Source organism: Streptosporangium sp. NPDC002524 (assembly GCF_040295985.1).
Taxonomy (GTDB): domain Bacteria; phylum Actinomycetota; class Actinomycetes; order Streptosporangiales; family Streptosporangiaceae; genus Streptosporangium.
Map to the genome: position 1 here is coordinate 1 of NZ_JBEOWK010000017.1, position 115,343 is coordinate 115,343.

Below are 115,343 nucleotides of genomic sequence, written 5' to 3' on the forward strand. Positions count from 1 at the left end.
GGTCGGTAGCCTCCGGGGTCCTGTCGGTCGCGCCGCCGGAGGACGCCGGCGCGGCGGAATTCGCCGGGTTCGTGACGGGCGTGCGCGACGACCTGCGGCGGCTCGGCGGCGCGCTGACCGTGCTCGCCGCGCCCCCCGCCCTCGCCGGCGGGGTCGACCGCTGGGGCCCGTCGGGGGCGCTGCCGCTGATGCGGCGGGTCAAGGAACGGTTCGACCCCGGCCGGAGGATGTCCCCCGGCCGGTTCGCGGGAGGGATCTGACGTGGACCCAGAGCTGATCAACGACTGCGTGCACTGCGGGTTCTGCCTGCCCTCGTGCCCGACGTACGTCCTGTGGGGCGAGGAGATGGACTCCCCGCGCGGCCGGATCCACCTGATGAAACAGCACGTCGAGGGCACCCCGATCACGCCGGAGATGGCCGGGCACTTCGACGCGTGCCTGGGGTGCATGGCGTGCGTGACCGCCTGCCCGTCCGGGGTGAGGTACGACCGGCTGATCGAGCAGACCCGGGCCGAGGTGGAGCGGGTGCACGTGCGGGAGCCGGACGACAGGGCGCTGCGGGCGCTGGTCTTCCAGCTGTTCCCCTATCCCCGACGGCTGCGGGCGATGCGGCTGCCGCTGCGGCTCAGCGCCGGGCTGCGCCGGGCGGTCGCGCCGAGGCTGGAGCGGATCAACCCGTCCCTGGCGGCGATGGCCGACCTCGCTCCCCCGGCCGCCGCCCGGCTGCGGCTGCCGCGCAGGATCGCGGCGCGGGGGACGCGCAGGGCCACGGTCGGGATGCTCACCGGCTGCGTGCAGGGGGAGTTCTTCCCGCAGGTCAACGAGGCCACGGCCCGGGTGCTCGCGATGGAGGGCTGCGACGTGGTGATCCCGCCGTCGCAGGGCTGCTGCGGGGCGCTGTCGCTGCACTCCGGCCAGGAGAGGCAGGCCCTGCGGTTCGCGAAGCGGACGATCGCCACCTTCGAGCGGGCGGGCGTCGACACGATCGTGGTCAACGCCGCCGGATGCGGGTCGACGATGAAGGACTACGCGGAGATCCTGGAGGGCGAGGGCGGCGACTGGGTCGAGAGGGCGCGGGCGATCAGGACCGTCGACCTCGCGGAGTACCTCGTCGCGCTCGGCCCGGCGGCCGAGCGGCACCCGCTGCCGCTCACCGTGGCCTACCACGACGCCTGCCACCTGGCCCACGCCCAGGGGATACGGTCGGAGCCGCGTAAGCTCCTGGACGGCGTGCCTGGCCTGGAGGTGAGGGAGATCGCCGAGTCGGCGATCTGCTGCGGCTCCGCGGGGACCTACAACCTGTTCCAGCCGGAGACCGCGAGGGACCTCGGTGACCGCAAGGCCGAGCGGGTGCTCGACACCGGCGCCGACCTGCTGGTCTCGGCCAACCCCGGCTGCACCATGCAGATCGCCGCGGCGATCCGCCGCCGGGGCGCCGAGCCCATCCCGGTGGCGCACACCGCCCAGGTCCTCGACGCCTCCCTGCGCGGGCTGGCGAGGGTGCCGTGAGCGGGGGTCTCGCGGGCGATGGTCTTACGGGCGGTGGTCTCGCGGACGGGAGTTCCGTGAGCGGGAGTTTCGCGGACGGGGGCCTCGCGGGCGGCCCGGCGGGCCGGTGCGGGATCGAGGGGGACGCATGAGCGCGGTACAGTCGGTCGACCGGGCGCTGGACGTGCTGGAGGCGCTCGCCGAGCGGGGCGGCGAGGCCGGGCTCTCGGAGATCGCGGCCAGGACCGGGCTGCCGTACGGGACGATCCACCGGCTGCTGCGCACGCTGCTCGCGCGGGGCTACGTACGCCAGGAGTCCGACCGCCGCTACGCCCTGGGCGGCGCGCTGGTGCGGCTCGGCGGGGTGGCCGAGCGCATGGTCGGCGTGTGGGCGCAGCCGTACCTGACGAGGCTGGTCGAGCTGTCGGGCGAGACGGCCAACCTGGCGGTGCTGGAGGGTGACTTCGTGGTCTACGTCGCCCAGGTGCCCTCGCCGAGGCGGCTGCGGATGTTCGCGGAGGTCGGCAGGCGGGTGCTGCCGCACAGCACGGCCGTGGGGAAGGTCCTGATGGCCGGCCGGGCCGACACCGAGGTCGCGTCGCTCGTCGAGCGGACCGGCATGCCGCGCAGGACCGCCAACACGATCACCGACCTGCCCGGGATGCTCGCCGAGCTGGAGCGGGTGCGGGAGCACGGGTACGCGATGGACCTGGGCGAGGAGGAGCTGGGCGTGCACTGCCTGGCGGTGGGCGTACGGGACGGGGCGCGGACGATCGCCGCGCTGTCGGTGTCGGGACCGGCCGAGCGCATCACCGCGCTCGACCGGCGGGACCTCGCCGAGGGCATGCGCAGGATCGCGCACGACTTCGGCGCCGAACTGGGCCCGGTCATGCCCGCCAGGGCGGACCACACGCCGTGAGCCGGTCACCCGCCCCCGGGAGCGGGGTCAGCGGCCGGGAGGGGTGATGTTGAGGTTGCTGCCCTGCGGTACCGGGACCACGCTGACCTGTCCCTTCTGGATGGCCTGCCAGAGCACGGCGCCCTGCGGGCCGAGGACCCTGACCAGGTCCTTGATCGATTCGATCTCGGTGCGGACCTTGGCGTTGCGCTGGGTCTGCGCGACGTTCTCCGCCTTGGCCGCCTGCTCCGAGGCGAGCGCGGCGACCAGGGCCTCCGGCGGCTCGGGCTTCTGGATGGTGAGGGAGATGTCGCCGCACTGCCCGCTGCCCCCGTAGTTCTGGTTGCAGAAGTAGTCGCCCCCGGCCGTCGCCTTGATGAACTCCCTGGCGAGCTGGCCGACCCGCGCCTCCCACGCCTGCTTCACCTTCGGGTCGTTGAACAGCCCCCGCCACTCGAACTCCTGCGAGGCGGCGTCCATCGCGCGGTCCAGCGGCACCCGCATGTAGATGTTGAGCATCCGCCGCCAGCCGTCGGACGACTCGCCCTCCTCGTAGTAGGCGCGGAACTTCAGCCCGATCTTCTCGTGAAACTGCTGCAGCGTCCTGCAGTCGGTGTTCAGCGTGAACGTCGCCACCCCGGACACGGTCATCTCCACGTTGTCCTTCGAGACGACCGACAGCGGCTTGGACTCGGCGTCGTCCGCGCCGGAGAAGTCGAAGGTCCGCTGGCCGAACGGGTAGGAGTAGCCGTTGTCGCCGGGGCCGAGGAGCGTGGCGCCGCTGGAGGGGTTGATGCACTTCTCGAACTTGATGGCCTCCAGGACCCCGCCCGCGTAGTGCAGGACCACCTCGTCGGGCTGGGTGCTCACCCGCGAGCACGCGCTGAGGGCGAACCCGGAGACCACCAGCAGCGCGACCACGAGGAGGAACCCCTTCAGCAGCAGCCGTCTGCCGCCCCCGGCCTTCTGAGCGCTCATCATCTCTCCCTTTCGCACCCGTTTCGTGAAGGCGGAGCCTAGTGGCGGCCGATCAAGAGCGGTGGAGCCTCCGGCGACTCGACGCCCAAGGGAGACATATCCACCCATGGAACCCGATGCGGGTGAACGGCGGAGTAGGAGGTGAGAGCGCGGACGCGCTCCGGTAAGGATGCACCGTGACAACGACTGGACGAAGCGGGTGGTGACACTGGGTCTCCCCCGACGGACCGGGGCCTCCCCGCCGCCCGCACCCGCCGAAGAGACCGGCACCGCCGACGCGACGACCCGCGCGACGACCGGCGTGATCGGCACCACCGACGCGACGACCGGCGCGGCCGATGCCACTGGCGCCACCGACGCCACTGACGCCACCGACGCGACGCTGATCGGCGAGTCCCTGACGGACCCCGACAGGTTCGCCGGGCTCTTCGACCGCCACGCCGACGAGATCCACCGGTACGTGGCCCGGCGGCTGGACGACGTGACCACGGCCGACGACGTGACGGCCGAGACGTTCCTCGTGGCCTTCCGCAAGAGGGCCCGCTACGACCCCGCCCGCGCCGACGCCAGACCGTGGCTGTACGGGATCGCCTCGAACCTGATCTCCGGCCACCGCAGGTCGGAGACCCGCAGGTTGAAGGCGCTCGCCCGGCAGGCTCCCGAGCGCGCGGCCGGGTTCGAGGACCGCAGCGCCGAGCGCGTCACCGCCGACCGGCTCAGGCCCGCCCTCGCCGCCGCGCTGGCCGGGCTCGGCTCCGCGGAGCGGGACCTGCTCCTGCTGGTGGCCTGGGCCGACCTGTCCTACGAGGAGGCCGCGCAGGCGCTCGGCATCCCGATCGGGACCGTCAGGTCCCGCCTTTCCCGTACCCGGACCAAGATCCGCCGCTCCCTGGAGTCGCACAGATGAACGATGACGAGATCCGGCTGGTGGCCGCGATCCGGCCCGAGGCGCCCGCGTACGACGAGAGGGCGAGGCAGGCGGCCCGGCGGGGGCTGGTCGCCGCCGCCACGCCGCGGGCCCGGGGGTGGACCCCGCGGTGGCGCGGGCCGTACGCGATGGCGGTGGCCGGGGCGCTCGCGGTGGCGGTGGGGGCGACCGCGATCACCCTGGCGGGTTCTCGGGACGGCTCGCGGGGAGCGGTGGAGGAGGTCGTGGTGACGATGCCCGAGATCGCCGCCGTCTCGGCGAGCGAGGTGCTCGACAGGGCGGCGCGGGCGGCCGTGCGGACTGACCTGGCACCGCGCGACGACCAGTTCGTCAAGGTCGAGTCGGAGACGATGTACGGCTCCTTCAGCGGCATGGGGACGAACCTGGAGACGGGTGAGACCGGCGGGGAGACCCGCTACCTCTACCGGACCAGGCGGGTCATCTGGCTGTCCGCCGACGGGACGAGGAACGGCTCGGTGCGGATCGAGTACCTGGAGCCCAGGGCCTACCCCGGCTGGCCGATCCCCGAGACGGCGTACGAAAAGACCGGGGTCGAGACGCTCCCGCTGGTGAACTGCGGGAAGACCCCCGAGCACATGCGTACCGACCACGCGGCGCTCAGGAGGCTCCCCGCCGACGCCGAGGGGATGCGCGCCCACCTCTACACCGGCGACCGGGGCGGCCACTCCAGGGACGAGGCGGCCTTCACCGCGGCGGGCGACATGCTCAGGGAGACCTACATGCCTCCGGCGCAACGGGCGGCGCTGTTCAAGGCGGTGGGCACCATCCCCGGGGTCGACGTCACCGAGCGGGCCGAGGACGCGGCGGGACGCGAGGGGATCGGCGTCGGCAGGGTCGGCGTCGACGGCGTCAGGCAGGATCTGATCTTCGACGCGAAGACGTACGAGCTGCTCGGCGAGCGCGGGATCGTGGTCGACGAGCAGGCTGCCAGGTCGCCCGAGGGCAGTCTGGTCGCCTCGACCGCCCAGCTCTCGGTCACCGTGGCCGACGAAGCTCCCGGCGCGAACCCGGAGGACGCCAAGGCGAACGGCTGCGGCTGACGGCCGCTCCCGCGACATCCCCGGCGGCCGTACGGGGTGCCGTGCGGAATGCCTTGCGGGATCGGGCGCGGCCCCGGGGCTCCCGTCCGGCCGCACCCCCGACCGGCCCCCGATCAGCTCCGGGTTGGGGCCGGCTCAGCTCCGGATCAAGTCCGGGCTCGGGTCCGGGTCAGCTCTGGACGCGGTGGACGGGTGAGCCGTCGGCCGCGCAGTGGACCTCGACCTTGACCTCGTCCTCCTCGGTCTCGAACTCGACGCGGGCCCGCTCCGCGGGTCCGCGCTCGACGTCGTCGGCCTGGAATCCCTGGGCGGGGCTCCAGGACCGGAGGGTGACCAGGCCGTTCTCGCACCGGGCGATGACCTTGCCGCCCGCGGTGGTGATCAACCGGCTCTTGCCGGGCTCCGCGGCGGGCGTGGCGGTGGTGGTGACGGTGACGGTCGGCGCGGGAGTGCCTTCGTCCGGCGAGGCGGACGGAGAGGCGAACGGGGAAACGGACGGGGGAACGGAGGGCGGGACGGACGGGGGAAGGGCGTTGGGCAGGGACGAGGCGAGGGCGAGCGCCTCGTCGACCTCGGCGGCGGAGAGCGGCCGGAGCCCGGTGTCCGTCAGCGGCTCGCTGAGCCGGTCGATCACCGCCACCCCCGCTCCGATCGCGAGGAGCCCGGTGACCAGCCATCCGGCCACAACCAGGGAAAGACGCTTGCGCATGCCCTCACTGTGCCACCGGAAACGATAAGACAACGCTAAGGAGCCGCTAACCCGCTTTTGACGCGGTACGGGAGGGGGCTAACGTGGCGGCAAATGTCGAATGTGCTGCTCATCGAGGACGACGCCGCGATCCGCACCTCCCTCACCCGGGGCCTGCGCGATCGCGGCCACGCCGTGTCGTCCGCCCCCGCCGCTCTCGAGGGCCTGCGGCTGGCCGTCGAGGAACGCCCCGACCTGGTCGTCCTCGACCTCGGCCTGCCCGACATGGACGGCCTGGACCTGCTGCGGATGCTCCGCGCGGTGAGCCGGATCCCGGTGATCGTGGCGACCGCGCGGGACGGCGACGCGGAGATGGTCAGGCTGCTGGACGCGGGCGCCGACGACTACGTGGTCAAGCCGTTCAGCGCGGCCCAGCTCGACGCGCGGATCCGGGCGGTGCTCCGCCGGATGGCCGGTGAGAGCCGCGCCGACAGCGCGGTCACCGTCGGGGGCCTGCGGATCGACCCGCGCACCCGGGAGGCGACCCTGGACGGGACGCCGCTGGACCTGAGTCCCCGGGAGTTCGACCTGCTCCACTATCTGGCGGCCCGGCCCGGCGAGGTGGTCACCAAGCGGGAGCTGCTCACCCACGTCTGGCAGATCCCCTACGGCGGCGCCGACAAGACGGTGGACGTCCACCTCTCCTGGCTCCGCCGCAAGCTGGGCGAGACGTCCCAGGAACCCCGCTACCTGCAGACCGTCCGGGGTGTCGGCGTGCGACTGGCCGCCCCGGCATGAGGCGCTGGCTCACCCTGCTGGTCGCGGCGACCACTTCCCTCGTACTGATCGCGCTGCTGGTCCCGCTCGCCCTGCTGGTCCGCACGGTGGCGGTGAGCGGGGCGGTGAGCGAGGCCGAGAGCGAGGCCGAGTCGGTCGCGGTCGTGGTCGGCGCGGTGGACACCGAGACCCTGCGGCTCACCGCCGAGCAGGCCGAGCACCCGGTCACGGTCTTCCTGCCCGGCGGCGAGGTGGTCGGCGATCCCGCCCCGCGCTCCACCGCCGTGGAACTCGCCTCCCGGGGCCGTAGCGTCACCGCCGCCGCCCCCGGCGGGCGGGAGATCCTGGTCGCGGTCCAGGGCGCGGCCGGGGGTACGGCGGTGGTCCGGGTGTTCCTGGACGACGGCCGCCTGACCAGGGGCGTGCCCCAGGTCTGGGCCGGGCTGGCGGCGCTCGGCCTCGCCCTGGTCGGGCTGGGCGTGCTGGTCGGCGACCTGCTGGCCCGCATGGTGATCAGGCCGATCACTGCGCTGGCGGGGGTGTCGCACCGGCTCGCGGCGGGCGACCTGTCCGCCAGGACGGTGCCCGACGGACCTCCCGAGGTGCACGCGGTCGGGGTCGCCCTCAACCACCTGGCCGAGCGCATCACCGGCCTGCTCGCGGAGGAGCGGGAGAGCGCCGCCGACCTGTCCCACCGGTTGCGTACCCCGCTGACCGGGCTGAGGCTGGAGGCGGAGTCGCTGTCCGACCCCGAGGAGTCGGTGAGGATCGAGGCACGGGTGGACGCCCTGGAACGCGCCGTCACCTCGGTGATCACCGAGGCGAGGCGGCGGGGGCGCGAGCGGGCCGAGTGCGACGCGGCGGCGGTGACCGGGGCGCGGGTCGCGTTCTGGTCGGTGCTCGCCGAGGACCAGTCGCGGCACTTCACCCTCGACCTGGCCCCCGGCCCGCTGCCGGTCGGGGTCGCCGCGGACGACCTCGCCGCCTGCGTGGACGCCCTGCTCGGCAACGTGTTCGCGCACACGCCGGAGGGGGTCTCGTTCTCCGTACGGCTGGAGGCGACACGGCCGGAGGCGGTACCGCCGGAGACCGCGCGGCCGGAGACGACCGGTGGCGGCGCGCTGCTGACCGTCGCCGACGCCGGTCCCGGTTTCGCCACACCCGACCCGTCGCAGCGCGGCGAGAGCGGTGCCGGGTCGACCGGTCTCGGCCTCGACATCGCCCGCCGTACGGCGGAGTCGGCGGGCGGCTCGCTGTCGCTGGGCACCTCCCCCGAGGGCGGGGCGAGCGTGATCCTGTTCCTGCCCGCCGTCACGCCCTGACCCCCGCTCCTCATCGGGCCTTCGCGGGCCGGCGCCCCCGCCGGTGACGGAATGCCGTGCCGCACCCGTGGATTCCCCGTCCGGCCCGTCCTCCATCTGGCCCGTCCGTCCGGCCGGTGGCGGTCCGCGCGCGGGCCGGAGAGCAGCCGTACGCCCGGTGCGGTGCCGTCCGCCCAGCTGTCTGCCCGTTCACGCGTGTGATCTGCCGCACTTCAGATGATGAAATGTTGCAGAATCTGAAAAATCATCTCTACTGTTGACAGTGTGACCAGCGTAGAAAGCGCCTACGAGCTCGGCCGGAGAGACCGGAAGAAGCTCGAGACCCGTGCGGCACTGGAGCATGCCGCCCTGACGCTAGTGGCCGAGCGCGGTCTGGCGGGCGTCACGGTGGAGGACATCGCCACGGCGGTGGACCTCTCCTCCCGCACGTTCTTCAACTACTTCCCCTCCAAGGAGGACGCGCTCGTCGGAGGGAGCCCGGCGTCCGCCGCCGAGCTGCGCGAGAGGCTGGAGGCCGTGCCCGCCGAGGTGCCGGTCCTGGAGGCGCTGCGCCTGATGTCGCGGGCCGAGGCCGAGCACGTCCAGCGACGGCGCGAGCAGTGGCTGCTGCGGCTGAAGGTGTTCGAGCAGAACCCGTCGCTCCTGCCGCGGCTGGTCGCCAGCGGCACCGAGACCGAGCTCGCCGTGTCGGCCGCCGTCGCGCGCAGGTCCGGCGTCGAACTGGGCACGAGCGGCTATCCCGAGCTGGTCACCGCGGTGGCCCTGACGGCCTTCCGGGCGGCGATGATGCGCTGGAGCGCCGCGGGCGGCCACCCGGCGCTCGCCGACCTGGTCGACGAGGCCTTCTCCCAGATCGCCGCGGGCCTGCCCGATCCGTAACCGTCGACCGCGGGCCTGCCCGATCCATGACCGTCGACCGCGGGCCTACCCGATCCGTAACCGTCGGCCGTTGACCGCCCCGTGAACGTTCCCCTCGACCGGCCTCCGCGGAAGTCCCGCGGAGCGCCGGCCCCCGCCCGAGAAACCGAGGAAAGATGACATCCACCAGCGCGCAGCCCGAGTCCGTGGCCGCGGCGCCCGCCTCCAGGAGAAAGGTCCTGCAGGCGCTGTCGGGGCTGATGGTGGGCATGTTCGTGTCCATCCTGGCCTCGACCGTCGTGGCCAACGCCCTGCCCCGCATCATCACCGACCTCCAGGGCACGCAGACCGTCTACACCTGGATCGTCACCTCGGAGCTGCTGGCCATGACGGCCACGGTGCCGCTCTGGGGCAAGATGGCCGACCTCTACAACAAGAAGCTGCTGATCCAGCTCTCGCTGGGACTGTTCGTGGCGGGCTCGCTGATCGCGGGTCTCACGCCGAACGTGGAGATCCTCATCGTCAGCCGCGTCGTGCAGGGCGTCGGCGCCGGCGGCATGACCGCGCTCGCGATGATCGTGATGGCGGCCATGATCCCGCCGCGTGAGCTCGGCCGCTACGCAGGCATCTTCGGCGCCGTGTTCGGCGTCGGCACCGTGGCGGGCCCGCTCATCGGCGGCGTGCTCGTGGACACCTCCTGGCTCGGCTGGCGCTGGTGCTTCCTCATCGGCGTGCCGTTCACGATCCTCGCCATCGTCCTGCTGCAGCGCACGCTCGACCTGCCGGTGGTGCGCAAGGAAGTGAAGATCGACTATCTGGGCGCCCTGCTGATCACGACGGGCGTGTCCACGCTGCTGATCTGGTCGTCGCTGGCGGGTCACCAGTTCGAGTGGGGCTCCTGGTGGACCGCCGCCCTGGTGAGCGGCGGCGTGATCATCCTCGCGCTCGCCGTCTGGGTGGAGTCGCGGGCGGCCGAGCCGATCATCCCGCTCACCATCTTCAGGAACCGCACCGTCGCCCTCGCCACCGTGGCGAGCGTCCTGGTCGGCGTGGCCATGTTCGGCGGCACGGTCTTCCTGTCGCAGTACTTCCAGGTGGCGCTCGGCAAGTCGCCGACGGTCGCCGGCCTGATGAGCCTGCCGATGGTGTTCGGCCTGCTGATCTCCTCCACCGTGGCCGGCCAGCTCATCACCAAGTGGGGCCGCTGGAAGGGCTTCCTGGTGGCCGGCGGCGTCGTCATGCTCGCCGGGATGGGCCTGCTCAGCACCATCGACGGGCAGACCGGCACGGTGCTGCTCGGGGTCTACATGGCGGTGCTCGGCGTCGGCGTCGGCATGCTCATGCAGAACCTGGTCCTCGCCGCCCAGAACGACGTACCCGCCCACGACCTGGGCGCCACCACCTCGGTGCTGACCTTCTTCCGCAGCATGGGCGGCGCCGTCGGCGTCAGCGCCCTGGGCGCGGTGCTGGCCAGCCGGATCACCACGCTCATGGCGGAGAGGCTCGGCCCGCTGGCCGCCGCCGGTGGCGCGGGCGGCGAGAGCGACGCCGTGCCCGACATCTCCAAGCTGCCCGCCCCCGTCGTCCGCGTCATCCAGGACGTGTACGCGACGGCCACCGCCGAACTGTTCCTCATCGGCGTGCCGCTCACCGCGCTCGCGCTGGTGGCGGTCCTGTTCATCAAGGAGAAGCCGCTCAACACGCTGTCGGGCGAGGAGCGGCTGGTCAGGGAGCGCGCCACGGCCGCCGGTCACTGAGCGGCTCGCCGCCGGGGGCGTCCGAGGCGCGGGACGGAAAACAAAATTTCGGACTTCTCACAAATTTTCGTTATCCGTTCGCGGCCTGCGGGTCTCCTGATGTGACGGCGCCTGCGAGCGCCGCCGGACGTCCCCTCCGTGATCTCCCAACAGGACAAGGACTTCATTCACTATGAGTACAACCGCCTCGCGCGGCATCCGAGCCGGACGCGCGTCCGTCGTACGCCAGGTCCGCCGCCTGTCGCTGGCCGGTGTTCTCGTCGGCCTCCTGGGCGCCTCCATGGTGAGCGTCACCTCTCCGGCCGCCGCAGCCGAGGTGCCCCTCTCGCAGGGTCGTACCGCCATCGCCTCCTCGGCGGAGCGCGGTGACCTGTCGGCCGCCGCCGCCTTCGACGGCAAGGCCAACACCCGCTGGGGCAGCAAGTTCAGCGATCCGCAGTGGCTCGCGGTCGACCTCGGCAAGTCCACCGCGATCGACAAGATCGTCATCAACTGGGAGAACGCCTACGCCACGGCGTTCCAGATCCAGACCGCCGCCGACGGCGACGGCCCCTGGAAGACGGTGCACACCACCACGGCGGGCAAGGGCGGGGTCCAGACCATCGACCTGTCGGCCACCGGCAGGTTCGTGCGGCTGTACGCGACCAAGCGGTCCAGCAAGTACGGCGTCTCGCTGTGGGAGTTCCAGGTCTTCGGCACCGGCTCGGGCACCTCGAACCCGACCCCGACCCCGACCGGGACCACGAAGCCGACCGCGACCCCGAAGCCGAGCTCGACCCCGAGCGCGACCCCGAGCACGACGCCCAAGCCCACGCCCAGCGCCACCCCGACCACCACCGCCCCCGCCGGCGGCTGGGTGCCGGTGAACCAGGCCGCGTGGAAGAAGGCCCTGGACATCTACAACAAGGTCGCCCCCCAGCCGGTTCCCGCGGGAATCGTGAGGGTGCCCGAGTTCCACACCAACTGCACGGTGGCCAACGAGGCCAAGGACGACCCGATCGTGCTGCCCGGCCTGGTCGGCGCCTCCCACATGCACACCTTCTTCGGCCCGAAGGTGTCGGCGAACACCACGACCGAGGACCTGCTCAAGAGCACCACGACCTGTGACGCTCTCGGGGACAACAGCGCCTACTGGGCACCGACCCTGCTGAAGGACGGCAAGCCCGTTCCGATGAAGGACTTCCGCGTGTACTACGGCTCCCGGCTCAAGGACCCGTCGGAGGTCGTGCCGTTCCCGCCGGGCCTGCGCGTGGTGCAGGGCGACGCGAAGCGTCAGGTGGCGACGCCGAAGGGTGCCTCCGGCCAGTTCTGGTGCGCCGGCAGCGCGGAGATCGGCCGTAGCGCCGACGGCAACTGGCCCGTCTGCGCCAAGGGCGGCAACCTGATCTACCAGCTGACCTTCCAGGACTGCTGGGACGGCAAGAACATCGACTCGCCCGACCACAAGTCGCACATGGGGCCGGCCAAGAACGGCACGTGCTCCGGCGACTACCCGGTCGCGGTTCCCAACCTCTCGTTCATGCTCGGCTACGACTCCCTCGGCGGTGACGGCCTGACGCTGTCGTCGGGCCTGCCCTCCTCGATCCACGGGGACTTCATGAACGCGTGGACCCCGGAGACGCTCGGCGCGCTGGTGAAGGTCTGCATCAACGCGGACGCCAAGTGCGGCACCAAGCCGGGCTGGGGCCGCTGACCGTCCCCCGCCACCACCTCGCATGACCTGCCGTGCCGGTGATCCCGCTTCCCGCGGGGCCACCGGCACGGTCTCGTTTCGGCGACCGGCCGGCCGTACGGGGCCCTACTCCTGCTCCTGCTGGAGGAGGTTCATCACCATGATCACTCCATGGGGTGACATGTCCTCGGCGTGCAGGCGGGAGAACTCGACGTTGAGCCGGGCGGGGCGTCCCCTCCGGTTCACGCCGTCGAGGGTGACGCCGTCGCCGCGGTCGTTTCCCGGCTCGGGCACCGTCTCCAGCATCCGCTGAGCCCTGGTCAGGAGCTCCCCGACGGGAAGGCCGATGTCGAGGGAGGCCAGCCGGTGGCCGATCGCCTCGTCGGCGCGGAGCCCCCACAGCTCCTCGGCCCCCGGGCTCCAGACCAGCACCCGCAGGTCGGTGTCGACCACGGCCACGGCGTCGCCGAGGCTGCGCACCACCGAGGAGACGAGGAGGGTGGCCCGCTTGAGCTCGTCACTGCGGGAGTTGAGGGTGTCGTTGATCTGCTGGAGCTCGTCGTTGGTCGACTGCAGCTCCTCGTTCATCGTCTCCAGCTCCTCGTTCGTGGACTGGAGCTCCTCGTTGGTGGTCTCCAGCTCCTCGTTCGTGGACTGCAGCTCCTCGTTGGTGGTCTCCAGCTCCTCGTTGGTCGACTGCAGCTCCTCGTAGGCGTGCTCCAGCTCCCGGTTCGCCTGCTCCAGCCGGTCGCGGAGCTGGCGGTAGCGCGTCACGTCGTGGAAGTTGACGCCGACGCCGACCAGCTCGCCGCCCGGTTCCAGCAGCGGGACGACGGCGATGTCGAAGACGCTCGGCTCAGGCGTGTTCGGCCGGTGCCAGGTGACGTCCTGCAGCTCGGCGACGCGCAGGTCCAGCTCCACCTGCTCGATCACCGAGCGGAGCTCGACCGGCCGGTAGGAGACCTCCAGGTCCTGGAACGGCCGCCCGATGTCGCGGGGGTTGAGGTTGAAGAGCAGCTCGGCGCGCGAGTTCGCCAGGGCGAGGTTCCTGGAGCGGTCGAGCGCGATCTGGGCGACCGGGCCGGTGGAGAGCGCCGCCGCCTGCAGCACCGTGTGCCGCACGTACGGGCGGGCCTGCGACACGCCCGCGCCGGGGGACCAGGTGGCGCGGTTGCCGGGTGGCGGCGACCCGATCTTCTTGAACAGCCTCATCCGGAGGTTCACCGGCTCGAACCGGTCACCGTGGTTCAGCAGCATCTCCGCCTTGCCCAGGAAGAGGTAGCCGGGGTCGGAGAGCGCGAAGTGGAACCGGCGCACGATGCTGAGCTGGGTCTCGCTGTTGAAGTACATCAGCGTGTTGCGGGCCAGCAGGAGGTCGACCCGGGAGATCGGCGCGTCACGCGTGAGATCGTTGCGGCCGAAGATCAGCTGGCGCCGCAGGTCGCGCCGGAACCCGAAGCCGGCCTCCACCGGCTCGAAGTAGGTCTGGCGCAGCTCCTCCGGCATGTCGGCGAGCTGGCGTTCGCTGTAGACGGCCGCCCGCGCCGTCTGGAGGGCCTTCTGGTCGAGGTCGGTGGCGTATATCTTCACCCGCTCGCGGAACTCCTCCATGCCGAGCTGCTCGGCCAGCACCATCGCGAGGCTGTAGGCCTCCTCGCCCGTCGCGCAGCCCGCGCTCCAGATCCGGATGACCTTGCCGGGCCCCTTGCTCGCGAGCAGGCTGGGGATCACGGTCTCGCGGAGCGTCTGCCAGGCGGCCGGATCGCGGAAGAAGGCGGTGACGTTGATCAGCAGGCTGTCGAAGAGCCGGTTGAACTCCTCGGGCTCCAGCTCCAGATAGTCCCGGTACTCACCGTAGTCACGGAGCTTGAGAGCCTCCAGACGCCTGCTGATGCGGCGTATGAGGGTGGTCCGCTTATAACCCGTGAAGTCGAAACCGCGCGTCTCCTTCAACATGAGCAGGAGATCGTCGAATTCACGTTCGTCGCCGGGCATCACAGTCTCAGCCTAGGCCCGTCACCGACCGCTACGTGAGAGCAAGGCTGTCACCGCTGCCGTCGATGCGGCTTTGTAGCATTCTCATGGTCTCCAGTGCCTGTCTGGTCTGCTCGGCGTCCTCCAGCAGGCGCCGCGACGAGTGCTTCCTGCCCTGCGCCTCCGCGCGCTCCAGCATCCGCTCCAGCATGCGCAGCCGCTCCTCCAGCCGCAGGGTCGCCGTCCACAGCGCCCGCTCCACGGCCTCGGCCTGGCTCGCGGCCATGCCCTGCGGGGACCAGCCGTGCCCCACCCGGCAGCCGTAGTGGGCCTCGGCCCCGCTTTTCGCCTCGTACACGGGCCCGCCGCACTCCGGGCAACTCAGTCCGGTGAGATCGCCCCCGTACGGGCCGATCTCACCGGATAAAAGATAGAGGGCGATCTCCTTCTCGACGCCCGGATCCTTCACGATCTCGTCCTCGACGGACGTGCGGCTCTGCCGCACGATCCACTCGGCGATCTCCTCCACGGACAGCGCCTCCGCGCTCCGCGCCGCGGCCAGGGCGGCGCGGGGCATCCCGTCGAACGCGCTCGTCCGGGGGTCCTGGACGGCGACCGCGCCGAGATGGCGCTCCACCACGGCGGCCCCCCTCGCCCCGTCGTCGAGCGTGCCGCTCAGCACGACGGCGAGCGTACGGGGACCCGCGTCCAGCGCGGCGCTGAGGAACAGCGGGTCGGCGGCCGGACGGTGGCCGTTGTAGCGGGGGCCGCGCGAGAGCCTGATCTCGCCGTCCTGGATCATCAGGTGGCGGTCCGGGGGTGCCACGTAGACCCGGCCGTGCCGCAGGGACTCGCCGTCTCCCGCGGTGGCGGCCTCCAGCGGCCCGGCCCTGTCGAGGATTCCCGCGAGAGAGCTCCCCGCCCGGGGGGGCAGGTGCAGCACCACCAGGACGGCGGCGGCGAGATCGCCGGGCAGCAGCGCGAGCAGGGCGCGCAGAGCCTCCACGCCACCGGCCGAAGCCGCGACGACCACCACATCACGCCCGCTGGAACCTGCCACATTTAGCTTCTATCCCGTCAGGACCCATTCATACTGGGGAACCGTAGGATTGTCGGCGGGGCCTCTTAAGACCCTTGAAGGGTATGGCCAATATGGATATGTCGGTGTATGTCATTCACCAATACGGTGATACGGCTCTAGTGGCCGTTATGGGCGAGATAGACGCTTTCAACTACCGGCTGCTGGAGTCGGAGCTGGAGTCACTCATGCTCGGCGGCACGCGACACATCCTCGTGGACGCCGGAGAGCTGCTCTTCTGCGACGTCAGCGGGGCCCGGGCGCTGGAGCGGGTTCACGAGAGCCTCCGCGCTGCCGGAGGAGAGCTGTTCGTCGTCCCCTCCCCGACCGTGGTCCGGCTGTTCACCGTCCTCTGGGGAGCGCAGGAGCCCGAGCACCCCGGCCTGGTCGACACCTTCGGCGTGGACGACCTCCCCGAGGTCCCCCCGCTCCCCCGGCGGCACTCCCCGGTCCTGCGGCGCATCGGCGGCGGGCGCCGCGCCCGCCGGGACACCGTCGGGCGCGCCGGGCCCCTCGGCCCGCGGAAGCCCTCCCCGCAGCCCACCACCGTCCCCCTCCCGGAGAGCACGACGCCCCAGGAAAGCACCGTCCCCCTCATGGAGAGCACGACGCCTTTGGAGCGCACGGTCCCGCTCCCGGAGAGCGCGGCGTCCCGGGAGCGCCCCGTCCCCCTCGCGGAGAGCACGACGACGCCCCGGCCCTCGCGGGACACGGGACACCCGCCCGCCGAGCGCGCGGCGCACCCGGCGCTGGAGCGGGCCGCGCGCCTGAGGCGGGAGGCGGCGGCACGCCTGGAGATACTCCACCTGCAGACGCAGACGACCTGCGCGGCGCTGGCCGAGATCCACAACCGGATGGCCGCCCTCCAGGCCGGGCTGGACGTCCACATCGCGATGCGGGCCGCGGTGAGGCTGGCCTGCGGCGACCATCTCAACCCGGCGAAGGCGGATCGGGCGCGCGAGCTCAGCGCCTCGTTCCCCGCCGGGTCCGGCTGAGTCACACCGCGCCCGGGTCGCCGAACGGATGATCAGGCGCCCTCACGATTACCCGCGCCCGTGGCGGAAAGCATGATGTCATGACTTTTCCGCTCCTCGAAGGGAGCGGAATTCCGCCGAGCCGCCTCAGCGGTTCCACGAAGGGCAGGCCACATGGCCCGCGATCCCGAGACCCATGACAGCCCGGACGCCCGCGACGAACCGCAGGACGAGCGCCAGGAGGCCCGCAAGGAGCGCGCTCGAGAGCGGATCACCCGGGCCGGCGAGCGAGCCGGGCAGGCCGCGGAGCGCAGGCACGAACTCGCCCACGGCGGGACCGCCCCGGCATCGCCCGGATCCCCGTCGTCCCCCACGCCTCCGGCGCCACTCCTGTCGCGCGCCGAACGGACGGACCGGGCCGACGCCCATCTGGGAAAGGCCCGCCTGCGGGCCGACGAGGCCAGGGAGCGCGCGGTGACCGGATACCGGTCGGCGGCCCAGGCCCACCGGAACGCGGCCGCGAGCCACGACCGGGCCGCGGCGGCGGGAAGCGGGGACGCGGAGACCCACCGGCTCCAGGCGCTGACGCATCGCCGCCAGGCCGCCGCCGACGAGCACCGGGCGTCCATGGCCGAACGGGCGGGCCCCGATCTCCGGAAAGACGGCCCCGGACAAGCCGGCCCCTGATGCGGCCCGCCGGAAACAGCGGCCGGAAACGCGCCCGGAATCCGAGGACGGGCCGGACTCCCCTTTGGTTAACGATCCCTTAGCGTGCCCCTAGCAAAATCTCCGCAAATCTTGGGACATGACACGAATTACCAGGATTACCGTCGGAACCCTCGCCACCGCCGCCCTCCTAATCGGCGGAGGCGGCATCGCCCTCGCCGCACAGCCGGACAGGACGGCGATCACCGCCACCGCCACCGCCACCGCCGCCGGCACGACCGGCGCGACCGTGACCGGCACCGCCCGCACGGCCGCCGCACCGGTCACCACCTCGGCGGCCATCTCCTCCCGCAAGGCCGTGCAGATCGCCAAGAAGCGCGTCCCCGGCGCGCGCGTGAGCAAGGTCGAGCGCGAGTGGGAGCACGGCCAGCGAGCCTGGAAGGTCGAGCTGCACAAGGGCGCCTGGGAGTACGACGTCTACGTGTCGGCGAGGACCGGAAAGATCATCAAGCTGAAGCGCGACTACGACGACTGATCAACAGGACTTGAGAACGGACTCCATGGCGTCCTTCTCACCGGACGTCACCCACAGGCCGTACTTGACCTTCACCTTGATCTGACGCTCGACGTAGGGGCACCGGTAGGCGCGGCGCGGCGGCAGCCAGGTCGCCGCGTCTCCGGCGCCCTTCTGGCTGTTCAGCGGCCCGTCCACGGCGAGCAGGTTCAGCGGGTCGTTGGCGAGTTCCTTCCGCTTCGAGGCGGACCACTGCTGGGCGCCCTTCTGCCAGGCGTCGGCGAGCGCGATCACGTGGTCGATCTGCACCGCCATGCTGGTCCGCGTCCCGCGCTCGAACTTGATGGTCTTGCCGCTGTACGGGTCCTCGAGAATTCCGGACTGTACGACGCAGCCGTCCTCGCCCTTCTTGAAGACCTCTTCCTTCAGGTCGCGAATGAGAATGTCGTTGCGGGTGTCACAGCCGTTCTTGTCGACGTCCGACCACGCGGCACCGAATTCGTCGCGGTCGAATCCGGTCATCGAGGCGCGGCCCTTGACCTCGAGTTTCCCCAGGTCCTTGAGCGCCTCGGACGCGGACTGCCCCCCGCCGGAGGACTGCGTCCCGTCGTCCACACTCCCGCCGGGCACCGGGCCGCAGCCCGCCACCGTGAACGCGATCGTCGCGACGACCACACCTCGTACCAGCGCAGCCCGCACCCTGCCACCTCTCACGCGCGTCACTCTCTGAAGCGGCAAATTACCCCAGATACCGTCCTCAATCTTAAAAGCCTCAAGCAGTCTTTGGGGGAACGCGAGAATTTCCGGCCTATCAATCCGCGCCTTAACGACATCTCTCGCGTGACCTGCACAAAGGCCCCGACAGACGCGCCGCCCGGAGAGGAGGGACACGGCTCTCCCGAAAAGCGCGCCCTCGAATATTCACGCAACGCGACTATCGACTACGCAAAGTGGCGGTGTTCTAATGACCAGGAGCGCTCACACCCCGTGAGTCATTCGCTACGGAGAGGATTCGCATGAGACGGATCTCATCGCGTCGTCCCCACCTCGCACGGACCGTGACCGGGCTGGCCGGTGCCGCGGCCACCCTGCTCCTCGCCTCCGGATCCGGTTCCGCCGCGGCCTCCGCCGCCCCGGCGGCCAAGCTGCGGGCCCCCGCCCCGCCCTCGCGGGTGGTCCGGCTCGACCCCGGCGTCGAATGCACCTTCAACACCCTCTGCCTCTACCGCGACTACGGCTTCAACGGGCCCGGATACAGCATCCCCGCGGGCTACCCGACCGATCTGAACGACGTGCCGCTGCCGGGCGGCGCGGGCGGCACCTCCACCGCCGCGAACAACGTCTCGTCGTGGGTCAACAACACCGGCTACTCCGTCCTGCTGATCGACTACGCGGGCACGGAGCGCACACTGCCCCCCTACCACTCGCTGGAGGAGTCGCTGGAGACCGACGACACCGTCGACGCCGTCGACTGGCTCCCCTGACGTAGCCGGCCCCTCCCGCCTTCTCCCCTTCTCTGCTTTTCCCCTTCTCCCCGCGCGGCCGCTCGCCCGGACCCCGGGGAGGAGGCCCCCACGACCGCCCGGCCGGGTGAACGGCCCTCCGGGGTCAGGTGACCAGGATCCCGCCGTCGACCGGGATCACCGCTCCGGTGACGTACGAGGCCGCGTCCGAGGCGAGGAAGATCGCGGCGGCGACGAGCTCGGCCGGATCGCCGGGGCGCTTCATCAGCACCCGGTGCTCAAGGTGCCAGGCCAGATAGCCCTCGGCGTACTGCTCGGTCATCTCCGAGGCGAAGAAACCCGGCTCGACGCAGTTGACCCGGATGCCGCGCCGCCCCGTCCACTGCTGGGCGAGATCGCGCGTGAGGCCGACGACCCCCGCCTTGGAGGCGCTGTAGGCGGCCTGCGGCAGCCCGGCGGTCGTCTCGCCCAGGATGCTCCCGACGTTGACGATCGAGGAGCCCGGCCGCATGAGCCTGGCGCAGGCCTGCGCCATCCAGTACGTGCCGTGCAGGTTGACGTCCACGACCTGCCGGAACTGCTCGGGCGTCTCCTTCAGCGCCGGGACCGCCGAGCCCACCCCCGCGTTGTTGATCAGGATGTCCACCGCGCCCAGCTCGGCCACCGCCGCCTCGGCCAGCGCCTGGCAGTCCTCCGGCCTGGTTACGTCGGTGACGAGGGCCACGCATCGCCTGCCGGTCTCCTCGACCAGGGCGCGGGTCTCCTCCAGGCGGTCCTTCCTGCGGGCGCCGATCACGATGTCCGCGCCCGCCTCGGCGAGGCCCCTCGCGAACGCGACCCCCAGCCCCGAGGACGCGCCGGTGACGATCGCGACCTTGCCGTCCAGCCGGAATCGTTCCAGCATCCGGATCCTCCTTCGTCCGCCCAATACGCCGAAGGAAATTCTAGTGACCACGACGAGAATCGCCCGTGAGGGGTCTCCTCACGGGCGACACGACATGCTGTGCGCTTGGCGATCCGAACAGTCCGAACGTTCGGGGAGTTCCGGAGGCGGTCCGGCCACCCCTCACGGCTCCCGGGGAGCGGACGACGCCACGGGCCGCCGGACGCGGCCGTGGCGGATCGTCCTCCGTGCCCCCGCAGGCGCCCCTACAGGCCGTACTCCTTGGTGATCCTCTCGTGCCGCTCCACCTCGACGTCGACGGCCTTGGCCAGGTCGAGCCAGGCCAGCGGGTGCACCCAGCGCTCGGTGGCGTCGTCCAGGAGCGCGTCGAGCTCGACCGGGCTGACGTCCGGCGGGACCGCGATCCAGCCGAACACGCCGGGCAGCGGCTCACCGGAGGTCGGGTGGTTCACCGTGTAGTTGTCGTCGCTGTAGACCCACATCGGCCAGCCGCGCTCGGCCATGACGTCGTTGAACTCCGTCCAGTCGGTCTGACTGGGAGCGGCGCCGTCGAAGAACCAGCTGGTGTAACCACCCGGGCGGAGCATGCTGACCGCGGCGAAGGGCGGGACGAAGTTCTCCTGCTCCTCGGCGCTCTCCGGGATCGGCTCGAGCAGCTGCGGCTCGAAGACGACCAGGTCACCCGCGTTGTACTCCATGCCGGGAGGCTGGGGGATGGCCAGGCGCGCCGTCGCGGGGCCGGTGCGCACGCTCAGGACCTGGCGCTGGCTGCCGTCGGGGGCGGGAAGGATGATGCGCACCAGGCCCATCTCCTCCTCGATCGGCCCCTCGCTCGACTGCAGCGGCATCCCGATCTTGGCGGCGCCCAGGCGTACGGTCTCCCAGTCCTCGGCGGCCGTCGCCATCACGACCATCCGCCAGACGTCCTGCTGCTCGATCTCCCCGGAGTCGAGGAGGTCGCGCAGGATGCCCGCGCCCTTGGCGTTGTCGCCGAGCTGCTGCACCGCGGCCGACCACAGGCGGGCCGCCTCGATGCCCGCGCCCGCGGTGGCCGCCGCCTCTCCCTCGGCCGCCGCCTGCTCCCAGCGTTCCCGCGCGGTGTACAGGCGGCCCAGGGCGAGGTGGCGCTGCCCGGCGGGCAGCCGCTCGGCCACCTGCTCCAGGCGCTCGTCCTGGCGGGCCTCGATCAGCAGGCCGCTGAGGTACGACACGTCCTGCGGGTCGGCGTTCTCGATGTCGCCGGACTCGACCAGCATGGTCCAGTAGATGTCGGCGCCCCTGGCCGGGTAGCCCAGGAAGCCCAGCGTGGTGGTGTGGCGCCGGGTGGCCTCCACGTCACGGCCGGACAGCGGGGTCAGCCAGCCCACCCAGCGCTCCGGGTCGGCGTTGAAGCCGTCGGCGGCGTCGAAGGCGCCGACCAGCTCGGCCTCGGGACCCGGAGCCGGAAGCGCGGTGGCCTCGTCGGCGGCGGCGCGCAGCTCGGCGATCCGCTTGGCGACGTCACCGGGGTTCCTGAGCTCACCGGCCGCCGACTCGGCCAGGTCGGCCAGCAGGCGCGCCTGCCAGAGTCCCTGACGTCCGACCGCCAGGTGCCCGGCGACGAGCGCCAGCTCGACCCTGGCGCGGTAGCCGCCCATCATGGCGAAGTAGTCGATCCACTGCTTGAGCACCCGGCCCAGCTGCCAGGTGTTGGTGATCTGCGCCGTTCCGGCGAGCGCGCGGATGGCGTGCGACCACTCCACCCAGACGCGGGGGTGGTCGCCCACCACGTCGAGGTCGGGCAGGGCGTCGACGGACTCCTGCACCCGGTCGAGGGTGGCGAGCACGAGCGCGTGGAGCACTCCCTCGCGGTGCTCCTTGGCCACCGGGTCGTCGGGCTTGAAACCGGTCGCGGCGTCGAGCGCGGTGAGCGCGTCCTCGGCGCGTCCGGCGGCCAGCAGCGCGCGGGCCGAGGCGGCCCCCAGCTCCCAGCTCGCCTCGCGGCCCGCGCCGCCCAGCGCCGCCACCGCGGTCTCGGCGTGCGCGATGGCCTCGTCGACACGGCCCGCGTCGACCAGCGCCGCGACGTAGTGCTCGGCGACGGAGGCGAAGGCCAGCGAGTCGGGCTCGACGTCCAGCGCCGAGAGCGCGGCCAGCCGCTCGGCGGCGTAACCGGGACCGTCGGCGTTCGCCTGCGCGATGGCGAGCGCCACGACGGCACCGGGCACGGCCGGGCACTCCCGCACGTCCTCCCGCCTGGTGAACTCCACCAGCGTCTCGGCGTCGGCGATCGCGACCGTCCCCTGCGCGCGGTCGCCGACGCGGCCGATCAGGTGCCAGTAGCGGGCGTAGAACTCCAGCCAGGGCAGCCGCAGGTTCTCCGCCTGCTGCGCGATGGCGGGCGCGAGCACGTCGAGCTGCGCGTATCGGCCTTCCAGCGCCTGCGCGGGCACGTCTCCGATCGCCATAGCCAGACCGGTGTTACCTGCTTCGTGCAGTTGCCGCTGGGTGTCGCCCACCCAGGCCCAGATGTCCACGTCCATGAGACGTCAGTCTGCCAGGTCGGCGAGCATGCCCCAAACGGCTTGACGATCCCGTGCAACCCCGAGGCCTCACGGTATGGCCCCGCGCACGTGCGCACGAGCCCGATCCCACCGGCCGCGAGGCCCCCGGCGACAGCACGGGGGTCATGGAAGATTCACCCGTACGCCCCGGAGCGTGACCTCGGTGGACACGACCCGGTGGTCACGACTCAGCGGGCACGACTCCCTGGAACATGACCCGGCGGGCACGCCCAGGTGACATGACATGCCCGCGGCGACACCGCGCGGGTCACGGAGGACCCGAGGTCCCGCGTACGGCTCAGAGTGTGAGCTCGCCGGACGCGACCAGGACGGCGGGACCCGCGAGGTAGCTGGTGTGCTCGTCGAGGGTGACGGTGACGGTGCCGCCGAGCACCTCCACCGCCCAGGTGCCGCTGGTCTCACCGGCCAGCCGCGCGGCCGCCACGGCCGAGGCGACCGCGCCGGTGCCGCAGGACCTGGTCTCGCCCGAGCCGCGCTCGAAGACCCGCATGACGACCCGGCGCGGGCCCACCGGGTTGAGCAGCTCGATGTTGACCCCGGAGGGGAACACCTCGGGGTCGAACGCGGGCTGGTGGCTCAGGTCGAGCTGGGCCACCGGGTCGCCGATGACGCAGGCCAGGTGGGGGTTGCCCACGTTGACGTGGAGACCTCCGTACTCGTGACCCGCGACCGTCGTGTTGCTCTCCCCCAGCACCCGGGGCGGGCCCATGTCGACGGTCACGTCGCCCGTCTCCGCGAGCCGCACCCGCTTGACGCCTCCCCTGGTCGCGACGCCGAACTCCCCCGGCGCGGCGAGACCCGTGTCGACCAGGTAGCGGGCGAAGAGCCGCACCCCGTTGCCGCACATCTCGGCGATGCCGCCGTCGGCGTTGCGGTAGTCCATGAACCACTCGGCCTCTCCGGCCTGGCCGGACACCTCCGGGCTGAGCTTCGTCCGCGTCACGCGCAGCACGCCGTCCGCGCCGATCCCCGCGCGGCGGTCGCACAACGCCGTCACGAGCGTCGCGGGCAACTCCAGCTCACCGTCCGGGTCGGGGAGGATGACGAAGTCGTTCTCGGTGCTGTGTCCCTTCGCGAATCGCATGCGGCCAACTCTATCCAGGCACGCGCCCTCCCCCGCCGCCCCGCCCCCCGGCCCGGCTGCGGTCTGGCTGCGGCGGTCAGCCGCGGATCGCGGCGAGGGCGCGGCCCAGGAGGTCCGGTTCGCGCTGGGGGAGCCAGATCACCCGGGGGTCGCGGCGGAACCACGACTCCTGGCGGCGGACGAACCTGCGCGTCGCCCGTACCGTCTCCTGCTTCGCCTCCTCCTCGGTGCACTCGCCGCCGAGGAAGCGCAGCACCTGCGCGTACCCGAGGGCGCGGCTGGCCGTACGGCCTCCGGCGAGCCCGCGCGCGGCCAGCTCCCCGACCTCCTCCACCAGCCCGGCCCGCCACATGCGCTCGACCCGGGCCTCGATCCGGGCGTCCAGCACGTCCCTGGGCACCTCCACCCCCAGCTGGACGCTGTCGTAGACGGCGTCGTACGACGGCATCGTGGCCGAGAACGGCCGTCCGGAGATCTCGATGACCTCCAGGGCCCGGACGATCCTGCGCCCGTTGCCCGGGAGGATGGTCCCGGCGGCCTTCGGGTCGCGCTCGCGGAGCCGCTCGTACAAGGGGCCGGGGCCGCTCAGGTCGAGCTCGGCCTCCAGCCGGGCGCGGACCTCCGGGTCGGTGCCGGGGAACTCCAGGTCGTCCAGGGCGGCCCGCACGTACAGCCCCGACCCGCCCACCAGGATCGGCGCGATCTCCTTGGCCCGCAGGCCGTCGATGATCGGCCGGACCAGCGACTGGTACTCGGCCACGCTGGCCGCCCTGGTCACGTCCCAGATGTCCAGCAGGTGGTGGGGCACCCCCCGGCGCTCCGCCACGGAGAGTTTCGCCGTCCCGATGTCCATTCCTTGGTAAAGCTGCATGGAGTCGGTGTTGATCACCTCGCCCCCCAGTTCGAGGGCGAGATCCACGGCCAGGTCGGATTTTCCGGCCGCGGTCGGGCCGACGACGGCGATGACGGGTAGCTGAGGCACGGGGTAAGTCTGCCAACTCCCCGGGTATGGATGAGAGGCGATGCGTCCTCGCATCGGAATTGGGGGATTCACCATGTCGATCCTCGACAAGGTCAAGCACATGCTGGGCGGCAACGCCAAGACCGAAGAACTCGCCAAGCAGGGCATCGACAAGGCGGAACAGATCGCCAAGGAGAGACTGGGCGGGAAGCACGCCCGGACCATCGACACCGCCGCGCAGAAGGCCAGGGAGATGGCCGACAAGATCGACGAGCCGGACACCACGCCCCCGGGCACGACACCCGCGCCCGGCCGCGCCACGCCTCCCGGGCGGGGCGACACCGCGCCCGGCCCCGGCCAGCCCGGCACCACGCCGCCGCCCTACGGGCCGTAAACAGGCGGCGGGGCCGGCTCCGGTCCTGGTCAGTCCCAGTCGAGCATCGGCTGCAGGTAGCCCTCCAGGGTGAGCAGCCAGCGCTTCGACTCCACGCCGTCGCCACCGCTGAACCCGCCGAGCCCGTTCCCGGCGATCACCCGGTGGCACGGCACGATGACGGGGACCGGGTTGGCTCCCATGATCGATCCGATGGCCCGCGCCGGAACACCCGTCCCGCTGCGGGCCGCCAGCTCCCCGTAGGTCACCACCCTGCCGTACGGGACCGTCTCGTAGAGGGTGCCGAGCACCCTGCGCTGCACCGGTGAGGTCAGCCGCCAGTCGACCGGGACCCCGAAGACTTTCAGCCTGCCCTCGTAGTAGTCGCCCAGCTCGCCGAGCACGGCCGCCGTCCTGGCGGGGTCGTCCGTCTCCTCCAGTCCCAGCCGTTCCAGCAGGCGAGCCTTGAACCGGGACAAATCGCCCCAGCCCACACTCGCCACGCCGTCCTCGGTCACGGCGACGACCATGTCCCCCTGCCGCGTCGGAACGCTCCCGAACGCCACGCTCCCCGCCATCGGCCTCGTGCCTCCTCGTGAAACCCGCCGGACCCACCGCCCCCGGCCCCCGGACACCGTAACCACTCCCGGCGGGGATCGGCTCCCGGGATCACTCCGTCCAGCGGGCGGCGAAGTAGCCGACGCCGTAGGGCGCGTCGTCGTAGAGGATCTCACCGCGCAGGGCGCTCCCGCACCCGCCGAGGACCTGCAGGGCCGCGCGGCCCGCGACCCACAGCTCGGCGGCCTCGCCGGGGTCGAGCTCCGGCACCTCGGCGCGGGCGAGCGCCTCGACGATCATCCTGTCGTACGGTTCCGCGCGCGGGTCCAGGTATCCGGGGGACTTCTCGGTGAGGCAGGCCGAGCCGTCGGCCATGACGAGCATCGCCACGCGACCCGCGCCGGCCGCCAGACGCCCGCCCAGTGCCGCGCACTCCCCCGGAGCCGCGCCGAAGGAGATCGCGTGGAATCCCGAGGCGGTCAGGCGCTCTCCTTCCAGGAGCCAGCGGCCGACCGTCAGGGACAGCGGCAGGACGGGCTCCCCCTCTCCGCTCCGGACGTCGACGCCCCAGGGCGCGAGGCTCCCGGAGGCGTCCGCGCCGTACGCCGCGGTCCGGTCCGCGCCTCCCACCACCACGATCTCGTCGGCCCCGGCGTCGCGCAACGCCCCGGCCGCGGCCGCGCAGGCCGTCCTGAGGTCGTCGAGCTCCGGGGCCGCGCTCCCGGCCAGCTCGGGGACCAGCAGCGGGGGATGCGGGCACACGGCCGCGGCGACAAGCACCTCGCCAGACTAACGGAGCCCTCACCGGCAGAGCCTCGCCAGCACAGCTCTGATGACAGGGGCCCTTTCCAGGAACCGCGTCGCCGTCCCGCGGGCCGTTCCATGACGAGAACGACCGCATGGGACAACGTCCGCAGGGGGTAGGGGAACACGGCGGGGCACGGTGACGATCTCACCGTGCCCCGCGTGCCGATCATGTCCGGTTCATGTCCGGTGGGCCGCGGTCGTGCGGCTCCCCGGGATCGGGTCAGTAACCGCTTCCCGGGATCGGGTCAGTAACCGCCGATGGGCCCCTGGGGCTCCACGTATCCGGCGGGGTCGTCGGCGCCGGAGTCCTGCGGCCGCTTCGACGGTTTGTTCTTCGAGGGGTTACCGGCGGCCGACTCGGCCCCGGGCTCGCTCCCGTCCGCCCCGCCGGTGCCGCTGCCGGCACCGGAGCCGGTGCCGGTGCCTGTGTCGCCGCCTCCGGCGGGCGTGTCGTCGGCTCCGGAGGCCGCGTCCGCCCCCTCCTCCGGCTCCTGTTCCTTGGCCTGCGGCGGGCTCCGGTCCGGCGCGGGCTCCTGGGACGCCTCCTGGGCGGTGTCCGGTGCCGGTGGCACCAGGGGGTCGTCGCCCCCGGCGTTCATGAAGGCGAAGACGGCGCCTCCGCCCACGACGGCGGCGGCGAGGACGGAGAAGACGGCTATGGCCAGGCCGCTCATCCGCTGGGGCTTGCGCTTGCGGGGCTTCTTGGGCTCGTCGGCGGGGCCGGCGAGGATCTCTGGTTCTCCGGGACTGCCCGGAGATGGCGGAGGGACGTGCATGAGGAAAAACTCCCTGCGGCTCTCGGGGGGAAACCTCCACGGCTTCCGAGGGTGCCGAACCACAGTAGCCACAGCAGGGAAATGCTCGCACATCAATCACAGGCGAATCACGAAATATCCTCTTTTCGGGAACCCGTGATGACGCCGTACACATACCCCCTGGCAGAGACGTCGGCGCACCGGAATCCCCGTCGCCATCGGAGGTTCCGGCGATTCGATCATGAGCTTCGCACCGCCCGGAGAAGCGTCCCGGGAAAAAAGACGCCGGAACGTCCCGCCCGGAGGGAAACCCGGGTGAGACGTTCCGGCGGAGGTGCCCGTCAGGAGACGGAGCAGCCCGAGGTCTCGGGGAGCGGGGCGGGACGGCCGATCGAGGGCATGCCGAGCATGACCCCGGGACCGGCTCCGGCCGGGGCGCCCTGGCGGGCCTCCCAGGCGTCGCCCGCGCGGGTGCGGCGGAGCCCCAGCGCGGGACCGTCGGCGACCAGGTGGTGCGGCGCCGCGTACGTGACCTCGGCGCTCACCACGTCACCCGGGCGCGGGGTCTCGGCACCGGGGGCGAAGTGCACCAGGCGGTTGTCGGGGGCCCGCCCGGACATGCGGTGGGTCGCCTCGTCCTTGCGGCCCTCGCCCTCGGCGACCAGCACCTCCAGCGTCCGGCCGACCTGCCGCTTGTTCTCCGCCCAGGAGATCTCGGTCTGCAGGGCGACGAGCCGCTCGTAGCGCTCCTGCACGACCTCCTTGGGAACCTGGTCGTCCATGGTGGCGGCGGGGGTGCCGGGGCGGATGGAGTACTGGAACGTGAAGGCGTTGGCGAACCGCGACTCGCGCACCACGTCGAGGGTGCCCTGGAAGTCCTCCTCGGTCTCGCCGGGGAAGCCCACGATGATGTCGGTGGAGATCGCCGCGTCGGGCATCGCCGCGCGGACCCGCTCGATGATGCCCAGGTAGCGCTCGGCCCGGTAGGAGCGGCGCATCGCCTTGAGGACCCGGTCGGAGCCCGACTGCAGCGGCATGTGGAGCTGGTGCATCACGTTGGGCGTCTCGGCCATGGCCGCGATGACGTCGTCGGTGAACGCCGCCGGGTGCGGGCTGGTGAAGCGGACCCGCTCCAGGCCCTCGACGTCGCCGCAGGCCCGCAGCAGCTTGCCGAAGGCGAGCCGGTCGCCGAACTCCACGCCGTACGTGTTGACGTTCTGGCCCAGGAGGGTGATCTCCAGCACGCCCTGGCCGACCAGGGTGCGCACCTCGTTGAGGACGTCGCCGGGACGGCGGTCCTTCTCCTTGCCGCGCAGGGCGGGCACGATGCAGAACGTGCAGGTGTTGTTGCACCCCACGGAGACCGACACCCACGCGGCGTAGGCGGACTCGCGCTTGGTCGGCAGCGTGCTCGGGAAGGTCTCCAGGGATTCCTTGATCTCGACCTGGGCCTCTTGCTGGACGCGCGCCCGCTCCAGCAGCACCGGCAGCGAGCCGATGTTGTGGGTGCCGAACACCACGTCCACCCAGGGCGCCCTGCGGACGATCTCCCCCTGGTCCTTCTGCGCCAGGCAGCCGCCCACGGCGATCTGCATGCCGGGGTTGCCCATCTTCGAGGGGCGCAGGTGGCCGAGGTTGCCGTAGAGCTTGTTGTCGGCGTTCTCCCGTACGGCACAGGTGTTGAACACGACCACGTCGGCCGTCTCCCCCTGGGCGGCCGGGACGTATCCGGCGTTCTCCAGGAGGCCCGACAGGCGCTCGGAGTCGTGCACGTTCATCTGGCACCCATAGGTACGGACCTCGTACGTGCGGGCGCTCTCCACGGTGGCAGTCATCTCACGACAAGGGTAGGCGCTCCGCCGAACCTTCAGGTACGCCCTCGGCCCGCCGGACTTTGGGTAATCGATCGGTCACGCAACGTCAATCAGCTCGCTGAGCTGGGGCTCCAAAGCCGCATGCGAGAATTAGGACTCGACCGACAGCTGAGAGTGGTGAGCCACGGTGGCGATGCTCGTGCAGACCTCGGAGGCCCCGGTGAAGGCCAAGAAGCCCGCCCAGAAGCCCTCCAAGAAGCCCCGCAAGAAGGCGGCGCCGAAAACGGTCGTCTGGGAGACCCCCGGCGAACTCAGCCTCGACGAATGGTCCGAGCTCAACTCGCGGGACGACGGCAGTCGCTACGAGCTCGTCGACGGGAGTCTCATCGTGTCCCCCGCTCCACCATTCAGACACCAGCGCATCGGAGACCGTCTCCAGACCTACCTGGAGACGGTGACGCCGGAGGATCTGATCCCCGTCACCGCGACAGGCCTCCTCCTGGATCGCAGGCCCGGTGTCATCCCCGATCTGATGGTGGTGGAGGCCGCCCCCTTCGAGGAGGGCGCGGAGGTCGCGCAGCCCGAGTGGGTCCACCTGGTGGTGGAGATCGTCTCCAGGTCCACCACGGCCACGGACCGGATCATCAAGCACGCGAAATACGCGGAGGCCGGCATCTCCCACTTCTGGCGCATCGAGATGAAGCCGTTCCGGGGGCGGGGATCCGACGCGCTTCCGGTGATCTTCACGTACGCGCTCGACGAGAACGGCGAGTACCAGCTCATCCACCGCGTCGCCGCCGGGACGACCGTGGAACTGACGGAACCCTTCAAACTCACCCTCGACCCGGCTACGCTGGGCAGGGTTCGATGATCAAGGCGTGAGCAGGCCGTGATCTGATCGGTACCGCAGGGTTAGCCCCAGGTGCCCTTTACAGAATTACGTTGTGCACCATGACGGAGAACGGGGACAAGACTCCTCTGGTCGTGCTTGAAGGCGTCAACAAGCACTTCGGCAGCCTGCACGTCCTTCGGGACATCAATCTGACGATCTCCCGCGGCGAGGTCCTCGTCGTCATCGGCCCGTCGGGCGGCGGAAAGTCGACCCTCTGCCGGACGATCAACCGGCTGGAGGCGATCGACGAGGGGACCATCACCTTCGACGGGCAGCCGCTCGCGGTGGAGGGCAAGACCCTGGCCAAGCTCAGGTCCGAGGTCGGGATGGTGTTCCAGTCCTTCAACCTGTTCGCCCACAAGACGATCCTCGAGAACGTCACCCTCGGGCCGATCAAGGTCCGCGGCATCGCGAAGGGCGACGCGGAGCGGCGGGGGATGGAGCTGCTGGAGCGGGTCGGCATCGGCGCCCAGGCGTCGAAGTATCCCGCGCAGCTCTCGGGAGGCCAGCAGCAGCGCGTGGCGATCGCCCGCGCCCTGGCCATGGACCCCAAGATGATCCTGTTCGACGAGCCGACCTCGGCGCTCGACCCGGAGATGGTCCAGGAGGTGCTCGACGTCATGATCGGCCTCGCCCAGGAGGGCATGACGATGATGGTCGTCACCCACGAGATGGGCTTCGCCCGCCGCGCGGCAAACCGCGTGGTGTTCATGGCCGAGGGCCAGATCGTCGAGGAGAACACCCCCGAGGAGTTCTTCACCAACGCCAAGACCGGCCGGGCCAAGGACTTCCTCTCCAAGATCCTCACCCACTGACGGCTCTGCTCATCCCTGATATGTCCCTGACGAAAGACGAGGTAGCAAGAATGCGTGTACGTCGTATTGGAGCCGTGGTGATCGCGGCCGCGGCGGCGATGGCCGGTCTGACCGCGTGTGGTGACGACGCCGCCGGCGGCGGCAGCGACAAGTTCGTCGTGGGCATCAAGGTCGACCAGCCCGGTCTCGGGCAGAAGCAGCCCGACGGCTCCTTCAAGGGGTTCGACGTCGACGTTGCCCGGTATGTCGCCAAGGAGCTCGGCTACACGGACGACAAGATCGAGTTCAAAGAGGCCATCTCGGCCAACCGCGAGTCTTTCATCCAGCAGGGCCAGGTCAACGCGGTGATCGCGACCTACTCGATCACCGACGACCGCAAGAAGAAGGTCTCCTTCGCCGGCCCGTACCTGGTCACCGGCCAGGACATCCTGACCCGCGCGGACGACACCACGATCAACAGCGTCGAGGACCTCAAGAACAAGAAGGTCTGTGGCGCCCAGGGCTCCTCCTCCCCCGCCCGCCTCGTCGAGAAGTTCGGCGACGAGTGGAAGAGCGGCTTCCTCACCGAGCAGCAGGGCTACGGCGCCTGCCTGCCGCTGCTGGAGAACAAGCAGGTCGACGCGATCTCCACCGACGCGACGATCCTGGCCGGCTTCGCCACCCAGTCCCCCGGCAAGTTCCGCCTCGTCGGCCAGCCCTTCTCCGAGGAGAAGTACGGCATCGGCCTGAAGCTCGACGACAAGGCGACCCGCGACAAGGTCAACGCGGCCGTCGAGAAGATGTTCACGGACGGCAGCTGGAAGAAGGCCATCGACGCCAACTTCGGCGAGTTCGGGAAGTTCTTCACCACCCCGCCGACCGTCGAGCGCTACTGACCGGTCACATCTCGGCCGGGGCGTACGCACGCCCCGGCTCTGTGACCTCTGGAGGGATGAGTGCAGGCACTCTTCGATGAATTCCCGGTCATTCTGGGCGCTTTCTGGCTGACCATCCGGCTCACCCTCGCCAGTGGGGTGGTGGCGCTCGTGCTCGGGACGATCCTCGCGGGCATGCGGGTGAGCCCGCTGCCGGTCCTGCGCGGGATCGGCACGACGTACGTGAACGTCCTGCGGAACACCCCGCTCACCCTGGTGATCGTGTTCTGCGGACTGGGCCTCGGCCTCGTCCTGGACGTCTCGTTCTCCGAGAGCCTGTCCACCAACTACCTGTGGCTTTCCATCATCGGCCTGTCGGCCTACACGGCGGCGTTCGTCTGCGAGGCGATCCGGGCCGGGATCAACACGGTCCCGGTCGGCCAGGCCGAGGCGGCGCGCGCCATCGGGCTCACGTTCGGCCAGAACCTGAGGCTGATCGTGCTGCCCCAGGCGTTCCGCGCGGTGATCGCCCCGCTGGGCAGCATCCTGATCGCGTTGACCAAGAACACCACGATCGCCGCGGCAATCGGGGTGGGTGAGGCGTCCCTGACCATGAAGACGCTGTTCGAGGCGCACGGCGACGCGGTCATCCAGATCTTCGCCGGGTTCGCGCTGGGCTTCCTGATCCTCACCCTGCCGACCGGGCTGCTGTTCGGCTGGCTCGCCAGGCGCCTGGCGGTGGTCCGATGACCGCGGTGACCACCGAGCGGCCCCCGGCGCGCAAGCGGCGCGTCGAGAGCTCCGAACGCGTCAGCGTCCTGTACGACATCCCCGGCCCCAAGGCCCGGATCCGCAACACCGTGCTCACCGTGCTGGTCATCCTCGCCGTGCTGTTCGCGGCGTACGTGATGGTGACCAAGCTCGGCGAGAAGAACCAGCTCAGCGCCGAGTTGTGGACGCCGTTCCTGCGCGGCGACGTGTGGGTCAACCTGATCCTGCCCGGACTGGTGAACACGCTCAGCGCGGCCGCGGTCGCCGCCGTGATCGCGGTGCCGTTCGGGTTCGTCTTCGGCATCGGCCGGCTCTCGGCCAACGCCTGGATCCGCCGCGCCTCGGGGGCGGTCGTCGAGTTCTTCCGGGCGATCCCGCTGCTGATCATGATCTTCGCGGTGATGTTCGGCGGGAGCGCGGTCTTCGGCCTCACCGTGACGCCGTTCTGGGCGGTGGTGATCGGCCTGGTCCTGTACAACGGCTCGGTGCTGGCGGAGATCGTGCGGGCGGGCATCCTGTCCATCCCCCGGGGGCAGAGCGAGGCCGCGCTCGCGGTCGGCATGCGTCCCGGGCAGGTGATGCGGATGATCCTGCTGCCGCAGGCGGTCACGGTGATGATGCCGGCGATCGTGGCGCAGTTGGTGGTGCTCCTGAAGGACACCGCCCTGGGCTTCATCGTGTCGTTCGAGGACCTGCTGAACGCGGGGGCGCGCGTGCTGCCCTCCAACTTCAACAACATCATCCCCGCCGTGATCGTGATCGCGATCATCTACATCATCATCAACGTGATGGTGGGCGCCGTCGCCACCTGGCTGGAGCGGCGCAGCCGTCGCAGCAGGAAGACCGCGGCCAAGCCGATCGCCCGGCCCGACTCGCCGACGGCGGTCGAGGGCGGCCTCGGAACCCCCACCACCCCCGCACCGTAGAGGCGGCACAGCGGCACAGCAGTACAGCGGCACGGTCGGAGGGCGGTCACCGGACCCGGTGGCCGCCCTTCCACGTTCCGGGCTTTCGCGTGCACCTTCCGCGTGCCGGGCTCTCACGGGCCGGACTCCGCATGCCGGGCTCCGCGTGCCGGACTCCGCGTAACGAGCTCTGCCTCCCGGGTGGGGGAAAACATCCGCAGGTCGGCGTATGGCAGAGAACGGACCAACGGCCCTCATCTCATCATTCCCTCCGATCTCACGGCTCCCACGGTTCACCTGCGGCATATCTCGGATGACGCGAGCGTGATACCGGCGACACGCGGCGGGTTATCGGGCAGGATTGCGCCATGTCCCCCGAGCAGGTCGTCCTGCCGTACGCCACCTGGCCGTCGCCGGTCTCCACCTCCGACGTCGCCCGTTCCGGGCTGCGCCTCGGATACCCGACGGTGCTCGGCGAGGAGGTCTGGTGGACCGAGGACCGTCCCGCCGAGGGCGGGCGGACCACCATCGTGCACCGCGGCGCCGACGGCGCCCAGCGCGAGCTGCTGAGCGCGCCGTGGAGCGCCAGGACCAGGGTCCACGAGTACGGCGGGCGGTCGTACGCGGTGGTGCCCGGTGAGGGGGTGGTGTTCGCCAACTTCGCCGACCAGCGGCTCTACCTGCTGCCCGCCGGTGGCGAGCCCAGGCCGCTCACCCCGGAGCCCGAGGAGCCGGCGGCCCTGCGCTACGCGGACCTGGTCGTCCACGACGGGCAGATCTGGTGCGTCAGGGAGCGCCACGACGACGGCCGGGTGAGCCGGTCTATCGTGTCCATCCCGCTGTCCGGCGAGGGCGAGCAGCGCGAGCGGGTCAGCGGGCACGACTTCTACGCCGCCCCCGCCATCTCCCCCGACGGCGAGCACCTGGCCTTCGTCTGCTGGGACCACCCCCGGATGCCATGGAACGGCACCGAGCTGTGGGTCTCCCGGCTGGACGACGGCACCTCCTGGAAGGTCAAGGGCGGCCCCTCCGAGTCGGTACTCGCCCCGCGGTGGCGTGACGGGCAACACCTCTACCTGATCTCCGACTGGTCGGGCTGGTGGAACCTCTACCTGGTCGGGATACACGGCGCCTCACCGAGGGCGCTCCACCCGGCGGAGCAGGAGTTCGCCGGACCGCTGTGGCAGCTCGGCGCGGTGCCGTACGCGCTGATGGACGACGGGAGGCTCGCGGTCCTGCACGGGCGGGGCGACCTGCGGCTGGGGGTCCTCGACCCGGACAGCGGCGTGCTGAGCGACCTGGACGTGCCCTACGAGGGCTGGGAGGCGGTGCTCGCCACCGACGGGCACACCGTGGTCGGGATCGGGTACGGTCCGGCGCTGCCCCGGTCGATCGTCCGGATCGACATCGCGACCGGGCGGGCGGAGGAGCTCCGCCGGGACGTCAACGAGCTGCCCGCCCCCGGTTACCTGCCACTCGCCAGGCCCGTGGAGTTCGAGAGCCGGTTCGGGCGCGAGGTGCACGCGTTCCTCTACCCCCCGTCCAACCCCGTGGCGCGCGGCGAGGGCCCCGCGCCGTACGTCATTTTCGTGCACGGCGGGCCGACCGGAAACAGCGTCGGCGCGCTCGACCTGGAGAAGGCGTTCTTCACCAGCAGGGGCATCGGCGTGCTCGACGTCAACTACGGCGGCTCCACCGGCTACGGCCGCGTCTACCGCGAGCGGCTGCGCGGCCAGTGGGGTGTGGTCGACGTCGAGGACGCGATCACCGCGGCCGAGTGGCTGGCGGCGGAGGGGCTGGGCGACCCGGCGCGCATCGCGATCCGGGGCGGCAGCGCGGGCGGCTGGACGGTCATGGCGGCCTGCTGCGAGTCCGACGCGTTCGCCGGAGGCGTCTCCTACTACGGCGTGAGCGGGCTCGCCAACTTCAGCGCGACCACCCACGACTTCGAGTCACGCTACGTCGAATGGCTGATCGGCCCCGAGGACGCCGCCCTGTACGCCTCGCGCGAGCCCGTCGGCCGGGTGGCCGGGGTGAGCTGCCCCATGCTGCTCCTCCAGGGTCTGTCCGACCCGGTGGTCCCCCCGGCGCAGTCACAGGCCTTCGCCGACGCTCTCGCCGAACGCGGCGTTCCCTGCACCTACCTCACGTTCGAGGGGGAGGCCCATGGCTTCCGCCGCGCCGAGACCCGCAGCGCGGCCCTCGCCACCGAGCTCGCCTTCTACCAGCAGATCTTCCACTCCTGAGCGAGGGGCCGGACGGGCCGGAAGGCCTGGCGGACCTGGCGGATCGACGTGCTCCCCGGTGTCGACGCGCTTACCGGTCGGGCGGGTCTGAGGCGCCCGGCGGGCCGGGCAGGTTCGGCGGGCTCCACCGGCTCCTGTAGGCGCTTACGGGCGCTTGTGGGCTTGGCGGGCTCGCGGGATCGGCGGAGTCAGCGGGGGCGGCGGGATCGGCGGAGTCAACGGGGTGGCGGGATCGGTGGAGTCAGCGGGGTCAGCGGGCGAACTCGGTGGACCGCGATTCGCGGACGACCGTGATGCGGATCTGGCCGGGGTAGGTGAGCTCCTCCTCAACCTGCTTGGCGACGTCGCGGGCGATCACCTGGGCCTGGATGTCGTCGACCGCGTCGGGCTTCACCATCACCCTGATCTCCCGGCCCGCCTGCATGGCGAAGACCTTCTCGACGCCCTCGTAGGAGGTGGCGATCTCCTCGAGGCGCTCCAGCCGCTTGACGTAGGCCTCCAGCGACTCGCGGCGGGCGCCGGGACGGCTGCCGCTGATCGCGTCGGCGGCCTGGGTGAGAACGGCCTCGACGGTCTTGACCTCGACCTCGTTGTGGTGGGCCTCGATGGCGTGGACGACGTCCTCGTGCTCGCCGTATCGCCTGGCGATCTCGGCGCCGATGAGCGCGTGGCTGCCCTCGACCTCGTGGGTGAGGGCCTTGCCGATGTCGTGCAGGAGCGTGCAGCGCTTGAGCAGCGTCGTGTCGAGCCGCAGCTCGGCCGCCATGATGCCGGCGATGTGGGCCGACTCGATGAGGTGGCCGAGCACGTTCTGGCCGTAGGAGGTGCGGTAGCGGAGCTGGCCGAGGAGGGTGACGAGCTCGGGGTGCATGTCGGTGATGCCGAGCTCCACCAGGGCGTCCTCGCCCGCGCGCACGCACAGTTCCTGGACCTCGGCCTTGCTGCGCTCGTGGGCCTCCTCGATGCGCTGCGGATGGATGCGGCCGTCGAGGACGAGCTTCTCCAGGGTGAGCCGCGCGGTCTCGCGGCGGACCGGGTCGAAGCACGACAGCAACACGGCTTCCGGCGTGTCGTCGATGATCAGGTTGACGCCGGTGGTCGACTCGAAGGCCCGGATGTTACGGCCCTCACGGCCGATGATGCGCCCCTTCATCTCGTCACCGGGCAGGTGCAGGACGCTCACCACGGACTCGGCGGTCTGCTCGGTCGCCACCCGCTGGACCGCCAGAGTGACGATCTTGGTGGCGCGCTTCTCGCCCTCCTTGCGGGCCTCTCCCTCGATCTCCCTGATGATCAGCGCGGCCTCGCGCTTGGCCTGGTTCTCGATCTCCCTGACCAGCTCGGCCCTGGCCTGGTCGCTGGTGAACCCGGACACTCGTTCCAGGATGGTCTTGCGCTCCTCGGCGACCCGTTCGAGATCCTCGCGGCGGTCGGCCAGCTCGGTCTCCGTCTCGGCGAGCTTGCGGGCCCGGTCGGCCTGGCGCCTGGCCTCCTCGTCGAGGCGCTGCTCGCGCTCCGCCAGCCGGTTCTCCCTGCGTTCGAGGTCGGACCGGAGCTCCTTGAGCTCGTACTTCAGGATCTTGCCCTCGGCCTCGGCCTCCTTGCGCATCTCGGCCGCGGCCTCGATCGCCGTCTCCGACTTGCGCAGCAGCTCTCCGGCGTCGTCCCTGGCCTTCGCCCGGATGTCGGCGGCCTCGCGCCTCGCCTCCTCCAGGTGGGCCTGGACCTCGGCCTCCTGCTCGGGCGTGGGGCCCTTCGGGGCCCCGGCTCCACCGATACGACGCAGCAACACGACCAGCACGGCTGTCATCACGGCGAGAGCCACAACCGTCACTGTCAACATGACGACCACGACCGGATCCATGCGCGCCTCACCTTCCTCGCGTCGCAAATATCAGGCACACGAGGGGTCACACGCACGGCACGGAAAGCTCAAGGGGCGCACCATCGGGACAGGAGTGAACCCAGAGCGGATCGCCTACCGGCTGTGCCCGCCGGTCCGTCGTCCCGTCCTCATCCGCCAAGCCTGCTTGTCCGTATTACACCGCTATGACAATCCGCGCTGCGCGGAGTAACTCCTCACTGCCGTTGAGATTAAGCGTCAGAGAGGTAACGAGCAAGCAAAGACCCGCTGTCAAGCTGCTTTGGACTAGTCGAGTGGATAGCCCTGATCCTCCGCGAATGGCGATGTTTCCGACCCTTCGTCCTCCAGCACCTCGCGGATCACGCGAAACGCCAGGCCGGGGCCGTATCCCTTACGGGCGAGCATGCCTGCCAGCCTGCGGGTCCTGACCGCGGGCTCCAGAGCCCGGGTCGAGGAGAGCTTGCGCCGCACGAGGCGGCGGGCGGTCTCCGCCTCCTCCTCGGGGTCGAGCCGATCCACCGCTTCCTTCACGGTCTCCTCGTCCACCCCTCGGTGGCGGAGCTCCGAGGCGAGGGCCTTTCTGGCGAGACCCCGCCCGGCGTGGCGTGAGCTCACCCATGCCGCGGCGAACGCCTCGTCGTCGATGAGCCCGACCTCGGAGAAGCGCTCCAGCACGGCGTCCGCCGCCTCCTGGGGCACCTCTCGCTTGCGCAGCGCCTCCGCGAGCTGGGCTCGGGTGCGCGGCGCCATGGTCAGCAACCGCAGGCAGATGCCCCGCGCCACCGCCTGCGGATCGGCCCCGGCCTCCCGGCCCTCTCGGCCCACCCGGCCCCCGTCGGCCGGCCCGCCGGACCTGTCACGCTCGCCGAACCCGCCGCGTCCACCGGAGGATCTGCCACGTCCGCCCTGCCTGCCGCCGCGCCCACCCGACCTGCCGCGTCCGCCGAATCCGCCGGATCCCCCGGACTCAGCGAATCCGTCGGGTCCGTCGAATCCGTCGGATTCGCCAAGACCGTTGGGCCCGTCGGGGCCGTCAGAGCCGTTGAGCCCGCCGGGCCCCCCGGATCCGTCGGGAGAAAAGCCCGGGGGTGCCCCCCCGGACCGCCGCCCGCGCCGTGGGACGCGCTTCTTCCGGCCTCGTGACCCGTCATCCCCGGGATCCGCGGCTTCCTCGCGGAAGCCCTCCTCCGGGACGGACGGGCCGCGGTCACGCCCGCGCCGGCCCGGTGAAGCCGCCGGAGGCTCGTCGGGCCAGGCACCCCAGTCTCTCGGCCCGGCCTCGCCGGCCGGACCGGAGTCAGGTCCCGTGGTCATCGATCAGCCCGGATTCAGGCGTCACCCGGCTTGGGAGCCGCGGCGGCCTTGGCGCCGCGACCGGACGCCGCGGCGGCCGAAGCGGACGCGCGGCCGGACGCGGCGGCCGGGGCCGAGGTCACGGGGGCGGGCGGCGGGGTGGCCGGGCTGTCGACGCGCGGGCCGACGCCGAGCTTCTCCTTGATCTTCTTCTCGATCTCGTTCGCCATGTCCGGGTGGCTCTTGAGGAAGTTTCGCGCGTTCTCCTTGCCCTGGCCGAGCTGGTCGCCCTCGTAGGTGTACCAGGCGCCGGACTTGCGGACGAAGCCGTGCTCGACGCCCATGTCGATCAGGCCGCCCTCGCGGGAGATGCCGACACCGTAGAGGATGTCGAAGTCGGCCACGCGGAAGGGCGGGGCCATCTTGTTCTTGACGACCTTCACCCGGGTGCGGTTGCCGACCGCCTCGGTGCCGTCCTTCAGCGTCTCGATGCGGCGGATGTCGAGACGGACCGAGGCGTAGAACTTCAGCGCCTTTCCACCGGTCGTGGTCTCGGGCGAGCCGAACATGACGCCGATCTTCTCGCGGAGCTGGTTGATGAAGATCGCGGTGGTGCCGGTGTTGTTGAGCGCTCCGGCGACCTTGCGCAGCGCCTGGGACATCAGGCGGGCCTGGAGGCCGACGTGGCTGTCGCCCATCTCGCCCTCGATCTCGGCCTTGGGCACCAGGGCCGCGACCGAGTCGATGACCAGCAGGTCGACGGCGCCGGACCGGATCAGCATGTCGGCGATCTCCAGCGCCTGCTCACCGGTGTCGGGCTGGGAGACGAGCAGCGCGTCGGTGTCGACGCCCAGCTTCTGGGCGTACTCCGGGTCGAGCGCGTGCTCGGCGTCGATGAACGCGGCGATGCCGCCGCCGCGCTGGGCGTTGGCCACCGCGTGCAGGGCGACCGTGGTCTTGCCCGAGGACTCGGGACCGTAGACCTCGACGATGCGGCCGCGCGGGAAGCCGCCGATGCCGAGGGCCACGTCGAGCGCGATGGAGCCGGTGGGGACCACCTCGATGGGCGCCCGGGTCTCGTCGCCCAGGCGCATGATCGAGCCCTTGCCGAACTGCCGCTCGATCTGAGCGAGTGCGGTCTCAAGCGCCTTCTCGCGGTCGTTAGCTGCCATGGGAGCCCCCTGAAGGGTCGCGGGTTGGATCGGTTGCCAGAAAGCTACGGGGTGCCGCCGACAATTTCGGGAGGGCACGCCAGGAGTGGTGGCCTGTTCAATATAGCCGAACGATTGTTCGATCGCCGCTCGTTGGCACCATACGTTACGGGAGTCGCGAACCGCCGCGTAACTCCCCCCGTGACTCCCCGCAGCTCCCCTCCGTGACCCCCCACGCACGACCGGGCACGGTCGCGCGCGGCCGGCGGGTCACGGCTCCGGGAGGTGGGGGACCCATCCGGGAAGCGACATTTCCAAGAATTACCTCGGACCTGTTGTAACCGGGCTGACCTGGAGTGATCCTGAGGGGAAACGACCCGAGGTGCCCGACGTGCCCAACGCGTTCACGCAGCAACGCCTAGCCCATCTCGACTCCCTGGCCGCCGAACTGCGACAACGGGGGCTGTCGAGCCGCACCCTCGGAGGCACCGCCCCGGTGCTGTGGGTGTGGCATCCGGACAGCCACCGGCAGACCATCGTCTTCGCCACCCCGGTCAGCGACGGCTGGATGTTCCTGTGGTCACCGGACGGTGAGGAGAGCGCCGACGATCCCGCGCAGGCGGCCGACTCGGTGGAGAAGCTTCTCTCCCCGCTCACCGAACAGTCCTGACCGGCCCTCCCCGGCTCCGCCGGGCTCACCCATCCCTCAGAGGGCCCTCGCTCACTCCTCGGAGGGCCTTCGGGCCTTCCCTCGGCGTCTGGTCCTTCGGCGCGCGTTCGGGCTTCCGCGTATCTTCGGGCTTTCGGCGTCCGCTCAGGCTCACCGGCCCCTCGCGCTCACGCGCCTTCACCCTTACCGGCCTTCACCCTTACCGGTCTTCGCCTTCCCGGTTCGTACGCTTCCCGGTCCTGACGCTTCCCGGCCCTCGTGCCTTCCGCCCCTCAGCGGAGTCTGGGCGCGACGTCGGTCACCCCGCACACGGCGTGCCAGACCTCCTTGGCGCCGACTCCCTCGGCCAGTGCCTGGATCACGGTCCGGCCGCCGAGATCCGCGATGACGTAGTCGCGGGCCCACGACTCGGCGTACTGGTCGCCGAAGTGCGACTTCATCCGCTTCCAGAAATCCGATAGGCGCATGCCCCAAGTATGGATCCACTCCGGCGTACCGCGAGCCGTCCCGCGCGTCGCCGGGCCGCCCATGTCCCGCTCTCCCGGCCCCGTTAGACGGGACGGGCGGGAGAAGGGGGTGTCGCGGGTAAAAGCGGGGACAGGGAGGGGGACGGGTCGTCAGAGGACGCGGGAGCCGTACATCTCGCCGAGGGGGTCGGCGAGCAGTTCCAGGCGGGCGCCGTCGGGGTCGGCGAAGTAGATGGAGGCGCCGCTCTCGACCTGGTGCGGGACGCCCGCCGCCTCCAGCTTGCCCCGCAGCCGCTCCCACGTGGAGGGATCGACGGAGATGGCGACGTGGTGGAGCCCGCCGAGAACCTCCTTGTAGGGGCCCAGGTCCAGGCCGGGGAAGTCGAAGAAGGCGAGCAGGTTGCCGTTGCCGATGTCGAAGAAGAAGTGGTTCGAGCCGTGATAGTCGCGGTTCTCGAAGATCTCCGTCAGCGGAAACTCCAGGAGGTCCTGGTAGAACGCGATCGTCGTCTCGACGTCGGAGGAGATCAGCGCGAAGTGGTGCAGCCCCCTCGCGCTGCTCGGCGGGCGGTGAGCCCTGAGGTGCTCCGCCTTGATCCGCTCGCGTGTCGCCTCGATGGCCTGATGGTCGATGCTCACCGTTAGCTCACCACTCAATACGTCGTGTGTTCGTCAAAGCCATGTCCCTGACGGCAGGGAGCCAACCTATCCCGGACGTCATGTCATGGTGGCGGACGGCCGCCGTCCCGGTGAGCGCCGCGAGCCCGGCCTCCCCGTGGTCCGGCCACGGCACCGGTGGATCATGTCTCCGCAGGTGACGCGCGAGCCGCCCGCTCCCGTCCACCGGCCGATCACCGGCCGGGCGGTGACGGGTTCTGTCGGTGGGGCCGGGCAGTATTGGCGGTGACCCGGTTCGTCGGCCGGACCGGGAGCCAGGAGGCGGCGATGAGCGAGACGACGGGGGCGGGCGGGGCGCTCGACCACTTCACCCGGATGACCAGGGACTGGTTCGCCGGGGCGTTCGCCGCGCCGACCGCCGCGCAGGAGGGGGCGTGGGCGGCGATCGCCCGGGGCGACAACACCCTGGTGGTCGCGCCCACCGGATCCGGCAAGACGCTGGCCGCCTTCCTGTGGTCCCTCGACCGTCTCGCCTCCTCCGCTCCCGGCTCCCCTCCGGACGCCGTCCCCTCCGGCACGGCCCCGGCGGCCGGTGCGGGCGGGGCCGGTGACACGGCCGGTACGAGCCCCCGGCGCGGGCGTGGGCGTTCGCGGGGGGACGAGGAGCCGGTGAGGCCGTGCCGGGTCCTGTACGTCTCGCCGCTCAAGGCCCTGGCGGTCGACGTCGAGCGCAACCTCCGGGCGCCGCTGGCCGGGCTGCGGCAGACCGCGCGGCGGCTCGGCCTGCCCGTGCCCGAGATCTCGGTGGCGATCCGGTCCGGCGACACCTCCCCCGAGGAGCGGCGCCGGTTCGCGACCAGGCCGTCCGACATCCTGATCACCACCCCCGAGTCGCTCTTCCTGCTGCTCACCAGCCAGGCTCGCGAGGCGCTGCGCGGCGTGGAGACGGTCATCGTCGACGAGGTGCACGCGGTGGCGGCCACCAAGCGCGGCGCGCACCTGGCCCTCAGCCTGGAGCGTCTCGACGCCCTCCTGCCCCAGCCCGCCCAGCGGATCGGCCTGTCGGCGACCGTCCGGCCGGTGAGCGAGGTGGCCGCTTTTCTGGGCGGGCCGCGCCCGGCGACCGTGGTCCAGCCGCCCTCCGACAAGGAGATCGAGGTCGAGGTGGTCGTCCCGATCGAGGACATGACCGAGCTCGACACGCCCCCCGCCCCGCCCTCCCCCGACGACGACCGCTGGCTGACCGAGACCCCGGCCAGGCGGTCGATCTGGCCGCACGTGGAGGAGCGGCTGTTCGAGCTGATCGGGAGCCACAGCTCCACGATCGTGTTCGCCAACTCCCGGCGGCTGGCCGAGAGGCTGTGCACCCGCCTCAACGAGCTGGCCTGGGAGCGGCGGGAGGGCGGCGGGGAAGGGGCCGAGGAGAAGGAGGGCGCGGGGGCGGAGCCGGTGCACTGGGCCGAGGGGTTCCCCGTGCCCCCCGCCTCCCTCTCCACCCCGGCGGCGATGATGGCGCAGGCCGGCGCGGCCAAGGGGGTCGTCCCGGAGATCGTGCGGGCCCACCACGGTTCGGTGTCGAAGGAGGAGCGCTCCCAGATCGAGGAGGCGCTCAAGTCCGGGCGGCTGCCCGCCGTGGTCGCGACCTCCAGCCTGGAGCTCGGCATCGACATGGGCGCGGTCGACCTGGTGGCCTGCGTCGGGGCGCCGCCGAGCGTGGCGAGCGGCCTGCAGCGGATCGGCCGGGCCGGGCACCAGGTGGGAGCCGTCTCACGTGGTGTGATCTTCCCGAAGTACCGGGGGGACCTGGTCCAGACGGCCGTGGTGGCCGAGCGGATGAGGAGCGGGGAGATCGAGGACCTGCGCTACCCGCGCAACCCCCTCGACGTGCTCGCCCAGCAGATCGTGGCGATGACCGCGATGGACGAGTGGACGGTCGACGGGCTGGAGGAGGTCGTACGACGGGCCGCCCCCTACCGGACGCTGCCCAGGAGCGCGCTGGAGGCGACGCTCGACATGCTCGCCGGGCGCTACCCGAGCGAGGAGTTCGCCGAGCTGCGGCCGCGCATCGTCTGGGACCGGGTGACCGGCACCCTGCGGGGCCGTCCCGGGGCACAGCGGCTCGCAGTCACCAACGGCGGCACGATCCCCGACCGGGGGTTGTTCGGCGTGTTCCTGGTCGGGGAGAAGTCCTCCCGGGTGGGCGAGCTGGACGAGGAGATGGTCTACGAGTCGCGGGCCGGGGACGTGTTCGTGCTGGGCGCGACCTCCTGGCGGATCGAGGAGATCACGGCCGATCGGGTGCTGGTCACCCCCGCCCCCGGCCAGCCGGGAAAGCTCCCCTTCTGGCACGGCGACACCGCCGGGCGGCCGGCGGAGCTGGGGAGGGCCATCGGCGCGTTCCTCCGCGAGATGTCGGCGGCGGGCGCCGACGCCGAGGCGGGCGGCGGAGGCGGCACGGGCGCGGGGCGGGGAGGCGCGCGAGCGGAGGGCGCGGGAGCCGGAAACGGAAAAACGAGGGGCGCGGGAGCGGGAGACCCGCAGGCGGGAGGCGCGGGAGCCGCGAGCGGGGAAACGGGGAACGCGGGAGCGGGACGCGCGAAGGCGAAGGACGCGGGAGACGCCCAAGCGGGAGACGCGGGAGCGGGAGACGCCCAGGCAGGAAACGCGGGAACGGGAGACGCCCAAGCAGGAAACGCGGGGGCGGGAGGCACCGCGCGGGAGGGGGCGCTGGAGAGGATCAGGGCGGCCGGGCTGGACGAGTACGCCGCCGCCAACCTGCTCTCCTACCTGGCCGAGCAGCGGCAGGCGACCGGCTACGTGCCGGACGACAGGACGTTGCTGGTCGAGCGGTTCCACGACGAGCTGGGCGACTGGCGGGTGGTGGTGCACTCCCCGTACGGGGCGCGGGTGCACGCGCCGTGGGCGCTGGCGATCGGGCGGCGGCTGCGGGAGCGCTACGGCGTCGACGTGCAGGCCGTGCACTCCGACGACGGGATCGTGTTGCGCATCCCCGACACGCTCTCCGATCCCCCGTCCGATGTAGCGATCTTCGACGCGGACGAGATCGAGCGGATCGTCACCGAGGAGCTGGGCGGCTCCGCGCTGTTCGCCGCGCGGTTCCGCGAGTGCGCGGGGCGGTCCCTGCTGCTGCCGCGCCGCGTGCCGGGCAGGCGGTCGCCGCTCTGGCAGCAGCGGCAGCGCGCCTCCCACCTGCTGAACGTGGCGGGCCGCTACGGGTCGTTCCCCGTGGTGCTGGAGACGATGCGCGAGTGCCTCCAGGACGTGTTCGACGTGCCGGGGCTGGTTCGGCTGATGCGCGACATCGAGGCGCGGCGGGTCCGGCTGGTGGAGGTCGAGACCGACAAGGCGTCGCCGTTCGCGGCGTCGCTGCTGTTCAACTACATCGGCGCGTTCATGTACGAGGGGGACGCCCCGCTGGCCGAGCGCCGCGCCCAGGCGCTCGCGCTCGACACGACCCTGCTGGCCGAGCTGCTGGGCCAGGCGGACCTGCGCGAGCTGCTCGACCTCGACGTGATCACCGACGCCGAGCGGGAGCTGGCCCGGCTGGACCGGCCACTGCGCGACGCCGAGGACCTGGCCGACCTGCTCCGTTCCCACGGACCCCTGGTGGCCGAGGACGTCAGCGTGCGCGAGGGCGACCCGGCGTGGCTGACCGCGCTGGAGGGCTCCCGGCGGGCCATCAGGGTGCGGGTGGCTGGGCAGGAGCGGTGGGCGGCGATCGAGGACGCCGCCCGGCTGCGCGACGCGCTCGGCGTGCCGCTGCCCGTGGGGGTCCCGCACGCGTTCCTGGAGCCGGTCGACGACCCGCTGGGCGACCTGCTGGCCCGGCACGCCCGTACGCGCACCCCCTTCCTCGCGAGCACCGCCGCGACCAGGTTCGGCCTCGGTCCCGCGGTCGTCACCGACGCGCTGCGCCGCCTGGCCGCCTCGGGGCGGCTGGTGAGCGGGGAGTTCCGGCCGGGGGGCCGGGGCGAGGAGTGGTGTGACGCGGGGGTGCTGCGGATGCTGCGCCGCAGGTCCCTGGCCAGGCTCCGCAAGGAGGTGGAGCCGGTCCCCGCGGAGGTCCTGGCCGCCTTCGCGCCCGCCTGGCACGGCATCTCCGGCACCCCGCAGCGGGGCAGGCCGCCGATCGACGCGCTGGTGGGCGCGATCGAGCAGCTGCAGGGCGCGGCGGTGCCCGCGTCGGCGCTGGAGACGCTCATCCTGCCCTCGCGGGTGCCCGGATACGACCCTTCGTTCCTGGACGAGCTGACGGCCTCCGGCGAGGTGATCTGGGCGGGGCAGGGGTCGCTGCCGGGCGGCGACGGCTGGGTGTCGCTCTACTTCGCCGACACCGCGCCGCTGTTGATGCCCGGTCCCGCCGACATCACCCTGACGCCCGTGCACGAGGCGGTGCTGGAGGTCCTGGGGGGCGGGGGCGCGCTGTTCTTCCGCGAGCTGGGCGCCCGGGTCGGCGTCCTGACGGCCGGCGCCGTCCCGGACGACCGCGCCCTGTCCGCCGCCGTGTGGGACCTGGTGTGGTCGGGCCGGATCACCGGCGACACGCTCGCGCCGCTGCGGGCCGTCCTCGGGACGGGACGCCCCGCGCACCGCCCGGCCCCGACCCGGCGACGTCGCGCGGTGCTGCCGACCAGGAGCGGGCCGCCCACGGTGGGCGGGCGCTGGTGGGCGCTGCCCTCCGTCGCGGAGGACGGCACCCAGCGCGCCCACGCCCAGGCCGAGGTGCTGCTGGAGCGGCACGGCGTGGTGACCAGGGGCGCGGTGACCTCGGAGCGGCTGCCGGGCGGGTTCGCCACCGTCTACCAGGTGCTCCGCGCCTTCGAGGAGAGCGGCCGGTGCCGCCGGGGCTACTTCGTGGAGGGGCTGGGCGGCGCCCAGTTCGCCCTCCCCGGCGCCGTCGACCGGATGCGCGCGCTCGTCCGGCCGGACGCGACACCGGCACCCGACCCGTGGAGCACGCGGAAGCCGGAGCGGGCGGAGGGAGACGCGCGGCGGGCGGTGGTGCTGGCGTCCGCCGACCCGGCCAGCCCGTACGGGGCGGCCCTGCCGTGGCCCGCCCATCCCGGGGAGGTGTCCCACAAGCCCGGCAGGAAGGCCGGGGCCCTGGTCGTGCTCGTCGACGGGCACCTGGTCCTCTACGTCGAGCGCGGCGGCAAGACCCTGCTTTCCTTCTCCGCCGACGAGCGCCTCCAGCCCGCCGTCGACGCCCTCGCGCTCGCCGTACGCGACGGCGCGCTGGGCAAGCTGACCGTCGAGCGGGCGGACGGCACCGCCATCAACGACTCCCCCCTGGGCGCCGCCCTGGAGGCCGCGGGGTTCCACCCGACTCCTCGGGGGCTGCGCCTGAGGGCGTAGGAATCCCCGCCCGGCGGGTCGGGCCGGTTCACCGTTCCGGGCGCACCCCTCCCCGGTGGGTGGGACGGGCACGGGAAGGTCATCGTGACCGCGATCCCGATCGTGGTGGCGGCCGCGCGCGGCGAACCCGTAGCCGTCGTCGCTGTCAGCATTCGCGCATGCCCGATGACAGGGGTGCCATATTTGCGTGTACCTCGGAGCGCGAGGCCCTGTGAGCCCTGTGAGGCCTCTCAGCCCGTCTCAGCTTCGCCACAGGCTCTCCCCCATAAATTTGCGGAACATGACGGACGCGCCGCGTATCGCGGGCTCACAGAACCGCTCCGATGCTTTGATAATGGCTGACATCGCGCGTACGGCGGACGTGTCAGCAATTGGTCGGTGGCGTCGGCGGTCCTCGTGGATCGGGTACGCGGCCTTCGGCTGGGCGGTGGTGTACGGAGGGTTCGGCCTGGTCTCCGCGCTGACCGGAACCGCGGTGTTCTACCGCGCCGCGGAGCCGCTGCCGGTCGGCCTGAACTGGGCCGTCGTGGCCGTGGCCGTCCTGGCGGCGATGGCTGCCCTGGCCGCCGTACGGCCCTGGGGCCGGCGGATTCCCCGGCCGGTCGTTCCCGTCACGCTGGCCGGGCTGTGCGTGTTGAGCGGCGCGGCCGCGTTCGGCCTGCTGATGGACATGATCACTTTCGCTTTCGACCAGGCCGTCGACAGCTGGACGGCGACCGCCAACCGGGCGCTCGCCGCGGTCGGCGTGGTGCTGCTCATCGCCACGGCCCGCTCCCACCGCTCCGCCGTGTACGGCACCTGCCCGCGGTGCGGCGCCGTACACACCTCCTCCGGCGTGCGGAGCGGGCCGGAACCCGCACCCGCTCCACGGCGCGTCCGCGTGCTGGCCTACGCGGGCGCCGTGGCGTTCCTGCCGTACGCGGCCATGAAGACGACGTGGGCGCTGGGCGGGACCTTCGCCGGTGTCAGCGGAGCGCAGATGCTCGCGATAAGCGAGCACAACAGCGCCTCGGGAGTGTGGCTCACCCTGGCACACTGGGGCATCGACGCCACGGCGCTGCTGGCCGCGCTCGGAGTGTTCCTCATCCTCGGCCTGGTACGACCGTGGGGGCTGGTGTTCCCTCGATGGACGCTCGTCCTGCGCGGCAGGCGGGTGCCTCGTTGGCTGCCGCTCACCCCCGCGCTGATCGGTGCCGCCACGCTCGCACCCTACGGAGCGGTCGGAGTGGTCTACGCCGCGCTCGCCACGGCAGGTGTGGTGACCGTCTCCCGGGGGGACTTCCCCACCCCGGGTGACGCTTTGCTGGTGACCTGGTTCGGGCTCGGCGCCTTCGCCGCGTACGGCATCGCACTGAGCGCGGTCGCCTGGTCCTACCTGCGCCGCACCCGCCCGGTCTGCACGAACACCGGAGCGGAGGCCCAACCGTGAATGCGGGCCCGTTCCGGGGGTTGAGTAACAGCGGGACGGTTCACCAGCGGTGAACCGCCGGCCGCGTCGCAGGTCGCGGGGGGCTGTGCGGGGCGTCGGGGCAGCGTCCTGCGGGGGCGCGCCCTCACTTCGGCGGGCTCTGACCGTCCGGCCCTTTCGCATCCGGCCGGCGCACCGCCACAACGGGAAACAGGACCTTTCTCACCGCCAACGACCGTCCCGCCGTTCCTCGGCCCCGGTGCCGGCGAGGGTGCCGGCGAAGACGAGGCCGAGTTCGTAGGCGAGGACCGCCGCCTGGGTACGGTCGCGGGCGCCCAGCTTGTCCAGGACGTTGCGGACGTGCGTTTTGACGGTTTCCCTGGTGATGTGCAGGGTCACCGCGATCTCGGTGTTGTTCTGTCCGAGCGCGATGTGCCGCAGGACGTCCAGCTCGCGCGGGGTCAGCTCGATCGGAGCGTGGGGCCTGGCCGTGCCGGAATGGGGCGAGGCGATGCGGCGCAGCGCGTCCGGGAAGAGGACCGCGTCGCGGGCGTGCACCAGCCGGATCGCCTCCACCAGTTCCGCGGCGGGAGCGCGTTTGAGGACGTAGCCGGCGGCGCCGGCGCGCAGAGCGCCCCAGACGAGCTGGTCGTTCTCGAACGTGGTGACCACGATGACCCGCGTGGCCGGCGAGCGGCGGACGAGTTCCCGGGGCGCGGTCAGGCCGTCCATGCCGGGCATGCGGACGTCCATCAGCACGACGTCCGCGCCGGTGCCGATCTCGACCGCCTCGCGGCCGTCAGCCGCCTCGCCTGCCACTTCGATGTCGTCGTGGCGGAGCTGGTGGCGTTCACCGCTGTCGGGCTCGTCGCCGCCTGGGGGGAACGGTTCCCGCGATGGATTCCCGGGCTGCGTGGTCGCAGGGTGCCGACATCGGCCGCCCTTGTTCCCGCGACGCTCGGCGCGGTGGTCCTGACAGTCACGTGGACCGCCGCCTTCCTCGCGATATTCGCTGGAGTCACCTTGGGAGGCAGGCCGCTCGATCCGGGCTTCCCGGCGCGGGGCGGCGGATGGGAAGCCGGGATCTTCTACGTCTGCTATCTCCCGCTGTTGCTGTGGGGGCCGCTGCTCGCCGCGGTCTCCCACGCCTACTGGCGACGCCGCCGGGGCCCGGCGCCGGGGCCGGGGTCCTGACGTCCGGGCGAGCGCCGTCCAGGCTCTTCGGGGACGGAGATCGGGTGGATCGCCGTCCCCGGCCCGGAGCCCGTCCGGAGCCCGTCCGGGGGTCCGCCGGTCAGGGCGGGGTCACCCCCGGATCGGGGTCACCTCGGATCGGGATCACCCCCGGATCGGGGTCACCTCGGCGACCGGCTCGGCGTCCTCGCGTTCCTGACGCCGAAGTTCCTGGCGTCGCTGGATGGCCTGGAAACCGACCAGGTCGTCCGGGAGCGCGTCGGGGACGTCCTCGTCGAACCTGGACAGCGTGCGGGTCCGCATCGCGACCAGCGCCGTGACCGCGATGGCGAGGGCGAACAGCACGTACATCAGGCCGACGCCCCGGCCCTCGCCGGTGCCGAGCACGAGGCCGACCGTGTCGGCGAGCGGCCCCCCGGGGACCAGCAGCGGTTCGAACAGCGTGCTGCCGTACGGGGCGACCAGCCCGAAGCCGATCGGCAGGGTGGACCAGGCGATGAGCGTGTTGAGCGCGATGACGCGGCCGTGGAAGCGCTGCGGCACCTTGACCTGGATGATCGTGGCGTAGACGCCGTTGAGCACGGTGAGCCAGAACGACATCCCGAAGGCGCCGACCGCGATCAGGACGAGGTTCTGCTGCAGGCCGGTGACCAGGCAGAAGAGGCCGAGGACGAGGGTGGAGAGCATCACGCCGCGCAGCCTCCGGCGGCGCGGGCCTCCCCAGACGGTCATGGTCAGGCCGCCGAGGAAGACCCCGAGGCCGCCGAAGAAGGAGATCCGGCCGACGTCCTCCAGGGTGGCGAAGCCCAGGACCAGCGGCGAGATGAGCAGGAACAGCGGGGACAGGAAGATGTTCAGCACCGCGAAGAAGAACAGCATGCCGCGGAAGCCCCGGTTGCCCCAGGAGAACTTCCAGCCCTCGACCATCTCGGCGACCAGCGACTCCCTGCGCTTCCACGCCATGGTGCCCGGGAAGCGGACGAAGAGCAGCACCCCGATCGCGAAGACGTACGAGACGACGTCCAGGACGAGGATGCCCTCCAGCCCGATCAGGGACATCAGGCCGACCGCGACCAGCGGGACGACCAGCTGGGCGGTGCCGGTCACCATCTGGACCACGCCGTTGGCGTGGCCGAGGAAGCGCTTGGGGACCAGCTGCGGGATCGCGGAGTTGTAGGCGAGGCGCTGGAAGGTGAGCGCGACCGACAGCAGCACCAGGAGCGGGTAGATGTGCCAGATCTCCAGGTTGCCGGTCCACAGCAGGACGCCCAGCGCCAGCTGGGTGCCGAACGCGCCGGCGTCCCCGGCGAGCATGACCTTGCGCCGGTCGTAGCGGTCGACGAGGGCACCGGCCAACGGGGACACCAGCATGCCGGGGACCAGCGCGAGGACGGAGAACAGGGCGAACCTGGCGAGCGAGTCGGTGGTGATGTAGATCCACAGCGGGATGGCGAACTCGGTCAGCGACGACCCGATGATCGAGACGAGCTGCCCGGCCGCCACGGCGGCGAACCGCTTCATGCTCGGCGGAGGGCCGGAGCGCGCCGGGGGGTCCGTCGCGACCGGGTGTCCCGTCCCGGGTGGCGCGCCGCCCGTGCCTGCGAGAACGGGCTCCCCCGTGCCCGTACCGGCGAGAGCGGACACCCCCGTGCCGGGAAGGGCGGACGCGCCCGTGCCGGGAGAGGCCGGGTCCAGGCCGGGAAGAGGTCCCGCGCCGGTGAGCGCGGGGGCCGTCGTCGCCGGGGCGACCTCCGCGGCGGCGTCCTGGGTGGACTGGGTGGAGACGCCGCCGAGCCACCAGGTGGACCGGTCGGTACGGGCCAGCTTCGCCGTGTCGCCGGAGGCGATGGCCCGGTGGGTGCCGGTGACGATGGCGGCGAGCTCTTCCGCCCGATATTTCAGGAAAAAGTGTCCGGCCTCGTCGAGGACGACCACGGCCGTGGAGTCGCTCAGGAGATGCCACTCGCGGTAGCGCTCCTGGTAGAACTCGGTGGCCGGGTCGCGCTCGCCCGCCACCGAGATGATCGGCGCCCTGAGCGGCTCGACCCCCTCCTCGAAGAGGCGGGTGAAGTAGCGTTCCGCCTCCCGGGTGCCCTTGCGCCGGTTGTCGATCACCAGCTTGAGCTGGTCGTGCTCCAGGTCCTCCACGTCCAGGCCCGCGGCCCGCAGGGCGTTGGCCCAGACCTGGTCGCTGCGGAGGCGGTCGGTCAGGTTCGACAGCTTGGCCAGCACCGAGGTGGGCCGCGCGAAGGGGAAGACGCCGCCGAAGTAGATCGCCTCGATCGGACGGCCCGCCGCCTCCAGGCGCCGGGCGATCTCCACGATCAGCATGACGCCGAGCCCGCAGTGCCCGTACAGCGCGATCGGGCCGCGGACCTCCTTGAGGATCTCCGCCACGCAGCCCTCCGCGACCTCCCCCACCGGCCGGGTCTCCTCGATCAGCCCCATCTCCTGGCCGGGGACGGCGACCGCGTGCAGCGCCCAGTTCTGCGGCAGCCTGTCGGCCAGCGGCTGGTAGATGGCCGCGCTGCCACCGCCGTACGGCACGCAGACCAGCGTCGAGGTGGCCGCGCGGGCCGGGGTGAGCCGGTGCAGGAGCATCCGCGGGCCGTCGTCGGCCGTCTCGGCGAGCCGCGCGAGCTCGCGGACGGTCCGGTGCTTGAACAGGTCCAGGATCGTGACCTGGCGCCCGCCTTCGGGAATGGCTTTCCGAAGGCGGGCGACCACCTGCGCGGCGAGCAGCGAATGACCACCCAGGTCGAAGAAGTCGTCCAGCACGCCGACCTGGACCAGTCCGAGCACCTTCGCCCACACCGCCGCGATCGCCTCTTCGAGGGGCGTCTCGGGCGGGACGAATCCGGCTTCCTGGTCGGGTCGCGCCTCGTCGGGTTCGGGCAGCCTGGCCCGGTCGACCTTGCCGTGCGACTTCAGGGGCAGTTCGTCCAGCCAGACGAACCGCCCGGGGATCATGTACTCGGGGAGCCGCTCAGCGAGCCGCGCCCGCAGCTCGCTGACGCTGCTCTGCTCTCCGCCGACCTCGGCGACCACGTACGCGACCAGCCGGTCCTCGCGCAGGTCGACGACGGCGTGCGCGATTCCCGGCTCGTCGGCGAGCACGGACTCGATCTCCGACAGCTCCACCCGGTAGCCCCTGACCTTGACCTGCAGGTCGCGGCGGCCGAGGAAGCACAGGTCGCCGGAGGGCAGCCAGCGGCCGAGGTCGCCGGTCCGGTACATGCGGGCGCCGGGCCCGCCGTACGGGTCGGGCAGGAACCTCTCGGCCGTCAGGCCGGGGCGTCCGAGGTACCCGCGGGCGAGCCGGTCGCCGCCGAGGTAGATCTCGCCGGTCATGCCGGGCGGGACCAGCCTCAGGTGCTCGTCGAGCACGTAGACCCCGGCGCCGGGCAGCGGCCTGCCGATCGGCAGGTTCAGCGCCCGCTCGTGCTCGCCGGTGACGGCGTGGGTGGAGATGCCGACCGTGGCCTCGGTGGGGCCGTAGTGGTTCACCACCGTGGTGTGCGCGGTCAGCTCGCGCGCCCAGCTCCACCGGGAGGCCTCGCCGCCGAGGACGAGCAGCTCGCGCGGGAGCAGCTCGGCGGGGTCGTCGACCGCGGCGAGCAGCGAGGCGAGGTGGGAGGGGGTCATCTTCAGGTAGTCGGTGCCGCTCAGCAGCCCGGCGAGCTCCTCGGCGGGGGCCTGGGGGTCGGCCAGGTGCAGCTCCCCTCCGGTCATGAGCGACAGGTAGAAGATCGTCACCCCGAAGTCGAACGAGAGCGACTGCAGCAGCGTGTAGACCTTGCCCGGCTCGACCCCGAAGCGCTCCCTGACCCCGGCGAGGTAGTTGAGCACCTGCCGGTGCTGCACCCCGACGCCCTTCGGCCGCCCGGTGGTGCCCGAGGTGTAGATCACGTACGCGAGGTGGCCGGGCGAGACCTCCGGGGGCTCGAACCCGGTCTCGTCCAGCGCCTCGGAGTCCAGGCGGATCACCGAGGCGTCGGGAACGCCGGGGACCAGCTCGCGCAGCGCGGAGGTGGTGAGGACGGCGACGGCCCCCGCGTCGGCGAGCATGTACGCCAGCCGGTCGCGGGGCTGCTTGGGGTCGAGGGGCACGTAGGCGCCACCGGCCTTCAGCACGCCGATGACGGCCGCCGCCAGGTCGGTGGACTGGTCGAGGAAGACGCCCACCCTGGTGTCGGGGCCCACGCCGTGCCGGTTCCGCAGCAGGGCGGCGATCCTGGTGGAACGGTCGTCGAGCTCGGCGTACGTCAGCGAGCCACCGCCCGCCGTCCCCGAGGCGGGCGGGGCCTCGTGGACCACGGCCGTCGCGCCGGGGGTGAGCGCGGCCTGCGCGGTGACGAGGTCGTGCAGCAGGTCGTGCCCGGACGGCCGCAGGGCGGGTCCGGAGCCGAAGCCCAGGACCAGGTCCCGCTCCTCGCCGGAGAGCAGCGACAGCTCCCCCACCCGCGTGTCCGGGTCCGCCACGATCGAGCGCAGCAGCGTCTCGAAGCGCGCCGCCAGCAGCTCCACGGTCTCCGGGTCGAACAGGGCGGTGCTGTAGGCGATGTGGCCGACCAGTCCGCCGTCCGGGCTCTCGAACAGGTAGAGGCCGAGGTCGAACCGGGTGGTCCTGGCCGGGAGCGTGAGGTAGGAGACGCGCCCGTCCTCCTCGCCCGCCTTGAAGTTCTGCAGCGCGAACGTGACCTGCGCGAGCGGCGACCGGCTCACGTCGCGGACCACGTTCAGCTCGCTGACCAGCTGGTCGAACGGGAGCTCCTGGTGCGCGTACGCGTCCAGCGCGGTCTCGCGCGTCCGGGCCAGGAAGGTGGTGAACGACGGGTCGTCGGCGAGGTCGGCGCGCAGGACCAGGGTGTTGACGAACATGCCGACCACCCCGTCCAGTTCGGGCAGCCCGCGCCCGGCGACCGGGGAGCCGACCGCGAAGTCCGTCTGCCCCGAGTAGCGGGCCAGCAGCACCTGGAAGGCGGCGAGCAGCGTCATGTACGGCGTGGCACCGGCCGCGGCGCCCAGCTCGGCGAGCCGCCGGGTGAGGTCGGCGTCCACCCGGACGTCGAGGGCGGCCCCCTCGTGGCGCTGCTCGGCGGGGCGCGGCCGGTCGGCGGGCAGCTCGATGGCGGGCAGCCCGGCGAGCCGGTCGCGCCAGTGGTCGATCTCGCGGCGGTGGTCGCGGCCCCGCTGCCAGAGGGCGTAGTCGCCGTAGCCGACCCGCGGGGGCGGCGGGGTGGCGCCGTCGTGCAGGGCGAGCAGCTCGCGGATGAGCAGGTCGCTGGACCAGCCGTCGATGACGGTGTGGTGGGCGGCGATGAGGAGGACGTGGTCGCCGGGCGCGATCCTGACCAGGACGGTACGCAGGAGCGGGCCGTGTTCCAGGTCGAACGGGACGGCGAGGTCGGCGTCGAGCAGCTCGATCGCGGCGTCCACGTCGTCCGCCTCGGCGACGCGCAGCGCGGCGGGCCCCGGCTCGTCGATGACCAGCTCGGGGGTGCCGTCGTCGGTGGTGAGGAACCGCGTCCGCAGCGCCTCGTGGCGCGCGACGATCTCGTCCAGCGCCCGGCGCAGCGCGTCGGCGTCCAGGTCCCCGCGCAGGCGCACCGCGACGGGGACGGTGTAGGTGGTGGTGCCCGGCCGGTACTGCTCCAGGAACCACAGGCGTTCCTGGGCGTGGGACAGGGGCGGGACGGTTCCGGGGGCGCGGCGGGCGACGGCGGCCCGCGCCTCTCCCCGGTTCTTCAGCCGCTTGGCGAGAAGCGCCTTCTTGGCGTCCGACAGCGTTGTCTCGGTCACGCGTGCAACTCCATCCGGAGGGCCGCGAGGAAGAGCGCGGCGTCCCGTCCGTTGATCAGCCGATGGTCGTAGGCGAGGCCGATGTTGGCGACGGTCCTCGCGGTCACCGCGCCGTCCTCGGCGAGGAACAGCTCGGGCTGCGGCGAGGTGATCGCGAGGGCGCAGACCGTGCCGGGGAAGATGAGGGGGATCGCGAGGACGACGTCGGCGTCGGTGTGCAGGGTGACGGCGATGTTGGCGCCGGTGAGGTCCTTCTCGCGGAAGTCGCCCTCGGTGGCGGCGAGCCGGTAGCGCATGAGCGCGTCGGCGATGGCCTTGAGCGAGCCGGTGTCGTGGACGACCGGCACGTACAGGCCCTCGCCCATGTCGAACGTGACGCCCACGCGCGGGGCGTCGGCCGGACGCGCCAGGTCCCCGTCGAGCGAGGCGAAGAACAGCGGGAACGCGGGGTGCAGCGCGGCCACGGCCTGGACGAACAGCTCCGCCAGCCCGACCGGCCTGCGCACCTCCCTGCTCAGCCCCCTGGCCCGCTCCAGCAGCGGGCCCACCTCGAATTTCACGACGGTGTACGCGGCGGGGATGGTGCCGTGCGAGGTGGTGACGGCGCGCGCGACGGCCCGCTGCACCCGCGAGAGGCGCCGCGCGCCCGTGTCCGCGACCGGTCGCGGCACGTCTTCGAGAACGTCTCCCGGCACGCCTTCCTGCGCGTCCTGCCGCGTGGTGTTCTCCTGTACGCCTTCGAGCACGTCGTCGCCCACGCCGGAGGCCGTCCGTCCGGTACGGCGGGCGACCACGGCCTCCACGTCGGCCCTGCGGATGACGGTCAGCCCCAGGGACGCGACCTCGGCGTGGGAGACGCCGAGCTCCTCCATGGCCGCGCGGGCGGGAGCGGTGACGACCGGCTCGGCCGCCGTCGCGTCCTCCTGCCCCGCCGCGTCCCCGGAGGTCACGGTCTCGGACGCGACCTCGGGCGCGGCGTCGGACACCGGGTCGGACGGCGAGGCGGGCGGCGGGGCCGCCTCGGGGGTGACGCGGGCGAGGAGCGCGCCGGGAGCGATCCAGGAGTTGAGGGCGGCGGCGTGGTGCAGGTAGCCGGTCTCCTCCGCCTCCAGCTCGTCGGCCGCCTTGGAGGTCTCCAGGACGGCGATCGGCTCCCCGGCGATGACGGGCTTGCCGTTCCCCACCAGCCATTCGACGATCTGGTACTCGGTGTCGTTGTTGTTGAGCTTGGGGACGTGGATGTCAGCCACGCAGAGCCTCCCGTACGGCGTGGTGGATCGTGGACTCCCCGACCAGGACCTCGTTCTCCAGGTGCGCGGCGGTGGGGATCACGGAGGCCCGTGAGTGGACGAGGCGGACGGGTCCGCGCAGGCGGCCCCAGAGGCGGGCGTGCAGCAGGTGGGCGACCTCGCTGCCCCAGGTGCCCCCGGCGGTGCTCTCCTCCGCGACCAGGACGACGTCCCCGAGGTGGGGCAGGAGCGCGTCGGCGTCCAGCGGGTAGAGCCGGGAGGGGACGAGCAGCCGGACCGCGATCTCCTCCTCCATCATCAGGGAGCGCATCGCGCCCAGCACCCGGTGGGCCATCCCGCCCGGGGCGATGACCACGCAGTCGGGACGGTCGCCCGCGTCGCGGACGTCCACCACGGCCAGGTCACCGTCGCGGCGCATCAGGAACAGCGGGTCCACCCGCTCCATCTGCCGGGTGTAGAGGACCTTGTCCTCGAAGAACACGCACGGCTCGCCCCGCTCCAGCATCGCCGCGAACGCCGCGCGGTTGTCGTGGAAGGGGGACATCTCGTACAGCGACAGCCCCGGCATGCCGACGAAGTGCTTCTGCAGGCTCTGGCTGTGCGTGGGACCGTAGCCCCGGCCGCCGCCGGTCGGGCAGCGCACCACCATCCGCAGCGGGAGCCGCCTGCCGTACATCGACACCGACTTGCTCGCGAAGTTGCACAGCTGGTCGAAGGCGAGCGCCACGAAGTCGCCGAACATGATCTCGGCCACGGCCGTGTTGCCGGTGAGCGCCAGCCCCGCCGCGACGCCGGTCAGCGCGCCCTCGCTGATCGGGGTGCCGATCACGCGGTCGGGGAAGCGGGTGGACAGCCCCTTGGTGACCTTGAAGGCGCCGCCGTACGGGTCGAGGATGTCCTCGCCGAGCACGTAGGCGGTGGGGTCGTCGTCCAGCAGCCCGTGCAGGGCGGCGTTGAGGTTCTCCGCTACGCGCACGGTCCCTCCCATCGGGAGAGCGGGCGCGCGGCCACCTCGTCGGCGACGGCCTCGACCTCGGCCCTGACGACGCCGTCGAGCCGGTAGAAGTGCTCGGGGTGGTCGTGGGCGTAGCGGGCGTACCAGTCGTTGTCCCTGGCCGCCCGTACGACCTCGGCCGGGCGGATGTCGTCGCCCTTGCTGTGCGGCCCGAGGCGGTGGGTGACGAACTCGACCACCAGCGGCTGTCCCTCGCGCACCCGCGCGATCTCGCGTTCCAGCGAGAGGCGGATCTCGTTGACGTCGGTGGAGAGGACGAGCCGGTGCGGGATGCCGAAGGCCGCCGCCCGGTCGGCCACCGTACCGGCCATCTGCGCGGCGGTCGGGGTGGACTGGGCGATGCCGTTGTTCTCCACGACGACGAGCAGCGGGAGCCTCCACAGCGCGGCGAGGTTCAGGGCCTCGTAGACCGCGCCCTCGCCCCAGGTGCCGTCGCCGATGTGCACGCAGGCCAGGGTGCCGGGCTCGGAGCGCTTGAGGTGCAGCGCGACACCGGCGGCGACCGGCATGCTCTCGCCCTGCACGCCGGTGGACATGTAGCGGTCGCGGTGGATGTGCTGGCTGCCGCCGACACCCCCGCAGACCGCGCCCTCCCTGCCCATGATCTCGGCGAGCAGGCCGTGCGGGTCGCGGAACCTGGCCAGGTAGTGGCCGTGTCCCCGGTGGTTGCTGAAGACGTGGTCGGCCGGGCCGAGCAGGGATCGCAGCGCGACCGGGACGTACTCCTGGCCCAGGCAGGTGTGCGTGGTGCCGTTGAGGTCGCCCCTGCCGTACAGCTCCAGGAGCTTGAGCTCGAAGTGCCTGATCTGGAGCAGGAGCTCCAGGTCGTCGTCGGTGAGGGGGGACAGACGGAGCCCGTCGAGGGTCTCAGTCATCGCCGAGGGAGTCCACGATCCCGGCGATCGTCGGGTTGTCGAAGAAGGCGTCCAGGGAGACCTCGATGTCCAGGCGCTTGCGCATGCGGGCGATGATCTGCGTGATGGTGAGGGAGTGGCCACCCAGATCGAAGATGTCGTCGTCATCGGCGATCGGCGAGATGCCCAGTACTTCCTCCCAGATCTCGCGCACCTGGTCGGTCAGCGTGGTGACGGAACCCATCTCGTTCTCCAGAATTTCGTGCAGTGACAGGTCGGGGTGGTGGGTGGCGCGTTCCAGGAGGAGACGCAGGTCGTCGGCGACCCGTCCGGCGTCGGGCACCGTCTCGGGGTCGTGGCGCAGGCTGATCTCCAGCCCGCCGGGGCCGTCCACGCACTGCAGGTGCAGCGCGCCGCGTACCGCGTGGTTGAAGACGGTCCACTCCACCGACGCGTCGAGCCCGGCGAACACCGGGTCGGCGTCGCGGCGGGTGCGGTAGCTGACGGAGACGGGGACCAGCGCGGCGTGCGGCCGGAGGCGGGGCATCGCCCGGGAGAGCGGCACCTGGCGGAACCGGTAGACCTCCCGCAGCTCGGCGCGCAGCGCTCCGGCGAACTCGCGGAAGGTCGCCTCCGGGGACGGGCTGGAGGCGACCGGGAGCTCGTTGACGAACAGGCCGATGTGCCCGGCGGCCTCGGGGGGCCGGGTGGACAGGTCGACGGCGGTGGTCACCTCGGTGTTGCCGTAGCCGAGGAGCAGGGTGTGCAACGCGGCGAGCAGCACCTCGAACCGGGTCAGGGCGGGGGCCTGCGTGCCCGGAGGGGACGCCGGCGGCCGACCGGACGCGGAAGCGGGTGCCGGCAACGAGCCGGACGCGGGTTCGGACGACAGGCCGGGCGCGGACGAGGGCTCCGAGGACGGGACGGACGCGGCTTCCGAGGGCGGGACGGACGGCGAGCGGGGCGGGATCGACGGGTCCACGGCGAACCGGAGCACCCGGCCCTCGCCCGCCCGCCGGGACCGCAGCGCGTGCCCGAGGACGACGGTCTCGCCCGGGTCGCGCCAGCGGGGCTTCCAGAACTCCCGCGCGCCGGGAAGCAGCGCGGCCACCCGGTCGCGCTCGGCCCGGCCGTGGTCGATCCCGGGCAGCGGGGGCGGCGGCTCGCCGTTGTGGAAGGCGGCCAGGTCGCGCACCAGGATGTCCTTCGACTGGCCGTCGAAGACCAGGTGGTGGGCGACGAAGAGGAGCAGGTGCCGTCCGGGGCCGACCGCGAACAGGGTGAACCTGGCCAGCGGGCCCTTCTCCAGGTCGAACGGGCGCAGGATCTCCTCGCGCACGGCCTCCTGCACGGCCTCTTGCACGGCCCGCCCGTACCGCTCTTTACTCTCGCCGCTCTTGTCGTTCTCGCCGTCGTCAACGTCGTCACCGTCGCCACTGGAGGGGATCGACGTCTCGCGTACCGGGACCTGGGCGCCGGGGACGAGCCGCAGCTCGTTGTCCACCTCCGCCACCACGCTGCCGAGCATCGGGTGCCGGGCGGCCACCGCCGCGCAGGCCGCCAGGAGCGCGCCGGTGTCCAGGTCGCCGCGCAGGTGGACGAGGATCGGCATGTGGTACGCGGCGCCCCCGCCTACGGTCTGCTCGGTCACCCACATCCCCTGCTGGGTGAACGTGACCTCCGGCAGGCCCGCGGACACGGACTCCGGCCCGGACCCGCTTTCCGGTGACGGTCCGGGGGTGAGCAGAGACGCGTTCTCCGGTGACGGCTCAGAGGTGAGCCGGTGTGCGTTCTCCGCTGACGGCCCGGAGGCCTTCTCGGGCGTGACCCGGTCCATCACGCGTCCTCCATCGTCCGGCGCAGGGCCTTCTTGTCGACCTTGCCCCCGGCGTTGCGCGGCAGGGCGTCGACCGCGAGGACGTGCGCGGGCAGCTCGTGCGGGGCGAGGCGGTCCTTGAGGAAGATCCGCAGGTCCTCGGGCGCGAGGGGTTCCCTGGTGGCGAGGGCCACGGTGACGACGGTGCCGAGCACGGGGTGCGGCACCCCGAACGCGGCGGCCTCGATCACCGCCGGGTGCTGGTAGACGACCTCCTCGACGTGGATCGTGGAGACCTTGAAGGCCCCGGACTTCACCACGTCGCTCTCGCGGTCGACGAGGTAGAGGTAGCCGTCGGCGTCGATGTAGCCGAGGTCGCCCATCCTTACCCAGCCGTCGCGGAAGGTCCCGCTGTCGGGGTCGCCGTAGTAGGCGCGCGGCGCGGCGGGGGACCGCATCCAGACCTCCCCGGTCTCCCCCGGCGCGAGCGGCTCCCCCTCCGCGGTGGCGATCCTGACCCGCCCCCCGGCGATGGCCCGGCCGACGCTTCCCGGCCGGTCCGGGTCGAACATCATGACCGTCTGGGCCGGGGCGGCCTCGGTCGAGGTGTAGTAGTTGGTGATCGTCGCGTTGGGGAAGGCCGTGGTCAGCGCCTGGGCGACGGCCGAGGGCAGCGGCGCGGCGGCCGAGCCGAGCAGCAGCACGCTGGACAGGTCGTGCCGTTCCGCCACCTTCGCGTTGACCAGCTCGATGGCCATCGCGGGGACCAGGAAGACCGTCCCGGCGCGGTAGGACTCGATCAGCGAGGCGAAGCGGGCCGGGGTGAAGCGCGGCAGCGTCACGACGGCCGGCTGGGCGTCGAGCGCGTTGATCAGCATCGCCTGCCCGGCGTTGGTCCCGATCGGGAAGGCGTGGACGAGATGCCGGGAGTGCGCGAACGGGCGGCGCTTCGCCCCGCAGCCGTAGGCCAGATTGGCATGGGTCGCCGAGACGCCCTTGGGACGGCCGGTCGTGCCGGAGGTGTAGAGGATCTGGGCCAGGTCCCCGAGTTCCGCGGGCTCCGGAGGCGCGATGTCGCCCTTCTCGTAGGACGTTTCGGCGTCCAGACCGTCGACCGTGGCGCTCCAGCCGATCTCCGGCACGGCGAGACCCGCGGCGTGGACGACGCCGGTCGCCCGGCAGTTCTCCAGCATGAAGCGCAGGTCATCGAGGGTGAGGCGGTCGGAGAGCGGTACGGCCACCGCTCCGGCCGCCAGGACCCCGCAGAACGCCACGGCGTAGTCGGCCCAGTCCGCTGCCCCGAACACCAGGCCCACCCGGTCGCCCCGGCCGACACCGCGTGTGACCAGGGCGTTCGCGAGCGCGGTGGACCGCTCGTGCCACTGGCGGTAGGTGAGCTGGGCCGAGCCGTGCACGATCAGCGCGACCCCGTCGGGGTCGGTGAGGGCCCGGTCTCCGAGCAGCTGGGGGACGGTCAGGTTCACCAAGTGAACCTCCCACTAAAGATCGGATGTATCTGCCCTCGGTGTGTGCGAGCACCCGGGGCACTACAGGAAAGAATCTTTACTATTTAAAGTCGAGCGTCAGTCTTACATGATCGTAAGGGGTGCGCAAGACTTTGGGGAGAGGTTCGCAGAGGCAACAAAACCCACGCGAAAGTGACCCTTGCGCCCTAAGGGCGAAGGTGTAACACTGACGACCGCAGAACTAACTGAAAGGTTTCTTTCCAGAAAGAGACCCTTCCCGATGCCCGCCCAACTGGTCAAATCTGCACAGAGCGGGCCTTTTGCGTACTAACCTCCAACGCGTTTGCGTGAACTAACGGGCCCGCGGCCGACAAAGGAGCCCTGCGTGTTCCCACCGGAGACCGTTCCGACCGGCCAATCGGGGACCGAATACCCCCTGTCCTACGGCCAGCAGCGGCTTTGGTTCCTCCACCGGCTCGATCCAGGTGACTCTGCCTACAACACATCCTATGTTTACAGGTTGAAAGGTCACCTTGACAAGATCGCCCTGGAGGCCGCTTTCAGCGCGGTGGCGGCACGGCACGAGAGCCTGCGGACCCGGTTCCGCGAGGTGGCCGGGGAGCCCGTCGCGGTCGTCGAGCCGCCGTCGCCGGTGACGATCGGCCGGTTCGCGGTCCACGGCGAGGTCGTCCGGCGCGAGCGGGAGGTCGCGGCCCTGGTCACGGCGCTCACCAACACGGCGTTCGACCTCGCCGCCGCGCCGCCGTTCCGCGTCTCGCTGATCGAGCTCGGCCCCGACGAGCACGTGCTCTGCGTCGTCCTGCACCACATCAACGGCGACGGCTGGTCGCTGAACGTGCTCCGCTCCGAGGTGTCCGCCCACTACGGGAGCCGGGGCGCCGCCCCGCTGCCCGAGCTGCCCCTGCAGTACGGCGAGTACGCTCGCGACCTGCGCCCCGCCGAATCCGAGCTGCGCTGGTGGACCGAGAAGCTCGCCGGGGTGCCTCCCCTGGACCTCCCCGCGGACCGGCCGCGTCCCGCCCGGCGGACCGGCGCGGGCGACGAGGTCGAGTTCCGGATCGCCCCCGAGGTGGTCGCCTCGATCGGCGCCCTCGCCCGCCGCGCCCGCTGCACGCCGTTCATGGTGCTGTTCTCCGCCTACCAGGTCCTGCTGCACCGGCACACCGGCCAGACCGACTTCTGCGTGGGCACCCCCTCGGCCGGTCGCGGCAGCACCGAGCTGGAGACCATGATCGGTTTCCTCTCGACCACGCTGGCCCTGCGCTGCGACCTGTCCGGCGAGCCCACCTTCGAGGAGCTGCTCACCCGCACCCGCCGGGTCGTGCTGGACGGGCTCTCGCGGCAGGACGTCCCCTTCGAGCGCCTCGTGGTGGACCTCGACGTGGAACGGGACCTGAGCCGCACGCCCCTGTTCCAGACCCTGTTCGCCCTGCACACCCACGGCGAGCCGGTCGATCCGCTGCCCGGCCTCGTCGCCACGTCCTTCCCCAACGGCTGGGCCCGCGCCAGGCTCGACCTGTCGGTCGACATCTACCAGGGCGGCGACGGCGCCCTGTACGGCACCGCCATCTACAGCACCGAGCTGTTCGACCCCGAGACCGTGGAACAGATGGTCGCCCGCTTCCAGGAGCTGCTCGCGGCCGTCGTGGCGGACCCCGGCTCCCCGGTGGGCTCGCTGCGGATGCTGCCGGACGCGGAGCTCGCCCTGCTGGAGGAGTGGAACGACACCGCGGCCGAGCTGCCCGAGGTCACCCTCGTCGACCTGCTGCTCGAACAGGCCGCGGCGACCCCCGGCGCGGTCGCGGTACGCGCCACGCCCACCGGGACCGCGCCGGTCGACGGGCCGGTCGACGGGCCGGTCGACGGGCCGGCGGACGAGATCGGCGCGCGGGAGCTGACGTACGCGGAACTGGTCGCGCGGGCGGCGGAGCTGGCCGGACGGCTGGGCGCGGCCGGGATCGGGCGCGGCTCGCTGGTCGCGGTCCGGATGGAGCGCGGCGCCGACATGCTCGTCGCCCTGCTGGGCGTGGCGATGAGCGGCGCCGCCTACCTCCCCGTCGACCCCGACTACCCGGAGGCGCGCGTCGCGTACGTGATCGAGGACTCCGCGGCGGCACTGGTGCTGACCGGCCTCGACGACCTTCCCCCCGCGACCGGTACGGCGACCGGCGCCCCGGCCCGGCCGCTTCCCGATGACACCGCCTACGTGCTCTACACCTCGGGGTCCACCGGACGGCCGAAGGGAGTGGTGGTCCCCCACCGGGCGCTGACCAACTTCCTGCTCGCGATGCGCGACCTGGTGCGGTCCTCGCCCCAGGACGTGTGGCTGGCGCTGACCTCGCTGTCGTTCGACATCTCCGCCCTGGAGCTCTACCTGCCGCTGGTGACGGGCGGGCGGGTGGTCGTCGCCGACGCGGAGACGGCCCGCGACGGGGTGCGGCTCGCGCGCCTTGTCGGGGAGGAGGGCGTGACCCACGTCCAGGCGACGCCCTCTGGATGGCGGGTCCTGCTCGCCGGGGACCTGCCGCGCGTGGTGGGGCTGACCGGCGGCGAGCCGCTCGCCCCCCGGCTCGCCCGCGAGCTGCGTCCCCGGGTCGACCGGCTCGTCAACGTCTACGGCCCGACCGAGACCACCATCTGGTCCACGGCCTGGGACGTCCCCGAGGATCCGAACGAGATCGTCATCGGTCGCCCGATCGCCAACACCGTCGTCCGCGTCGCCGACCCCGGCGGCGGGCCGTGCCCGATCGGGGTGGCCGGGGAGCTGCTCATCGGTGGCGAGGGGGTCGCCACCGGCTACCTGGGCCGCCCGGCCCTCACCGCGGAGCGCTTCGTCCCCGGCCCCGGGGGTTCGCGGCACTACCGGACCGGAGACCGCGTCCGCCTGCGCAACGACGGCACCCTGGAGTTCCTCGGCCGGACCGACAACCAGGTCAAGCTGCGGGGACACCGCATCGAGCTGGGCGAGATCGAGGCCGTGCTGGACGCCTGCCCCGGTGTGCGGCAGGCGGTCGTCGCGGTGCGCGGGGACCGGCTGGTGGCCTTCGTCGTACCCGCCGAACCCGCCGAATCCGCCGAACCTGCCGAATCCGCCGCGCCACCGGAGACGGACGCGGGAGCGGACGCGAAGACGGATCCGGCCCCGGACGCGGGAACGGACGCGAGCACGGGAACGGACGCGGACGGCGCGGGGAGTACGGGCGGCGCGGGAGTGCTCGACGGGCTCGGGGAGCGCGCCGCGCGCGAGCTGCCCGGCTACATGGTGCCCAGCGTGTTCGTCGAGGTGGAGGCGCTGCCGCTCACCCCCAACGGCAAGATCGACCGCAACGCCCTCCCGGACGTGGACGCGACCTCCTCACGGGACGCGGTCGCCCCCCGCACCCCGGCCGAGCGGATGGTCGCGCAGGTCTTCGCGGAGGTGCTCGGGGCCGCGGAGGTCGGGGCGTACGACGACTTCTTCGCCCTCGGCGGGCACTCGCTGCTCGCCACCATGGTCACCGCGCGGCTGGCGGCGCTGTCCGGGACGGAGGTGCCCGTCCGGGAGGTGTTCACCCGGCCGACGGTCGCCGGGCTGGCGGAGCTGATCGCGACCGCGTCCGGCGGGCGGAGCGACGGGCCTCGGCCGAGGCCCGAGGGGACCGTGCCTCCGCTCTCCTTCGGCCAGGAGCGGCTCTGGTTCCTCAACCGGCTCGACCCGGACGACGCGTCGTACAACATGTGCCTGGTCAGGCGGCTGCGCGGGCCGCTGGACCGGGAGGCGCTCGCCGGGGCCCTGGCCGGGACGGTCGCCAGGCACGAGAGCCTGCGCACCCGGTTCCCCGAGGCGGACGGCGTGCCGGTCGTGGTCGTCGACCCGCCCGGTCCCGTGACCGTCGAGGAGACGGACGCGGCGGGCGAGGCCGGGGCGCTGGAGCTGGTCGCGGCCCTGACCAACGCGCCCTTCGAGCTGGGCGCCAGGCCGCCGCTGCGCGTCACCCTGATCAGGATCGGCGAGGACGACCACGTCCTGTGCGTCGTGCTGCACCACATCCTCGGCGACGGCTGGTCGCTCAACCTCATCTTCGACGAGGTGTCGCGGCTGTACTCCGGGGCCGCCGCCCTGCCCCCGGTCCCGCTCCAGTTCGGCGACGTCGCCCTCTGGCAGCGCGGGCGCGACCTCGGCGACCTGCTCGGCTACTGGCGGGACAGGCTCGCCGACCCCACCCCGCTGGACCTGCCGGTCGACCGGCCGCGCACCGCCGGGGCCGCCAGGCGCGGCGACGTGGCGAGTGTCCGGCTGGACGCGGCGGAGGCCACCGCCCTGGCCAGGCTGGGCAGGGAGCACGGCGCCACCATGTTCATGGTCCTGCTCGCCGCCTACCAGGTCCTGCTGTCGCGGCACACCGGGCACGACGACATCCTGGTCGGTACGGCCACCGCGGGCCGGGACCGGGTCCAGCTCGAACCGGTCGTCGGCTACCTCAGCGACACCCTGGTCATGCGCGGCGACCTGTCGGCCGACCCCACCTTCGCCGACCTGCTCCGCGAGACCCAGATCGGTGTCCTGGACGCCTTCTCCCACCAGGGCGTGCCGTTCGAGGAGCTGGTGACGGCCCTGCGGGTCGAGCGCGACCTCACCCGCACGCCGCTGTTCCAGACCATGCTCATCCTGCACACGCAGGACTTCGCGCAGTCCCGCGACGCCTTCGCGGGGCTCACCACGACGGGGTTCGAGCACGGCATGCGGCAGGCCAAGCTCGAACTGATGCTGGAGGCCTGGCAGAACGAGCACGAGCTGGCGCTCAGCTTCGTCTACGACGCCGAGCTGTTCGACCGGGCCACGATCGAGGCGATGGCCGCGCGGTTCCGCCTGCTGCTCACCGCGCTGCCGGACGCGTCCGGCGACCGGGTCTCCGAGCTGCCGCTGCGCACCGGCGACGACGACGCCCTGCTGCGGCGCCTCTCGCGGGGACCCGCGCGACCGCCCGCTCCCCCGGTGCCGGACCTGTTCGCGGCGGCCGTACGGGCCACGCCGGGCGCGACGGCGATCGGGTGCGGGGACGCCACGCTCACCTACGCCGGGCTGGACGCCCGCGCGGACGAGCTCGCGGCGCTGCTGCGGGGGCGGGGTGTCGCCCCCGGCGACGTGGTCGGCGTCTGCCTGGACAGGTCGCCCGACGCCGTCGCGGCCCTGCTCGCCGTCTGGCGGGCGGGGGCGGCCTACCTGCCGCTCGACCCGGACCACCCCGCCGAGCGGCTCGCGTTCATGCTGGACGACAGCGGCGCCTCCCTCGTCCTCACCACGGCGAACCTGGGTGACCGGCTGCCCTCCGGCACCCCGCGCGCGCACGCGGACGACCGAGTTCCACCCGACGTCCGTACGGCCCGGCCCGGCACGCCGCACGCGGACGAGCACCCCCTCGTCCCGGTGTCCGGTTCGGCCGCGTACGTGATCTACACCTCCGGGTCCACCGGGACGCCCAAGGGGGTCGTGGTCTCGCACCGCAACCTGGCCGCCCGCGTCGGGTGGATGCGCGACGCGTACGGGCTGCGTCCCGACGACCGGGTGGTCCAGTTCGCCTCGCTGAGCTTCGACACCCACGCCGAGGAGATCTATCCGGCGCTGGCCGCCGGGGCCCGGCTGGAGCTGCTGCCCGAGGGCGGCGTCACCCTGCCCGACCACCTCGACCGGGTCACCGTGCTCGACCTGCCCACGGCGTACTGGCACGCGCTCGTCGACGACATCGGCGAGATCGCCTGGCCGCCGTCCCTGCGGCTGGTCATCCTCGGCGGCGAGCAGGTGCACGAGGCGGCCGTGGCCCGCTGGCGGGAGCGCTTCGGCGACCGGGTGCGGCTGGTCAACACCTACGGCCCGACCGAGGCGACGATCATCGCCACCGCCGCCGAGCTGGACGGCTCCCCCGGGCGCCCGCCCATCGGCGTCCCGATCGCCGACACCTCGATCCTGATCCTGGACGGCGCGGGCGAGGCCGTGCCGCCGGGGGCGCCGGGCGAGCTGTGCGTCGGCGGGGCCGGGGTGGCCGTCGGCTACCTGGGCAGGCCGGACCTCACGGCCGAACGCTTCCCCGTCCTCGGTGCTTCCGGCGTTCCCGGTGTTCCTGACATTCCCGGTGCTTCCAGTGCTTCCGGTGTTCCCGGCGTCCTCGGCGGGGAGCGGATCTACCGGACCGGCGACCTGGCGCGCTGGCGGGCCGACGGGCAGCTGGAGTTCCTCGGCCGCCTCGACGACCAGGTCAAGGTCCGCGGCTTCCGGATCGAGCCCGGCGAGATCGAGGCGCGGCTGCTGGCCCACCCCGGCGTCGGCCAGGCGGCGGTGGCCGTGCACAGGGAGACGCTGGTCGGCTACGTCGTCGGCACGGCCACGGGCGACGAGCTGGCCGGATACCTGGCCGGGACGCTGCCCGCCTACATGGTCCCCGCGCTCTGGGTGGGCCTCACCGCGCTGCCGCTCACCGCGAACGGCAAGCTCGACCGGGCCGCGCTGCCCGCGCCCGAGGCCGGGTCCCGGACGAGGACCGCCCCGCGCGGCGACGCCGAGGAGCTGGTGGCCGAGATCTTCGGCGAGGTGCTGGGCATCGAGGAGGTCGGCGCCTTCGACGACTTCTTCGCGCTGGGCGGGCACTCGCTGCTCGCCACCCGCGCCGTCGCCAGGCTCCGCGCGGCCGTCGAGGTGGACGTGCCGATCCGCACCCTGTTCGCCCGCAGCAGCGTGGCCGACCTCGCGGCGGCGGTGGAGGAGCTGCTCGTCGCCGAACTGGCCGAGATGTCCGACGAGGAGGCCGAGCGCCTCATGGAAACCGGGAGCTGAGATGGGTCACCGCGTCGTGGTCAACCACGAGGAGCAGTACTCGATCTGGCCGGACGGCCGGGACCTCCCGGACGGCTGGCGCGAGGAGGGCGTCTCCGGCACCAAGGAGGAGTGCCTCGCCCACATCGACCGCGTCTGGACCGACCTGCGCCCGCTCAGCGCGAGAGGGGCGTGAGATGCGCGGTGACCGAATCCGGATCCCGGCGAGCGGCGCCGGAGACCGTACGAGAGGGGCTGTCGATGGTTAGGGAACGGCTGGCGGCGATGGTGGCCTCGGCCTCCGACGGAGCGGTCACGGCCGGGGAGGCACTGGCCGCCACGGTCCCGCTGTCCGCGCTGGGGGTCACCTCCCTGGCGCAGATGCGGCTGATCGACGCGGTGGAGACCGAGTTCGGGGTGGAGATCGACCTGTCGGGCGACGGGTTCGACCTGCTGGACGACCTCGACGCGCTGGAACGGCACATCAACGAGGCGCAACGCGCGCATTCCTGAACGCATTTCCGAACGGGGGAAGCACATGGACATCCGGTTCTCGGGGAGCCGATCGGAGATGGCACCGCTGACCTGGGGGCAGCGGGCCATCTGGGACACGATCCAGAAGACGGCGCCGGACGACCACTACTTCAACTTCGGCCGCGTGCTCGCCGTGCCCAGACGGGCCAGGCCGCTCACCGTGGCCGGGGCCGCCGAGGTCCTGCGCGCGCTGGTGGAACGGCACGAGTCCCTGCGCACCAGGCTGGGCGAGGCGCCGCACGACAGGACCGTCCGCACGGGCGGTGCGGAACCGTACGGGAAGGTCGTCCACCTGAGCGGCGCGGAGCCGTACGGGAGGGTCGTCCGGGCGGGCGACGCGTCACCGCACGGAGGCGACCTCTGGACGGGCGACGGCGCGGAGCCGTGGCAGGTGCTCGCGACCGGCGGTTCCATCCCGGTCACCGTGTCGGAGGGCGACCCCGAGCGGCTGCGGGACGCGCTGGCGGAGACCGCGTTCGACTACGGGAACGAGTGGCCGCTCAGGATCGGGCTCGTCGTCGACCGCGACGAGGTCACCCACATCGTGCTCGTCTTCTGCCACCTGGCCGCCGACGGCCTCGGGGCCGAGGTGGCGGTCACGGAACTGCGGCTGCTCCTGCTGCGCGGCTCCGTACCCGGGCCGCCCCCGCCCTCGCCGCTGGAGCTGGCCCGCTGGCAGGGCTCGGAGCAGGGCCTGAAGGTCGCGGCGGTGGCCGCGGAACACTGGGAGAGCGGATACCGGCGCATCCCCCCGACCATGTTCGACCGGCGGGCGGACGTCCCCGCCGATCCGCCGATCTGGCGGGCGCACCTCGTCTCCCGGGCGATGGACCTGGCCGTGCAGCGGATCGCCGCGCTGAGCGGCACGAGCACCTCGACCGTCCTGCTCGCCGCCGCGTCCGTGCTGGCCGGGAGGACGACCGGCCACGACGTGAGCGCGATGCTGCCGATCGTGGGCAACCGCTTCCGGGGCGACACCGTCAACGCGGTCACCACGCTCTCGCAGGAGGGCCTGTTCGTGCTGGACCTGCGCGAGGGCGGTTTCCGCGAGCTGCTGCGCGCGGCCAAGCCCGCCGCGCTGCGCGCCTACCGGTCCGCCTACCACGACCCGGACGACCGGGACCGGCTCACCGAGCGGGCCGGCCGGGAGCGGGGCGTGCGGATCCACCCGTACTGCTGCTTCAACGACATGCGCTTCACCGACCGGGTGGACGCCTCCCCCGACGAGACGAGCGTGCGGCGCGCCCTGGACGAGACGACGCTCACCTGGCCGCTCAGCCAGGACCGGCTCAACTGCCGATTCTGCCTGCACGTGACCGGCGAGCCCGGCGGGCTCGGCGTCTCGCTCACCGCCGACACCGGCTACCTCCCCCGCCCCGCGATGGAGCGCTACCTGCTCGACCTGGAGTCGCTGCTGGTCGAGGCCGCGTTCCACGAGGTGCTGGAGCCGGTCGGTTGAGCGCCCCGCCCGAACCAGAGGCTGGCGGATTGAACGCCCCGCCCGAACCAGAGGCCGGTGGGTTGAGCGCCCTGCCCGAACCCCAGGCCGACGGGTTGAACGCCCCGCCCGCACTCCAAGCCGACCCCGCGACCGGTCGTCCGAGCGTCCCGCCCGTGCCCGCAGCCGGTCGGTCGAGCGCGGTGGCCGTGCCCGTAGCCGGTTGGTCGAACGCCGTGGCCGGGTCCCGGGGGCCGCGCGCCGGAGGTGTCCGATGACGGTCCACGCCTACGCCGAGTCGACGTCCTGCGTCCAGGGCGGCGCGCTCCGCTTCCACCTCGCCCGCGCCTCCCGCGCCCCGCTGCGCGGTTCGGTGCTGGTCGAGGACGTCGCCACCGACCTGGCCGTGCTCGACGGGGAGTTCACCGGCCCGGTGTGGACGCTCGACGTCTCCACCGGGTGGCGCAGCTCCCTCTACCGCGCGATCTTCACCGCCGACGAGGAGAGCAGCGAGGTCTACTTCGTCGTACGGGCCGCCCGGCCCAGCTCGCCGATCCTGCTGTCGATCCCGTTCCCGACCTGGCAGGCCTACAACCGGGCGGGCATCCCCGGCGAGTCCATCTACTGGAGCGAGCAGCCGACCCGCGCCTCGCGAGTGTCCTTCGACCGGCCGGGTGGCGGGCCGCCGCCCGAACGCTGGGAGGAGGGCATGATCCGCTGGCTGGGTCCCGCCGGGTACGACGTCGACTACTGCTCGGCCCTGGACCTGCACGAGGGGCGCGAGCTGCTCTCCGGCTACCGGCTGCTCACGGTGAGCGGGCACGACGAGTACTGGTCGGCGGGGATGCGCGACAGCGTCGAGGAGTTCGTCCGCCGGGGCGGCAACCTGGCCGTCTTCTCCGGCAACACCTGCTGGTGGCAGTTCCGGCTGGAGGACGACGGGCGCACCATGGTCTGCTACCGCGACGCGATCGCCGACCCGATCGCCGCCGTGGACCCGGCCCTCACCACGGTCGAGTGGTCCAGCGCGCCGGTGAACCGCCCGGAGAACGGCCTGACCGGGGTCAGCTTCCGGCGCGGCGCCGGGACCTGGGGCCCGTACATGCAGCTCATGCGCGAGGAGTCCTACACCGTCCGGTTCCCCGAGCACTGGGTGTTCGAGGGCACCAAGCTGTGCGAGGGCGACACGTTCGGCAAGGGCGCGATCGGCTACGAGACCGACGCCTGCGACTTCGTCGAGGAGGACGGCGTGCCGGTGGCCACCGGGCGCGACGGCACCCCGCCGTCGTTCGTCGTCCTGGCCACCGCCGACCTGCGGCACTGGCACCGGTACGGCCAGGGCGGCATGGCCACCATGGGCGTCTTCGGCCTCGGCGCCGGGACGGTGTTCACCGCCTCCACCGTGAACTGGGGAAACACCCTGCACGATCCGGCCGTGGACCGGATCACCCGCAACGTGCTCGACCGGCTGTCGGTGCGTACGGGCGGGTGGGAGACCATCGGCGGCGCGGACGGGGTCGGCGCGATGACCGTGTTCGACTCCCTGCTGTACGGCGCCACCCGGGACGGCTCGCTGCTCACCCGCGAGATCTCCGACCAGAACCTGCGCTGGCGCCCCGCGGGCACCGCCCCCGCGCTGGTCGCCCTCGCCACCCCCCGGGAGGCCACCGCCGTCCATCCGATCGGCCTGTACGGCCTCACCGCCGACGACCGGCTCGTCTTCCGCGACCCCGAACACGGCTGGACCACCCTCGCCGACGGGCCTCGCGGCGGGGTCGGCCTGGGCATGGTGAACGGCGAGCTGTTCGCCGCCGCGGCGGACGGCCTGTGGCTGTTCGACCCGGAGACCTCCACCTGGAGCCTGGTCGAGGCCGCCCCTGGAACCTCGGCCGGTGCCGGAACCTCGGCCGGAACCGGTGCCGGAGCCGAGGCCGTGGCGCTGGCCGCGATGAACGGCCGGCTGTACATGGCGGACGCGGACGGCCGGATCCGCACGCGGCTGCCGGTGGCGACCCCGGTCGGCTGGACCGACCTGTGCGACGCGGGCGGCTGCACCGTGCTGACCGGCCACGCGGGCACCCTGATCGGCACCGCGTCCGGCCGGCCCCTGCTCCGGCGCGCGAACTTCCTGTCCGAAGCAGCCTCCCAGGTCGCGGCGGAGGCCCCGGTGAGTGCCGGGTAGTCCTTGGGCTCTGGGCTCGATGTCCGTCGCGAACCCGTCCGTGGCGAACCCGTCCGCCGCGAACCCGTCCGTCACCCCGGGCGTCGTCCGCGGGGTCCGCGGCGGGACCCGGCGCTGTCGCGGCGGTGGCCGCCAACCCACCGAGGGTGATCGCGGTTCGCGGCAGCGCGGCACGACCCGGCTGGACCTGCTTTCGGCCCGGCTGGACCTGGCACGACTCGGCTGGGCCTGGTTCGGCCCGGCTGGGCCCAGTCCGAACCGGCTCGAACCGGCTCAGCCCGGCTCGGCCAGCTCAGCCCGGTTCGGCCAGCCCGGCCCCGCTCGGCTCGGACCGGCCCTAATGATCCTCCTGGCCCGTGCCCGAACCGTCGCGGATGCGCAGCACCTGCCGTCTCTGCAGTTCGATCTGTTCGTCGACGAACCTGGTCAATAGCTCCAGCTGCTGCGTCGAGTAGTTCGACAGGCGCTGCTCGGAGTCGGTGACGGTCTGGCTCCACATCCGTTCGGCGAACCGGGTCGCCTCGCCGGTGGCGGTGACGAGGACGCGCCTGCGGTCGGCGGGATCCCGCGCCCGTTCCACGTAGCCCGCCTGTTCGAGCCGGCCGACGGCGAAGGTGAGCGCGGTGGGGGCGACACCCGCCACCGCCGCCAGGTCGCCCGCCGCCATCGGGCCCCGGATGATGAGGCACGACAGGCAGCGGGCGTCGGTGCGGTTGAGGCCGAGAACGGAGCTGATGGCCTGGTCGACCTGGTCGGAGACGTTCTGCAGGTCGGTGAGGGCGAGCATGAGCCGGTCGACCATCTGCCGCCTGGTGTCGTCTGACAACGCCAACCCCCATGTCGATGAGTGAGTCGGCGCCAGCGTAGTCAGTCGGCTAGCCGAAGTCGGCGGCGTGCTCGCGGGCCCAGTCGGCGAACGGGTACGGCGACCGGCCGAGGACCCGCCGAACGGTGTCGGTCGGCACGGACGGCCGCTCGACCGCCGCCGCGAGCTGGTCGAGGACGGCGTCGACGATCGCGGGAGGCGCGTAGCGGGTCATCTGCTCGCGGGCGTCGCGGGCGGGGATCTCCTCCATGCGCAGGGGGCGCCCGATCGCCGCCCCGATCGCGTCGAGCTGGTCGGCGTGCGTGATGGCCTGGGGGCCGGTCAGCTCGTACCTAGCCCCGTGATGCCCGTCCTCGGTGAGAGCGCGCACCGCGACGGCGGCGATGTCCCGCTCGTGGATCGGCGCGGTGCGCGCCAGCGGGTAGGGGGCGCGCACGACATCGCCGGCCTTGATCTGCGGTGCCCAGTGCAGGCTGTTGCCGGCGAACTCGTTGGGACGCAGGAAGGTCCATCGCATACCGGTCCGGGCCACGGCCTGCTCGAACGCGGCGTGGGCCCGCGCCACCGCGTCCGGTTGCCGCTCGACGTCCTCGATGCCGTCGAGGACGTCGCTGGTGGACAGCAGGACGATCCGCCGCACGCCGCTGCGTTCGGCGAGTTCGGCGAACGGCACCGGTGCGCCGCCCAACGCCATCAGGTAGACGGCACGCACCCCGCGCAGCGCCTCGCGCAGTCCTTCCGGTTCGGCGAGATCGCCCTGGAAGATCTCGGCCTGCCGCGGTAGGGACGCCTGTCCGGGGGCGCGGGACAGCGCGCGAACCGGGTGTCCCATGGCGAGCAGGTCGGCGAGGACGTGTCGTCCGACACTGCCTGTCGCTCCGGTCACGAGAAACATCGATGCTCCTTGGGCTCGGTGGTCGTACGGCCGTGGCCTCTGGTGTCCTCCACGGCGTCCGGCGGGCGGTTGGACGGGGCGCGTCCCGGCGCGTCGCCGTCGGCGGCACGCGACCGATCACCGGGCCCCCGCACCGATGGTCACGTCTGGCGACGTCTCCGTCACAGCGCTCCAATTACTCCAAAAATTGGAGTAATTGACTTCAGAGTACCGGCGGCGATACTCGAACGCCACCACCGCAGGACAGATACCGGACGGCGACACGAGATGCGGGACACCCCCGGCTCACCGGTCGAACCGAAGCGCGGAGCAGACGAATCCGCAGGAGGCGCCCGGCGAACCGATGGCGACCGGCACGCCCCGACCACACCGGCGGACGGCAACAAGCCAATCAGTTCGATCATTGACAGTTAGACTCCTAACAGTTAGTGTCCTTACTATGGACGCACCGAACCTCACCAGCACCCTCGGGCTGGTCCGCTGGATCATGTGGGCTCAGCGGAAGGCCGCCGAGGACTGGATCCGGGACCGCGAGCTCAGCCACGAGCAGGGTTTCGCGCTCGGCTACCTGGCCCAGAACCCCGGCGCGATCCAGCGTGACATCGCGCGGATGACCCGCACGAGCGCGGCGAGCGTCTCGAGCCTGCTGCAGGGACTGGAGCGCCGCGGCCTCGTCGAACGCCGCACGGAGGGCGGCGACGAGCGCAGTAAACGCGTCTACGCGACGCCGGCCGGCGCCGAGCTCATCTCCGGGTTCGACACCGCGATGGCCGCCGCCGACGAGACGATCCTCGCCCCCCTGGACCAGGCCGAGCGGACCACCCTGCACGCCCTGCTCACGAAGATCACCGCGGAGCTGCCGCAACCGACCCGGCCGTAACCGCGGACGCGCGGCCCGGCCGCGCGTCCGGACCATCCCCTCACCGTGCCGACGCCCGCCGGCGCGCGCTCGAACCCGCCCATGAGGAGCCGGCGCCCGTCTCCGCGTACGACGGCGAGTCCCGGCAACACGATGCGGAGCGCCGGGACTCGTACGGGCCCCATCCGGCGCCGACCAGCGCCGTCCGGCACCACCGCCACCCGCCGTCCGGTCGCCGCTCAAACCCCGCCTCCACCGAGACCGCCCGGCTCTCCACCCTCCTGAACGACACCGACACCGACACCGACGCCGTCACCGACGCCGTCACCGTCACCGACGTCGTCAGCGTCACCGACGCTGTCACCGACGCCGAAATCCGCGCCGCACACCGCCGACGCGACCGCCGCTGACCGGCACCTGACTCAGCCCGCGGCCCGTTCCCGCCGTACCCCGGCGACATCCCGAACGCGGCCCGGCCGCGCATCCAGAACATCCCCTCGCCGCGCCGGCGTGCCCGCCGTCGCGCGCTCGAACCTGCCCGGAAGAACTCGAACCCGCCCGGAGAAGGAACAGCCATGAGCAGCACGAACCTCGGATCCCCCGCGAAGGCCGACGCCGTCGGCACCAACCGCTGGTACCTCTCGACCGCGCCGATCGTCCGCGCCCTCGTGCACCTCTGCGTGCCGATGGCCGCCGCGATGATCGTCGGCGCCGTCCACAACCTCGTCAACGCCGGTTTCATCGGCTCGCTCCACGACACCGCGCTGCTCGCCGCGATCACGTTCGGCACGCCGGTGCTCGGCCTGGTCATGGCGGTCGGCGGCGTGTTCGGCGTCGGCGGCGGCACGCTGATCTCGCGGCTGCTCGGCGCGGCGGAGCACGAGCCCGCGAGGGCCGGTGAGATCAGGCACGTCTCGTCGTTCGCCGTCTGGGGCTCGGTGATCGCCGGAGTCGTGTTCGGCGGCGCCGGGCTGCTCCTGCTGCGCCCGCTCGTGTCGCTGCTCGGCGCGGACGCCGCCGCCGTACCCGCGACGAGCGCCTACGTCGCCGTCATGCTCGCCTTCGTTCCCGTGCTCGCCGCCGCGTTCTGCCTCGAACAGCTCGTACGGGCGGAGGGCGCCGCGCGCCAGGTGATGATCGGGATCATCGCGTCCGCGGTCGCGAACGTCGTGTTCGACGTCCTGTTCATCCTCGTGCTGCACTGGGGCGTCGCCGGTGCGGCGCTGTCGATGGGCCTCGCGAACCTCGGCGTCGTCGCCTACTTCGCCGTCTGGCTGCGGCGGCACAGCGAGCACGTGAGCCTCGCGCCGCGCTGGTTCACGCTCTCGCCCGCCGTGGTGAGGCCCGTCCTCGGCGTGGGCGTCGGCGAGCTGTTCCAGGCCACCTTCATGATCGTCACCACGCTGGTGCTCAACAACCTCGCGGCCGCCTACGGCGACGGCGCGCTCGCGGCCATGGGCGTCGCGGTCCGCATCGCGCAGGTTCCGGAGTTCCTGGTGATGGGCGTCACGATCGGCGTGCTACCGCTCCTCGCCTACTCGTACGGCAAGGGTGACCGGAGCCGTCTCGCGTCGGCGCTGCGCGCGTCCGCGGTCACGGTGGGCGGCATCGTCCTGATCTTCTCGACGACGGTGTTCGTGTTCCGCGAGCAGGTGTTCTCCGCGTTCTCCGCGGACCGCTCGGTCCTCGCGATCGGCGTCACGGTCCTCACGGCGCAGCTCGTGGCGATGGTCGTGAACGGGTTCACGGGCCTGATCACGTCGCTGTTCCAGGCGGCGGGGCGGTCGGCGGCGGCGATCGTGATGTCGGTGGCGCACGGTGTCCTGTTCGTCCCGATCGTGCTCCTGGGCGACCTCTGGTTCGGGCTGGCGGGCATCATCTGGGCGCTGACCGTCACCGAGGGCATCGTGTTCCTCGTCGGGGTCGTGACGTGGCTCGCGTCCCGTCGCGCGATCGGCCGCGGCCTCGCCGAGGGCAGCCCGGAGCGCGCCGAGGAGCTGCTCGAACAGGCCGAGGCCTGATCCGGGCGCGGCCCTTCGGCCGCCCCCTCAGCCGGCCAGCGGTACCCGCAGCTGTTCGCGGTGCGCCCGGTTCGTGGCCATCAGCCCGTCGAGCGCGTCGCGGGTGCGGACGAGGTCGGCGATGTGCGCGGAGAGCCGGTCGCGCTCCTGCGCCATCCGTTCCAGGGCGGCGTCGGAGTTCTCCGCGCTGGGCGAATCGACGCACGGGAGCAGCTCGGCGATGGTGCGGCTGGACAGGCCCGCGGCGTACAGGCGCTGGATGAACGCGACCCGCTCGGCCTCGTCGTCCGTGTAGTGCCGCTGTCCGCTGGTGCTGCGGGTGCTGGCGAGCAGCCCCTGCTCCTCGTAGTAGCGCAGCGACCGGATGCTGACCCCGGTCCGTGACGCGAGCTCGCCGATGCGCACCTCGTCCTCCCACTGTGATCTGCGACACAGGGCTTGCCCCTGACATCCATGTGAGCTTCTAGCGTACTCACCGTACCCGCGACCCGGGATCGACGACCACGGAGGACGACGTGACGACCCTTTTCGACAGCTATCGGCTCGGCGGCCTGACGCTTCCCAACCGGATGGTGATGGCCCCGATGACGCGAGTCCGGGCCGCCGCCGGCGGGCTGGCGACGCCGTCGATGGCGACGTACTACGCGCAGCGCGCGACGGCCGGGCTGATCATCTCCGAGGGCGTGCAGCCGAGCCTGATCGGGCAGTCCAACCCGGGCACGCCGGGACTGCACACCGACGAGCAGGTCGCCGCGTGGCGCCCGGTGACCGCCGCCGTGCACTCCAGCGGCGGGCGGATCTTCGCCCAGCTCATGCACGGCGGACGGGTCTCCCACCCCGCCACCACCGGTACGCGGCCGGTCGGGCCCTCGGCGGTCCCGGCCGTCGGCGACGTGTTCACGCCGTCCGGCCCCCGGCCCGCGCCGACGCCGCGCGCCCTGGACACCGCCGAGGTTCCCGAGCACGCCGAGTCGTACGCCCAGGCCGCCCGCCGCGCCGTCGAGGCCGGTTTCGACGGCGTGGAGTTGCACGGCGCGAACGGCTACCTGATCTCGCAGTTCCTCTCGTCGAACGCCAACCTGCGCACGGACCGCTACGGAGGCTCGGTGGCCAACCGGATCCGGTTCGCCGTCGAGGCGGTGTCGGCGACCGCCGAAGCCGTCGGCGGGGCCAGGACCGGGATCCGTCTCTCCCCGGGCGGGACGTTCTGGGGCGTGGAGGAGACCGACGTCCCGAAGCTGTACACCGCATTGCTGACCGAGCTGGCCCACCTCGGCCTGGCCTACGTCCATCTTGAGGCCACCACCGGTGAGGACGTGCTGGTCGGGCTGCGCCGCGCGTGGCCGGGCACCCTCATCACGAACCCGGTGCTGCCGATGGGCCCCAAGCAGACCGGACGGGCCGAGGCCGACCACTGGCTCGGGCTGGGCGCCGACCTCATCAGCTTCGGCCGCGGGTTCCTCGCCAACCCCGACCTGGTCGAGCGGCTGCGTACCGGTCTCCCCGTCGCTCCCGTCGACGAGGCAACCTACTACCAGGGCGGCGACACGGGCTACCTGACCTACTCTGCCTACCAGCACACCGCCTGACACCACCCCGCCACCACAGGAAAGCCCGGCGCCCCCGACGCCCGCGGGCGGCCTCCGCGCCGCCGCTCCTCCGGACCCGTGACCGGACCGCGCACCGGCGCCCGCGTGGCCGTCCTTCCGCCACGAGATCGATCGCTCGCGGGTCAGTGCGCCTGACGCGGGGGGATGCTGATCCCGAGCATGCGCGCCCCGGTCTCCGTGCGCGGGCGGTGGGTGCTGCCTGGGGCGAACACCACGTAGCTGCCCGGACCGAGCCGGTGGCCCCTGTCGACGAACTCGCCGGACACGACGTAGTAGCGTTCCTCCCCCTCGTGCACGTCGACCTCCGGCCACTCGCTGCCCGGCGCGAAGTCGTAGACCCAGCCACGGGCCAGTTCGGTGGCGGGCAGCCGCCGCCGGACGATGCCGGGGGCGACCTCGACGGGTTCGACCTCGTCGACGTTCAGGATCTGCACGCCGTCGTGTTCCTCGTTCATGAGCCCATCGTGGCCGGATACGGTCAGGCCGCCCAGTGTCCGGAATGACATCCTCCGGTACTTTTCTGCCATGGCCGTTCATCGCGTCGTCGCCCTGGTCCTCCCGCCGCAGTCCACCTTCGAGCTCGCGTGCGCCGCCGAGGTCTTCGGGGTGAGCCGTCCCGGCCTGCCCGTCCGCTACGGGTTCGAGGTCTGCGCCGAGCACCCCGGACGGATGCCCACCCTGGCCGGTTACGACATGGCGGTGACCGCGGGCCTGGCGGCGCTCGACGCCGCGGACACGGTCGTGATCCCCGGCTGGCAGCGGCCGGACACGCCCGCCTCGCCCGCCGTGGTGCGCGCGCTGCGGCTGGCCCATCGGCGCGGGGCCCGGATCGTCGCGATCTGCTCCGGCGCCTTCCTGCTGGCCCAGGCCGGGCTGCTCGACCACCGCCGGGCCACCACGCACTGGCGCATGGCCGCCGACCTGGCGGCACGCTTCCCCGACGTCCGCGTCGATCCCGACACCCTGTACGTCGACCACGGCGACGTCGCCACCAGCGCCGGCACGGCCGCCGGCATCGACCTGTGCCTGCACCTGGTCCGCGCCGACCAGGGCGCCGCCTACGCCGCGCAGGTCGCCCGGCACATGGTCATGCCGCCACACCGCGAAGGCGGGCAGCTCCAGTACGCCGCGTCCCCTCCCCCCGGCCACCCGCCCGGCTCCCTGGCCCCCGTGCTCGACTGGGTGACCGAACGGCTCCACGAACCCCTCTCGGCCGACGACCTCGCCTCCCGGGCCGGGCTCTCCGTGCGCACCCTCGCCCGCCGGTTCGCCGAGCAGCTCGGGGTCAGTCCCGGCCAGTGGCTGCTCGGCAAGCGGATCGCGGCCGCCCAGGCCCTGCTGGAGGAGACCGACCTGCCCGTCGAGGCGATCGCCGTCAGGGTCGGCCTCTCCTCGGCCACCAACCTCCGCCGCCGCTTCCACCGCACCCTGCGCACCACCCCCACCGCCTACCGGCGCGCCTTCCGCGGCGGTGAGCCCTCTCCCTCGTGACACGAACCCACCGATGCGGGCCGAGGCCGTACTCGCCGGGATCGCAGTACTAGCCGGGATCCGGGCGATGAGGATCTGTGCGCCGAGACCGTCGCCGCCACCCCGCCAGGTGATGCAGAAATCAACAACAGCTACGCAGAAACCGGCAACGACTTTCTGCCTCGACCGCGGCGAGAATGGCCGCGGGGGGGAAACCTGGCACACTCCCGCGAGAACCACATCGGCCTGGGTGACCTTTTCGAACCCGCCCGGCCGCTGTTCACAGGCATGCGGCGGCGATCCGAGCCGGGAAGGATGAACGGTTCGCGGCCCGTCTGCGATCTCAAGCGCTCCAACACGCGGAAGCCGATCGGCGCGTCGTCGACTCGGACGAGCCGGCGGGGCGCTCGCGGGGCAGGCTCCGGCAATTTCACGGTGAGCCTTTTTCAGCTGAAGCCGCAGTCATACCGCGCAGCCTTGCCCGGATATGGCATCGGCGCAACGCCGGCTGTTTTTCCGAATGGCCGGACTGACCATGGAGAAAGGTTTGTATGAAGCCACACGCAGCTTTGACGACGCCCCTCGCCCTCGCTCTCGCCCTGACATGGAACCTTTCTGCGGCACAGGCGGACGTAGTCACCGGATCGACGGCGCCCCAACCCCTGATTTTGTTGCAGGACCAGCCGGAACAGCAGCGACCCACCATCGAGAGGCTGGCGAGGGAAGCCGACGAGCGGGGCGTCTCCCTGCGTGAGGCTCTTGACGACTACGCCGCCGATGTTATCGCCAAAACCCCCTCGGCGCAGGGCGAGATGCCAGACGGCCCGGTCCCCGACCCAACCATCAAGGTTGACGGCATCCCGTTCGCGGAGCTGATCGACCTGAACCGTTACGCGGAATCCAAGAAGATCTCCTTCAAGGAAGCCATCGATCGCTACGCGTGGAGCCCCGCGGTCAATCCATTGGCCGCCCAGTTACGTGCCGAATTCTCGGAAGAAGTCGCCGACATCGCTATCGTCGACGACGGCCGCGGGGTCAGAATGGGTTTCAAGGCGGAGGTTCCGGCCAAGGCGATCGAGCTCGCGAAATCGCTTCCCGTGAAAGTGAGCATTTATTCCGGGCGCGGGTTCTCCGAAAAGGAGCTGCTGGCCCTGAAGGAATCGAGCCGCAAGCAGCTGAAGGCCAGCGGCAAGGTGGACACCCTGGTGGGCAGGGTCAACGCGGAAACCGGTGAAGTGATATTCACGGTGAAGCTCAAGGAGGAGCTCGCCGGCAAGGACAGCCGGAGTGCGGCCATCGAGAGTTTGCAGCTGCCTGCGACCGCGAACCCGGCGACCAAGGTTCGGCTGGAATTCGACGACAGTTTCAAACTGGACTTTCAGGATAATTACATCCGCGGCGGCGGACGGCTTAACGGCTCGGTCAGCAACTGCACGAACGGGTTCAACGTCACCAACACGTCGACGAACGCCAGGGGAAGCCTCACCGCTCGCCACTGTGCGGACTCGAACCCATATTTCACGTATCAGAATCACCCGACGCAGGCGACCAGCACCACGACGCTGTCGCGCTTTTTCCGTGCGACCGCTTACGACCTGGCCAGATACGACAAGAGCGCTACCACGGCCATGACGCAGACCCGAACCTTCTATTACGACTTGAACCTGGCAAGGTACGCGCACGATGTCGGAACATCTCCGGTGATCGGCCAGCCGGTGTGCAAGTACGGTAGGACCACGAACGCCGATTGTGACAACATCACACACACCAACGTCGACATCAGTGACGTGATAGACGACGGCAAGGACTATCTGGGCAACATCCTCACCGACTCGATCACGGAGCCCGGAGACAGCGGCGGCCCGTGGTATTACGGCAACCGGGCGTGGGGCATCCACAGTGCGGGTGGCTTCAATTTGAGCTGGGGCACCTGGTCGGCCTTCGTGCCCGCCGATCGCGTCAACGACTCGGGAGGGCTCGGCTCCAACTGGCAAATCTGGACGTGCTCGACATGCTAATCCGGGAAAGAAGGCGCCGCACTCCGTAGGAGCTCGCGAACATATCACACGGTGGACGAACGCGATATCTTCTGTCACGTTCGTCCACCGTATGATTTAATGGCCCCATGTATGAGCGGTCCGAAGCCAACACTTCCAAGGTCTGCGCTCACCTCAAAGCCGGTCTGGTTATTGCGTCTCTCCTGGCCGTCGTTTCCTGTGCGGATTCTTCCGCACCCAAGGTAAGGGTCGAGGGAACCGATCCCATAATTATCGTGCACAGTTACGAGGGATCGCACGACGCCCTGATCTCCGGGAACCTCGCGTACGACGCGAAGAGCAAATGTCTCAGAGTCGGAGACGACCGCTCGGCGACACCTGTCTGGCCAGAGAACACGCGGCCCGTTCTCGTCGACGGAAGAAGAGGTGTGGAGCTTCCCGGCATCGGCACAGCCCTGGAAGGCGACAAGGTCGAGGGCGGTGGCGGTGGCTCGACATGGCGCAAGGACCCGCCCGCCGGTGTGACTTTTCCCGAGGGGTGCCTTCCGCCCGGGCAAGATGGGACGGTGATAATTTTCGGTGAAGTCACCGGCGTCACCCGGGCAGGCCACTGAGCCACTGAGCCACTGAGCGACTGAGCGACTGAGCGACTGAGCGACTGAGCGACTGAGCGACTGAGCGACTCAGCCACTGAGCCACTCAGCCACTGCGAATGAGCTGATCTCGGCGACCTTCGTCTCAGACAGCCGTGCGGGCTTTTCCGGAGTGCCGCGGCCTTCGACGCGGACGGTCTTCTCGGCGCACCGGCCGGTGGCGAAGTGCCGCACAGAACCGCCGTACGGAGAGGTCAGACGGAGACCGGCCCGTAGAGGGCGGACGGGGCGCCGGTGGTCAGGGCCCAGTAGCGGTCGCCGTAGGACCAGTGCCACCACTCGGTGGGGTAGTTGACCAGACCGGCCGCCTCCAGGGCGACGCCGAGGAGCTTGCGGTGGTGGCGGGCCTCGGGGGACAGGCCTGGGGCGTCGGTGTAGCAGGCGCCGTCGCTCTGCTCGGGGGTGGCGTTGAGCGGGGTGCCCATGTCGAGCTCGGTCCCGTCGTCGGCGCACAGGGTCAGGTCGACCGCCGCTCCCGCGGTGTGCGGGGCGATCTCGACGGGCGACACGTAGCGGCTCGCCGCGGCCCGCAGCTCCGCGGGCGACATCTCCGGATACAGCGCCCGCAGCTCCGCCGAGTAGCCGTCGAAGATCTCCCTCTGCGTCGCCACCGGCCGGTACCCCTCCACGACCAGCAGCCGGTATCCCCCGGGAAGCTGCGCCTGCGCCTCCTCCAGCCTGGTGAGCAGCCCGAGCCTGAGGTGGGCGAAGGCCCCCTCGGGGTCGGCGAGCCGCCCGTCCGTCCGCAGCCGCCCCCTCACGTCGACCAGCCGCTCCCCCGACTCCTCGACGGGGATCGCGGCGACTCGGGCATCGGAGATCAGAACGATGTCAGGCATGGTGGCAATTCTTCCCCAAGCGTCACGGTGCGCGGACCTCGCTCACGGGGAACGGGAGCGCCCGTGCCCGTACCCGGAGAACGAGGACAAGCTCAGACCGTGTCCGAGAACACCTGCTCGCGGGCCTGGTGCAGCGCCGACACCAGGGCGCCGCGCAGGACGGGGTTTCCCTTGACCCGCGAGACCACCACCCTGGGCTGGCTGGGGCAGAACCGGGCCACCGCGTCCTGCACCCGGGCGGCGAGCGCGTCTCCCCCGGCCCTGCCGACGTCGCCGCTGAGCACGATGAGTCCGGGGTCCAGGACCACCGCGACGGCGGCGACGCCGACGGCCAGCCGCCCGGCCAGCTCGTCCAGGAACGCCTCGGCGCCCTCCGTGACGGCCGTACGGACATAGTTCCCCACGGAACCGGCGTCGGAGTCTCCTCCGGAGGCCCCCGAGGCCCCGGAGGGGGAGCCGATGCCGATGCCGTGGGCGTTCGCGAGCCCGGTCACGGCGTCGCCGCCGACCAGGCGCTGGAACGAGCCCGACTGGGGCTCGCTCACGTCGGTGGGGAGCGGCTCGCCGGGCACCGGGAGCCAGCCGATCTCGCCCGCGCCGCCGGTGAAGCCGCGGTGCAGCCGCCCGCCCAGCATGACGCCGAGCCCCTGCCCGACCCCCGCCCAGACGAGCACGAAGTCGTCGACGCCCAGCGCGGCGCCGTACGCCCGCTCGGCCAGCGCGGCGAGGTTCACGTCGTTCTCTATCGTCACCGGGACGCCGAGGTCGCGGCGGAGCTCGGCGAGCACGCCGTTGTGCCAGGAGGGCAGGTCGAAGGAGAAGCGCACGTCACCGGTGCAGGGGTCGACGACGCCCCGGGTGCCGATCACGAAGGCGCGCAGCCGGTCGGCGCCGATGCCCGCAGACTCGCACGCCTGGCTCACCGCGCTCCGCACCAGCCGTACCGGGTCGTCGTGCCCGCTGGGATCGGCGGAGACCTCGGCGACGAGGGTGCCGGTGATGTCGGCGACCCCGGCGCTGATCCTGTCGGGCAGCACGTCGAGCCCGACCACGTACGCGCAGGAGGGCACCACCCCGTAGAGCGCGGCGTTGGGGCCGCGCCCGCCCGCCTGCTCGCCGACCACCGTGACGAGGTCGCGCTCCTCCAGTCTGGAGAGCAGCTGACCCGCGGTCACCTTGGAGAGCCCGGTATATTCTCCCAGCTCAGCCCGGGTGAGAGGGCCGCTGGACAGCAGGAGTTCCAGCGCCGCGCGGTCGTTGAGCTGGCGCAGCAGCCGGGGGGTCCCCGGGCGTGTGGGCAAGGTCTTCCTCCCCGTCACGATCCGCTAACGATCGTTTCTTTTAATAAAGTTTCTTGTTAGTTTAACCCCAGTCAGCCCGCAGGCAAGCGATCGGAACCGCGGGTTGCGGTAGTTCCGACCGCTCCCAGTTGAGTGCAGAGGGTCGCGGGGGACCCCGGCAATAACAGAGCGCAAACCCTGGCGAAAGCCTGAAAGGGAGAACTCCAGTGAAGTTCGCGAGAATCGCCACCACGACGGCAACCACCGCCGCCCTCGCCCTGGGGCTCGCCGCGTGTGGAAGCAGCGAGCCGGCACCGGCCGCCAACGAGCAGGCGTCGGCGCCCGCCGCGTCCGGCCCCAAGTTCGCAGGTCAGACACTGACCGTCTGGCGCCTCGGCGCTCCCGACGAGAAGCAGAACAAGCTGATGGCCGACCTGAACGCCAAGTTCAAGGAGACCACCGGCGCCGAGGTCAAGCTCCAGTGGGTGCCCTGGCCCGACGCGCAGGCCAAGTGGACCGCGGCGCTCGCCGGCGGCGAGGGCCCCGACGTCACCGAGTTCGGCAACGACCAGGTGGCCGCGTGGGTCGCGCAGGACGCGCTGACCGACATCACCGACGTCGTCAAGGCCACGCCCGACTTCCAGCAGATCCCGCAGAACCTGTGGGGCTACGAGACGGTCGACGGCAAGATCTACGCCGCCCCGTGGGGCGGCGGCACCCGCGCCGTCCTCTACCGCAAGGACTGGTTCGAGGACCTGAAGATCGAGGTGCCCAAGACCTGGGAGGACCTCGTCGCGGCGGGCAAGAAGATCGTCGCCGAGAAGGGCAAGGACGTCGACGGCTTCGCCTTCAACGGCGGCTCCGACGCCAACATGTCGCTGTCGCCGTTCGTCTGGTCCGCCGGTGGCGACTTCGCCGCCTTCGAGGGCGGCAAGTGGACCGGCAAGCTGACGGAGCCCGGCTTCAAGGAGGGCTTCCAGTACTACACCGACCTGGTGACCAAGCACGGCGTCTCGCGCAAGTCCGCCCTCACCCAGAACTCGGTGGACATCGCGACCCGCTTCGCCAACGGCAAGGTCGGCATGTACGTGACCGGCGGCTGGGACATCACCACCATCAAGGAGCAGAGCGGCGGCAAGGTCGACGACGCGAAGATGGCCTTCTTCTCGCTCCCGGCCAAGGACGGCAGCGGCCCGGCCCCGGCCTTCCAGGGCGGCAACGACATCGCCATCTGGAAGGACACCAAGAACGTCGAGCTGTCCGCCGAGTACGTCAAGCTCGCCGCCGGCAAGGAGTTCGGCACCCGCTACGCCAAGGAGGGCGGCCTGCTCCCGCTCTACCCGGAGGCTCTGACCGAGTACGCCTCCGACCCGGTGCAGGCGCCGTTCGCCGAGACCTTCAAGGTCGCCAAGGGCTTCCCGAACGACACCAACTGGGCCGAGGCGAACGACACCAAGGCCGTCCTGCAGAGCGCGGCCCGCTCGGTCATCGAGGGTAAGAAGGACGTCGACACCGCGCTGGCCGACGCCAACAAGGAACTCGAAGAGATCCTGAACCAGTAACCATGGCGAACACCTCAACCATCGCCCGGGACGGGGGCACCCCCTCCGTCCCGGCGCGGGGGCACCGAGGCGCCAGGCCCCCGCGCAGGTCCAGCGGGCTCCCCGCCTGGGTGGTCCCCTACGCGCTGCTCGTCCCCGGCCTGCTCGTCATCGCCGGCCTGCTGCTCTACCCGCTGTACCAGATGGTCGTCATGTCCTTCCAGAACGTGGGACTGCGGCAGATCCGGGGAGTGCCGGCCGAGTCCGTCGGCCTGGAGAACTACCAGAAGCTCCTCGAGTCCGAGCTGTTCTGGTCGTCGCTCCGCAACACCGTCGTCTTCGCCGTCGTCACGGTGGCGGGCACCCTGGTCCTCGGCACGCTGGTCGGCCTGCTCCTGCACAAGCTGGGCAAGAAGATGTCGACCTTCCTGATCGTCGGCATCATGGCCGCCTGGGCCACCCCGCAGATCGCCACCGCCATCATCTGGCGCTGGCTGTTCGACGCGGAGTCCGGCGTCATCAACTGGCTGCTGAACGCGCTGCCCGACTGGTTCTCCTCGCTGTTGTTCGGCCGTTCCGACTGGACCGGCGAGCCGTGGCTCAACGACGCGTTCACCATCTACATCGTGCTGATCATCGCGGTCGTCTGGGCGTCGTTCCCGTTCATCGCCGTCTCGATCCTGGCCGGACTGAAGAGCATCTCCCAGGAGCTGTACGAGGCCGCCAGGGTCGACGGCGCCTCCGCGTGGCGGATCTTCTGGCGGATCACCTTCCCGCTGCTGAAGCCGGTCTTCGCGGTGCTGACGGTGCTCTCGGTGATCTGGGACTTCAAGGTCTTCACCCAGCTGTTCGTGCTGGCGGGCGGCACGTCCAACCGGGAGGCGTTCAACCTGTCGCTGTTCGCCTTCACCCAGGCCTTCAGCGCGCCGCCCAAGATGGGCATGGGCGCGGCCATCGCGGTGGTGCTGACGCTGATCCTGCTCGTCATCACCTTCTTCTACGTCCGCCAGATCGTGAAGACGGAGGACGTGCGATGACCACCTACGACACGCGGGCACCCCGGCGCGGGAAGCCCGCGTACGGGACGCAGGGCAACCTCAAGAGGCGCAGGAAGCTCGGCAAGATCGGTCTGAACACCCTGGCCGTCGTGGTGTTCCTGTTCGCGGTGTTCCCCGTCTACTGGATGGTGACCACGGCCTTCAAGAGCAGCGAGCAGATCTTCACGACGGACTTCATCCCGTTCCCCACCGACCCCACGCTCGACCACGTGAAGCGGGTCTTCACCGAGGGCGTCGCCGGCCACTCCATCTGGCGCTACCTGCTCAACAGCTCCATCGTGGCCGTCGGCACCGTGCTCATCGGCGCGGTGTTCTCCCTGCTGGCGGCGACCGCGGTGGCCCGCTTCCGCTTCCGCGGGCGCACCTCGTTCCTGATCCTGCTGCTCATCGTGCAGATGGTCCCCGGCGAGGCGCTGCTCATCCCGCTGTTCATGATGGTCAGGCGGGCCGGGCTGTACGACCAGCTGCTGGGCCTCATCGTGGTGAACGTCGCCATGACGCTGCCGTTCGCCATCTGGATGCTGCGCACCTTCGTCGCGGCGGTGCCCAAGGAACTGGAGGAGGCCGCCTGGATCGACGGCGCCAGCCGGTTCGCCACCTTCTGGAAGGTGCTGTTCCCGCTGGTGGCCCCCGGGCTCGTGGCGACCAGCATCTTCTCGTTCATCACCGCGTGGAACGAGTTCGTGTTCGCGCTGACGCTCATCGGCGACCAGGGCAGCTACACCATGCCCGTGGCGCTGCGCTACTTCGTCAGCCAGCGGTCGGTCGACTGGGGCGCCATCATGGCCGCCTCCACCTTGATGACCATCCCGGTCATCGTCTTCTTCCTTCTGGTGCAACGGCGGATGGTCTCCGGACTCGTCGCGGGCGCCGTCAAGGGCTGATCCCATTGGTGCTGGTACGGCACGCACCCACAAGGCGCGGGCCGTACCAGCCCTGTCCTGTTTCTCATGTTTACTTCCATGTCCGACACCCCCCTACATCTCAGGTAAGGAATACCTACCGCCATGTCTGAGTTCATCGCGGATCGCGGCGATCAGGGGCTGCGTCGTCTCGCGGCCGGCACGCTGCTCGCCGCGTTCCAGGGCACCGAGGCACCCGAGTGGGTCCTGCGGGAGCTGGAGAACGGTCTCGGCGGCGTCACGCTCTTCGGCTTCAACGTCGCCGACGCCGCGCAGCTGTCCGCTCTCACCTCCCGCCTGCGCGAGGCCGCCGATCCGGTCGTGTCGCTGGACGAGGAGGGAGGTGACGTCACCCGGCTCGCCTACCACGTCGGCAGCCCGTACCCCGGCAACGCCGCCCTCGGCGCCGTGGACGACGCCGAGCTCACCCGGCGGGTCTACCGCTCCATCGGCGACGACCTGGCCCGCTGCGGCGTCAACCTGGACATGGCCCCGTCCGCGGACGTCAACACCGCCGACGACAACCCGGTGATCGGCACCCGCTCGTTCGGGGCGGAGAGCGCGCTCGTCGCCCGGCACACCGTCGCCGCGGTGCACGGCCTGCAGTCGGCGGGGGTGGCCGCCTGCGTCAAGCACTTCCCCGGCCACGGCGCGACCCGGCAGGACTCCCACCTGGAGGTCCCGCTCGTCGACGCCTCCGTGGAGCTGCTGCGCGAGCGCGAGCTGGTGCCCTTCCGCGCCGCGATCGAGGCCGGGACCAGGTCCATCATGACCGCGCACGTCCGCGTGCCCGCCGTCACCGGCGCGCTGCCCGCGACGCTCTCCCCCGCCGCCCTGACCGGCCTGCTCCGCGGCGAGATGGGCTACGAGGGTGTGATCATCACCGACGCCCTCGACATGAAGGCCGTCACCGCCGCCTACGGCCTCGCCGGGGGCTCGGTGCTCTCCCTCGCCGCCGGGGCCGACCTGCTCTGCCTCGGCCCGATCCCCACCGAGGACGACGTACGCCGCATCGTGGACGAGATCGTCGCGGCCGTCCACGACGGACGGCTCCCCGCGGCCCGCCTGGAGGCGGCGGCCGAGCGGGCCGCCGCGCTGCGCGCCTGGTTCGGCACGCCCCGCACCGGCGAGGCGGAGCGGGACGTGATCGGCCTCACCGCCGCCCGCCGCGCGGTCAGCCTCACCGGCTCGGCGTCCCCGCCGGTCGACCCGCTGGTGGTCGAGGTGGACACCCCGCCGACCATCGCGGTCGGCGACGTGCCGTGGGGCTTCACGCCGCTGCTGCTGCCGCAGGCGGAGGTGCTGCGGGTCAAGCCGGAGGCGGCCGACGTGGCGGACATCCTGGAGCGCGCCTCCGGCCGGTCCCTGATCGTCGTCGTCAAGGACGCGCACCGCTACGAGGCGAGCCAGTCGGTGGTCTCCGCGCTGCTCGCCGCCCGTCCCGACGCCACGGTGGTCGAGATGGGCCTGCCGATCTGGCGGCCGGAGGGCGTCACCTACCTGGCCACCTACGGCGCCGCCCGCGCCAACGCCCAGGCCGCCGCCGAGCTCCTCGGCGTCTGACGGAACCGGCCGCGTTTCGCGGGCTCGCTCCCCGTCACCCGGCCGCTCCTGCCGCGGCCGGGTGACGGGACGGAAGACCCGGCAACGCCACGGCCCGCCCCCGCGGTTCTCGCGGGGGCGGGCCGTGTTCGTCCTCCCGGTCAACCGGTGGAGAAGGTCAGGACGCCGTCAGGGAAGGCGCGCAGGACGTGGCCGCGGGCACCAGGCCGTAGCGGCCGGCGACGGCCTGGATCTCCGCCCTGAGCGCGGCCGGCGGACGGTCGCCGAAACGTTCCAGGTACGCCGCGACCTGCGCGGGGTCGTCACGCAGGAACGGGAAGTCGGTGGCGACCATGTGGCGGATCGCCAGCAGCGGGACCGGGCTGCCCAGCGGCAGGAAGGAGGGGTTCCACAGGCCCGCCTTGGGCGGCGGGCCCGGGTAGAACTCCCCGATCATCAGCCCCTCCGAGACGTAGCGCGACTTGAGCGCCTCCTGGGCGTGGTCGATCACCGCGGCGGCCTCGGACTCCGGCAGGTCGGGGAAGAGCACCAGGATCGTCCGGTACTGCGCGGACACCCCCAGTGTGGCGGGGAGCCTCGGGAACCAGTCGCGGTAGCCGGCGAGGGTCTCGGCGGCCTCGGGCCCGCCGGGCCGCCCCGGCCGGACCGCCAGGTAGAAGGTGCCGCGGTCCAGCGCGGTCTGGGCGTACGGGCAGACGGGCCCCTTCCTGCCCAGTTCCTCGTGGGGGCGGCAGAGGTACTCTCGTGCCCAGGTGACGATCTCCCTGAGCGGGGTGCGGTAGCGCAGGACCAGATCGTGGTCACCGGCCAGATCGGCGGTCTCCAGGAGGACGCGAGAGGGGTCCGCGGGATCGGTCAGCATGGTGGTTCGCCCTTCCGGGTGTTTCGCTGTGCGAGGCGTGCGCGACGTGCGAAGCGCGAGAGGCGTACGAGGCGGGCGACGGCCGGAGCGGCGGCGAGCAGCCCGGCGACGGCCACGGCCGCCCCCGCCCCGCGCAGGAGCGTGTCCTGGCGCCGGGCGCGGGCGAGCGCGTCCGCGTACGGGACGGTGGTGTGGGAGATCATCGTGTAGAGCGGGACCCACCGGCCGGGGAGTGCCCGGGCGAGCAGCAGGTCCGCCTTCTTGCGCAGCAGGTGCAGCGGGGAGCGGAGCCGGTCGCGCAGCTCCACGAAGTTCTGCTTGGACAGCTCGTCGAGCACGTCGGTGTGCGGTTTGCGCAGCCGCTGGTACTCGGCGAAGGCGGCCCCGAGGTCTCCGGGGTGGTCGCCCACGCAGCGGTCGAGGACCGTGCAGTCCTCCAGCGCCGAGTTCATGCCCTGGCCGTAGAAGGGGTAGACGGCGTGGCAGGCGTCGCCGATGAGCGCCACCCGGTCCCGGTGGTGCCAGGGCGAGGTGCGGATCGACACCAGGTGCCCCACCGGGTGCTCGGCGTACTCCTTCGCCAGGTGGGGCATGAGGTCGAGCGTGTCCGGGAAGCGTTCCCCGAGGAACTCCTCGGGGTCGGCGATCTCGCCGAACCGCTCGACGGGCAGGAAGAGCGTGCCGGTGAGCGAGTTGTCGCGGTTGGGGTGGGCGACGATGAGGGCGTCCTCGCCGGGCCAGACGTGCAGGGCCTCCAGCCTGGTCCTGGCCGACCCGTCGCCGGCGGCGGGGATGGTGAGCTCCTTGTAGCCCCACTCCAGGATCTCCTGGTGGTGCTCGGCCCGCAGCCCGTGGTGCATGTGCGCCCGCACCTGCGAGAACGCGCCGTCCGCGCCGATCACCGCGTCGCCCTCGACGGTGCTCGCGGCCCCGGTCTCCTCGTGGACGACGCGTGCGGTGGCCGTCTCGCGGTCCAGGCCGACCAGCCGGTGCCGGAAGTGGAAGGTCACCCCCGGCTGGGCCTCGGCGTGGTCGACGAGCGTGGTGATCAGGTCGCGGCGCAGGACCGAGTGGAGGATCTCCCCCTCGTGGGCGCCGTAGGGCTGGAACGGCACCGCGCCGCCGGGCAGGTGGATGGCCCGGCCGCGCATCGGGACGGTGAGCGGCCACAGGGTGTCCATCAGGCCGATGTCGGTGAGCGCCGCGATGCCCCGGGCGGACAGGCCGAGGTTGATCGACCTGCTCTCGTCCTCGTCGAGCAGCCGGGGGTCGGCCCGCCGCTCGTAGACCTCCACCCGGAAGCCGCGCCTGGCCAGGTAGCAGGCGAGGAGGGTGCCCGCGGGACCCGCTCCGACGACAGTGATCCTCATGGGATCTCTCATGGGTTCTCCAGGCGGGCGACGAGCAGTTCGTTGGGGCCGTCGACGTGCCGCCGCTCGATCCGGCCGAATCCGGCGCCGGACAGCCAGGCGGCGACGTCGGCGAAGGAGTGGATCCCGCCGCCCTGGGTGGTGGCGAGGTTGAGGCCGAAGGCGCGGACGAACGCCTCGACGGCCGGGGGCGTGCCCTCGGGCAGGTCGGCGAAGGTCTCCAGCACGACCACCGCGCCGCCGGGGCGCAGCGCGCCCGCGACCCGCTTGAACAGCGCGCGGTTGCCCGCCTCGTCGAACCCGTGGCAGAGGTTGAAAAGCAGCGCGGTGTCGTGCCCGGTACCGAGATCGGCGCCGGGGTCGGCCAGGTCGCCCGGGAGCAGGGTGACGCGGTCGCCCAGCCCGGCCGCCTCGATCCTGGCCCGGCCGCCCTCCAGGGCGTTCGGCAGGTCGACGATCGTCGCGGTGAGCCCGGGGTGCGCCTGGCAGAACGCGATGCTGTGGCGGGCGTGCCCGCCGCCGACGTCGAGCAGGCGCTCCCCGGGGTGGGGCGCGCTCGCGGCGACCGCCGGGGCGAGCCCGGCGGCCATCCCGTCGAGCATGCTCTGGAACTCGGCCAGCGTGCCGGGCCGTTCCTCCAGCCAGGCGTAGAAGTCGACCTGGGGGACGCCGGTACGCACCGACTCCTCCAGGCCGTCCCAGAGCTCGCCGAGCACGTCCTGCCAGAAGGCCAGCGCGGGGGCGTAGCTCCACGGGCTCCGCCGGTCCAGGGTGCCCGCGACCATCGGGCTGTTGCCGTACACCCGGCCCGGCGCGCGGTCGAGGTAGCCGAGGGAGGCGAGCGCCTCCAGCAGCACGGCGAGCCCGGCCGGGTCGGTGCCCGTCCTGGCCGCCAGCTCCGTCACGGGGAGCGGGCCGGGCATGAGCGCCTCGAAGACCCCCAGGCGCTGGGCGGCCCCCGCCGCCCGGAACGCCATCGCGCCGATCAGGTCGAGATGGGGGCCCGGCACCCCGCGAAGTTCCTCAGGGTCGAGATAGAGCGGCATCGCTGTCTCCTTGCGCGCCTCGCGCGACGTCGGTTCCCAGGTCGGCCTTACCGCGTTCCGGGACGGATTCCGGAACGGCTTCCCCGGCGCGTTCAGGGACGGATTCCGAAGCCGAGTCCGGAACGGCTTCCCCCGCGCGTTCCGGGGCGGATTCCGGAGCCGAGTCCGGAACGGCTTCCCCCACGCGTTCCGGGACGGATTCCGGGGCGGCTTCCCCGGCGTGCTCCAGGACGGATTCCCGGACGGGTTCCCCCGCGCGTTCCCGAGCGGGTTCCGGAGGGGCGTGCACGTCCTCGGCGTCGGGCAGCTCGGACTCCACCCTCCGCAGGCGGGGCTGGAGGTAGGCGAGCGGCGCGAGCAGCACCAGGCACAGGCCGGTGATCAGGAAGATCGCCGCGATGCCCCGCCCCTCGCCCGTGCCGATCACGGCGCCGAGGGTCCCGGAGAGCGCCCCGCCGGGGGCGAGCATCGGCTCGAAGACCCGGTCGGCGAGCGGCCCCGCGGCCAGGTAGGTGAGCACCGTGGCCGTCTGGGTGAGCATGCGGACCGTGCTGAGCACCCGGCCCAGCGCCGCGGGATCGGTCTTGATCTGCAGTACGGTCATCCCGGTGCCCTGCACGAACGGCAGCGTGAACAGGAAGGCGGGCGCCACCACCGCGATCAGCCAGGGCGAGGGCGCGAGGCTGTGCAGGGCGAGCAGCACCCCTCCCAGGGCGACGAACACCGCGACACCGCGCACCCGCCGCCTCGGCCCGCCCCACGCGCTCAGCACCAGCCCCCCGGCGAAGACCCCCGCGCCGCCCGCGAACATCAGCGCCCCGAGCACCGCGGCCGACCCGAACGACAGGATCAGCGGCTGGACCAGCACCCCGGACATCCCGAAGAACAGGTTGTACGCGGCCAGCAGCATGACCAGCTGGAACAGCCCGCGCCTGGCCCGCAGGTGGCGCCAGCCGAACAGCAGGTCCCCGCGCAGCGGCTCCGGCGCGGCCGAGGCCCCGGGACGGGTGACCTCGCGCGGCAGCCGTACGGCGAACATGACCACCCGGGTGACCAGGAAGGTGACCAGGTCGATCACGACCACGCCGGTGACGCCGACCGTGACCAGGAGCGTTCCCGCCAGCAGCGGAGCCGCGATCCGCACCGAGTCGGCGACCTGCATCAGGCCGTTGGCCCTGCCCAGGTGCCGCTGCGGCATGATCAGCGGCATCATCGCGTGGTACGCGGCCATGTGGAAGGTCCCGAAGACGGCCCCGGCCACCGTGATCACGTAGACGTGCCAGACCTCCAGCGAGCCGAGGACGAGCAGCAGCGCGAGGGCGCCGGTGACCACGGCGGCCCCGGCGTCGGCGGCCATCAGCATCCGCCTGCGGTCCCACCGGTCGGCGAGCGACCCGGCGAGCGGGGAGAGCAGCACCTCGGGCAGCACCGCGCACAGCATGATCAGCACGAACTCGGTGGCCGAGCCGTTGCGCTGGTAGACCCAGACGCCCAGCACGAACCCCGTCAGGCTCGACCCGATGATCGACAGCAGCTGCGCCGCCCAGATGACGACGAACCGGCGTATCCCGTCATGCACGGCTGTCTCCCAGGAGGACTCCGGTGCCGACGTGGTCACCGAGATAGAGGTCGAGCAGCTTCCCGTCCGCCGGAGGGCAGACCAGCCCGGCGGCGGCGAGGAGCTTCTCGGTGGCCGAGCAGTCGAAGGACGGGCCGGGCAGCGCGCCGTACTCGGCGAAGAACGCCGGGTAGGGGGCGATCGGCAGGTCGTCGCCGATCTCCAGCCGGTCGCGGACCAGCCGCCGCCACCGGAGGCCCGGCATGAGCCGTACCGGGAAGCCGTGCTCGCGCAGGCCCTCGGCGAGTTCCTCCGAGGTGAGCACGCGCGGGTTGTGGTAGTGGAAGTCTCCGGCGGCCCGGCTCGTCGCGAGGTGCACGATCGCCGAGGCGACGTGGTCGACCGGGGCCATGTCGATCCGCTCCCCCTCCGGCACCGCGCCGAGGCGGGCGCAGGTGGCGAAGAGGCGGCCGAGGAAGTCACCGGGCACCGACCGTCCGGTGCGGCTGTCGGCGGAGACCCTGGCCGGGCGGTGGATCGCGATCGGCAGCCCGGTCTCCCTGGCGGCGCCCGCGAGCCGGTCGGCGACCCATTTGCTCTGGTCGTATCCCAGGTGCAGCGGGCCGGGGTCCGGCAGCGGGTCGTCCTCCCTGACCGTGCGCTCCCCGGGGGTCAGGTGCACGCCGAGCGTCGAGACGAGGTGCACGGGGGTGGTGACGCGGCCGGACGCGGCCAGCCGCAGGACCTCCAGGACGGCGTCAACGTTCGCCTTGCGCAGCCGCCGGTAGGGCAGCGCGAAGTTGACCAGGGCCCCGTTGTGCACGACGAGGTCGACCGAGTCGGCCAGCTCGGCGAACTCCCCGGCGGGCAGGCCGAGTCCCGGCAGGTCGAGGTCCCCCGCGTGCGGGACGATCCTGCCGTCGAAGCGCTCGTCCCAGAGCCCGTACCTGCCGAGGTTCTCGCGCAGCCTCTCGGCGGGCGTGCCGCCCCTGACCAGGCAGTGGACCTCGGCGCCGGTGGTGCGCAACAGCGCGGCGAGCAGGTACGCGCCGAGGAAGCCGGTGGCGCCGGTGAGCAGCACCCGGCGCGGCGGCCCCTCGGGGACGGGCGTTCCGGTGTACGCGATGTCGCCGGGCAGCACCGCCTCCGCGTACAGGTCCACGGCGGCCGGAGTCCACGCCCCGGCGCCGGGGAGGCCGATCCGCTCGTCCACGGCGGCGGCCAGCCCGGCCAGGTCGGTCGCGGCGAAGAGCGCGGTCATCGGGACCGGCACCCCCAGCTCCCCGGCGATCCTGGAGACGATCTGCGGCGCCAGCAGCGAGTGCCCGCCCAGGTCGAAGAAGTTGTCCCCGCGACCGGGGTCCACCTTGAGCACGTCGGCCCAGATCCCGGCGATGACCCGCTCGGTCCCCTCCCTGGGCGGCTCGTACGGCGGGGCGTCTCCTTCCGCGTCCGGCTCGGGCAGCGCCCGCAGATCGACCTTGCCGTGCGGGGTAAGCGGGAGCGCGGGCAGCGTGACGACCACGCCGGGAAGCATGTAGCCGGGGAGCCTGCCGGAGAGGAAGGCGCGCAGCTCGGCGACGGTGAGCCGGTCTCCCACCAGGTAGGCGATGAGCCGCCGGGCGTCGGCGGTGACCACGGCCTCGCGGACCCCGGGGTGGGCGAGGCAGGCCGCCTCGACCTCTCCGGGCTCGATCCGGTTGCCGTGGACCTTCACCTGCCGGTCGGTGCGTCCCAGGAACTCCAGGTTCCCGTCGGGCCGGTATCTGCCCAGGTCACCCGTGGCGTACATCCTCGCCCCCGGCCGGGGCGAGAACGGGTCGGGCAGGAAGCTCCCGGCGGTCCGCCCGGGACGGCCCAGATAGCCGCGCGCCAGGCACTCGCCCCCGATGTGGATCTCGCCGGGCACCCCGATCGGCGCCGGGTTGCCGTGGCGGTCGAGCACGTAGACGCGGGTGTGCGGCAGCGCGGCGCCGATCGGCAGATGCGTGGCCGCGCCCAGCTCGGCGCCGTCGACCGTGCGGTACGAGGTGGCGCAGACGGTCGCCTCGGTCGGGCCGTAGTGGTTGTGGAACGCGACCCGGCCGCCGGTCAGCGCGGCCCAGGCGCGCAGGCGCTCCACCGGCACGCTCTCGCCGCCGACCATCATCGTGGTGATCGGGACGATGACCTGGTCCAGCTCGTCCAGCTCGTCCAGTTCCCCGGCCCACTGCTGCCAGAGCGCCGAGGCGGTGTCGACCATGGTGATCGAGTGCTCCGCGCACAGGGCGGCGAGGGCGGGACCGGTCAGCGAGGCGGGAGCGGGGTGCAGCACCAGCGCGGCACCGCTGATCAGGGCGGGGAAGACGTCCCCCGCCGAGGCGTCGAAGCTGAGCGGCGGGACCATCAGCACCCGCTCCCCCGGCCCGAACCCGTGCAGGTCCCGGAACGACCGGGCCAGATGGGACAGCGTGCGATGCCCGACGACGACCCCCTTGGGCCGCCCGGTGGACCCGGACGTGTAGATCACATACGCGGCCCGCTCAAGACCCTCCGCGCCGGACTCGCGCGCAGCCACCGCGTCGTCACCGGCGCGGGGCCTCCCGAGGCCCTCCACCCCGGACTCGCGCGCCGATGCCGTGCCGTCCGGCCCTTCAAGACTCTCCGCTCCGGACTCGCGCGCGACCACCGCGCCGTCACCGGCGCGCGGCCCCCCAAGGCTCTCCGCCCCGGGCTCACGCGCCGGTGCCGTTCCCCCGGAAGCGCCGTCCGTCCAGCGGGCGAGGTCGGCCCGGCTGACGACCGGCCCGGTGAACCCGGCGAGCTCCGTCCCGTCCGCGATCACCGCACGCGCGCCGGAGTCGGCCAGCAGGTACGCCAGCCGCTCGGCGGGCTGCGCGGGATCGAGCGGGAGGTAGGCGGCGCCCGCCTTGAGGATCCCCAGCAGCGCCACGATCGCCTCGGGCCCGGCGGCGAGCGCCAGCGCGACCAGCGCCTCCTCGCCCCCGGCGGCACCGGCCTCCACGGGCCGCTCCAGCAGCGGCCGGAGCCGGTCGGCCACGGCGTCCGAGGCCCGGTCGAGCTCCCCGTACGTGAGAACGGCACCCCCCTCACCGGGAGCGGCGGGAGTGATCACGGCGGGGGCGTCCGGGGTACGCGCGGCCTGCCGGGCGATCAGCCGATCGAGGAACTCCCCCACCCCGTAAGCCGACCGGCCCGAACCGACCGAACCGACCGGATCAACCGAACCGAGCGGACCGTCCGAGAGCACGTCCCCCGGATCCGGCGCCGAAGCGTTCCCGAGCACGATCGCGCGCTCGGCGGCGGGCAGGATCTCCAGCCGCGACAGGCGGCGGCCCGGGTCGGAGACGATCGACCGGAACAGCGTCTCCAGCTGGGCGCCCATCCGCTCCACCGTGGACCGGTCGAACAGGCCGGTGTTGTAGGCGAACATCAGCTGGACGTGCGTGGGATAGACGATCACGTCCAGGGAGAGGTCGAACTTGGCCACGGCCAGGCCCGACGCCACCGGCTCGGTGCGGATGCCGTCGAGGTCGAGCGATCCGGCGTCCGGGTTGCCCAGCATCAGCATCGTCTGGAACACCGGGGTCCTGGCCGGGTCGCGGTCGACGCGCAAATCGCTCACCACGTGCTCGAAGGGGACCGAGGCGTGGCCGTACATCGTGAAGGCGCGCCGCCGCACCCGCTTGAGCGTCTCGCGGAAGGTCGGGTCGCCCGCCAGGTCGGCGCGGAGGGCGAGGGTGTTGATGAAGACGCCGAAGACCTTCTCGAACTCCTCCTCCGCGCGGCCCGCGACGGGGGTGCCGACGCAGAAGTCGTCCTGGCCGGTGTAGCGGGAGAGCAGCACCTGGTAGGCGGCGAGCACGGCCATGAACGGCGTGCACCGCTCGGCCCGCGCCATCCCGGTGATCCCCCGCCACAGCTCCAGCGGGATCCTGTGGATCACCAGGCCGCCCTCGGTGGTCCGTACGGCCTGGCGCGGCCGGTCGGTGGGCAGTTCCAGCACCGGGACGCCGTCGAGTTCGCGCACCACGTCGGAGATGTCCACCGGCTGTTCGCGCTGCCCGCGCACGTAGTCGGCGTACTGCAGCGCGGGCGGCGGGAGGGGCGACGGCAGCCCGAGGGTGAAGGCCGTGTAGAGCGACGCCAGCTCCCCGAACATGACCTGCTCGATCGACCAGGCGTCCCCGGCGATGTGGTGCACGACGACCAGCAGGACGTGCTCGTCGAACCCGGTACGCACCAGGGTCGCCCGCAGCAGCGGCCCGTTGACCAGGTCGAACGGCCGGTTGCTCCGCTCGGCGAGCACCGCCTCCAGCACCCGCTCCCGCGCCGCCCCCGCGCCCCCGCCCGGCGGTCCGTCGGAAAAGCCGTCGGAAAACCCGCCGGACGAACCGGCAGACGAACCGTCCGACAAGCCACGCGACGAACCGGCAGACGAATCGACCGACGAAGCGGCAGACGACCCGCGCGACGAACCGTCCGGCCGACCGCCCTGCGACCCGTGCGGCGGCTCGCCCGTCAGGTCGAGCCGCTCCATGACCAGCGGCGCGGGATCCAGGACCGTCGCGGACGGGAGCCCCCCGACCTCGGGGAAGACGGTCCGCAGCGCCTCGTGCCTGGCCACGACCTCGCCCAGCGCCCGCTCCAGGGCGGCGGCGTCGAGCGACCCGATGAGCCGCTCGCAGACCACCATGTTGTACGTCCCGTCCCCGGGGGTGAGCCGGTCCAGGAACCACAGCCGCTCCTGGGCGTACGAGAGCGTGCTCACGCGGCCCCGCCCCGCAGACGCGTGACCTCCTCGGCGACGCCGGCGATGGTGGGGTTGTCGAAGAAGACGTCCAGGGACACCTCCACGCCGAGCCTGCGGCGGGTCCTGGCGATGATCTGGGTGATGGTCAGCGAGTGCCCGCCGAGGTCGTAGAGGTCCTCGTCCAGCCCGATGTCGTCGAGGCGGAGGATCTCCTGCCAGATCTCCCGCACCTGCGCGGTGACCGGGTCCTCCTCGGCGGGAGGTTCCGTCACGTTGTCGGGGGCCGGGACGAACAGGTCGGTCACGGGAGGCTCCTCTTGAGGCGTGGGGTGGGGTGGCTCCGCCAGATCCGCGATCTTCGCGCGGGGTTCCGCGGAGATGGCGCGCAGCAGCGCGCGCAGGTGACCCGCGATCCCGGACACGTCGTCGTGGCCGATCGCGGCGGGGTTGAAGCGGAGGCCGAGGGTGAGGCTCGGACCGGCGTCCACGGCCTGGATGTGCAGCGCGCCGTGGGCGGTCCCGTTGAAGACCGTCCACTCCACGCCCGCCCCGACACCGGGGAACTCCGGGACGGCCGCCCGCTTGCGGTAGCTGAGCAGCACCGGCGCGGCGGGCGGTTCCGGCGGCGCGTGCCGGAACCGGTATATGGCACGCAGCTCGGCCCGGACCGCGCGCAGGTGGTCGGGAAATTTCTCGTCGAGGGCGGGGTGCGGGACGAACGGCACCCGCGCCACGAACGGCCCGACGCGGTCGCGCGTCTCGCGGGTGCGGGTGCCGAGGTCGAGGGCGAGCGGCGACGCGGAGGTGCCGTACCGGCGCAGCAGCACGCCCACGGCCGCGAGCAGCAGCTCGAACCTGGTGGCGCCGAGCAGCGTGGCGGCCCCGGTGAGGGCCCCGGACTCCGCGCCGCCGAGCACCATCTCGACGATCTCCCCGGGACCGGTGCCGCCCGGGACCGCGCGCAGGCCGGGCAGGACGAGCTCCGCGGGCGCGCGGTCGCGCTCCTTCCAGAACTCCGCCGCGCCGTCGGGCGGTGCGGGAGGGACCTCGCCGCCCGCGCCGGAACCGCCGCGCCGCTCCGTCCGCGCGGACGGCGAACCCGGCGGGGAGCCCGGCAGTGAGCCCGGCAGTGAGCCCGGCAGTGAGCCCGGCGGGGAGCCGTGCGGCTGCGGCACCGGTGAGCACGGCGACGCCGTGCCCGGCAGGGTGGCCCGCGCGAAGTAGGCGTCGGCCAGCTCGCGGACCAGGACGTCCTTGGAGCCCGCGTCGAACACCCGTCCGTGCGCCGTGAAGAGCAGCCTGAAGCGCTCGGGACCCACCGTGACCAGCGTGAACCGGGCGAGCGGGCCGCGTTCCAGGTCGAACGGGCGGGTGGCCTCGGCCGCGGCGACCCCGGGATAGCGCTCCGGCGTCGACTCCGCGCGGGTGACCCTGACGCGGCCGAGCACCGGGTGCCTGCCGGCCACGACGGCGCACGCGCCCAGCAGCGCCGGAACGTCGACGGGACCGTTCAGGTGAAGCGCCAGCGGGATTCCCCGCAGGTCGAAGGGGGCGTGCGACATCCTGTCCGTCTCCCTCGTGGGTGACTCACTTCGGGCAGGCGCCGGGGGCTGCGTCGCCCCTGACATGCGGTCCTGACAAACAATTATTAGGAAAGTTTCTTGTCTATTTACGCAACCCGAATGCTACACATGTGGTACGCCTGAGACAAGCGACTTGCCCCGAACCGACCTGGAGGCTTTGATGATCGTTCGCGGTGGCCGGACGAGCGGCCCGAACGGCGCGAGCCCCGAACTGGCCGGGCTTGCCGACACCGTGTTGCAGCCCGGGTTCGTGGGCGTGGAGGTGCCCGACTGGCTGCGGAGACGGCTCGCCGAAGGGCTCGGCGGAGTTGCGCTCTACTCCCGGAATCTTGTAGACAGCGAGCAGATCAGGGCGTTGACCGACGCCCTGCGCGCGGAGAACCCGGACGTGGTGATCGCCACCGACGAGGAGGCGGGCGACGTCACCCGGCTGGAGGCGCTCACCGGCAGCTCACGTCCCGGCAACCTCGCGCTCGGCGCGGTGGACGACCCCGCCCTGACCGAGCGGGTCGCCCGCGAGATCGGGCTGGACCTGGCCGCGGCGGGCGTCACCCTCAACTACGCCCCCGTGGTCGACGTCAACTCCGACCTGGACAATCCCGTCGTCGGCACCCGCGCGTTCGGCGCCGACCCCTGGCTCGTCGCCCGGCACTCCCGCGCCTGGGTCACCGGCCTGCAGTCGGCGGGGGTGGCCGCCTGCGCCAAGCACTTCCCCGGCCACGGCGCCACCGCCGTCGACTCGCACGACGACCTGCCGACCGTCGCCTACTCGGCCGAGGAGCTCGCCGCCACCACCCTCCCGCCGTACCGGACCGCCATAGAGGCCGGGGTACGCGCCGTGATGACCGGCCACCTGCTCGTGCCCGCCTACGACCCCGACCACCCCGCCACCATGAGCGGCCGCATCCTGACCGGGCTGCTCAGGGAGGAGCTGGGCTTCGACGGGCTGATCGTGACCGACGGCGTGGAGATGCCCTCGGTGGCCGAGCGCTACGGCGTGACCGGGGCGGCGGTCCGCGCCCTCGCCGCCGGGGCCGACGCGATCTGCGTGGGCGGCGAGCGCAAGGGCCCCGGGGTGGTCGGGTTCATGCGCAACGCCATCATGGGCGCGGTGGCCGACGGGGTCCTCCCCGAGGAACGCCTGGCCGAGGCCGCCTCCCGGGTCAGGCGCCTCGCCGCCTGGTCGGCGGAGCAACGGCGCGCGGCCGGCGAGACGGGCCCGGCCGGTGGGCCCGCGGGGCTCGACGCGGCCAGGCGGGCGCTGCGGGTCCGCGGCGACGGGCTCCCGCTGCGCGCCGCGCCCCAGGTGATCGAGTTCGTCTCCGAGACGAACATCGCCGTCGACCGCGCCACCCCGTGGGGCGTCGCCGCGCCGCTGGCCGCGCTGCTCCCGGGCACGACGGCCGTGCGGCTCGGCTCCGGCGACCCGGTCCCGCCGCCCCCCGGCGGGCGCCCGCTGGTGATCGTGGTACGCGACGCCCATCGGCACGCCTGGGTCTCGGCCCGCCTGGACGCCCTGCTGTCACGGCGTCCCGACGCGGTCGTGGTGGAGATGGGCCTGCCGGGCCCGGCCACCCCGGGCGCCGCCCACATCACCACCCACGGCGCGACCACCGCCTCGGGCCTGGCCGCCGCCGAACTCCTCTCCGGCCGCCACCCCTCAGGGGACCACCGTCCGGGTACGCCCGAGGACGGACCGGCCTGAGGCGCGGCGGGCACAGCGGGCGCGGCGGGCGCGGCGGACACCCCGCCCGGCCGCCGCTCGGGCCACCGGAAGAGATCCGGGGGGAAGGCGGCCGGAGTTTTCCCCGGGGTGCGGCGGGCAGAGAGGCCATATGCACCCAAAAATGGATGATTCGGTCACAGTCACCTCCTGCGAGGACGGGCCGCTGCTGGTCCGGGGGCCGTTCACGCTGCTGACTCAGGACGGGGTCGTCATCGATCCCGGCCGGGCGACGGTGGCGCTGTGCCGCTGTGGCCGGTCGGCGGCCAAGCCGTTCTGTGACGGCTCGCACAAGCGGTCCGGTTTCCGGGCCGCGAGCGAGCCCGACCCGATCTCCCGGGCCACGGACGAGCCAGAGGCCGCCGCCTGAGAGCGCGCCCTGAGCCGGCGGACGGAGTGGGCGGCGACCGGTATCCGGCGCCCGGCGTAGAAGACGCCGCCCCGCAGGAACCGGGTCCCCAGGGCCAGCCAGCTGCACAGGGCCCGCTCCAGCAGCCACACCGGGGCGAACAGCGCGGCGGTGGGAGGGAAGACCCGGCGCCCGCCCGCGCGACGGCGGCCGATCTCGGCCAGTCCCACCGCCAGCCCGGCACCGGCCAGGACCGGCCCGGGGCGCCGCCGCCGCACCGCGACGGCCAGGGCGGGCACGACGGCGAGGAAGAACGCCATGCGGGCCGGTTGCGCGAGGTCGTCGTAGGCCTGGCGCACCCGCTGGGACCAGAAGTGACGCGAGCCGGGCGGCAGGCGGCGGACGTAGAGATCGAGGGGGCGCTCCTCCCGGCCGCCGTGGGCGCGGACCGTGCGGATGAGTTCGAGGTTCTCGAACAACACGTTCCCGTCGTAGCCGCCCATCGCGCGGAAGGTCGAGCGGCGCACCCCGAACGTGCCCGGGTAGTCGGCGCCGAGACCGCGGTTGAGCAGGGTGCGGGCGGTGTCCCAGCGGGCGTGCCAGGGCATCGGGGCGAAGTGGTTCTGCGGGCGGACCAGGTCGGCGCTCCTCAGCAGGGCGTCGACCCGGGCTAACTCGTCCTCGCCGTAGCGCACGTCGTCGTCGGCGACGATCACGTGTTCGGCGCGGGCCCGGCGCAACCCGGTGATCACCCCGTCGACCTTGCCGTTGGCGAAGCCGAGATCGCCGTCGGGCCGCACGTGCAGCGCGAGGCCGTCCCAGCGGGCGGCGTGCCGGGCGAACAGCTCGGCCGGGGAGCCGTCGACGACGATGACGCGGACACTGGCACGCAGCCGGCGCAGGTAGGCGGTCAGCTCCTCCAGGCCGGCGTCGTCGTTCCAGCGCAGCGGCAGCACGTAGTCCATGCAGAGGTCCGTGCCGAGATCCATGCCGAGGTCCGTGCCGAGGTCCGTGCCGAGGTCCATGTCGAGGTCCATGTCGAGGTCCATGTCGAGATCCGTGCCAAGGTCCGTGTCGAGGTCCGTCATCGGCTCCCCGCCATCAGCTCCGTCTCCCGCAGCGAGGAGGTGCCGCGCCGCCAGTGGCCCATGACGTGCTCGGCGAAGAGCCGGTCCAGGGTGAGGGCGCAGGCCGCCCCGTACAGGACCTCACCGGCCCGCGAGGGGTGCTGGCGGACGAAGCCGCCGCACATGTCGTGGGCGGCGATCTGCTCGTGCACGGCGTCGGCCTGGACGTGCTCGTCGTAGAAACGCCTCGCCGTCTCATCGCCGCCCAGCCTGCGCAGCCCCAGGGAGTAGCGGTGGTTGGGCGCCGAGGAGGTCATCTCGAACGCCGCCAGGTGGCCCAGCAGCGCTCCAAGGTGGCGCCGGTGCAGCCCGAACAGCGACATGGCGTTGGAGATCGCCAGCGTGATCGCCGGGACCCGGTCGAGATAGGCGCCGTAGGAGTCGTCCAGGTCCAGCCCGCGCATGGTGGCCCGGAACAGCTCCGAGTGCATCCGCTCGGCGCGCCCTCCGCCGTACTCGTCGGCCTGGATCTCCACCAGCGCCGCCTTGGGGGCGCCGCTCAGCCGGGGGATTCCCCAGGTGTGCGGGTCGGCCTCCTTGAGGTGGTAGATCGACCGGTGCGTGACGAACTCGCGGAACTGCTCCAGGTCGGCCCGCCTGGCCAGGAAGGCCGACAGGCAGGGCCCGTCATCGGCGGCGATCAGCTCGGCGAGGGCACGGCGCGTCGGCACGCCCGGGACCGGGGAGGGGCGGGGTACGGCTCGCGCGAGGCCGTCCTCGAACCGCCGCTCCAGCGTCTTCCTCGCCGCCAGCAGCGACGGCTCCCACTCCCATTCCTCGTCCACCTCCTCGAAGCCCCGGTAGTGCAGCTCGTAGCAGACGAAGAGTGCCAGCTGCAGATCATCGTCCTCGACGGCCGGCTCCCCGGCCGGTGCCGGACCGAAAGGAACGAAGGGATGGGGCGGGCGCCTCAGACGTTCGAAGAGCGAGGCGGTGAGGGGACCCCGAGGCGTGGGAAGCTGCATCACGATCTCCCATAACGGCGAAAAAACTCAGGTGGAAGGGCTCGGAAGGACTCGCGGAAAGACTCGGCGATCTCATCTCCCCGAAAGATGTCTCTCCGTGAGATCGCGTGGCCGGTTCGCTCCCGATTCTGTGGACGTGCTCGTCGTGGTGGTGGTGCGACCGGCGGTGACGGCGTGATCATCTGTGGACTTATCGAACACGCGTGCCATGCGTCCCTGATGCCCCCGTCTTTAACGAGCTAACCTCCCCGCCACGCGGGGGGTGAGGAAAACCCTGCTCAAGGGTCGAAGATCGCACGGGCGCGACCCGTCGCCCCGGGCGGCGACCGGCGCACGGCCCGCATGGACGAGTGCTCCCACCGAGGCCTCATGGGCTCAAGGACCCATGGACTCAAAGACCCATGGACCCGAGGACCCGAGGACCCGAGGCCGGTCGGCGGCCGGGCCGTCCTCACGCGGAAACGATGGGCCTACCCGTCGAGGGCCCACACCAGCTCGTGCTGGAGGGGACCCGGCATCGCGAGGAACTCCCCGTGGTCGCTGGCGAGCGGCGCGATCTGCGAGGCGTACGCCAGGACCGCGCGCCGCTTGAGCGCCCACTCCTCCCCCTCCAGGCGCGGCCGGGCCGTCGGCCCGAGGCGGTACCGCTCGGCGAGCGTACGGACCGGCGGCCTGTCCTCCAGCGCCCGCCCGGCCGCCGGGGTCCCCCACTCGCGTACGGCGGCGGCGTAGGGCAGGTCGGCGTAGACCCAGCGCTCCAGGGGTGCGGCCTTCTCCAGCACGTCGAGCGCCCGGTCGCGTACCGCCTCGTGGTCGGCGTTGCCGATCCCCATCGGGACGAGCACGCGCGTGCGCGGGGTGACGTGCTCGGTGAGAAACGCCTCCAGGTCGTCCAGCGGGAGCTGTGCCGCCGGGACGTCCGGATTGTCCAGCACCACCTGGTCGACCCCGAGGAGCTCGCACGCCCGCGCGTCCTCGGCCCGCCGCTCCCGCGCCGTCTCCTCCGCCGAGACGAACCCGCACAGCCGGTCCCACGCGGAAAGCGTCTCACCGGCCGCGCCGCCCAGCGCCGTGACGATCACCGCGTTCCCCTCGCGGCGGGCGAGCAGTCCCGCCACCGACAGCACCGCGTCGTCGAAGTGCGGCGAGACCACGATCGTCTCCCAGCTCATCGCCGCCACCCGGCCCTGGCCAGGACGAGACCGCGGCTGCCCCGCTTGCGCAGGTAGGCGAGGCCGTCGCAGACGGACTCCAGGGTCGGCGGAGCGAGCTCGACGCGCTCGGCGACCCGCCAGGTGGACTGCTCGCGCAGCCAGGGCCAGATCCGCTCGTTGAGCTGGCCGGTCTCCAGCGCGACGAGGACCAGGTCGGTCGGCAGCCGGTCCAGGAGCGTCAGGTCCTGGTCGTAGTAGAGCATCTCGACGAGCAGGTACGCCGCCGCCTGGCGCTCACCGTGGTCGGCGAGGTCCTCCAGGCTGTCCGGGAGCACCTCCACGCCCGGCTCCGCCCGCTCGGCCAGGCGGGCGCGGAAACCCGCATTGGGCTCGGTCGCCTGGACCCGGTACCCCTTCCCGGCCAGCCGCCGGGTGAGCTCGCCCTGACACGCCCCGACCTCCACGATCGGCCCGTCCTGCGGGGAGCACCAGCGGGCGGTCCAGGCGGCGGTCGCGTCCAGCCGCGCGGCCTCGTAGGCCGAACGCCCGAACTCCCACGGGTCGTCGGCCACCGCGGCGTCGTCGCCGAGACTGGAGATCAGCGCGTACAGGCGGTTAGCCTGCTCGGCGCTCGCGGTGAAGAACCTCTCGACGGCCGGGACCCGGTCGGTGGTGACGAGCCGGTCGGCCACCCGGCTGCGCAGCAGCTCACCGGCGCGCCGGTTGATGAAGTCGATCTTCGCCTCGGCCTCGGCACCGGTGATCGCGGCCGCCGTGACGGGGATCGTCTGCAGGAAGGGATTGTCGCCGACCGAGCAGGTCACCGCCGGCAGGGACAGGGGCGAGGACGCCGAGGGCGAGGACCCCGGGAACGGCGACACCGCGCGGGAGACGATCCAGCCGAACCTGGCCCGGCGGATGCGGTGGTCGGCGGGCGAGTGGGTCCAGAGCTCTCCCGGCCCCGGTGCCGGAGTCGGCGCCTCGCCGAGCAGAGTGGTCACGTCGGCGGGGACGGGCAGCTCGGCGGTGTTGCCCCCGGGCTCCACCAGCGGTCCGAGCAGCTCAAGGCGCTCCCGCAGGGAAAGCCCCGCCGGGAGGGTCACGCTCGCCCTCGCCTGCCCGACGATCACCAGGACGTCCTCGTCGGCGCGGTCCCGCAGGACGGAGACGAACTCCAGGGCGACGTCCTCGGCATGCAGCACGGCGATGACAGCCGTCATTTGTCCCCATCCCCGATCACAGAAAGATGTCTTTTTCATGACATTTCCGCGCCAGCATAGAGGATCTTGCCCACCGCGCAACGGCCGTTCGCCGAGAAGAATCTCTCCCGCCCCGCCGGACATCGGAGAATCCGGGGAATTCCGGGTCAGGACCCGGGACATCGGGCTCCGGACCGAGAACTCCCGAACCAGGCGGCCCGCCCCGAAAACCCCGGACCAGGAACTCGGGACTCGGATTTCGGGACTCGAGGCTCGGATTTCGGGGTTCAACGCCCGGGACCCGGAGCCGGAATCCGAGGCTCAACGCTCAGGGTCCAGAGCTCATGGCTCATGGCTCATGGCTCAGGACTCAGGACTCGGGACTCAGGGCTCAGGAGGCGAAGATCTCCTCCCTGGCCTGGTCCAGGGCGGCGATGACGGCCCCGCGCAGCACCGGGTTCCCGGCCACCTCGCTCGCCACCACCTGCGGCCGGACCGGGCAGCTCCTCGCCACCGCCTCCTCGATCCTGGAGGTGAGCTCGTCGCCCCCGGCCCTGCTGACCTCCCCCGCGAGCACCACGAGCCCCGGGTCGAGCACGACGCACACCGACGCCACCCCCAGCGCGAGCCGCCCCGCGATGTCGTCGATCAGCGGCTCTCCCCGCTTGCCCGCCGCGACCGCCGCCGCGACGCACTCGGCGGCGCTCTCCCCCTCGAAGCCGTACGTCGCGGCGAGCTCGGCGACCGCCTCGGCGCTGACCAGGGACTGCAGGCCCCCGGCGAGCGACGGCAGCCTGCCGGGCACGGCCCGTACGTCCTCGGCGAGCGGCACCCCCGGCACCGGCAGGTAGCCGATCTCGCCCGCGCTGCCGGAGCGGCCCCGGTGCAAACGCCCGCCGAGCACGACGCCGAGGCCGATGCCGCGCCCCACCCACAGCAGCACGAAGTCGTCGACCTCGCGGGCGGCACCCAGGGTGCGCTCGGCGATGGCGACGAGGTTCACGTCGTTCTCTATCCTGACGTCGCGGCGCAGGTCACGGGCGAGCGCCTCGTGGATGCCCTCGTGCCAGCCGGGCAGGTCGAAGGAGAACCGCACGTCGCCGGTGCGGGGGTCGACCACGCCCGGGGTGCCGATGACGACCGAGCGCAGCTTGGAGAGCGCGACCTTGGCCGACCGGCACGCCTTGACCACCGCGTTGTGCACGAGGGCCACCGGATCGTCGTGCCCGCTCGGCGCCACCCGCACCTCGGCCACGATCTCCCCGTGGATATCGGCGATGGCGGTCGTGACGAATTCCGGGCCGACATCCAGACCCGCCACATAGGCCGAGGAGGAAATAATCCCATAAAGCGCGGCATTGGGCCCCCGGCCCCCCGCCTGCTCCCCCGCGACCTCCACCAGCCCGCGCCCCTCCAGGCGGGCGAGCGTCTGCGACGCCGTCACCTTGGAGAGGCCGGTGAGCTCGCCGATCTGCCCTCGCGTCAGCGGCCCGGAAGCGAGCAGCAGCTCCAGGGCGGCCCTGTCGTTGATCTCCCGCAATAGCCTGGGCACGCCAGGACGTCGCTCCATACGCATGCTCTCTTGTTCGCCGCTTCCCCGTCGCGATTACTTTCAATGAAGAATAACGCTTCTATTCTTAATAAGGCTTCCTGATAGTTTAGCCCCGCCCGGGCGCCGCGGACGGCTGTCCGGGCCGTCCCGGCCGTGCCGCGTCCCTGCTCACCGCCGGTCCGCCGCCACCGCCCGCGCGCCCGTCACCGCGATGCCCGGAAAATCAAGGGCTTGCGACGCCGGCCCGGCGCGTGGAACACTCCCCAAAACGGTAAAGGTTCTTTTCAGTAAGACCCTTGCCGTCGGGTGGTGAGGCAGGTTTCGACATGGACACCGTCATCACGATCGCGGCCGAGTACGCCGGTCCGCGGACCCGGCAGGGACCCATGACCATGGGCCAGGCCAACATGGCGCGTTGCGTGCTCCGCGACCCGCCGCTGCACATGAACTTCCGCGTCACCAAGCGCCTCCCCGAGGGCACCTCCCTGCCCGCCGTCACCGAGGCGGTCGGGCGCCTGCTCTCCCGGCACGAGGCGCTGCGGGCCACCGTCCACTCGGACCTCCAGTTCGTGGCCGGCTCCGGCTCCCTGCCCGTCGAGACGCACGACGCGGGGACCGGACTCCTCGACGAGGTCGCCGAAGAGGTGGGCCTGCGGATGCAGGGCACCCGGTTCGACCTGCGGGACGAGCTTCCGATCAGGGTCGCCGTGGTCACCGAGGGGGAGACGCCCCGCCTGGTGGTCTTCGTCCTGCCCCACACCTCGGTCGACGCCATCGGGCTCGCCACCGTCATGAGGGAGTGGGAGCGCCTGATCCGGGGGGTCGCCGTCCCGCCGCCGTGCCCGACGCAGCCGCTGGACCTCGCGACCGCGGAGGGCTCCCCGGCCGCCCTGCGCCGGACCGAGGCGGCCCTGCGGCACTGGGAGAACGGCCTCAGGCGGGCACCGCAGTCGATGTTCGCGATCGACGAGGCGGTCAAGACCGACGCCGACGCGATCCGGCCCCGGCTGCGGGTCCGCTCTGCGGTGGCGGCCACGGCGCTGGGCGCCGTCGCGAGCCGCACGGGCGCCAGCCGCTCGGCGGTCGCCCTCGCCGCCCTGGGCGTCCTCGTCGGCCTGCGCAACACCCAGCGGTCCTGCGTGATCGCGTCCCTGGCGAGCAACCGGGTACGGCCCGAGCTGCGCGACTACGTCGGCCCGCTCGCCCAGGACGCGCTGATGACCGCGGACCTCGACGCCCCCACCTTCGACGAGGCGGTACGCCGCTTCCGCACCGCGTCCCTGGCCGGATACCAGCACAGCCGCTTCGACTCCATCGCGCTCTGGGAGGTGATCGAGGCCGTCAACGCCGAGCGGGGGGTGGACTTCGCCCGCGACTGCGTCTTCAACGACATGAGCGGCGTCACCGTCCCCGAACCAGAGCCCGGGCCGTCCGCCGAGATCGAGTGCGACTGGCTCCCGGCGGCCTCGCTCCCCGCGCACCTCGCGCTCTGGGCCAACCGGCTGGAGGACGTGGTGGACCTGACGCTCTGGATCGACCCGCGGGTGATGAGCCGGACGGAGGCCGAGGGCTTCGGGACCGGGATCGTCCGGCTGCTCGTCGCGGCCGGGGACGGGGATGTCCAAGCTTCCGACATTCCGGAAATATCAGGAATTTCCCCTATCGAGCGCGGCCCGGGATGGATCTACACCGACTCCTGCTGGGTGAACCTCGGCGCGGTGGAGCGACTCGTCGGTGAAGCGGTTCAGGGGCGTCCCCACCGGGTGACGCACGACGCGGACGGGCGTCTGACCTGCCACGTCACCTCCGGAACCCCCGAGGAGATCCGCGCCGCCTGCCTCGCCCTGCTGCCGGGCCGCACCTCCGCGATGGCCCCACACCACTACGTCGTGCACGCGGCGGACCCCACCGGCGCGTCGCTCTACGGGCCCGTCGTCACCGAAGGCGACGGACGCCACTTCACCTCCTTGGGCCCCGCGCGCATAAGGAACCAATAGCAGGCGGGATAATCGGTTACATGCGCCTATCCGCTCGTGTCGACTATGCACTCCGCGCCGCCGCCGAACTCGCCGCCGCGGGTGACGGCCCTACCACGGTGGGTGAGCTGGCCAAAGAGCAGGACATGCCTCCCAAGTATCTTGAGAACATCCTGCTCCAGATGCGCCGCGCCGGGCTGGTGCGCGGCCAGCGCGGCCCCGAGGGGGGCTACGTGCTGGCCCGCCCGCCCGCGGAGATCAGTCTCGCCGACGTGATCCGCGCCGTTGACGGCCCGCTCGCCAACGTCCGGGGAGAGCGGCCCGAGCATGTCGACTACCGGGGGCCCGCCGAGTCGCTGCAGCAGGTCTGGATCGCGCTGCGCGCCAGCGAGCGGGCGATCCTGGAGGAGGTCACGCTTGAGAACGTGGCCACCGGCGCCCTCCCCGACCGGGTCCGCAGCCTGTCGGCCGACCCCGCGGCCTGGGACTGACCGTGCCGCCGTGGCCGCCCATCGGGATCCGGCCGTCCCGGCCCACGTCCTGGAGACGGCTCACCTTCCGCAACCGGCTCGCGTCCCGGAACCGGCTCGCGTCCCGGACACGGTTCACGTCCCGGAACGGGGTCGCCACCCGGGACCGGACCACGTCCTGGGCACGGTCTGTCGCGCAGGACCGTCCCGTGTCCCGAGCCCGGCTCACGTCCCGAGCCCGGCTCACCTCTCACGACCGGCTCACGTCCCGGGGTGGGCACCGTGCCCGAGGGTGACGTCATCCACCTCTCCGCGCTGCGGCTCGGCCGGGCGCTCGACGGGCGGGTGCTGACCCGCTCGGACTTCCGCGTACCGCGTCACTCCACGGCCGACCTGACCGGGCGCACGGTGCTGGAGACCGTCTCGCGCGGCAAGCACCTGCTCACCAGGGTCGAGGGCGGGTTGACCGTCCACACCCACCTGCGGATGGAGGGCAGCTGGCAGATCTCACCCGTGGGGCGGAGGCTGCCCGGGGGCGACGTCGTCCGCCTGGTGCTGGCCAACGAGCGATGGCAGGCGGCGGGGGTGCGGCTGGGAATGGTCGACCTGGTCCCGACCACGGAGGAGGGGCGGCTCGTCGGACATCTCGGACCCGATCTGCTCGGGGAGGACTGGGACGAGGCGGAGGCCGTGCGAAGGCTGGCAGGACGGCCTGAGACGAGCATCGGGGTCGCGCTGCTCGATCAGCGCAACCTGGCGGGAATCGGCACCATCTATCGCGCCGAGACGCTTTTCCTCGCCGGAGTGTCCCCGTGGCGGCCCGTGGGGACGATTGAGGACCTGGGCACGATCGTGTCGATCGCGTGGCGGTTGCTGGACGCTAACAAGGAACGCCCGAGCAGGACGACGACAGGCGACCTCCGTCCGGGACGGAGCACCTGGGTCTACGGCAGGGCCGGGCGGCCTTGCCTACGCTGCGGGCGTCGGATCAGTCGTGGGGAGATGGGCGCACAGCCGCAGGAACGGCTGATCGTCTGGTGCCGTCACTGCCAGCCGGAAGAACCGACCGGCTAGGCGGCGACCATATCGTTGACCTCGGGGAAGACGGAATCAGGCACGGTTTCGGGAATCGGCAGACGCTCCCGTTCGGGGACATCGCCCGCCAGCACCGGAGCATGCTGCAGCTCGGCCAGGGCGAACTGATCGGAAACCTCGCGGAGAACCTGTGAAAGCGGCACACCCAAGGCACCGCAGATCGACGCGAGCAGCTCTGAGGACGCCTCCTTCTGACCACGCTCCACCTCGGACAAATAGCCAAGTGAAACCCGAGCCAATGTGGACACCTCACGCAGGGTGCGACTCTGCCGCACCCTCAGCCGCCGCAGCACGTCACCGAGCAGCTGACGCAGCAGGACCATCTGTCGCTCCCTCCCCGGCGCGGATGCCTTCACGACACTCCGCGCTATCGGTTCGTGCCGCCCGTTCTTCGAACGCGACCCTTGGTACATACTCCTCGCCGTCATCATCGCTTGACCTTTACCTCACTCACCGTTCCACCGTACCCGTATGGACCGACAACGCGGCAGACCATGTGGAGCATGTTCGCTGGGGACGTAACGCGGTAATCATCCTGAATGTTCCCTCACGTTCGTCTCCAGCACACCTCGGAGGAGGTCCACGGCCTCGTTCACCGTCGACTCCCGGATCTGGTCGCGCGTCCCGGCGAGTCGCGGATCTCGATGCCATACCCGCCCGCCGGGTCCGCTAACGGCGAGATGCACGGTCCCCACCGATTTACCGTCCTGGGGGTCGGGACCGGCCACCCCGGTGGCCGCCAGCCCGTACGTGGAACCGGTGAGGCGGCGCACCCCGTCGGCCATGGCGGCGGCGACCCCCGGGTGCACCGCCCCCTCGCGGGCGAGCAGCTCCGCGGGGACGTCCAGCAGCCGGTGCTTGAGCTCGGTGGCATAGGAGACGACCCCGCCCAGGAAGGCCGCGGAGGCCCCAGGAGGGCCGGTGAGGGACGCGCAGATGAGCCCGGCGGTCAGCGACTCGGCGACCGCCACCGTCTCGCCCCTGCGGACGAGAAGGGCGAGGACCTCGGTGGCCGCGAACAGACCCCGGCTCACGAGACCCGCCCCACACGACCCGCACCCGCGACGGCCGGCCTCGCATGACCCGTGCCCGCGACGGCCGATCTCGTACGGCTCACACCCGCCACGGCCCGCCTCGCCTGGCCCGCCCCCGTCGCGGGCGGCCTCGCACGGCCGGTGCCCGTCACGGGCGGCCTTCGACCACCGGCCCGTCTCGTACGGCCCGCTCTCATATGGCCCGCGCCCGTTTCGCGACCTGCCGCAGCTTGATCGCCCGGATCACGTAGTCGAGGCCGGTGACGACGGTGACCAGCGCGGCCGCGCCCATCACGACCCAGCGGATCAGGTCGGGCACCCCCGGCCAGATGTAGGAGACGATCGCGGCGATCTGCAGGACGGTCTTGACCTTCCCGCCGTAGCTGGCCGGGATGACGCCGTGCCGGATGACGGCGAACCTCAGCCCGGTGACGCCCAGCTCCCTGCCCAGGATCACGACGGTGATCCACCAGGGCAGCTCCCCCAGCACCGAGAGGCTGATCAGGGCGGCGCCGATGAGGGCCTTGTCGGCGATCGGATCGGCGATCTTCCCGAAGTCGGTGACGAGGCCGTAGCGGCGGGCCAGCTCGCCGTCGAGCAGGTCGGTGAGCGAGGCCACCATGAAGACCACCAGCGCCGCGACCCGCCAGCCGGAACCCGGCAGGAAGAGGCAGGCCGCGAAGAACGGAACCATCGCCAGCCGTATCACCGTCACGACGTTGGCGATGTTCCAGGCGCTCACCTTGGGGCGCGCGGATGCCGGGGTCGAGTCGGTGCCGGTCTCTGGCGTGTTGGTCATACGCTCTCCCGGCCCGGCGGCGCGCTCATGGGGCCGCCTTGATACGGGCGATCAGGTCGACACCCTCGGAGTCGACCACGACGGCCCGGACGATCTGGCCGGGGACCAGCCCGATGCCCTGGACCGTTACAGAACCGTCGACCTCGGGCCCCTGGTGGGCGGCGCGGCCCTCGTAGCCGCCGTCGCCCAGGTCCTCCTCGATCAGGACGTCGACCTCGGTGCCGATCCGCTCCTCGGCCCGCTGGGCCATGAGCTCCTCGGCCAGCTCGGTGAGCGCGGACACGCGGGCGTCGACGACCTCCTGGTCGAGCTTGCCGGGCAGCGAGGCCGCCTCGGTGCCGTCCTCGTCGGAGTAGCCGAAAATGCCGATCACGTCGAGCCTGGCCTCCTCCAGGAAGCCCACCAGCTCGCCGAACTCCTCCTCGGTCTCGCCGGGGAAGCCCACGATGAAGTTGGAGCGCACGCCCGCCTCGGGGGCGTGGGCGCGGATCGACTCCAGGAGGTCCAGGAAGCGCCGGGGGTCGCCGAAGCGCCGCATCCGGCGCAGCACCGGGCCGCTGGCGTGCTGGAAGGACAGGTCGAAGTAGGGGGCCACGCCGTCGGTCGAGG

The 115,343-nt window shown here is 72.1% G+C and carries 89 protein-coding genes and 2 pseudogenes (1 of these 91 running past the window's edge); 45 read left to right on the plus strand and 46 right to left on the minus strand.

Translation table 11 applies throughout. From position 1 onward, the window contains the following. The 3 genes and pseudogenes from ABT053_RS27400 to ABT053_RS27410 all read left to right on the plus strand — a co-directional run. A pseudogene (locus ABT053_RS27400) lies at positions 1-260 on the plus strand (FAD-binding oxidoreductase); the annotation flags it as partial. Position 261: 1 nt separating this feature from the next. Beyond that, a complete protein-coding gene (locus tag ABT053_RS27405) occupies positions 262-1,509 on the plus strand; it encodes a (Fe-S)-binding protein (protein ID WP_350972580.1) in 1,248 nt (415 codons plus the stop codon). A 127-nt stretch (positions 1,510-1,636) separates the two neighbouring features. Continuing rightward, on the plus strand, positions 1,637-2,407 hold the full coding sequence (locus ABT053_RS27410; RefSeq protein ID WP_350972582.1) for an IclR family transcriptional regulator: 771 nt from the start codon (positions 1,637-1,639) through the stop codon (positions 2,405-2,407). Between the two features lie 27 nt (positions 2,408-2,434). Here the strand turns inward: ABT053_RS27410 and ABT053_RS27415 are convergent, their stop codons facing one another. Next, positions 2,435-3,364, minus strand: a complete 930-nt coding sequence (locus ABT053_RS27415; RefSeq protein ID WP_350972584.1) for an SPFH domain-containing protein — start codon at positions 3,362-3,364, stop codon at positions 2,435-2,437. A gap of 169 nt (positions 3,365-3,533) precedes the next feature. On the opposite strand from ABT053_RS27415, the gene ABT053_RS27420 reads away from it, so the two are divergent. Both ABT053_RS27420 and ABT053_RS27425 read left to right on the plus strand, forming a co-directional pair. Continuing rightward, positions 3,534-4,271, plus strand: a complete 738-nt coding sequence (locus ABT053_RS27420; protein WP_350972586.1) for an RNA polymerase sigma factor — start codon at positions 3,534-3,536, stop codon at positions 4,269-4,271. Next, on the plus strand, positions 4,268-5,353 hold the full coding sequence (locus tag ABT053_RS27425; RefSeq protein WP_350972588.1) for a CU044_5270 family protein: 1,086 nt from the start codon (positions 4,268-4,270) through the stop codon (positions 5,351-5,353). Before ABT053_RS27420 ends, ABT053_RS27425 begins: the two co-directional genes overlap by 4 nt. Positions 5,354-5,522: 169 nt before the next feature. On the opposite strand, the gene ABT053_RS27430 is transcribed toward ABT053_RS27425, so the two are convergent. After that, positions 5,523-6,062 (minus strand): hypothetical protein, encoded by a 540-nt coding sequence (locus ABT053_RS27430; RefSeq protein WP_350972590.1) that lies wholly within the window; start codon positions 6,060-6,062, stop codon positions 5,523-5,525. Between the two features lie 93 nt (positions 6,063-6,155). Between ABT053_RS27430 and ABT053_RS27435 the strand changes: the two genes are divergently transcribed. The 5 genes from ABT053_RS27435 to ABT053_RS27455 all read left to right on the plus strand — a co-directional run bounded on the left by ABT053_RS27435 (position 6,156) and on the right by ABT053_RS27455 (position 12,448). Continuing rightward, complete coding sequence (locus ABT053_RS27435) at positions 6,156-6,839, plus strand: response regulator transcription factor (protein ID WP_344748003.1); 684 nt, start codon at positions 6,156-6,158, stop codon at positions 6,837-6,839. Next, positions 6,836-8,140 carry a HAMP domain-containing sensor histidine kinase gene (locus tag ABT053_RS27440; RefSeq protein WP_350972592.1) on the plus strand — a complete coding sequence of 435 codons (1,305 nt, stop codon included), beginning with the start codon at positions 6,836-6,838 and terminating at the stop codon, positions 8,138-8,140. The genes ABT053_RS27435 and ABT053_RS27440 overlap by 4 nt, the downstream gene beginning before the upstream one ends. Before the next feature lie 264 nt (positions 8,141-8,404). Then, positions 8,405-9,019, plus strand: a complete 615-nt coding sequence (locus ABT053_RS27445) for an acyl-CoA-like ligand-binding transcription factor (protein WP_350972594.1) — start codon at positions 8,405-8,407, stop codon at positions 9,017-9,019. Positions 9,020-9,174: 155 nt separating this feature from the next. Next, a complete protein-coding gene (locus tag ABT053_RS27450) occupies positions 9,175-10,755 on the plus strand; it encodes an MDR family MFS transporter (RefSeq protein WP_350972595.1) in 1,581 nt (526 codons plus the stop codon). Positions 10,756-10,927: 172 nt separating this feature from the next. After that, complete coding sequence (locus tag ABT053_RS27455) at positions 10,928-12,448, plus strand: DUF1996 domain-containing protein (protein WP_350972597.1); 1,521 nt, start codon at positions 10,928-10,930, stop codon at positions 12,446-12,448. A 105-nt stretch (positions 12,449-12,553) separates the two neighbouring features. Here ABT053_RS27455 and ABT053_RS27460 read toward each other — a convergent pair whose 3' ends face one another. Next, a complete protein-coding gene (locus tag ABT053_RS27460; RefSeq protein WP_350972599.1) occupies positions 12,554-14,422 on the minus strand; it encodes a CheR family methyltransferase in 1,869 nt (622 codons plus the stop codon). Positions 14,423-14,453: 31 nt separating this feature from the next. Beyond that, positions 14,454-15,461, minus strand: coding sequence for a chemotaxis protein CheB (locus ABT053_RS27465; RefSeq protein WP_350972601.1), 1,008 nt, complete (start codon positions 15,459-15,461; stop codon positions 14,454-14,456). A gap of 98 nt (positions 15,462-15,559) precedes the next feature. Between ABT053_RS27465 and ABT053_RS27470 the strand changes: the two genes are divergently transcribed. The 3 genes from ABT053_RS27470 to ABT053_RS27480 all read left to right on the plus strand — a co-directional run bounded on the left by ABT053_RS27470 (position 15,560) and on the right by ABT053_RS27480 (position 17,654). Continuing rightward, a complete protein-coding gene (locus ABT053_RS27470; RefSeq protein WP_350972602.1) occupies positions 15,560-16,474 on the plus strand; it encodes an STAS domain-containing protein in 915 nt (304 codons plus the stop codon). 153 nt (positions 16,475-16,627) lie between these two features. After that, the gene (locus ABT053_RS27475) at positions 16,628-17,140 is read left to right on the plus strand and encodes a hypothetical protein (RefSeq protein ID WP_350972604.1); all 513 of its coding nucleotides are present in this window, start codon (positions 16,628-16,630) and stop codon (positions 17,138-17,140) included. Between the two features lie 118 nt (positions 17,141-17,258). Continuing rightward, on the plus strand, positions 17,259-17,654 hold the full coding sequence (locus ABT053_RS27480) for a PepSY domain-containing protein (protein ID WP_350972605.1): 396 nt from the start codon (positions 17,259-17,261) through the stop codon (positions 17,652-17,654). Here ABT053_RS27480 and ABT053_RS27485 read toward each other — a convergent pair whose 3' ends face one another. Further along, a complete protein-coding gene (locus ABT053_RS27485) occupies positions 17,655-18,332 on the minus strand; it encodes an HNH endonuclease family protein (protein ID WP_350972606.1) in 678 nt (225 codons plus the stop codon). It abuts the gene before it with no gap. Between the two features lie 317 nt (positions 18,333-18,649). On the opposite strand from ABT053_RS27485, the gene ABT053_RS27490 reads away from it, so the two are divergent. After that, entirely contained in the window at positions 18,650-19,117 is a 468-nt protein-coding gene (locus ABT053_RS27490; RefSeq protein ID WP_350972608.1) for a peptidase inhibitor family I36 protein, read from the plus strand. Positions 19,118-19,241: 124 nt separating this feature from the next. Here ABT053_RS27490 and ABT053_RS27495 read toward each other — a convergent pair whose 3' ends face one another. The 4 genes from ABT053_RS27495 to miaA form a co-directional block, all read right to left on the minus strand. Further along, positions 19,242-20,000 (minus strand): SDR family NAD(P)-dependent oxidoreductase, encoded by a 759-nt coding sequence (locus tag ABT053_RS27495; RefSeq protein ID WP_350972610.1) that lies wholly within the window; start codon positions 19,998-20,000, stop codon positions 19,242-19,244. Positions 20,001-20,245: 245 nt separating this feature from the next. Then, entirely contained in the window at positions 20,246-22,522 is a 2,277-nt protein-coding gene (locus ABT053_RS27500) for a tetratricopeptide repeat protein (RefSeq protein ID WP_350972611.1), read from the minus strand. 319 nt (positions 22,523-22,841) lie between these two features. Continuing rightward, positions 22,842-23,648, minus strand: coding sequence for a diaminopimelate epimerase (dapF, locus tag ABT053_RS27505; protein ID WP_350972613.1), 807 nt, complete (start codon positions 23,646-23,648; stop codon positions 22,842-22,844). Between the two features lie 76 nt (positions 23,649-23,724). Continuing rightward, the gene (miaA, locus tag ABT053_RS27510) at positions 23,725-24,630 is read right to left on the minus strand and encodes a tRNA (adenosine(37)-N6)-dimethylallyltransferase MiaA (protein WP_350972614.1); all 906 of its coding nucleotides are present in this window, start codon (positions 24,628-24,630) and stop codon (positions 23,725-23,727) included. A gap of 73 nt (positions 24,631-24,703) precedes the next feature. On the opposite strand from miaA, the gene ABT053_RS27515 reads away from it, so the two are divergent. Then, the gene (locus ABT053_RS27515; RefSeq protein ID WP_350972616.1) at positions 24,704-25,003 is read left to right on the plus strand and encodes an antitoxin; all 300 of its coding nucleotides are present in this window, start codon (positions 24,704-24,706) and stop codon (positions 25,001-25,003) included. Positions 25,004-25,032: 29 nt separating this feature from the next. Here the strand turns inward: ABT053_RS27515 and ABT053_RS27520 are convergent, their stop codons facing one another. The 4 genes from ABT053_RS27520 to miaB all read right to left on the minus strand — a co-directional run bounded on the left by ABT053_RS27520 (position 25,033) and on the right by miaB (position 28,937). Continuing rightward, on the minus strand, positions 25,033-25,560 hold the full coding sequence (locus ABT053_RS27520; protein ID WP_350972618.1) for a methylated-DNA--[protein]-cysteine S-methyltransferase: 528 nt from the start codon (positions 25,558-25,560) through the stop codon (positions 25,033-25,035). 91 nt (positions 25,561-25,651) lie between these two features. Then, on the minus strand, positions 25,652-26,320 hold the full coding sequence (locus ABT053_RS27525) for a class III extradiol ring-cleavage dioxygenase family protein (protein ID WP_350972620.1): 669 nt from the start codon (positions 26,318-26,320) through the stop codon (positions 25,652-25,654). A 272-nt stretch (positions 26,321-26,592) separates the two neighbouring features. After that, on the minus strand, positions 26,593-27,123 hold the full coding sequence (locus tag ABT053_RS27530) for a hypothetical protein (protein WP_350972622.1): 531 nt from the start codon (positions 27,121-27,123) through the stop codon (positions 26,593-26,595). 320 nt (positions 27,124-27,443) lie between these two features. Next, positions 27,444-28,937, minus strand: coding sequence for a tRNA (N6-isopentenyl adenosine(37)-C2)-methylthiotransferase MiaB (gene miaB / locus ABT053_RS27535; protein ID WP_350972624.1), 1,494 nt, complete (start codon positions 28,935-28,937; stop codon positions 27,444-27,446). A 172-nt stretch (positions 28,938-29,109) separates the two neighbouring features. Between miaB and ABT053_RS27540 the strand changes: the two genes are divergently transcribed. The 6 genes from ABT053_RS27540 (at position 29,110) to ABT053_RS27565 (ending at position 35,399) form a co-directional block, all read left to right on the plus strand. Beyond that, positions 29,110-29,787 (plus strand): Uma2 family endonuclease, encoded by a 678-nt coding sequence (locus ABT053_RS27540; RefSeq protein ID WP_350972930.1) that lies wholly within the window; start codon positions 29,110-29,112, stop codon positions 29,785-29,787. Between the two features lie 80 nt (positions 29,788-29,867). Next, positions 29,868-30,623, plus strand: a complete 756-nt coding sequence (locus ABT053_RS27545) for an amino acid ABC transporter ATP-binding protein (RefSeq protein WP_350972626.1) — start codon at positions 29,868-29,870, stop codon at positions 30,621-30,623. Between the two features lie 50 nt (positions 30,624-30,673). Continuing rightward, positions 30,674-31,498 carry a glutamate ABC transporter substrate-binding protein gene (locus ABT053_RS27550; protein WP_350972628.1) on the plus strand — a complete coding sequence of 275 codons (825 nt, stop codon included), beginning with the start codon at positions 30,674-30,676 and terminating at the stop codon, positions 31,496-31,498. Positions 31,499-31,558: 60 nt separating this feature from the next. Continuing rightward, complete coding sequence (locus tag ABT053_RS27555; RefSeq protein ID WP_350972630.1) at positions 31,559-32,227, plus strand: amino acid ABC transporter permease; 669 nt, start codon at positions 31,559-31,561, stop codon at positions 32,225-32,227. Further along, the gene (locus tag ABT053_RS27560; protein ID WP_350972632.1) at positions 32,224-33,174 is read left to right on the plus strand and encodes an amino acid ABC transporter permease; all 951 of its coding nucleotides are present in this window, start codon (positions 32,224-32,226) and stop codon (positions 33,172-33,174) included. The genes ABT053_RS27555 and ABT053_RS27560 overlap by 4 nt, the downstream gene beginning before the upstream one ends. A gap of 347 nt (positions 33,175-33,521) precedes the next feature. Further along, entirely contained in the window at positions 33,522-35,399 is a 1,878-nt protein-coding gene (locus tag ABT053_RS27565) for a S9 family peptidase (RefSeq protein ID WP_350972633.1), read from the plus strand. A 250-nt stretch (positions 35,400-35,649) separates the two neighbouring features. On the opposite strand, the gene rny is transcribed toward ABT053_RS27565, so the two are convergent. The 3 genes from rny to recA all read right to left on the minus strand — a co-directional run bounded on the left by rny (position 35,650) and on the right by recA (position 39,728). After that, complete coding sequence (gene rny / locus ABT053_RS27570; RefSeq protein WP_350972635.1) at positions 35,650-37,263, minus strand: ribonuclease Y; 1,614 nt, start codon at positions 37,261-37,263, stop codon at positions 35,650-35,652. Between the two features lie 285 nt (positions 37,264-37,548). Next, positions 37,549-38,088, minus strand: coding sequence for a regulatory protein RecX (locus ABT053_RS27575; protein ID WP_350972636.1), 540 nt, complete (start codon positions 38,086-38,088; stop codon positions 37,549-37,551). Between the two features lie 503 nt (positions 38,089-38,591). Continuing rightward, positions 38,592-39,728 (minus strand): recombinase RecA, encoded by a 1,137-nt coding sequence (recA, locus tag ABT053_RS27580; protein ID WP_350972638.1) that lies wholly within the window; start codon positions 39,726-39,728, stop codon positions 38,592-38,594. A gap of 370 nt (positions 39,729-40,098) precedes the next feature. On the opposite strand from recA, the gene ABT053_RS27585 reads away from it, so the two are divergent. After that, positions 40,099-40,377 carry a hypothetical protein gene (locus ABT053_RS27585; protein WP_350972640.1) on the plus strand — a complete coding sequence of 93 codons (279 nt, stop codon included), beginning with the start codon at positions 40,099-40,101 and terminating at the stop codon, positions 40,375-40,377. Between the two features lie 272 nt (positions 40,378-40,649). On the opposite strand, the gene ABT053_RS27590 is transcribed toward ABT053_RS27585, so the two are convergent. Beyond that, on the minus strand, positions 40,650-40,844 hold the full coding sequence (locus tag ABT053_RS27590) for a DUF3046 domain-containing protein (protein ID WP_350972642.1): 195 nt from the start codon (positions 40,842-40,844) through the stop codon (positions 40,650-40,652). A gap of 150 nt (positions 40,845-40,994) precedes the next feature. After that, on the minus strand, positions 40,995-41,483 hold the full coding sequence (locus tag ABT053_RS27595) for a VOC family protein (protein ID WP_350972643.1): 489 nt from the start codon (positions 41,481-41,483) through the stop codon (positions 40,995-40,997). A gap of 306 nt (positions 41,484-41,789) precedes the next feature. Between ABT053_RS27595 and ABT053_RS27600 the strand changes: the two genes are divergently transcribed. Then, on the plus strand, positions 41,790-46,838 hold the full coding sequence (locus tag ABT053_RS27600) for an Lhr family helicase (protein WP_350972645.1): 5,049 nt from the start codon (positions 41,790-41,792) through the stop codon (positions 46,836-46,838). Between the two features lie 334 nt (positions 46,839-47,172). Continuing rightward, positions 47,173-48,267, plus strand: a complete 1,095-nt coding sequence (locus tag ABT053_RS27605; RefSeq protein WP_350972647.1) for a hypothetical protein — start codon at positions 47,173-47,175, stop codon at positions 48,265-48,267. A 201-nt stretch (positions 48,268-48,468) separates the two neighbouring features. Here ABT053_RS27605 and ABT053_RS27610 read toward each other — a convergent pair whose 3' ends face one another. Continuing rightward, on the minus strand, positions 48,469-49,065 hold the full coding sequence (locus ABT053_RS27610; protein WP_350972648.1) for a LuxR C-terminal-related transcriptional regulator: 597 nt from the start codon (positions 49,063-49,065) through the stop codon (positions 48,469-48,471). A 12-nt stretch (positions 49,066-49,077) separates the two neighbouring features. Between ABT053_RS27610 and ABT053_RS27615 the strand changes: the two genes are divergently transcribed. Beyond that, a complete protein-coding gene (locus ABT053_RS27615) occupies positions 49,078-49,440 on the plus strand; it encodes a hypothetical protein (RefSeq protein ID WP_350972650.1) in 363 nt (120 codons plus the stop codon). 144 nt (positions 49,441-49,584) lie between these two features. Here ABT053_RS27615 and ABT053_RS27620 read toward each other — a convergent pair whose 3' ends face one another. The 6 genes from ABT053_RS27620 to ABT053_RS27645 form a co-directional block, all read right to left on the minus strand. Next, positions 49,585-55,242 (minus strand): non-ribosomal peptide synthetase/MFS transporter, encoded by a 5,658-nt coding sequence (locus ABT053_RS27620; RefSeq protein WP_350972651.1) that lies wholly within the window; start codon positions 55,240-55,242, stop codon positions 49,585-49,587. Next, on the minus strand, positions 55,239-56,492 hold the full coding sequence (locus ABT053_RS27625) for a 2-oxo acid dehydrogenase subunit E2 (RefSeq protein ID WP_350972652.1): 1,254 nt from the start codon (positions 56,490-56,492) through the stop codon (positions 55,239-55,241). Before ABT053_RS27625 ends, ABT053_RS27620 begins: the two co-directional genes overlap by 4 nt. Next, positions 56,485-57,468: an alpha-ketoacid dehydrogenase subunit beta gene (locus ABT053_RS27630; protein ID WP_350972654.1), complete on the minus strand. Its 984-nt coding sequence runs from the start codon at positions 57,466-57,468 to the stop codon at positions 56,485-56,487. The genes ABT053_RS27625 and ABT053_RS27630 overlap by 8 nt, the downstream gene beginning before the upstream one ends. Further along, positions 57,459-58,382, minus strand: a complete 924-nt coding sequence (locus ABT053_RS27635) for a thiamine pyrophosphate-dependent dehydrogenase E1 component subunit alpha (RefSeq protein ID WP_350972656.1) — start codon at positions 58,380-58,382, stop codon at positions 57,459-57,461. Before ABT053_RS27635 ends, ABT053_RS27630 begins: the two co-directional genes overlap by 10 nt. Then, positions 58,375-60,060, minus strand: a complete 1,686-nt coding sequence (locus tag ABT053_RS27640) for a condensation domain-containing protein (protein ID WP_350972657.1) — start codon at positions 60,058-60,060, stop codon at positions 58,375-58,377. Before ABT053_RS27640 ends, ABT053_RS27635 begins: the two co-directional genes overlap by 8 nt. Before the next feature lie 137 nt (positions 60,061-60,197). Beyond that, entirely contained in the window at positions 60,198-61,661 is a 1,464-nt protein-coding gene (locus ABT053_RS27645) for a class I adenylate-forming enzyme family protein (protein ID WP_350972658.1), read from the minus strand. Between the two features lie 367 nt (positions 61,662-62,028). Between ABT053_RS27645 and ABT053_RS27650 the strand changes: the two genes are divergently transcribed. From ABT053_RS27650 to ABT053_RS27670, 5 genes are all read left to right on the plus strand, one after another. Then, positions 62,029-68,472 carry a non-ribosomal peptide synthetase gene (locus ABT053_RS27650; protein ID WP_350972659.1) on the plus strand — a complete coding sequence of 2,148 codons (6,444 nt, stop codon included), beginning with the start codon at positions 62,029-62,031 and terminating at the stop codon, positions 68,470-68,472. Position 68,473: 1 nt separating this feature from the next. Beyond that, positions 68,474-68,647, plus strand: coding sequence for an MbtH family protein (locus ABT053_RS27655; protein WP_350972660.1), 174 nt, complete (start codon positions 68,474-68,476; stop codon positions 68,645-68,647). Positions 68,648-68,712: 65 nt separating this feature from the next. After that, complete coding sequence (locus ABT053_RS27660) at positions 68,713-68,964, plus strand: acyl carrier protein (protein WP_350972662.1); 252 nt, start codon at positions 68,713-68,715, stop codon at positions 68,962-68,964. A 58-nt stretch (positions 68,965-69,022) separates the two neighbouring features. Further along, on the plus strand, positions 69,023-70,444 hold the full coding sequence (locus ABT053_RS27665) for a condensation domain-containing protein (RefSeq protein WP_350972665.1): 1,422 nt from the start codon (positions 69,023-69,025) through the stop codon (positions 70,442-70,444). Positions 70,445-70,697: 253 nt separating this feature from the next. Then, on the plus strand, positions 70,698-72,605 hold the full coding sequence (locus tag ABT053_RS27670) for a N,N-dimethylformamidase beta subunit family domain-containing protein (protein ID WP_350972667.1): 1,908 nt from the start codon (positions 70,698-70,700) through the stop codon (positions 72,603-72,605). A 337-nt stretch (positions 72,606-72,942) separates the two neighbouring features. Here ABT053_RS27670 and ABT053_RS27675 read toward each other — a convergent pair whose 3' ends face one another. Beyond that, on the minus strand, positions 72,943-73,431 hold the full coding sequence (locus ABT053_RS27675; protein ID WP_350972670.1) for a MarR family winged helix-turn-helix transcriptional regulator: 489 nt from the start codon (positions 73,429-73,431) through the stop codon (positions 72,943-72,945). Positions 73,432-73,480: 49 nt separating this feature from the next. Continuing rightward, positions 73,481-74,326, minus strand: a complete 846-nt coding sequence (locus ABT053_RS27680) for an SDR family oxidoreductase (RefSeq protein WP_350972672.1) — start codon at positions 74,324-74,326, stop codon at positions 73,481-73,483. 439 nt (positions 74,327-74,765) lie between these two features. On the opposite strand from ABT053_RS27680, the gene ABT053_RS27685 reads away from it, so the two are divergent. Next, entirely contained in the window at positions 74,766-75,206 is a 441-nt protein-coding gene (locus ABT053_RS27685) for a MarR family winged helix-turn-helix transcriptional regulator (protein WP_350972674.1), read from the plus strand. Positions 75,207-75,760: 554 nt separating this feature from the next. Then, a complete protein-coding gene (locus ABT053_RS27690) occupies positions 75,761-77,206 on the plus strand; it encodes an MATE family efflux transporter (RefSeq protein ID WP_350972675.1) in 1,446 nt (481 codons plus the stop codon). A gap of 27 nt (positions 77,207-77,233) precedes the next feature. Here the strand turns inward: ABT053_RS27690 and ABT053_RS27695 are convergent, their stop codons facing one another. Next, positions 77,234-77,611, minus strand: a complete 378-nt coding sequence (locus tag ABT053_RS27695; RefSeq protein ID WP_350972676.1) for a MerR family transcriptional regulator — start codon at positions 77,609-77,611, stop codon at positions 77,234-77,236. A 110-nt stretch (positions 77,612-77,721) separates the two neighbouring features. On the opposite strand from ABT053_RS27695, the gene ABT053_RS27700 reads away from it, so the two are divergent. Next, positions 77,722-78,795, plus strand: a complete 1,074-nt coding sequence (locus ABT053_RS27700) for an alkene reductase (RefSeq protein ID WP_350972677.1) — start codon at positions 77,722-77,724, stop codon at positions 78,793-78,795. Between the two features lie 143 nt (positions 78,796-78,938). Here ABT053_RS27700 and ABT053_RS27705 read toward each other — a convergent pair whose 3' ends face one another. Then, positions 78,939-79,271, minus strand: a complete 333-nt coding sequence (locus ABT053_RS27705) for a cupin domain-containing protein (RefSeq protein ID WP_350972678.1) — start codon at positions 79,269-79,271, stop codon at positions 78,939-78,941. Positions 79,272-79,341: 70 nt separating this feature from the next. Between ABT053_RS27705 and ABT053_RS27710 the strand changes: the two genes are divergently transcribed. The 3 genes from ABT053_RS27710 to ABT053_RS27720 all read left to right on the plus strand — a co-directional run bounded on the left by ABT053_RS27710 (position 79,342) and on the right by ABT053_RS27720 (position 82,897). Next, positions 79,342-80,307, plus strand: a complete 966-nt coding sequence (locus tag ABT053_RS27710; RefSeq protein WP_350972680.1) for a helix-turn-helix domain-containing protein — start codon at positions 79,342-79,344, stop codon at positions 80,305-80,307. Positions 80,308-80,837: 530 nt separating this feature from the next. Further along, complete coding sequence (locus tag ABT053_RS27715; protein WP_350972682.1) at positions 80,838-82,304, plus strand: S1 family peptidase; 1,467 nt, start codon at positions 80,838-80,840, stop codon at positions 82,302-82,304. A gap of 107 nt (positions 82,305-82,411) precedes the next feature. Beyond that, a complete protein-coding gene (locus ABT053_RS27720) occupies positions 82,412-82,897 on the plus strand; it encodes a hypothetical protein (protein WP_350972683.1) in 486 nt (161 codons plus the stop codon). Between the two features lie 233 nt (positions 82,898-83,130). Here the strand turns inward: ABT053_RS27720 and ABT053_RS27725 are convergent, their stop codons facing one another. Together ABT053_RS27725 and ABT053_RS27730 are read right to left on the minus strand one after the other, a co-directional pair. Next, complete coding sequence (locus ABT053_RS27725) at positions 83,131-83,775, minus strand: M15 family metallopeptidase (protein ID WP_350972684.1); 645 nt, start codon at positions 83,773-83,775, stop codon at positions 83,131-83,133. A 92-nt stretch (positions 83,776-83,867) separates the two neighbouring features. Continuing rightward, positions 83,868-85,076 (minus strand): ROK family transcriptional regulator, encoded by a 1,209-nt coding sequence (locus ABT053_RS27730; protein ID WP_350972686.1) that lies wholly within the window; start codon positions 85,074-85,076, stop codon positions 83,868-83,870. A 206-nt stretch (positions 85,077-85,282) separates the two neighbouring features. On the opposite strand from ABT053_RS27730, the gene ABT053_RS27735 reads away from it, so the two are divergent. From ABT053_RS27735 to ABT053_RS27750, 4 genes are all read left to right on the plus strand, one after another. Then, positions 85,283-86,617 carry a sugar ABC transporter substrate-binding protein gene (locus ABT053_RS27735; protein WP_350972687.1) on the plus strand — a complete coding sequence of 445 codons (1,335 nt, stop codon included), beginning with the start codon at positions 85,283-85,285 and terminating at the stop codon, positions 86,615-86,617. Between the two features lie 2 nt (positions 86,618-86,619). Next, complete coding sequence (locus ABT053_RS27740; RefSeq protein WP_350972689.1) at positions 86,620-87,633, plus strand: carbohydrate ABC transporter permease; 1,014 nt, start codon at positions 86,620-86,622, stop codon at positions 87,631-87,633. Then, a complete protein-coding gene (locus ABT053_RS27745) occupies positions 87,630-88,538 on the plus strand; it encodes a carbohydrate ABC transporter permease (protein WP_350972691.1) in 909 nt (302 codons plus the stop codon). Before ABT053_RS27740 ends, ABT053_RS27745 begins: the two co-directional genes overlap by 4 nt. Positions 88,539-88,661: 123 nt before the next feature. Further along, on the plus strand, positions 88,662-90,119 hold the full coding sequence (locus tag ABT053_RS27750; RefSeq protein ID WP_350972692.1) for a glycoside hydrolase family 3 protein: 1,458 nt from the start codon (positions 88,662-88,664) through the stop codon (positions 90,117-90,119). A gap of 157 nt (positions 90,120-90,276) precedes the next feature. Here the strand turns inward: ABT053_RS27750 and ABT053_RS27755 are convergent, their stop codons facing one another. The 6 genes from ABT053_RS27755 to ABT053_RS27780 are packed head-to-tail and all read right to left on the minus strand — an operon-like array spanning position 90,277 to position 101,270. Then, positions 90,277-90,981 carry a DUF6875 domain-containing protein gene (locus tag ABT053_RS27755; protein ID WP_350972694.1) on the minus strand — a complete coding sequence of 235 codons (705 nt, stop codon included), beginning with the start codon at positions 90,979-90,981 and terminating at the stop codon, positions 90,277-90,279. Then, positions 90,975-92,351 carry an FAD-dependent oxidoreductase gene (locus tag ABT053_RS27760; RefSeq protein WP_350972696.1) on the minus strand — a complete coding sequence of 459 codons (1,377 nt, stop codon included), beginning with the start codon at positions 92,349-92,351 and terminating at the stop codon, positions 90,975-90,977. The genes ABT053_RS27755 and ABT053_RS27760 overlap by 7 nt, the downstream gene beginning before the upstream one ends. A gap of 8 nt (positions 92,352-92,359) precedes the next feature. After that, positions 92,360-93,397, minus strand: a complete 1,038-nt coding sequence (locus tag ABT053_RS27765) for a methyltransferase (protein WP_350972698.1) — start codon at positions 93,395-93,397, stop codon at positions 92,360-92,362. Next, positions 93,375-94,976: an MFS transporter gene (locus ABT053_RS27770; protein ID WP_350972699.1), complete on the minus strand. Its 1,602-nt coding sequence runs from the start codon at positions 94,974-94,976 to the stop codon at positions 93,375-93,377. The genes ABT053_RS27765 and ABT053_RS27770 overlap by 23 nt, the downstream gene beginning before the upstream one ends. After that, entirely contained in the window at positions 94,969-99,726 is a 4,758-nt protein-coding gene (locus tag ABT053_RS27775) for a non-ribosomal peptide synthetase (RefSeq protein ID WP_350972701.1), read from the minus strand. Before ABT053_RS27775 ends, ABT053_RS27770 begins: the two co-directional genes overlap by 8 nt. Further along, entirely contained in the window at positions 99,723-101,270 is a 1,548-nt protein-coding gene (locus tag ABT053_RS27780) for a condensation domain-containing protein (RefSeq protein ID WP_350972704.1), read from the minus strand. The genes ABT053_RS27775 and ABT053_RS27780 overlap by 4 nt, the downstream gene beginning before the upstream one ends. Positions 101,271-101,451: 181 nt before the next feature. Between ABT053_RS27780 and ABT053_RS27785 the strand changes: the two genes are divergently transcribed. Together ABT053_RS27785 and ABT053_RS27790 are read left to right on the plus strand one after the other, a co-directional pair. After that, entirely contained in the window at positions 101,452-102,996 is a 1,545-nt protein-coding gene (locus tag ABT053_RS27785; RefSeq protein WP_350972705.1) for a glycoside hydrolase family 3 protein, read from the plus strand. A gap of 142 nt (positions 102,997-103,138) precedes the next feature. Next, a pseudogene (locus ABT053_RS27790) lies at positions 103,139-103,249 on the plus strand (hypothetical protein); the annotation flags it as partial. On the opposite strand, the gene ABT053_RS27795 reads toward ABT053_RS27790, so the two are convergent. The 5 genes from ABT053_RS27795 to ABT053_RS27815 all read right to left on the minus strand — a co-directional run bounded on the left by ABT053_RS27795 (position 103,213) and on the right by ABT053_RS27815 (position 109,378). Beyond that, on the minus strand, positions 103,213-104,451 hold the full coding sequence (locus ABT053_RS27795) for a glycosyltransferase family 2 protein (RefSeq protein ID WP_350972707.1): 1,239 nt from the start codon (positions 104,449-104,451) through the stop codon (positions 103,213-103,215). The pseudogene ABT053_RS27790 and the gene ABT053_RS27795 sit on opposite strands and share 37 nt — an antisense overlap. Beyond that, a complete protein-coding gene (locus ABT053_RS27800; protein ID WP_350972708.1) occupies positions 104,448-105,455 on the minus strand; it encodes an iron-containing redox enzyme family protein in 1,008 nt (335 codons plus the stop codon). Before ABT053_RS27800 ends, ABT053_RS27795 begins: the two co-directional genes overlap by 4 nt. A gap of 470 nt (positions 105,456-105,925) precedes the next feature. After that, entirely contained in the window at positions 105,926-106,627 is a 702-nt protein-coding gene (locus ABT053_RS27805; RefSeq protein ID WP_350972710.1) for a PIG-L deacetylase family protein, read from the minus strand. Next, a complete protein-coding gene (locus ABT053_RS27810; protein WP_350972712.1) occupies positions 106,624-107,829 on the minus strand; it encodes a class I SAM-dependent methyltransferase in 1,206 nt (401 codons plus the stop codon). The genes ABT053_RS27805 and ABT053_RS27810 overlap by 4 nt, the downstream gene beginning before the upstream one ends. A 370-nt stretch (positions 107,830-108,199) precedes the next feature. Then, on the minus strand, positions 108,200-109,378 hold the full coding sequence (locus tag ABT053_RS27815) for an ROK family transcriptional regulator (RefSeq protein WP_350972713.1): 1,179 nt from the start codon (positions 109,376-109,378) through the stop codon (positions 108,200-108,202). Between the two features lie 308 nt (positions 109,379-109,686). Here ABT053_RS27815 and ABT053_RS27820 point away from each other — a divergent pair, with 308 nt between their 5' ends. The 3 genes from ABT053_RS27820 (at position 109,687) to ABT053_RS27830 (ending at position 112,880) form a co-directional block, all read left to right on the plus strand. Further along, entirely contained in the window at positions 109,687-111,357 is a 1,671-nt protein-coding gene (locus ABT053_RS27820) for a condensation domain-containing protein (protein WP_350972714.1), read from the plus strand. Positions 111,358-111,377: 20 nt separating this feature from the next. After that, positions 111,378-111,827: an RrF2 family transcriptional regulator gene (locus ABT053_RS27825; RefSeq protein ID WP_350972715.1), complete on the plus strand. Its 450-nt coding sequence runs from the start codon at positions 111,378-111,380 to the stop codon at positions 111,825-111,827. 261 nt (positions 111,828-112,088) lie between these two features. Next, positions 112,089-112,880, plus strand: a complete 792-nt coding sequence (locus tag ABT053_RS27830; protein WP_350972717.1) for a DNA-formamidopyrimidine glycosylase family protein — start codon at positions 112,089-112,091, stop codon at positions 112,878-112,880. Here the strand turns inward: ABT053_RS27830 and ABT053_RS27835 are convergent. The 4 genes from ABT053_RS27835 to rimO all read right to left on the minus strand — a co-directional run. Then, complete coding sequence (locus ABT053_RS27835) at positions 112,877-113,224, minus strand: helix-turn-helix domain-containing protein (protein WP_030904158.1); 348 nt, start codon at positions 113,222-113,224, stop codon at positions 112,877-112,879. The two genes, ABT053_RS27830 and ABT053_RS27835, sit on opposite strands and share 4 nt — an antisense overlap. 207 nt (positions 113,225-113,431) lie before the next feature. Then, complete coding sequence (locus ABT053_RS27840; protein ID WP_350972719.1) at positions 113,432-113,935, minus strand: CinA family protein; 504 nt, start codon at positions 113,933-113,935, stop codon at positions 113,432-113,434. Between the two features lie 193 nt (positions 113,936-114,128). Then, positions 114,129-114,734 (minus strand): CDP-diacylglycerol--glycerol-3-phosphate 3-phosphatidyltransferase, encoded by a 606-nt coding sequence (pgsA, locus tag ABT053_RS27845; RefSeq protein WP_350972720.1) that lies wholly within the window; start codon positions 114,732-114,734, stop codon positions 114,129-114,131. Positions 114,735-114,759: 25 nt separating this feature from the next. Further along, a protein-coding gene (rimO, locus tag ABT053_RS27850) for a 30S ribosomal protein S12 methylthiotransferase RimO (protein WP_350972721.1) crosses the window boundary here: on the minus strand, positions 114,760-115,343 show its final stretch. 826 nt of this gene lie beyond the right edge of the window; the window shows 584 of its 1,410 coding nt (coding positions 827-1,410); its start codon lies beyond the right edge, outside the window — the gene reads right to left on this strand; it ends in the stop codon at positions 114,760-114,762.

Coding starts and splice junctions, on each gene's coding strand:
- ABT053_RS27455 (WP_350972597.1), top strand. CDS start 10,928: ATGAGTACAACCGCCTCGCGCGGCATCCGAGCCGGACGCGCGTCCGTC.
- ABT053_RS27430 (WP_350972590.1), bottom strand. CDS start 6,062: ATGCGCAAGCGTCTTTCCCTGGTTGTGGCCGGATGGCTGGTCACCGGG.
- ABT053_RS27800 (WP_350972708.1), bottom strand. CDS start 105,455: ATGCAGCTTCCCACGCCTCGGGGTCCCCTCACCGCCTCGCTCTTCGAA.
- ABT053_RS27825 (WP_350972715.1), top strand. CDS start 111,378: ATGCGCCTATCCGCTCGTGTCGACTATGCACTCCGCGCCGCCGCCGAA.
- dapF (WP_350972613.1), bottom strand. CDS start 23,648: ATGCGATTCGCGAAGGGACACAGCACCGAGAACGACTTCGTCATCCTC.
- ABT053_RS27795 (WP_350972707.1), bottom strand. CDS start 104,451: ATGACGGACCTCGACACGGACCTTGGCACGGATCTCGACATGGACCTC.
- ABT053_RS27805 (WP_350972710.1), bottom strand. CDS start 106,627: ATGAGCTGGGAGACGATCGTGGTCTCGCCGCACTTCGACGACGCGGTG.
- recA (WP_350972638.1), bottom strand. CDS start 39,728: ATGGCAGCTAACGACCGCGAGAAGGCGCTTGAGACCGCACTCGCTCAG.
- ABT053_RS27755 (WP_350972694.1), bottom strand. CDS start 90,981: ATGCTGACCGATCCCGCGGACCCCTCTCGCGTCCTCCTGGAGACCGCC.
- ABT053_RS27635 (WP_350972656.1), bottom strand. CDS start 58,382: ATGACTGAGACCCTCGACGGGCTCCGTCTGTCCCCCCTCACCGACGAC.
- ABT053_RS27410 (WP_350972582.1), top strand. CDS start 1,637: ATGAGCGCGGTACAGTCGGTCGACCGGGCGCTGGACGTGCTGGAGGCG.
- ABT053_RS27420 (WP_350972586.1), top strand. CDS start 3,534: ATGCACCGTGACAACGACTGGACGAAGCGGGTGGTGACACTGGGTCTC.
- ABT053_RS27520 (WP_350972618.1), bottom strand. CDS start 25,560: ATGGCGGGGAGCGTGGCGTTCGGGAGCGTTCCGACGCGGCAGGGGGAC.
- ABT053_RS27480 (WP_350972605.1), top strand. CDS start 17,259: ATGACACGAATTACCAGGATTACCGTCGGAACCCTCGCCACCGCCGCC.
- ABT053_RS27490 (WP_350972608.1), top strand. CDS start 18,650: ATGAGACGGATCTCATCGCGTCGTCCCCACCTCGCACGGACCGTGACC.
- ABT053_RS27560 (WP_350972632.1), top strand. CDS start 32,224: ATGACCGCGGTGACCACCGAGCGGCCCCCGGCGCGCAAGCGGCGCGTC.
- ABT053_RS27685 (WP_350972674.1), top strand. CDS start 74,766: ATGGACGCACCGAACCTCACCAGCACCCTCGGGCTGGTCCGCTGGATC.
- ABT053_RS27565 (WP_350972633.1), top strand. CDS start 33,522: ATGTCCCCCGAGCAGGTCGTCCTGCCGTACGCCACCTGGCCGTCGCCG.
- ABT053_RS27715 (WP_350972682.1), top strand. CDS start 80,838: ATGAAGCCACACGCAGCTTTGACGACGCCCCTCGCCCTCGCTCTCGCC.
- ABT053_RS27745 (WP_350972691.1), top strand. CDS start 87,630: ATGACCACCTACGACACGCGGGCACCCCGGCGCGGGAAGCCCGCGTAC.
- ABT053_RS27415 (WP_350972584.1), bottom strand. CDS start 3,364: ATGAGCGCTCAGAAGGCCGGGGGCGGCAGACGGCTGCTGCTGAAGGGG.
- ABT053_RS27725 (WP_350972684.1), bottom strand. CDS start 83,775: ATGCCTGACATCGTTCTGATCTCCGATGCCCGAGTCGCCGCGATCCCC.
- ABT053_RS27785 (WP_350972705.1), top strand. CDS start 101,452: ATGATCGTTCGCGGTGGCCGGACGAGCGGCCCGAACGGCGCGAGCCCC.
- ABT053_RS27680 (WP_350972672.1), bottom strand. CDS start 74,326: ATGTTTCTCGTGACCGGAGCGACAGGCAGTGTCGGACGACACGTCCTC.
- ABT053_RS27475 (WP_350972604.1), top strand. CDS start 16,628: ATGGCCCGCGATCCCGAGACCCATGACAGCCCGGACGCCCGCGACGAA.
- ABT053_RS27425 (WP_350972588.1), top strand. CDS start 4,268: ATGAACGATGACGAGATCCGGCTGGTGGCCGCGATCCGGCCCGAGGCG.
- ABT053_RS27495 (WP_350972610.1), bottom strand. CDS start 20,000: ATGCTGGAACGATTCCGGCTGGACGGCAAGGTCGCGATCGTCACCGGC.
- ABT053_RS27440 (WP_350972592.1), top strand. CDS start 6,836: ATGAGGCGCTGGCTCACCCTGCTGGTCGCGGCGACCACTTCCCTCGTA.
- ABT053_RS27820 (WP_350972714.1), top strand. CDS start 109,687: ATGGACACCGTCATCACGATCGCGGCCGAGTACGCCGGTCCGCGGACC.
- ABT053_RS27660 (WP_350972662.1), top strand. CDS start 68,713: ATGGTTAGGGAACGGCTGGCGGCGATGGTGGCCTCGGCCTCCGACGGA.
- ABT053_RS27500 (WP_350972611.1), bottom strand. CDS start 22,522: ATGGACGTGGACATCTGGGCCTGGGTGGGCGACACCCAGCGGCAACTG.
- ABT053_RS27740 (WP_350972689.1), top strand. CDS start 86,620: ATGGCGAACACCTCAACCATCGCCCGGGACGGGGGCACCCCCTCCGTC.
- ABT053_RS27760 (WP_350972696.1), bottom strand. CDS start 92,351: ATGAGGATCACTGTCGTCGGAGCGGGTCCCGCGGGCACCCTCCTCGCC.
- ABT053_RS27470 (WP_350972602.1), top strand. CDS start 15,560: ATGTCGGTGTATGTCATTCACCAATACGGTGATACGGCTCTAGTGGCC.
- pgsA (WP_350972720.1), bottom strand. CDS start 114,734: ATGACCAACACGCCAGAGACCGGCACCGACTCGACCCCGGCATCCGCG.
- ABT053_RS27605 (WP_350972647.1), top strand. CDS start 47,173: ATGGCTGACATCGCGCGTACGGCGGACGTGTCAGCAATTGGTCGGTGG.
- miaB (WP_350972624.1), bottom strand. CDS start 28,937: ATGACTGCCACCGTGGAGAGCGCCCGCACGTACGAGGTCCGTACCTAT.
- ABT053_RS27540 (WP_350972930.1), top strand. CDS start 29,110: ATGCTCGTGCAGACCTCGGAGGCCCCGGTGAAGGCCAAGAAGCCCGCC.
- ABT053_RS27515 (WP_350972616.1), top strand. CDS start 24,704: ATGTCGATCCTCGACAAGGTCAAGCACATGCTGGGCGGCAACGCCAAG.
- ABT053_RS27690 (WP_350972675.1), top strand. CDS start 75,761: ATGAGCAGCACGAACCTCGGATCCCCCGCGAAGGCCGACGCCGTCGGC.
- ABT053_RS27530 (WP_350972622.1), bottom strand. CDS start 27,123: ATGCACGTCCCTCCGCCATCTCCGGGCAGTCCCGGAGAACCAGAGATC.
- ABT053_RS27435 (WP_344748003.1), top strand. CDS start 6,156: ATGTCGAATGTGCTGCTCATCGAGGACGACGCCGCGATCCGCACCTCC.
- ABT053_RS27450 (WP_350972595.1), top strand. CDS start 9,175: ATGACATCCACCAGCGCGCAGCCCGAGTCCGTGGCCGCGGCGCCCGCC.
- ABT053_RS27670 (WP_350972667.1), top strand. CDS start 70,698: ATGACGGTCCACGCCTACGCCGAGTCGACGTCCTGCGTCCAGGGCGGC.
- ABT053_RS27590 (WP_350972642.1), bottom strand. CDS start 40,844: ATGCGCCTATCGGATTTCTGGAAGCGGATGAAGTCGCACTTCGGCGAC.
- ABT053_RS27810 (WP_350972712.1), bottom strand. CDS start 107,829: ATGACGGCTGTCATCGCCGTGCTGCATGCCGAGGACGTCGCCCTGGAG.
- ABT053_RS27710 (WP_350972680.1), top strand. CDS start 79,342: ATGGCCGTTCATCGCGTCGTCGCCCTGGTCCTCCCGCCGCAGTCCACC.
- ABT053_RS27720 (WP_350972683.1), top strand. CDS start 82,412: ATGTATGAGCGGTCCGAAGCCAACACTTCCAAGGTCTGCGCTCACCTC.
- ABT053_RS27815 (WP_350972713.1), bottom strand. CDS start 109,378: ATGGAGCGACGTCCTGGCGTGCCCAGGCTATTGCGGGAGATCAACGAC.
- ABT053_RS27655 (WP_350972660.1), top strand. CDS start 68,474: ATGGGTCACCGCGTCGTGGTCAACCACGAGGAGCAGTACTCGATCTGG.
- ABT053_RS27750 (WP_350972692.1), top strand. CDS start 88,662: ATGTCTGAGTTCATCGCGGATCGCGGCGATCAGGGGCTGCGTCGTCTC.
- ABT053_RS27460 (WP_350972599.1), bottom strand. CDS start 14,422: ATGCCCGGCGACGAACGTGAATTCGACGATCTCCTGCTCATGTTGAAG.
- ABT053_RS27765 (WP_350972698.1), bottom strand. CDS start 93,397: ATGCCGCTCTATCTCGACCCTGAGGAACTTCGCGGGGTGCCGGGCCCC.
- ABT053_RS27550 (WP_350972628.1), top strand. CDS start 30,674: ATGCGTGTACGTCGTATTGGAGCCGTGGTGATCGCGGCCGCGGCGGCG.
- ABT053_RS27600 (WP_350972645.1), top strand. CDS start 41,790: ATGAGCGAGACGACGGGGGCGGGCGGGGCGCTCGACCACTTCACCCGG.
- rny (WP_350972635.1), bottom strand. CDS start 37,263: ATGGATCCGGTCGTGGTCGTCATGTTGACAGTGACGGTTGTGGCTCTC.
- ABT053_RS27835 (WP_030904158.1), bottom strand. CDS start 113,224: ATGGTCCTGCTGCGTCAGCTGCTCGGTGACGTGCTGCGGCGGCTGAGG.
- ABT053_RS27780 (WP_350972704.1), bottom strand. CDS start 101,270: ATGTCGCACGCCCCCTTCGACCTGCGGGGAATCCCGCTGGCGCTTCAC.
- ABT053_RS27665 (WP_350972665.1), top strand. CDS start 69,023: ATGGCACCGCTGACCTGGGGGCAGCGGGCCATCTGGGACACGATCCAG.
- ABT053_RS27545 (WP_350972626.1), top strand. CDS start 29,868: ATGACGGAGAACGGGGACAAGACTCCTCTGGTCGTGCTTGAAGGCGTC.
- ABT053_RS27705 (WP_350972678.1), bottom strand. CDS start 79,271: ATGAACGAGGAACACGACGGCGTGCAGATCCTGAACGTCGACGAGGTC.